This is a genomic window from Paracoccus sp. (in: a-proteobacteria) (assembly GCF_030604785.1).
Classification (GTDB): Bacteria; Pseudomonadota; Alphaproteobacteria; order Rhodobacterales; family Rhodobacteraceae; genus Paracoccus.
Window position 1 is genome coordinate 1 of sequence record NZ_JAUVVF010000001.1, and the last position, 112,989, is coordinate 112,989.

The 112,989-nt window shown below is 68.1% G+C and carries 107 protein-coding genes, 1 tRNA gene, 1 other RNA gene, 1 pseudogene and 1 riboswitch (1 of these 111 only partly in view); of the genes and pseudogenes, 74 read left to right on the plus strand and 36 right to left on the minus strand.

Translation table 11 applies throughout. From position 1 onward, the window contains the following. The coding region (locus tag QAR72_RS00005; RefSeq protein ID WP_304615294.1) for a Hint domain-containing protein at nt 1-882 on the minus strand (882 nt) is incomplete at its 3' end. Between the two features lie 431 nt (nt 883-1,313). Further along, entirely contained in the window at nt 1,314-2,348 is a 1,035-nt protein-coding gene (trpS, locus tag QAR72_RS00010) for a tryptophan--tRNA ligase (protein WP_304615295.1), read from the minus strand. Between the two features lie 76 nt (nt 2,349-2,424). On the opposite strand from trpS, the gene QAR72_RS00015 reads away from it, so the two are divergent. Next, nucleotides 2,425-3,132, plus strand: coding sequence for a rhomboid family intramembrane serine protease (locus QAR72_RS00015; RefSeq protein ID WP_304615296.1), 708 nt, complete (start codon nt 2,425-2,427; stop codon nt 3,130-3,132). Here the strand turns inward: QAR72_RS00015 and murJ are convergent. From murJ to QAR72_RS00030, 3 genes are read right to left on the minus strand one after another with little or no spacing between them, the layout of a single operon-like run. Next, a complete protein-coding gene (gene murJ / locus QAR72_RS00020; RefSeq protein ID WP_304615297.1) occupies nt 3,129-4,652 on the minus strand; it encodes a murein biosynthesis integral membrane protein MurJ in 1,524 nt (507 codons plus the stop codon). The genes QAR72_RS00015 and murJ overlap by 4 nt on opposite strands. Nucleotides 4,653-4,655: 3 nt before the next feature. Further along, a complete protein-coding gene (locus QAR72_RS00025) occupies nt 4,656-7,412 on the minus strand; it encodes a [protein-PII] uridylyltransferase (protein ID WP_304615298.1) in 2,757 nt (918 codons plus the stop codon). 22 nt (nt 7,413-7,434) lie between these two features. After that, complete coding sequence (locus tag QAR72_RS00030) at nt 7,435-8,643, minus strand: penicillin-binding protein activator (RefSeq protein ID WP_304615299.1); 1,209 nt, start codon at nt 8,641-8,643, stop codon at nt 7,435-7,437. Nucleotides 8,644-8,761: 118 nt separating this feature from the next. Between QAR72_RS00030 and rsmI the strand changes: the two genes are divergently transcribed. The 3 genes from rsmI to gshB all read left to right on the plus strand — a co-directional run bounded on the left by rsmI (nt 8,762) and on the right by gshB (nt 11,128). Further along, nucleotides 8,762-9,694, plus strand: a complete 933-nt coding sequence (gene rsmI / locus QAR72_RS00035; RefSeq protein WP_304615446.1) for a 16S rRNA (cytidine(1402)-2'-O)-methyltransferase — start codon at nt 8,762-8,764, stop codon at nt 9,692-9,694. Continuing rightward, nucleotides 9,684-10,100, plus strand: a complete 417-nt coding sequence (locus QAR72_RS00040; protein ID WP_304615300.1) for a YraN family protein — start codon at nt 9,684-9,686, stop codon at nt 10,098-10,100. Before rsmI ends, QAR72_RS00040 begins: the two co-directional genes overlap by 11 nt. 68 nt (nt 10,101-10,168) lie before the next feature. Next, the gene (gene gshB, locus QAR72_RS00045) at nt 10,169-11,128 is read left to right on the plus strand and encodes a glutathione synthase (RefSeq protein ID WP_304615301.1); all 960 of its coding nucleotides are present in this window, start codon (nt 10,169-10,171) and stop codon (nt 11,126-11,128) included. An 8-nt stretch (nt 11,129-11,136) separates the two neighbouring features. Here gshB and QAR72_RS00050 read toward each other — a convergent pair whose 3' ends face one another. Beyond that, nucleotides 11,137-11,787 carry a ceramidase domain-containing protein gene (locus QAR72_RS00050; RefSeq protein WP_304615302.1) on the minus strand — a complete coding sequence of 217 codons (651 nt, stop codon included), beginning with the start codon at nt 11,785-11,787 and terminating at the stop codon, nt 11,137-11,139. Nucleotides 11,788-11,912: 125 nt separating this feature from the next. On the opposite strand from QAR72_RS00050, the gene gatC reads away from it, so the two are divergent. The 9 genes from gatC to QAR72_RS00095 all read left to right on the plus strand — a co-directional run bounded on the left by gatC (nt 11,913) and on the right by QAR72_RS00095 (nt 18,787). Beyond that, complete coding sequence (gene gatC / locus QAR72_RS00055) at nt 11,913-12,200, plus strand: Asp-tRNA(Asn)/Glu-tRNA(Gln) amidotransferase subunit GatC (RefSeq protein ID WP_304615303.1); 288 nt, start codon at nt 11,913-11,915, stop codon at nt 12,198-12,200. Next, a complete protein-coding gene (gatA, locus tag QAR72_RS00060) occupies nt 12,197-13,681 on the plus strand; it encodes an Asp-tRNA(Asn)/Glu-tRNA(Gln) amidotransferase subunit GatA (protein ID WP_304615304.1) in 1,485 nt (494 codons plus the stop codon). The genes gatC and gatA overlap by 4 nt, the downstream gene beginning before the upstream one ends. A gap of 28 nt (nt 13,682-13,709) precedes the next feature. Next, nucleotides 13,710-13,940: a hypothetical protein gene (locus QAR72_RS00065; RefSeq protein ID WP_304615305.1), complete on the plus strand. Its 231-nt coding sequence runs from the start codon at nt 13,710-13,712 to the stop codon at nt 13,938-13,940. Then, on the plus strand, nt 13,937-14,593 hold the full coding sequence (locus QAR72_RS00070; protein ID WP_331497634.1) for an N-acetylmuramoyl-L-alanine amidase: 657 nt from the start codon (nt 13,937-13,939) through the stop codon (nt 14,591-14,593). The genes QAR72_RS00065 and QAR72_RS00070 overlap by 4 nt, the downstream gene beginning before the upstream one ends. Nucleotides 14,594-14,642: 49 nt before the next feature. Then, nucleotides 14,643-15,019, plus strand: an RNA gene (gene rnpB / locus QAR72_RS00075) — RNase P RNA component class A. Between the two features lie 153 nt (nt 15,020-15,172). Further along, nucleotides 15,173-15,340, plus strand: a complete 168-nt coding sequence (gene rpmG / locus QAR72_RS00080; RefSeq protein ID WP_022707377.1) for a 50S ribosomal protein L33 — start codon at nt 15,173-15,175, stop codon at nt 15,338-15,340. A 159-nt stretch (nt 15,341-15,499) separates the two neighbouring features. After that, nucleotides 15,500-15,958, plus strand: coding sequence for a (2Fe-2S)-binding protein (locus tag QAR72_RS00085; protein WP_304615306.1), 459 nt, complete (start codon nt 15,500-15,502; stop codon nt 15,956-15,958). Beyond that, on the plus strand, nt 15,958-18,237 hold the full coding sequence (locus QAR72_RS00090) for a xanthine dehydrogenase family protein molybdopterin-binding subunit (RefSeq protein ID WP_304615307.1): 2,280 nt from the start codon (nt 15,958-15,960) through the stop codon (nt 18,235-18,237). The genes QAR72_RS00085 and QAR72_RS00090 overlap by 1 nt, the downstream gene beginning before the upstream one ends. Next, nucleotides 18,230-18,787, plus strand: coding sequence for a nucleotidyltransferase family protein (locus QAR72_RS00095; protein ID WP_304615308.1), 558 nt, complete (start codon nt 18,230-18,232; stop codon nt 18,785-18,787). The genes QAR72_RS00090 and QAR72_RS00095 overlap by 8 nt, the downstream gene beginning before the upstream one ends. A gap of 19 nt (nt 18,788-18,806) precedes the next feature. On the opposite strand, the gene QAR72_RS00100 is transcribed toward QAR72_RS00095, so the two are convergent. The 3 genes from QAR72_RS00100 to QAR72_RS00110 all read right to left on the minus strand — a co-directional run bounded on the left by QAR72_RS00100 (nt 18,807) and on the right by QAR72_RS00110 (nt 22,246). Then, a complete protein-coding gene (locus tag QAR72_RS00100; RefSeq protein ID WP_304615309.1) occupies nt 18,807-20,177 on the minus strand; it encodes an aspartate aminotransferase family protein in 1,371 nt (456 codons plus the stop codon). 11 nt (nt 20,178-20,188) lie between these two features. Beyond that, nucleotides 20,189-21,646 (minus strand): NAD-dependent succinate-semialdehyde dehydrogenase, encoded by a 1,458-nt coding sequence (locus QAR72_RS00105; RefSeq protein WP_304615310.1) that lies wholly within the window; start codon nt 21,644-21,646, stop codon nt 20,189-20,191. A 114-nt stretch (nt 21,647-21,760) separates the two neighbouring features. Next, entirely contained in the window at nt 21,761-22,246 is a 486-nt protein-coding gene (locus QAR72_RS00110) for an Lrp/AsnC family transcriptional regulator (protein WP_304615311.1), read from the minus strand. Between the two features lie 64 nt (nt 22,247-22,310). Between QAR72_RS00110 and ehuR the strand changes: the two genes are divergently transcribed. The 20 genes from ehuR (at nt 22,311) to QAR72_RS00210 (ending at nt 42,680) form a co-directional block, all read left to right on the plus strand. Beyond that, the gene (ehuR, locus tag QAR72_RS00115; RefSeq protein WP_304615312.1) at nt 22,311-23,672 is read left to right on the plus strand and encodes a MocR-like ectoine utilization transcription factor EhuR; all 1,362 of its coding nucleotides are present in this window, start codon (nt 22,311-22,313) and stop codon (nt 23,670-23,672) included. 199 nt (nt 23,673-23,871) lie between these two features. Further along, the gene (locus tag QAR72_RS00120) at nt 23,872-24,879 is read left to right on the plus strand and encodes a TRAP transporter substrate-binding protein (RefSeq protein ID WP_304615313.1); all 1,008 of its coding nucleotides are present in this window, start codon (nt 23,872-23,874) and stop codon (nt 24,877-24,879) included. Nucleotides 24,880-24,941: 62 nt separating this feature from the next. Further along, on the plus strand, nt 24,942-25,604 hold the full coding sequence (locus tag QAR72_RS00125; protein WP_442953526.1) for a TRAP transporter small permease: 663 nt from the start codon (nt 24,942-24,944) through the stop codon (nt 25,602-25,604). A 3-nt stretch (nt 25,605-25,607) separates the two neighbouring features. After that, nucleotides 25,608-26,891 (plus strand): TRAP transporter large permease, encoded by a 1,284-nt coding sequence (locus QAR72_RS00130; protein WP_304615314.1) that lies wholly within the window; start codon nt 25,608-25,610, stop codon nt 26,889-26,891. 4 nt (nt 26,892-26,895) lie between these two features. Beyond that, complete coding sequence (locus QAR72_RS00135) at nt 26,896-27,336, plus strand: universal stress protein (RefSeq protein ID WP_304615315.1); 441 nt, start codon at nt 26,896-26,898, stop codon at nt 27,334-27,336. Nucleotides 27,337-27,348: 12 nt separating this feature from the next. Continuing rightward, nucleotides 27,349-28,053, plus strand: a complete 705-nt coding sequence (locus tag QAR72_RS00140) for a maleate cis-trans isomerase family protein (protein WP_304615316.1) — start codon at nt 27,349-27,351, stop codon at nt 28,051-28,053. Further along, entirely contained in the window at nt 28,047-28,994 is a 948-nt protein-coding gene (gene eutB / locus QAR72_RS00145; protein ID WP_304615317.1) for a hydroxyectoine utilization dehydratase EutB, read from the plus strand. The genes QAR72_RS00140 and eutB overlap by 7 nt, the downstream gene beginning before the upstream one ends. Beyond that, nucleotides 28,991-29,950, plus strand: coding sequence for a cyclodeaminase (locus tag QAR72_RS00150; protein ID WP_304615318.1), 960 nt, complete (start codon nt 28,991-28,993; stop codon nt 29,948-29,950). The genes eutB and QAR72_RS00150 overlap by 4 nt, the downstream gene beginning before the upstream one ends. Next, nucleotides 29,951-31,147, plus strand: coding sequence for an ectoine hydrolase DoeA (doeA, locus tag QAR72_RS00155; protein WP_304615319.1), 1,197 nt, complete (start codon nt 29,951-29,953; stop codon nt 31,145-31,147). It begins immediately after the preceding gene. Then, the gene (gene doeB, locus QAR72_RS00160; protein ID WP_304615320.1) at nt 31,144-32,130 is read left to right on the plus strand and encodes a N(2)-acetyl-L-2,4-diaminobutanoate deacetylase DoeB; all 987 of its coding nucleotides are present in this window, start codon (nt 31,144-31,146) and stop codon (nt 32,128-32,130) included. The genes doeA and doeB overlap by 4 nt, the downstream gene beginning before the upstream one ends. Nucleotides 32,131-32,276: 146 nt before the next feature. Next, on the plus strand, nt 32,277-33,161 hold the full coding sequence (locus QAR72_RS00165; RefSeq protein ID WP_304615321.1) for a LysR family transcriptional regulator: 885 nt from the start codon (nt 32,277-32,279) through the stop codon (nt 33,159-33,161). A 54-nt stretch (nt 33,162-33,215) separates the two neighbouring features. Continuing rightward, entirely contained in the window at nt 33,216-33,716 is a 501-nt protein-coding gene (locus QAR72_RS00170) for a formate dehydrogenase subunit gamma (protein WP_304615322.1), read from the plus strand. Next, nucleotides 33,713-35,230, plus strand: a complete 1,518-nt coding sequence (locus QAR72_RS00175) for a formate dehydrogenase beta subunit (protein WP_304615323.1) — start codon at nt 33,713-33,715, stop codon at nt 35,228-35,230. The genes QAR72_RS00170 and QAR72_RS00175 overlap by 4 nt, the downstream gene beginning before the upstream one ends. Further along, nucleotides 35,227-38,181, plus strand: a complete 2,955-nt coding sequence (gene fdhF, locus QAR72_RS00180; protein ID WP_304615324.1) for a formate dehydrogenase subunit alpha — start codon at nt 35,227-35,229, stop codon at nt 38,179-38,181. The genes QAR72_RS00175 and fdhF overlap by 4 nt, the downstream gene beginning before the upstream one ends. Before the next feature lie 10 nt (nt 38,182-38,191). Continuing rightward, nucleotides 38,192-39,055, plus strand: coding sequence for a formate dehydrogenase accessory sulfurtransferase FdhD (gene fdhD, locus QAR72_RS00185; RefSeq protein ID WP_442953527.1), 864 nt, complete (start codon nt 38,192-38,194; stop codon nt 39,053-39,055). Then, entirely contained in the window at nt 39,045-39,245 is a 201-nt protein-coding gene (locus tag QAR72_RS00190; protein WP_304615325.1) for a formate dehydrogenase subunit delta, read from the plus strand. The genes fdhD and QAR72_RS00190 overlap by 11 nt, the downstream gene beginning before the upstream one ends. A gap of 195 nt (nt 39,246-39,440) precedes the next feature. Continuing rightward, on the plus strand, nt 39,441-41,117 hold the full coding sequence (gene rpsA, locus QAR72_RS00195) for a 30S ribosomal protein S1 (protein WP_304615326.1): 1,677 nt from the start codon (nt 39,441-39,443) through the stop codon (nt 41,115-41,117). Between the two features lie 196 nt (nt 41,118-41,313). After that, nucleotides 41,314-41,598 carry an integration host factor subunit beta gene (gene ihfB / locus QAR72_RS00200; protein WP_304615327.1) on the plus strand — a complete coding sequence of 95 codons (285 nt, stop codon included), beginning with the start codon at nt 41,314-41,316 and terminating at the stop codon, nt 41,596-41,598. Between the two features lie 54 nt (nt 41,599-41,652). Beyond that, a complete protein-coding gene (locus QAR72_RS00205; RefSeq protein ID WP_304615328.1) occupies nt 41,653-42,045 on the plus strand; it encodes a LapA family protein in 393 nt (130 codons plus the stop codon). After that, complete coding sequence (locus QAR72_RS00210) at nt 42,045-42,680, plus strand: phosphoribosylanthranilate isomerase (protein ID WP_304615329.1); 636 nt, start codon at nt 42,045-42,047, stop codon at nt 42,678-42,680. Before QAR72_RS00205 ends, QAR72_RS00210 begins: the two co-directional genes overlap by 1 nt. Here QAR72_RS00210 and QAR72_RS00215 read toward each other — a convergent pair. Then, complete coding sequence (locus QAR72_RS00215) at nt 42,677-44,131, minus strand: helix-turn-helix domain-containing protein (RefSeq protein WP_304615330.1); 1,455 nt, start codon at nt 44,129-44,131, stop codon at nt 42,677-42,679. The two genes, QAR72_RS00210 and QAR72_RS00215, sit on opposite strands and share 4 nt — an antisense overlap. 316 nt (nt 44,132-44,447) lie before the next feature. Between QAR72_RS00215 and QAR72_RS00220 the strand changes: the two genes are divergently transcribed. Continuing rightward, on the plus strand, nt 44,448-46,067 hold the full coding sequence (locus tag QAR72_RS00220) for an isocitrate lyase (RefSeq protein WP_304615331.1): 1,620 nt from the start codon (nt 44,448-44,450) through the stop codon (nt 46,065-46,067). 76 nt (nt 46,068-46,143) lie between these two features. Then, nucleotides 46,144-46,374 (plus strand): SMc00767 family acetate metabolism repressor, encoded by a 231-nt coding sequence (locus QAR72_RS00225; protein WP_304615332.1) that lies wholly within the window; start codon nt 46,144-46,146, stop codon nt 46,372-46,374. A 114-nt stretch (nt 46,375-46,488) separates the two neighbouring features. Here the strand turns inward: QAR72_RS00225 and QAR72_RS00230 are convergent, their stop codons facing one another. The 7 genes from QAR72_RS00230 to QAR72_RS00260 form a co-directional block, all read right to left on the minus strand. After that, a complete protein-coding gene (locus QAR72_RS00230; protein WP_304615333.1) occupies nt 46,489-47,334 on the minus strand; it encodes an SMP-30/gluconolactonase/LRE family protein in 846 nt (281 codons plus the stop codon). Beyond that, nucleotides 47,331-47,951, minus strand: a complete 621-nt coding sequence (locus tag QAR72_RS00235; RefSeq protein WP_304615334.1) for a 2-dehydro-3-deoxy-6-phosphogalactonate aldolase — start codon at nt 47,949-47,951, stop codon at nt 47,331-47,333. The genes QAR72_RS00230 and QAR72_RS00235 overlap by 4 nt, the downstream gene beginning before the upstream one ends. Beyond that, nucleotides 47,948-48,835, minus strand: coding sequence for a 2-dehydro-3-deoxygalactonokinase (locus tag QAR72_RS00240; protein ID WP_304615335.1), 888 nt, complete (start codon nt 48,833-48,835; stop codon nt 47,948-47,950). Before QAR72_RS00240 ends, QAR72_RS00235 begins: the two co-directional genes overlap by 4 nt. Beyond that, on the minus strand, nt 48,832-50,874 hold the full coding sequence (locus QAR72_RS00245; RefSeq protein ID WP_304615337.1) for an alpha-galactosidase: 2,043 nt from the start codon (nt 50,872-50,874) through the stop codon (nt 48,832-48,834). Before QAR72_RS00245 ends, QAR72_RS00240 begins: the two co-directional genes overlap by 4 nt. Beyond that, the gene (locus QAR72_RS00250; RefSeq protein ID WP_304615339.1) at nt 50,871-51,716 is read right to left on the minus strand and encodes a carbohydrate ABC transporter permease; all 846 of its coding nucleotides are present in this window, start codon (nt 51,714-51,716) and stop codon (nt 50,871-50,873) included. The genes QAR72_RS00245 and QAR72_RS00250 overlap by 4 nt, the downstream gene beginning before the upstream one ends. A gap of 4 nt (nt 51,717-51,720) precedes the next feature. Beyond that, nucleotides 51,721-52,638, minus strand: coding sequence for a carbohydrate ABC transporter permease (locus QAR72_RS00255; RefSeq protein WP_304615340.1), 918 nt, complete (start codon nt 52,636-52,638; stop codon nt 51,721-51,723). A gap of 77 nt (nt 52,639-52,715) precedes the next feature. Beyond that, on the minus strand, nt 52,716-53,957 hold the full coding sequence (locus tag QAR72_RS00260) for an ABC transporter substrate-binding protein (protein WP_304615341.1): 1,242 nt from the start codon (nt 53,955-53,957) through the stop codon (nt 52,716-52,718). Nucleotides 53,958-54,062: 105 nt separating this feature from the next. Here QAR72_RS00260 and QAR72_RS00265 point away from each other — a divergent pair, with 105 nt between their 5' ends. The 12 genes from QAR72_RS00265 to QAR72_RS00320 all read left to right on the plus strand — a co-directional run bounded on the left by QAR72_RS00265 (nt 54,063) and on the right by QAR72_RS00320 (nt 69,796). Beyond that, entirely contained in the window at nt 54,063-54,851 is a 789-nt protein-coding gene (locus QAR72_RS00265) for an IclR family transcriptional regulator (RefSeq protein ID WP_304615450.1), read from the plus strand. A 7-nt stretch (nt 54,852-54,858) separates the two neighbouring features. Next, nucleotides 54,859-55,914 carry an ABC transporter ATP-binding protein gene (locus QAR72_RS00270; protein ID WP_304615342.1) on the plus strand — a complete coding sequence of 352 codons (1,056 nt, stop codon included), beginning with the start codon at nt 54,859-54,861 and terminating at the stop codon, nt 55,912-55,914. Beyond that, nucleotides 55,911-56,819, plus strand: coding sequence for a Gfo/Idh/MocA family protein (locus QAR72_RS00275; protein WP_304615343.1), 909 nt, complete (start codon nt 55,911-55,913; stop codon nt 56,817-56,819). Before QAR72_RS00270 ends, QAR72_RS00275 begins: the two co-directional genes overlap by 4 nt. Beyond that, nucleotides 56,816-57,964 (plus strand): galactonate dehydratase, encoded by a 1,149-nt coding sequence (dgoD, locus tag QAR72_RS00280; protein WP_304615344.1) that lies wholly within the window; start codon nt 56,816-56,818, stop codon nt 57,962-57,964. The genes QAR72_RS00275 and dgoD overlap by 4 nt, the downstream gene beginning before the upstream one ends. Before the next feature lie 2 nt (nt 57,965-57,966). After that, the gene (locus tag QAR72_RS00285; RefSeq protein WP_304615345.1) at nt 57,967-60,165 is read left to right on the plus strand and encodes a glycoside hydrolase family 2 protein; all 2,199 of its coding nucleotides are present in this window, start codon (nt 57,967-57,969) and stop codon (nt 60,163-60,165) included. A gap of 67 nt (nt 60,166-60,232) precedes the next feature. Beyond that, a complete protein-coding gene (locus tag QAR72_RS00290; RefSeq protein WP_304615346.1) occupies nt 60,233-62,512 on the plus strand; it encodes an FdhF/YdeP family oxidoreductase in 2,280 nt (759 codons plus the stop codon). Nucleotides 62,513-62,675: 163 nt separating this feature from the next. Beyond that, nucleotides 62,676-64,466, plus strand: a complete 1,791-nt coding sequence (locus QAR72_RS00295) for a DEAD/DEAH box helicase (RefSeq protein WP_442953528.1) — start codon at nt 62,676-62,678, stop codon at nt 64,464-64,466. Between the two features lie 164 nt (nt 64,467-64,630). Continuing rightward, nucleotides 64,631-65,734: an ABC transporter ATP-binding protein gene (locus tag QAR72_RS00300; RefSeq protein WP_304615347.1), complete on the plus strand. Its 1,104-nt coding sequence runs from the start codon at nt 64,631-64,633 to the stop codon at nt 65,732-65,734. Nucleotides 65,735-65,821: 87 nt separating this feature from the next. Further along, complete coding sequence (locus tag QAR72_RS00305) at nt 65,822-66,901, plus strand: ABC transporter substrate-binding protein (protein WP_304615348.1); 1,080 nt, start codon at nt 65,822-65,824, stop codon at nt 66,899-66,901. A 74-nt stretch (nt 66,902-66,975) separates the two neighbouring features. After that, entirely contained in the window at nt 66,976-68,274 is a 1,299-nt protein-coding gene (locus tag QAR72_RS00310; protein WP_304615349.1) for an ABC transporter permease, read from the plus strand. 3 nt (nt 68,275-68,277) lie between these two features. Then, entirely contained in the window at nt 68,278-69,228 is a 951-nt protein-coding gene (locus tag QAR72_RS00315) for an ABC transporter permease (RefSeq protein WP_304615350.1), read from the plus strand. A gap of 7 nt (nt 69,229-69,235) precedes the next feature. Further along, nucleotides 69,236-69,796, plus strand: coding sequence for a hemerythrin domain-containing protein (locus QAR72_RS00320; RefSeq protein WP_304615351.1), 561 nt, complete (start codon nt 69,236-69,238; stop codon nt 69,794-69,796). Between the two features lie 9 nt (nt 69,797-69,805). Here the strand turns inward: QAR72_RS00320 and QAR72_RS00325 are convergent, their stop codons facing one another. From QAR72_RS00325 to QAR72_RS00380, 12 genes are all read right to left on the minus strand, one after another. Further along, nucleotides 69,806-70,750 (minus strand): AEC family transporter, encoded by a 945-nt coding sequence (locus QAR72_RS00325; RefSeq protein WP_304615352.1) that lies wholly within the window; start codon nt 70,748-70,750, stop codon nt 69,806-69,808. Continuing rightward, nucleotides 70,747-71,574, minus strand: coding sequence for an MBL fold metallo-hydrolase (locus tag QAR72_RS00330; protein ID WP_304615353.1), 828 nt, complete (start codon nt 71,572-71,574; stop codon nt 70,747-70,749). The genes QAR72_RS00325 and QAR72_RS00330 overlap by 4 nt, the downstream gene beginning before the upstream one ends. Further along, nucleotides 71,571-72,368 carry a TatD family hydrolase gene (locus QAR72_RS00335; protein ID WP_304615354.1) on the minus strand — a complete coding sequence of 266 codons (798 nt, stop codon included), beginning with the start codon at nt 72,366-72,368 and terminating at the stop codon, nt 71,571-71,573. Before QAR72_RS00335 ends, QAR72_RS00330 begins: the two co-directional genes overlap by 4 nt. A 14-nt stretch (nt 72,369-72,382) precedes the next feature. Next, the gene (locus QAR72_RS00340) at nt 72,383-73,486 is read right to left on the minus strand and encodes a DNA polymerase III subunit delta' (RefSeq protein ID WP_304615355.1); all 1,104 of its coding nucleotides are present in this window, start codon (nt 73,484-73,486) and stop codon (nt 72,383-72,385) included. After that, the gene (gene tmk / locus QAR72_RS00345; RefSeq protein WP_304615356.1) at nt 73,483-74,079 is read right to left on the minus strand and encodes a dTMP kinase; all 597 of its coding nucleotides are present in this window, start codon (nt 74,077-74,079) and stop codon (nt 73,483-73,485) included. The genes QAR72_RS00340 and tmk overlap by 4 nt, the downstream gene beginning before the upstream one ends. Next, nucleotides 74,079-75,221, minus strand: a complete 1,143-nt coding sequence (locus QAR72_RS00350) for a D-alanyl-D-alanine carboxypeptidase family protein (protein WP_304615357.1) — start codon at nt 75,219-75,221, stop codon at nt 74,079-74,081. Before QAR72_RS00350 ends, tmk begins: the two co-directional genes overlap by 1 nt. Before the next feature lie 41 nt (nt 75,222-75,262). After that, nucleotides 75,263-75,895, minus strand: coding sequence for a thymidine kinase (locus tag QAR72_RS00355; RefSeq protein WP_304615358.1), 633 nt, complete (start codon nt 75,893-75,895; stop codon nt 75,263-75,265). A 103-nt stretch (nt 75,896-75,998) separates the two neighbouring features. Further along, the gene (locus QAR72_RS00360) at nt 75,999-77,399 is read right to left on the minus strand and encodes a DEAD/DEAH box helicase (protein ID WP_442953529.1); all 1,401 of its coding nucleotides are present in this window, start codon (nt 77,397-77,399) and stop codon (nt 75,999-76,001) included. Between the two features lie 237 nt (nt 77,400-77,636). Further along, nucleotides 77,637-78,086 carry a D-aminoacyl-tRNA deacylase gene (gene dtd, locus QAR72_RS00365; protein ID WP_304615359.1) on the minus strand — a complete coding sequence of 150 codons (450 nt, stop codon included), beginning with the start codon at nt 78,084-78,086 and terminating at the stop codon, nt 77,637-77,639. Continuing rightward, the gene (locus QAR72_RS00370) at nt 78,083-78,517 is read right to left on the minus strand and encodes a DUF6691 family protein (protein ID WP_304615360.1); all 435 of its coding nucleotides are present in this window, start codon (nt 78,515-78,517) and stop codon (nt 78,083-78,085) included. The genes dtd and QAR72_RS00370 overlap by 4 nt, the downstream gene beginning before the upstream one ends. Nucleotide 78,518: 1 nt before the next feature. Next, a complete protein-coding gene (locus QAR72_RS00375) occupies nt 78,519-78,941 on the minus strand; it encodes a YeeE/YedE family protein (protein WP_304615452.1) in 423 nt (140 codons plus the stop codon). 74 nt (nt 78,942-79,015) lie between these two features. Continuing rightward, nucleotides 79,016-79,243 carry a hypothetical protein gene (locus QAR72_RS00380; protein ID WP_304615361.1) on the minus strand — a complete coding sequence of 76 codons (228 nt, stop codon included), beginning with the start codon at nt 79,241-79,243 and terminating at the stop codon, nt 79,016-79,018. A 105-nt stretch (nt 79,244-79,348) separates the two neighbouring features. Here QAR72_RS00380 and QAR72_RS00385 point away from each other — a divergent pair, with 105 nt between their 5' ends. Continuing rightward, the gene (locus QAR72_RS00385; RefSeq protein ID WP_304615362.1) at nt 79,349-79,600 is read left to right on the plus strand and encodes a DUF2312 domain-containing protein; all 252 of its coding nucleotides are present in this window, start codon (nt 79,349-79,351) and stop codon (nt 79,598-79,600) included. Nucleotides 79,601-79,651: 51 nt separating this feature from the next. Here the strand turns inward: QAR72_RS00385 and QAR72_RS00390 are convergent, their stop codons facing one another. Beyond that, nucleotides 79,652-80,566, minus strand: coding sequence for a hypothetical protein (locus QAR72_RS00390; RefSeq protein ID WP_304615363.1), 915 nt, complete (start codon nt 80,564-80,566; stop codon nt 79,652-79,654). A 72-nt stretch (nt 80,567-80,638) separates the two neighbouring features. Here QAR72_RS00390 and QAR72_RS00395 point away from each other — a divergent pair, with 72 nt between their 5' ends. The 4 genes from QAR72_RS00395 to QAR72_RS00410 all read left to right on the plus strand — a co-directional run bounded on the left by QAR72_RS00395 (nt 80,639) and on the right by QAR72_RS00410 (nt 83,974). Next, nucleotides 80,639-82,360: an ABC transporter permease gene (locus QAR72_RS00395; protein WP_304615364.1), complete on the plus strand. Its 1,722-nt coding sequence runs from the start codon at nt 80,639-80,641 to the stop codon at nt 82,358-82,360. Beyond that, nucleotides 82,351-82,425 (plus strand) — tRNA-Thr (locus QAR72_RS00400). Before QAR72_RS00395 ends, QAR72_RS00400 begins: the two co-directional genes overlap by 10 nt. A gap of 64 nt (nt 82,426-82,489) precedes the next feature. After that, a complete protein-coding gene (locus QAR72_RS00405) occupies nt 82,490-83,593 on the plus strand; it encodes a glycosyltransferase family 8 protein (RefSeq protein WP_304615365.1) in 1,104 nt (367 codons plus the stop codon). Nucleotides 83,594-83,767: 174 nt separating this feature from the next. Next, complete coding sequence (locus QAR72_RS00410) at nt 83,768-83,974, plus strand: cold-shock protein (RefSeq protein WP_119887522.1); 207 nt, start codon at nt 83,768-83,770, stop codon at nt 83,972-83,974. An 81-nt stretch (nt 83,975-84,055) separates the two neighbouring features. On the opposite strand, the gene QAR72_RS00415 is transcribed toward QAR72_RS00410, so the two are convergent. Beyond that, nucleotides 84,056-84,571, minus strand: a complete 516-nt coding sequence (locus QAR72_RS00415; RefSeq protein WP_304615366.1) for a GNAT family N-acetyltransferase — start codon at nt 84,569-84,571, stop codon at nt 84,056-84,058. A 42-nt stretch (nt 84,572-84,613) separates the two neighbouring features. Then, a complete protein-coding gene (locus tag QAR72_RS00420; RefSeq protein ID WP_304615367.1) occupies nt 84,614-86,128 on the minus strand; it encodes a YifB family Mg chelatase-like AAA ATPase in 1,515 nt (504 codons plus the stop codon). A gap of 136 nt (nt 86,129-86,264) precedes the next feature. On the opposite strand from QAR72_RS00420, the gene coaBC reads away from it, so the two are divergent. From coaBC to uvrB, 10 genes are all read left to right on the plus strand, one after another. After that, complete coding sequence (gene coaBC, locus QAR72_RS00425; RefSeq protein WP_304615368.1) at nt 86,265-87,494, plus strand: bifunctional phosphopantothenoylcysteine decarboxylase/phosphopantothenate--cysteine ligase CoaBC; 1,230 nt, start codon at nt 86,265-86,267, stop codon at nt 87,492-87,494. Then, nucleotides 87,491-88,531, plus strand: a complete 1,041-nt coding sequence (locus tag QAR72_RS00430) for a cysteine desulfurase family protein (RefSeq protein ID WP_304615370.1) — start codon at nt 87,491-87,493, stop codon at nt 88,529-88,531. The genes coaBC and QAR72_RS00430 overlap by 4 nt, the downstream gene beginning before the upstream one ends. A 30-nt stretch (nt 88,532-88,561) precedes the next feature. Next, nucleotides 88,562-90,082: a Fe-S cluster assembly protein SufB gene (gene sufB, locus QAR72_RS00435; RefSeq protein ID WP_304615371.1), complete on the plus strand. Its 1,521-nt coding sequence runs from the start codon at nt 88,562-88,564 to the stop codon at nt 90,080-90,082. 75 nt (nt 90,083-90,157) lie between these two features. Continuing rightward, nucleotides 90,158-90,913 (plus strand): Fe-S cluster assembly ATPase SufC, encoded by a 756-nt coding sequence (gene sufC, locus QAR72_RS00440; RefSeq protein WP_304615372.1) that lies wholly within the window; start codon nt 90,158-90,160, stop codon nt 90,911-90,913. Beyond that, complete coding sequence (locus QAR72_RS00445) at nt 90,913-92,238, plus strand: SufB/SufD family protein (protein ID WP_304615373.1); 1,326 nt, start codon at nt 90,913-90,915, stop codon at nt 92,236-92,238. The genes sufC and QAR72_RS00445 overlap by 1 nt, the downstream gene beginning before the upstream one ends. After that, nucleotides 92,235-92,735 (plus strand): hypothetical protein, encoded by a 501-nt coding sequence (locus tag QAR72_RS00450; protein ID WP_304615374.1) that lies wholly within the window; start codon nt 92,235-92,237, stop codon nt 92,733-92,735. The genes QAR72_RS00445 and QAR72_RS00450 overlap by 4 nt, the downstream gene beginning before the upstream one ends. Next, nucleotides 92,732-93,322, plus strand: a complete 591-nt coding sequence (locus tag QAR72_RS00455; protein WP_304615375.1) for a Yip1 family protein — start codon at nt 92,732-92,734, stop codon at nt 93,320-93,322. Before QAR72_RS00450 ends, QAR72_RS00455 begins: the two co-directional genes overlap by 4 nt. After that, a complete protein-coding gene (locus QAR72_RS00460) occupies nt 93,319-94,530 on the plus strand; it encodes a cysteine desulfurase (protein WP_304615376.1) in 1,212 nt (403 codons plus the stop codon). The genes QAR72_RS00455 and QAR72_RS00460 overlap by 4 nt, the downstream gene beginning before the upstream one ends. A 103-nt stretch (nt 94,531-94,633) precedes the next feature. Next, on the plus strand, nt 94,634-95,851 hold the full coding sequence (locus QAR72_RS00465; protein WP_304615377.1) for an NAD(P)/FAD-dependent oxidoreductase: 1,218 nt from the start codon (nt 94,634-94,636) through the stop codon (nt 95,849-95,851). 54 nt (nt 95,852-95,905) lie between these two features. Next, nucleotides 95,906-98,092, plus strand: coding sequence for an excinuclease ABC subunit UvrB (uvrB, locus tag QAR72_RS00470; protein ID WP_304615378.1), 2,187 nt, complete (start codon nt 95,906-95,908; stop codon nt 98,090-98,092). A gap of 12 nt (nt 98,093-98,104) precedes the next feature. On the opposite strand, the gene QAR72_RS00475 is transcribed toward uvrB, so the two are convergent. After that, nucleotides 98,105-98,371 (minus strand): hypothetical protein, encoded by a 267-nt coding sequence (locus tag QAR72_RS00475; protein ID WP_304615379.1) that lies wholly within the window; start codon nt 98,369-98,371, stop codon nt 98,105-98,107. Between the two features lie 85 nt (nt 98,372-98,456). Between QAR72_RS00475 and QAR72_RS00480 the strand changes: the two genes are divergently transcribed. From QAR72_RS00480 to QAR72_RS00490, 3 genes are all read left to right on the plus strand, one after another. Then, on the plus strand, nt 98,457-98,738 hold the full coding sequence (locus QAR72_RS00480; protein ID WP_304615380.1) for a hypothetical protein: 282 nt from the start codon (nt 98,457-98,459) through the stop codon (nt 98,736-98,738). Between the two features lie 78 nt (nt 98,739-98,816). Then, nucleotides 98,817-99,128 carry an ETC complex I subunit gene (locus tag QAR72_RS00485; protein ID WP_304615381.1) on the plus strand — a complete coding sequence of 104 codons (312 nt, stop codon included), beginning with the start codon at nt 98,817-98,819 and terminating at the stop codon, nt 99,126-99,128. Nucleotides 99,129-99,265: 137 nt separating this feature from the next. Next, nucleotides 99,266-100,165, plus strand: a complete 900-nt coding sequence (locus tag QAR72_RS00490) for an MYG1 family protein (RefSeq protein WP_304615382.1) — start codon at nt 99,266-99,268, stop codon at nt 100,163-100,165. A gap of 1,102 nt (nt 100,166-101,267) precedes the next feature. On the opposite strand, the gene QAR72_RS00495 is transcribed toward QAR72_RS00490, so the two are convergent. Then, complete coding sequence (locus QAR72_RS00495) at nt 101,268-101,444, minus strand: hypothetical protein (RefSeq protein ID WP_304615383.1); 177 nt, start codon at nt 101,442-101,444, stop codon at nt 101,268-101,270. Nucleotides 101,445-101,718: 274 nt separating this feature from the next. On the opposite strand from QAR72_RS00495, the pseudogene QAR72_RS00500 reads away from it, so the two are divergent. The 5 genes and pseudogenes from QAR72_RS00500 (at nt 101,719) to QAR72_RS00520 (ending at nt 107,977) form a co-directional block, all read left to right on the plus strand. Then, nucleotides 101,719-102,984 (plus strand): annotated as a pseudogene (locus tag QAR72_RS00500) (IS3 family transposase). Nucleotides 102,985-103,248: 264 nt separating this feature from the next. After that, nucleotides 103,249-103,447, plus strand: a riboswitch (cobalamin riboswitch). A gap of 123 nt (nt 103,448-103,570) precedes the next feature. Beyond that, a complete protein-coding gene (locus QAR72_RS00505; RefSeq protein WP_304615384.1) occupies nt 103,571-105,427 on the plus strand; it encodes a TonB-dependent receptor plug domain-containing protein in 1,857 nt (618 codons plus the stop codon). Nucleotides 105,428-105,462: 35 nt separating this feature from the next. Continuing rightward, nucleotides 105,463-106,251 carry an ABC transporter substrate-binding protein gene (locus QAR72_RS00510; protein ID WP_442953531.1) on the plus strand — a complete coding sequence of 263 codons (789 nt, stop codon included), beginning with the start codon at nt 105,463-105,465 and terminating at the stop codon, nt 106,249-106,251. Next, the gene (locus tag QAR72_RS00515; RefSeq protein WP_304615387.1) at nt 106,248-107,228 is read left to right on the plus strand and encodes a FecCD family ABC transporter permease; all 981 of its coding nucleotides are present in this window, start codon (nt 106,248-106,250) and stop codon (nt 107,226-107,228) included. Before QAR72_RS00510 ends, QAR72_RS00515 begins: the two co-directional genes overlap by 4 nt. Beyond that, entirely contained in the window at nt 107,225-107,977 is a 753-nt protein-coding gene (locus QAR72_RS00520; protein ID WP_304615388.1) for an ABC transporter ATP-binding protein, read from the plus strand. The genes QAR72_RS00515 and QAR72_RS00520 overlap by 4 nt, the downstream gene beginning before the upstream one ends. Here the strand turns inward: QAR72_RS00520 and QAR72_RS00525 are convergent. Further along, the gene (locus tag QAR72_RS00525; protein WP_304615389.1) at nt 107,974-108,528 is read right to left on the minus strand and encodes a cytochrome b; all 555 of its coding nucleotides are present in this window, start codon (nt 108,526-108,528) and stop codon (nt 107,974-107,976) included. The genes QAR72_RS00520 and QAR72_RS00525 overlap by 4 nt on opposite strands. A gap of 90 nt (nt 108,529-108,618) precedes the next feature. On the opposite strand from QAR72_RS00525, the gene QAR72_RS00530 reads away from it, so the two are divergent. Genes QAR72_RS00530 through QAR72_RS00545 form a run of 4 tightly spaced genes read left to right on the plus strand, consistent with a single transcriptional unit; the run spans nt 108,619 to nt 112,904 of the window. Beyond that, on the plus strand, nt 108,619-109,368 hold the full coding sequence (locus tag QAR72_RS00530; protein ID WP_304615390.1) for a CDP-alcohol phosphatidyltransferase family protein: 750 nt from the start codon (nt 108,619-108,621) through the stop codon (nt 109,366-109,368). Next, entirely contained in the window at nt 109,365-110,921 is a 1,557-nt protein-coding gene (locus QAR72_RS00535) for a sulfatase-like hydrolase/transferase (protein WP_304615391.1), read from the plus strand. Before QAR72_RS00530 ends, QAR72_RS00535 begins: the two co-directional genes overlap by 4 nt. Next, a complete protein-coding gene (locus tag QAR72_RS00540; protein WP_304615392.1) occupies nt 110,918-111,853 on the plus strand; it encodes a lysylphosphatidylglycerol synthase transmembrane domain-containing protein in 936 nt (311 codons plus the stop codon). The genes QAR72_RS00535 and QAR72_RS00540 overlap by 4 nt, the downstream gene beginning before the upstream one ends. Before the next feature lie 4 nt (nt 111,854-111,857). Continuing rightward, on the plus strand, nt 111,858-112,904 hold the full coding sequence (locus QAR72_RS00545) for a glycosyltransferase family 4 protein (RefSeq protein ID WP_304615393.1): 1,047 nt from the start codon (nt 111,858-111,860) through the stop codon (nt 112,902-112,904). Here QAR72_RS00545 and QAR72_RS00550 read toward each other — a convergent pair. Beyond that, nucleotides 112,901-112,989, minus strand: partial view of a FadR/GntR family transcriptional regulator gene (locus QAR72_RS00550; RefSeq protein ID WP_304615394.1) — the 3' end only. It continues 685 nt past the right edge of the window; 89 of the gene's 774 nt are visible here — the last part of the coding sequence; its start codon lies off the right edge, out of view; the stop codon is at nt 112,901-112,903. The genes QAR72_RS00545 and QAR72_RS00550 overlap by 4 nt on opposite strands.

Genomic DNA, 112,989 nt, shown 5'->3' on the forward strand with positions numbered 1-112,989 from the left:
GCGCTTGCCGATCCAGCGCAGGGCCTTCAGGCCGTTGCGGGTCTGGACCAGATCGCCTTCGCGCAATTCCTCGATCTTGACGGTGCCGCGGGCGGTCTCGATCAGCGTGCCGGCGGTGAAGCAGACGGCGTTGATCGCCTCGAAGTTCTGGAACGTCACGCGCGAGGGCACCGTGGTGCCGTTCTGCAGGGTGATCGTGCCGAAGCTGACGGTGCCGTTCAAGACGGTCGGCAGGCCGATGATGCGATTGGCATTTGTGTTGTTGAACACGTTCGTGACACGATCGATGCCGGGTTCGAAGGTCCCGTTATTGTTCATGTCGATGGTGACGTTCGACGTCAGAGTGACGGTCCAGTTGCCCTGCAGGTTCAGCGTGTCCCTGCCAGTGCCACCATCGATGATCATCGGGGCCCGATCCCCAGCTTTCTGCGCCAGTTCCGCATCGCTGAGCGTTGCCGTTGGATTGCCGCCCAGACGCACGAGGTCATTGCCGGAGCCCATGGTCACGCTGCGCCCGGCAGACAGTTCCAGGATCAGTGTGTCGTTTCCGGCGCCCATGTCGATGTCGGTGAAGGCGCTGCGGAACAGGCTGACCGAATCGTTGCCGCCCTCCATCTGGATATCGTCAAACGCAATTGGCGGGTCTCCGGCAACCCGCCAGATCATGTTCGACGCGATCAGCGTGTCGTTCGCGGCGCCCAGATCAATGCCCACGAAGCGGTTGCTGCCGCTGAACGTGCGGGTGCCGGCGCTGGTGCCGGTTCGCGTGATCGTCACGGTACCATGACGAAGGGGCGTGCCATCCGCCGCTGTCCCGTTGCGCACGGTCACGCCCTGCGCGATCGTGCTGCTGTCAGAAACGGCGATGTCGTTGTTGCTCATGGCAGGCTCCCATTTACACCGGAGTAAGAATTAAACCGCCCTGGGTCGAGATGGCCGCCCGGATGCCTTTCCGTCAACGAATGGGTCGTTAAACTGCTAAAAGGGATAGGCAGCTGGCCGACTGGATGGGTTCTTTCTCTAGAGCCCTGACAATGCGGGACAAAGTTCGATATCCCGTCGCCATTTGGCTGCGTTTCATGCCCGTGTGCGGGCGCGAAACCGGGAAAGTCGGTAAAATGCCGTGCAAGTGATCTAACGCCGACCGCGTCGCTGCCGTTTTCGACTGCCGCTTCGTGGCGCCGCCCCCGATCAGGCCGTGCGTTAACCAGAATCAGGCGTCAGGGCCAGGCGGTTGCCTCTCCCCGCTGCCGACAGGCGAATGCCGGGGCGCGCCGGCCCCGGCATTGGATCTCCGCCAGAGCGCGCCGCGATCAGGCGCGGGTGCGGAGCAGGCCCATGATGTCCTTGGTCCGGTCAAGGATCGGACGGGCGATCGCCTCGGCCCGATCTGCGCCTTGGGTCAGGATGCGGTCGATCTGGGCGGGATCGGCCATGTATTCGGTCATGCGCCGGGTGATCGGCGACAAAGCCTCGACCGCGACCTCGGCCAAGGCTGGCTTGAAGGCGCCGAAGCCCTGACCCTCGAACCGTGCCAGGACCTGATCGGGCGTCTCGTCGGCAAGGGCGGCATAGATGTTGACCAGGTTGCGCGCCTCGGGGCGGTCCTTCAGACCGTCCATCTGGCCGGGCAGCGGATCGGCATCGGTGCGCGCCTTGCGGATCTTCTGCGCGATCGTGTCGGCATCATCGGTCAGGTTGATGCGGCTGGCATCCGACGGATCGGACTTGGACATCTTCTTCGACCCGTCGCGCAGCGACATGACGCGTGTGGCCACGCCCTCGATCAGCGGTTCGGTGATCGGGAAGTGGTTCACCTTGTAATCGTGGTTGAACTTGGCCGCGATGTCGCGGGTCAGTTCCAGATGCTGCTTCTGGTCGTCGCCCACCGGAACGGCGGTCGCCTGATAGGTCAGGATGTCGGCCGCCATCAGCGCCGGATAGGCCAGAAGCCCGAGGCTCGCATTCTCGGAATTCTTGCCCGCCTTGTCCTTGAACTGCGTCATCCGGTACATCCAGCCGACGCGGGCGACGGTGTTGAACAGCCAGGCCATCTCGGCATGGGCGCTGACCTGGGACTGGTTGAACAGGACCGATTGCGCCGGGTCCACGCCGGCCGCCATGAAGGCCGCCGCGGCCTCGCGGATGCGGGCGCGCAGGGCGTCCGGGTCCTGCCAGACGGTGATCGCGTGCAGGTCGACGATGCAATAGATCGTCTCGGCCTCGCCGCCCTGCAGGGCCGCGAAGCGCTTCAGCGCGCCGAGGTAATTGCCAAGCGTCAGCCCGCCCGAGGGCTGGATGCCCGAAAAGATGCGCGGGCGGAAGGATGCGTTGATCGGGTCGGACATGAGCGGCCTGCCTTGGAATTTCCTGGCCCGTGGCTTAGCGGTTGGCCGATCCGTTCGCAACCGCCAAGGAAACCCCATGCGTGACCCCTCGATGCTGACGCAATCGCCGCTGAACCCGCTGCCGCCGGTGATCTGGCTTCTGGCCCTGCCCATCGTCGCGCTGGAGGCGGTCTTCGCGCTTGGCGCCTGGGGCGTGATCGGCGGCGCGCAGGGCGTGGGCCTGCGGCTGGAGACGATCCGCATGGCGGCCTTTCCGCCGGAACTGGCGCAGCGGATCTGGGCGCTTGGCATCGTCGATATCGGCCAGCTTTACCGAGCCTTCAGCTTCAGCTTCGTCCATGCGTCGCTGACGCACGCGCTGTTCGTGGTGGTCTTCACGCTGGCGCTTGGCAATATGGTCGCGCAGAATTTCCGTCCCTGGGCGGTGCTGGCGCTGTTCTTCGGATCGGCCATCGGCGGCGCGCTGATCCATGCCGCGATCCTGCCGCTGATCGAGGCGCGCAATGCGCCCCTGATCGGGGGCTACCCAGCGGTTTACGGGCTGGTCGGCGCCTTCACCTTCCTGCTGTGGACGCGCCTGGCGGCGCAGAATGCGAACCGGATGCGGGCCTTCCTGCTGATCGGCACGCTCTTGCTGTTCCAGCTGGTCTTCGGGCTGCTTTACGGCGCGCAGGGCCATGGCTGGATCGCCGAGATCGCGGGCTTTGGCGTCGGTTTCCTGCTGTCCTTCCTGCTGGTCGATGGCGGCCTCAAGCGCGCGCTGGCGCAGATTCGCCAGCGTTAACCGCGCTTCAAGGCGGCTTTCAGCTCGGATGGCCGGTAGCCGCCGATCACGAAGGCCAGCGCGAAGTAAAGCGCCGCGCCCCCGAAGACCATGATCGCCAGCGCGGGGATGCGCGGCCAGTCGACCAGACCCTCGCGCAGGAACCACAGCGCCAGCGCCATCAGCGCCGAACAGGCCAGAAGCCGGGGCAGGGCGCGGCGCAGACGGGGATCGACGCGCACCGCCTCGCCCATCTTGCGGCTGCCCCACCAGAGCTGCGCCGCCATGACCCAGGCCGCCAGCGTCGTGGCCAGGGCCGCCGCCAGAAAGCCGATCAGCGGCATCAGCCCGAAGGCCACGATCGCGTTCACGATCATCGAATGGACCGCATAGCGGAAGGGCGTGCGCGTATCCTCGCGCGCGAAGTAAAGCGGTTGCAGGATCTTCTGCAGGACGAAGGCCGGCAGGCCAAGCGCATAGACCAGCAGCGCCGCCGCCGTCTGCTGCGTGTCGAAGGCGGTAAAGGCTCCGCGTTCGAACAGGGTGCTGACCATCGGTTCGGCGATCACCGCGATGGCAAAGGCGGCGGGCAGGGTCAGGAACAGGCCGAACTCGGTCGCCCGGTTGAAGGCCGCCTGACCGCCGGCCGCATCCCCGGCTTCGAGCCGCCGCGCCAGTTCGGGCAGCAGCACCACCGCCACCGCCGCCCCCACGATGCCAAGCGGCAATTGGTAAAGCCGGTCGGAATAGTTCAGCCACGAGATCGCGCCCTCGTAGCGCGAGGCTACCTGACGGCCCACCAGCAGGTTGATCTGGACCACGCCCCCGGCCAGAATGGCGGGCATGGCCACCCGCACAAGCCGCCGCATCTCGGGCGTCAGCCGGGGCAGGCGGGGCAGGAAGGTCCAGCCGTTGCGGCGCGCATCCCACCAGACCAGGCCAAGCTGCGCGATGCCGGTCAGGGGCGTGGCCCAGGCCAGCGTCAGGCCGATATCCCAGCCCATCACCCGCGCCAGCGCCATCGCGGCCAGAAACAGCAGGTTCAGCAGCACCGGCGCGGCGGCGGCGGCGGTAAAGCGGCCATTGGCGTTCAGCACCCCCGAGATCATCGCCGCAAGCGAGATCAGGAGGATATAGGGGAACATGATCCGGCCGTATTCAACCGCCAGATCGAAACGCGCATCGCCCTGAAACCCTGCCGCCATCAGCCAGACAAGGCCGGGCATCGCGATCATGCCAATGGCGGTCAGGACCAGCGTGCAGAAGAACAGCCCGTTGAAGGCGTCACGCGCGAAGCCCTCCGCCTCCTCCCGGTCGCCCAGCTTCTTCGAGAACATCGGCACGAAGGCCGTGTTGAAAGCCCCTTCGGCGAAAAACCGGCGGAACATGTTGGGCAAAGCCAGCGCGACGAAGAAGGCGTCGGATACAGTGCCGCTGCCCAGCCAGCGCGCCATCAGGATGTCGCGGGCAAAGCCCGTCAGCCGCGACAGGAAGGTCCAGCTTCCCACGGCGAGGAAGCCGCGCACCAGTCCGGTTCTCATGAATCAAGCCTCTGCCCGTTTGGCCCCGTCGGCGATCGCCGCGCGCAGCTTCTTTTCCAGCGAGTCGCGCTTGGCGGCGCTGTGCAGCTTCAGCCCGAACATGTCCTTGACGTAGAAGCTGTCCACCACCTGCGCGCCGAATGTCGCGATGACCGCGCTGACGATCTGGATGTGGTTCGCGGCAAGCGTCCGGGTCAGGTCGTAAAGCAGGCCGGGACGGTCGCGGGTATCCACCTCGATGATCGTGTAGATGTCGCTGCCCTCGTTGTCGAAGGTGATATGCGTCGGAAAGCGGAATTCGCGGTTGCGCTTCTTCGGCTTGTCGCGGGTCGCGAAGGCCTCGCGGGCGACGATTTCCCCCGCAAGGGTGCGCAGGATGGTCTGGCGCAGACGGGGCAGGCGATCCTCGGCAAAGGGGTGGCCCTCGGCGTCCTGCACCCAGAACACCGCCGTCGCATAGCCGTCGCGCGTCGTGTAGGTGCGCGCATCGACCACGTTCGCGCCCATCAGCGTCAGCGCGCCCGCCAGCCGCGAGAAGATCCCCGGATGGTCGGCCAGAACAAAGGCCGCCTGCGTCGCGTCCCGGTCGGGATCGGCGCGCATCTCGATGCGGATCTCCTCGGGGGTGATCTGGTGCAGCATCTGGGCAAAGCTGGCCTGCGTGCGGGTGGTCAGGCCCGGCCAGTAGCTGTCGTAATGGCGTGCAAGCTCGGCCCTGATGTCGCGCGCATCCCAGCCCTTGGCGACCAGCATGTGGCGCAAGCTGCGCTTGGCCTCGGCCTGGCGGCGGTCGCGGTTCAGCTCCTCAAGCCCGTTTTCCAGCGCGGCGGCCGTTTCCTGATGCAGCTTGCGCAGCAGCGCGGCCTTCCAGTTGTTCCAGGTGCCCGGGCCGACGCCGCGGATGTCGCAGACCGTCAGGACCAGCAGCAGGTCCAGCCGCTTGCGGGTCTTCACGGCCTTGGCGAAGTCGCGCAGCGTGCGGGGATCGGCGATGTCGCGCTTCTGCGCCACATCCGACATCAGCAGGTGATGGCGCACCAGCCATTCGACCGTGTCCACGTCATCCTGGGCGAAGCCGAACCGCGCCGCGATCCGCCGCGCGATCCGCGCGCCGAGGATCGAGTGATCCTCGGGCCGGCCCTTGCCGATATCGTGCAGCAGCGTCGCCAGATAGAGGACCCGGCGGTTGATGCCACCCGCCTCCATGATCTCGGAGGACAGCGGCAGGTCCGAGGGATGCTCGCCCCGCTCGATCGCCGCCAGCGCCGCGACGCACTGGATCGAGTGCTCGTCCACCGTGTAGTGGTGATAATGGTTGAACTGCATCATCGCCACGACCGGCTCGAATTCCGGGATGAAGGCGGCCAGCACGCCCAGTTCGTTCATCCGCCGCAACGCGCGTTCGGGATTGCCGTGCTTCAGCAGCAGGTCCATGAAGATGCGCGTGGCCTCGGGGTCGGATTGCACCTTCTCGTCGATCAGGTGCAGGTTCGCCGCCACCAGCCGCATCGCGTCGGGATGGATCAGGATGCCGGTGCGCAAGGCCTCTTCGAACAGGCGCAGGATGTTCAGCGGATCCGCCAGGAAAAGCGCCTCGTTCTCGTAGGACAGCCGCCCCTGCTGGTCGATGAACCCCGCCCGCATCTTGCGCCTGCGCCGGAACAGCCGCCCGAGGATCGGCGCGGTCCGCACGTGGCGGGTTTCCAGTTCGGTCAGGAAGACCCGGGTCAGCTCGCCCACGCGGGTGGCGTGGCGGAAGTAATCCTGCATGAAGAACTCGACCGCGCGCCGGGCCGGGCCATCGGCATAGCCCATGCGGCGCGCGACCTCGACCTGCATGTCGAAGGACAGCACATCGACCGGACGACCGGCGATCAGATGCAGATGGCAGCGCACCGCCCAGAGGAAATCCTCGGCCTGCCAGAAGGCCAGATGCTCGTCGCGGGTGAAGACGCCCAGATCGACCAGCTCGACCGCCCGGTCCACGCGGTGGATGTATTTGGCGATCCAGTAGAGCGTCTGAAGGTCGCGCAAGCCCCCCTTGCCCTCCTTGACGTTGGGCTCCAGCACATAGCGCTGGCCGCCCTGCCGGGCATGGCGCGCGGCGCGTTCATCCAGCTTGGCCTCGATGAATTCGGGGATGGTGCGTTCGAACAGCTCGGACCACAACCGGTCGCGTAGGGTCAGCGCCAGCGGCGCATGGCCCGCCACCAGCCGGTTCTCGACCAGCGAGGTGCGGATCGTCATGTCCGCCTCGCCCAGTCGCAGGCAGTCGTCGATGCTGCGGATCGAATGGCCGATCTTCAGCTTCAGGTCCCACATCATGTAAAGCATCGATTCCACGACGCTTTCGGCCCAGGCCGTGATCTTCCAGGGCGTCAGGAACAGCAGGTCCACATCGGATGCGGGCGCCATCTCGGCCCGACCGTAGCCGCCCACCGCCAGCACCGCCAGACGCTCGGAATCCGAGGTCGCCTTTTGCGGGTGCAGCCACACGGTCGCCACGTGATGCACCGCGATCACCGTGCTGTCGGTGACGGTGGCGATGGCGCGCACCATCTCGCGCGCGGCGCGGGGATTGCGGGCGAAATCGGCCTCGATCCCCGCCAGCGCGCGGGCGCGCGCCTCGGCGATCAGCGCGACGCTCTTGGCGCGGATCTGGCGCGGCTCGGTCTGGCCCTCCAGCGCCTCGTCCAGTGCCGCGCGCAGGTCCAGCGGGTCGGGCAGCGCATCGGGCGCGGCCTGCGGAATGGCGCTCATGCGGGGCGGGCCTTGCGGTGGATCACGAGCCCAGGCCGCGCGCGTTGCGCGGCGCTGGGTCGATCACGACAAGCTGCCCGTTGCGGATCGTGGCGACTGCAAGGCCGCGTTCGGACGTGCCGTCGCGGTTCAGCCGGAACAGCCCGCCCACACCGGAAAAACCCGAGCGCTGCGTCAGGCCGGTCGTGGTCAGGGCATTGCGCCGCCCCGACCGCGCCAGCGAGGCGACCGCCGCCGTGCCGTCATAGGCCAGGAAGGCCAGCGGATGCGGCGCCTCGCCATGGGATTGGCGATAGCGGGCCTCGAACTGAGCCATCAGCGTGGGATCGGGGATGGCGAACCAGCCCTCGGCCAGCTGCGGCATGCCCAGACGGTCGGCAGGCTGGTCCCACCGCGTCAGGCCCATCAGCTGCGTGGCCTGCGAGGTGACGCCGGCGCGCGCCAGGCTTTCGGTCAGATAGGGCAGCACCGCCTGGTTGTTGGCGGTCATGAAGATCGCGTCCACCTGGCCCGAACGGGCGGCGCTGACGATGCGCGGCGCCGCGCTGTCGATTCCGGTGACCGAGACCGGGTGATCGACCCGTCCGGCCAGCCGCGCGCCCTTGCGGGCGACGGCCCGCTCGATGGCGCGGGCGCCAAGCTGGCCCGCGACGTCGTCCTCGGCCACCAGCAGGACGTTGCGCTTGCCCTGCGACAGCCCGTGCGAGACCAGCCGGTCTGCGATGTTCTCGAAGCTGTTGCCCAGGATGAAGACATTGCCGCCCGCGACCTGGGTGTTGTTCGAGAAGGACAGCACGTTGATGTTGCGCGGCAGCATGGCCCGCCCGACCGCATTGGCCGATTCCGCGAAAAGCGGTCCCAGGATGATCTGGGCGCCCGCATCGGCGGCAGCATTGGCCTGGGCCACGGCGGTTTCGGGGCTGGTGCCGCTGTCATAAACGCGCAGGTCGATCGCCGCGCCCTGCGCATCGGCGGCGGCCATCCGGCCCGCATTGCGCAGGCTGCGCGCCAACCAGTCCAGATCGGCCGAGCCCGAGCCGCCCGGAACAAGCAGCGCGACGCGCACCGGCTCTCCGGCGGTGATCATCTGCCCGGTTTCGGGCCCGCTGGCCTGTCCCAGCCCCCCGGTGGGCTCGCATGCGGCGAGAAACAGGCCCGAGATGATTGCGGCGCCCCGGATGAAAAGGCTGCGAAGACCGCTTGTGGTCCCGCTTGTCGCGGATGCAAACATGTGAAAGTCCCCTGTTGATCGCGCATGAACGGCTTTGCGGCAAACTAGGCGCTTGGCCCAGCCTTGGCAATCGGCCCGCCGCAAGAAGGAAAACGCCATGACCGAACCGACCGACCGCATGGACCAGAACCGGCCCGCCCGTCTTGCCGCCCATGTCGAGGCCGCGAGGCTCGATCCCGGGCTCTATCTGGTCGCGACCCCGATCGGAACGGCGCGCGACATCACGCTGCGGGCGCTGGACGTGCTGAATTCCGCCGATCTTCTGGCCGCCGAGGATACGCGCACGTTGCGCCACCTGATGGACATCCACGGCGTGCCGCTGCGCGGACGCAGGGTGCTGTCCTATCACGACCACAACGGAGAGCGCGCCCGCCCCGCGCTGATGGCGGCCCTGGCCGAGGGTGCCAGCATCGCCTATGCCTCGGATGCGGGCACGCCGCTGGTCGCCGATCCGGGCTACCGGCTGGCGCTGGAGGCCGCAGAGGCGGGCCACCGGGTCCATGCGCTGCCGGGGCCGTCGGCGGCCCTTGCGGCGCTGAGCCTGTCGGGCCTGCCCAGCGACCGCTTCCTGTTTTTGGGCTTTCCTCCCCCGACCGAAACAGCCCGCCGCGCCTGGCTGGGACAATGGATCTGGACCGATGCCACGTTGATTCTTTTTGAAAGTCCCAGGCGCATTAACCGATTGTTGTCTGACTTGTGCGAGATTGACCCGAATCGGATTACGGTGGTGGCGCGGGAACTGACGAAGAAGTTCGAGGAGATCATTCGGGGACGGGCGGCGGATCTGGCGGCCCATCCGCGCATGGGGCTTCTGAAGGGCGAGATCGTCGTGCTGCTCGACCGGGCGGCGCGGCCCGCGCCCGGAGCTGAACAGCTTGACGAGCGGCTGCGCGAGCTGATGGCGCGTCTGTCGGTCAAGGACGCTGCGAAGCAGGCCTCCGAGGAATTCGGCCTGCCCCGGCGCGATCTTTATCAGCGCGCGCTGGATCTGGGGCGCGATCAGAACGGGCGGGCGGACCGTCCCGATACAGGAGAGACGGATGGGCGTTGAGAATTTCGTCGGCCGGATGCAGGGTCACCCTGTTCCCGCGACCCGCCGAGAACGCGGCCGGGTTGCAGCGTTGTCGGGCCTGATGGCCGAGGATTCGGTGCAGCGCCTTTATCTGTCGCTGGGCGCGGACCTTCTTGCCAGCCGCTGGCGCGGTCCCTCCGGAGAGATCGACCTGATCTTTCGCGATGGCGAGGACATCGTCTTCGTCGAGGTCAAGAGCGCGGCGACCCATGCCATTGCCGCCGAGCGGCTGCAGCCGGTGCAGATGCGACGGATCTGCCGGGCCGCCTTGGAGTATTGTGATCGTGCAGGTCATGACGGGCTGTGTTCGATGCGCTTCGACGTCGCGCTTGTGGACCGGACCGGACGTGTCGAATTGCTGGTCAACGCCTTCGGGGAAAACTGAAGCGGCGGGCTTGTCTTGCCCGGGCGGACGGGCGACAAGAACCTCCGAGATTGGAAAAGGGGGGTCGGATGAGCCTGTTTGTCGCCTTGCAGATGGACCCGGTCGAGCATGTCTCGATCACCGCCGACAGCACCTTCCGCATCGGCATCGAGGCGCAGGAGCGCGGTCACCGGCTGTTTCAGTACACGGTGGATCAGCTGCGTTACGACGAGGGGCGCATCATTGCCCGTGGCCGCAGCGTCATCCTGCAGAAGAAGCAGGGCGATCACGTGCAGTTCGGCGCGTGGCAGCAGCTTGACCTGGCCGAGGCCGATGTCGTCTGGCTTCGGCAGGACCCGCCCTTTGACATGGCCTACGTCACCTCGACCCATCTTCTGGACAGGATCGCGGCGACGACGCTGGTCGTGAACGATCCGTTCTGGGTCAGGAATTCGCCCGAGAAGCTGATGGTCCTGGATTTTCCGGACCTGACGCCGCCGACGCTGATCGCCCGCGATCTGGAGGCTATCCGCGCCTTCCGCCAGCGCCATGGCGACATCGTCGTGAAGCCGCTTTACGGCAATGGCGGCGCAGGCGTCTTTCACCTGCGCCCTGACGATCCGAACCTGTCCTCGCTGCTCGAGATGTTCTCGGGCATCAACCGCGAGCCGGTCATCGCGCAGAAGTTCCTGCCCGCCGTCACACGCGGCGACAAGCGCATCATCCTTGTCGATGGCGAGGTGGTGGGGGCGATCAACCGCGTTCCGCAGGCCGGAGAGGCGCGGTCGAACATGCATGTCGGCGGGCGGGCCGAAAAGGTCGGCCTGACCGCGCGCGAGCGCGAGATCTGCGGCCGCCTCGGGCCCGTCCTGCGCGAAAAGGGGCTGATCTTCACCGGCATCGACGTGATCGACGGCTGGCTGACCGAGATCAACGTGACCTCGCCCACCGGCATCCAGGAGCTTGAGCGCTTCGACGGCATCAACGCCGCCGAGGCCATCTGGCGGGCCATCGAACGTCGCCTGGAGGCAAGGTGCGCGGCGGGGTGAGGGCGCCGTCAGCGCCCCGTCAGCACGAAGCGCCGCCAGACCTCGATCATCCAGCCCAGCATCACCGCGTTCAGGATGTGCCACATGAAATGCGTGCCGAAGGGCAGCACGGCGCAGCTTGGCTCGTCCAGCGTGCGGAAGGTCAGCGACAGGATCAGGATCCCCGCGCCGATCGCCAGCCCGCGCGCCGTGTCGGGCAGCCTGTCGCGCAGCAGCGCCGCATAGATCAGGATCAGCAGCGGCACGGGCGCATAGGCCGCCGATGATCCCAGCCCCGGCACCATCTGGAACAGCGGCACCGTCAGCGCGGCATAGGGGATGAAGCCCGCCGCCACCAGCCCTGCCTGCCAGCTCCGCAGGCCGAAATAATCGCGCGTGGCGGCAAAGACGTAGATCAGGATGAAGGCCACGATGGGCAGGACGTCCATTAGCCCCGTCAGCCGGTTGGCATGGGTGTGAAACAGCCACGACCCGATGCCGATGATGAACAGGTTGGCCGCCAGCACGCGCCCGGTCGTCATGCCCGGCCCGGCAAGGCGCCGCCAGACCAGGACCGCCGCGATCATGAAGGCCAGGTTCGTCAGCGCGTTGGTCGGCTCGGACCAGTATTCGGGTCCGGTGCGTTCGCAATAGGCATCGACGGGGGCAAGCCAGTCCATCCGGGGCTCCTGCTTGGTTGCCGTCTCACCCTAGCCATCCCCTGCCGGGCCCGCAATCTCGGGCATCGCCCCGCTTGCGGCAGGCCCGGCGGAATAGTAGACCCGCGCCAACGAAAGGAAACGTCATGTCGATCACCGAGGATCAGGCCCGCAAGGTCGCGCATCTGGCGCGGATTGCGGTCGATGATGCCGCCCTGCCGGCGCTGGCGCGCGAACTTGGCAGCATCCTGCATTTCATGGAACAGCTGAACGAAGTCGATGTCGAGGGCGTCGAGCCGATGACCGGCGTCACCCCCATGCGCTTGAAGCGGCGCGAGGATCAGGTGACCTCGGGCGGCATGGCCGACCGGATCCTGTCGAACGCGCCCGATGCGCGCGAGGGCTTCTTTGCGGTGCCGAAGGTGGTGGAATGACCAAGCCGAACAGCCTGACCATCGCCGAGGCGCGCGATGCGCTGCGCAAGGGCGACCTGACCTCGGTCGAGCTGACCGAAGCCTGCCTGACCGCGATCGAGGGCGCGGGCGCCCTGAACGCCTTTGTCCACCACACGCCCGACATGGCCCGCGACATGGCCCGCGCCGCCGATCAGCGCATCAGGGCGGGCGAGGCCGCGGCGATGACCGGCATTCCGGTGGGCGTCAAGGATGTCTTCTGCGTCAAGGGCGTGCCCAGCCAGGCGGGCAGCCGCATCCTTCAGGGTTTCACGCCCGAATACGAATCGACCGTCACGCGCAACCTGTGGGATGCGGGCGCGGTCATGCTGGGCAAGCTGAACCAGGACGAGTTCGCCATGGGCTCGACCAACGAATCCAGCTGCTACGGACCAGCCGTGAACCCCTGGCGCGGCCCTGACGGGACGCAGCTGACGCCGGGCGGCAGCTCGGGCGGCTCGGCGGCGGCCGTGGCCGCCGATCTGTGCCTGGGCGCGACCGGCACGGATACGGGCGGATCGATCCGCCAGCCTGCGGCCTTCACCGGCACGGTGGGGCTGAAGCCGACCTATGGCCGCGTCAGCCGGTGGGGCGTGATCGCCTATGCGTCCAGCCTGGATCAGGCCGGGCCGATGACCAGGACCGTGCGCGACGCGGCCATCATGCTGGGCGCGATGGCCTCGGCCGATCCTGCCGACAGCACCTGCGCCGACCTGCCCGTGCCCGATTTCGAGGCCGCGCTGACCGGCGACATCCGGGGCAAGCGCATCGGCATTCCGCGCGAATATCGCGTGGACGGCATGCCCGACGCCATCGACGCCCTGTGGCGTCAGGGCGCCGAGATGCTGCGTGACGCGGGCGCCGAGATCGTCGACATCAGCCTGCCGCACACGAAATACGCGCTGCCCGCCTATTACGTGATCGCCCCGGCCGAGGCTTCGTCGAACCTCGCCCGCTATGACGGCGTGCGCTACGGCCACCGCTCGAAGCTGGGCGCGGGCGACGGCATCACCGAGATGTACGAGAAGACCCGCGCCGAGGGCTTCGGCCCCGAGGTGCAGCGCCGCATCATGATCGGCACCTATGTGCTGTCGGCGGGCTTCTATGACGCCTACTACAACCGCGCCCGCCGGGTGCGCGCGCTGATCAAGCGCGATTTCGACCAGGCCTTCGCGTCGGGGATCGACTCGATCTTGGCACCCGCTACGCCTTCGGCGGCCTTCCCGCTCGGCTCGGTGGACAAGGGCGATCCGGTGCAGATGTATCTCAACGACGTCTTCACTGTGACGCTGAACCTTGCGGGCCTGCCGGGCATCGCGGTGCCGGTGGGGCAGGACGCGCAGGGCCTGCCGCTTGGCCTGCAACTCTTCGGTCGGCCTTTCGAAGAGGGCGATCTGCTGAACCAGGCCCAGGTGCTGGAACGCGCCGCGGGCTTTGTGGCCAAGCCCGAATGCTGGTGGTAGGCTGCCCCGATCAAGGACAGGAGAAGCGATGCGCGTTTTCGTGATGGTGACGATCCTGGCCCTGGCCGGGTGCAATGAACATGCGGGCTGGAACCCGAATTATCCTGCCTCGGCCAGCCCTTACGGCCAGTATCGCGTCGCCCGCGAGACCGCGCTGACCACCGGCGCAGACACGCCCGCCGTGATCCCGCTGGCGCGTCCCTTCTATGCGCCCCAGCCTCAGGCGCAGGCGCAGCAATCCCAAGGGACCGCGCCCTGACAGGCGAGGTCTTCCCAAGCCCGAATCACGGCGACCGAAGGGGCCAGCGCCCCGAACTGGTGGTGCTGCACTATACGGGCATGACAGATGGCGCCTCGGCGCGTGCCCGCCTCTGCGATCCGGCGGCCGAGGTCAGCGCCCATTGGCTGATTGACGAGCATGGCGCGGCCGAACAGCTTGTCTGCGAGACGCGCCGGGCCTGGCATGCCGGGCGGGGCGCGTGGCAGGGGCGCGACGACGTGAATTCCCGCAGCATCGGGATCGAGATCGTCAATCCCGGCGACCAGCCCTTTGGCTGCACGCAGATGCGGGCGCTGGAGACCCTGCTGGCCGCGATCATGACCCGCTGGCAGATCCCGCCGCATCGCGTGATCGCGCATTCCGACCTTGCGCCGGGCCGCAAGATCGATCCTGGCCCGCGCTTCGACTGGGAATCGCTGGCCTTTCAGGGGCTGGCCTGCTTCGCGCGCCCGCGGCCCGACGATCCCGACCCGCCGCTTGCGCCCAGCCTGGACAGGCTGGGCTATCCGCCCGCCGAGGCCGCGACGAGGCTTGCCGCCTTCCGGCTTCGGCACAGGCCCTGGGGCAGGGGCCCCGAGACCCGCGCCGACCGGCAGGTCGCCGCGCGCCTGGCCGCGTCCTGTCCGGCCTGACGGACCCGCCCTTGACCCGCCCCGCCGCCTGCGCCATATCCGCCCCCGTGCGGAGGGCCGGATGGCCGCGGCAGGCCTGTCCTGTCGAGGAAAGTCCGGACTCCACGAGGCAACGGTGCCGGGTAACGCCCGGCGGGGGCAACCCCAGGGAAAGCGCCACAGAGAACAGACCGCCCGCATCCGTGCAGGCAAGGGTGAAACGGTGGGGTAAGAGCCCACCGGGGGGCTGGCAACAGCGCCCGCATGGCAAGCCCCACCGGGAGCAATGCCGAATAGGGATCGCGCGCGGGGAAACCCGCAGGGCCGCCTTGCCCCAGCAGATCCGGGTAGGCAGCTAGATCCGTCCGGCAACGGGCGGACCAGATGAATGGCCATCCAGCCGCAGAACGCGGTGGACAGGATCCGGCTTACAGGCCCTCCGCACATCGATGCCGCCCGTTTCGACGGGCTTTCGCGCCGCCCCCGACGAAAAGCCCGGATTCGCGGTTGACTTCGCCGCCTTGGCGGCTAAAAGGCGGCTTCCATACGGAATTCACGGGGTTTGCGGCGCGCGATTGCCCCGAAGAAGGAGCGATAAACATGGCGAAGCCGACCACCATCAAGATCCGGCTGAACTCGACCGCCGGCACCGGGCACTTCTACGTCACCAAGAAGAACGCCCGCACCATGACCGAAAAGATGACCGTGCGCAAATACGACCCGGTCGTCCGTCAGCACGTCGAATACAAGGAAGGCAAGATCAAGTAAGATCTGCCTGACTGCCGGGCCTTGCCGTCCGGACGCATCGGGGCCGCATCCGCAGGGATCGCGGCCCTTTCGCATGGCCGCGCGAAAGCCCGCCGGCGGGGCGCGCCGTGACCTCACGCCACTCTTGCGGCAATGGCGGGCAGGCCCTAGCTTTCGCGCATGGAGCTGAGGATCAACGGACAGACCCGCCGGATCGAGGCCGATCCCGACATGCCGCTTCTCTGGGCGCTGCGGGATGTGCTTGGCCTGACGGGGACCAAATATGGCTGCGGCGCGGCGGCCTGCGGCGCCTGCACCGTCCATCTGGACGGGCAGGCCGTGCTGGCCTGCCAGACCCTGATCGGCGACGTGGAGGGCGAGATCACCACGATCGAGGGACTGGGAACGCCCGCCGCCCCCCATCCCGTGCAGGCCGCCTGGATCGAACAGCAGGTCGCGCAATGCGGCTATTGCCAGTCGGGGCAGATCATGGCGGCGGCGGCGATTCTGGCGCAGAACCCCGATCCCTCGGATGACGAGATCGACGCGGCGATGCAGGGCAATCTCTGCCGCTGCGCCACCTATCCCCGCATCCGCGCCGCGATCCGCAGCGCCGCGTTGCGGCTGGGCGCGGGCTGATGGCGCGCGGTTTTTCCCCCGGCCAGCCCCGCCGGGGTGGCCTTGCGCGGGCGGGCCGCATCGCGCGGCGCAGCCTGCTGATTGGCTCGGTCGCGGTGGCGGGCGGCGTGGCCTTCGGCGCCTGGCGCTACACGCGGCCCTTGCCCGATCCCTTTGCCGATGACGCGGAAACCGTGGCCCTGACGCCCTATGTCGTGATCGACGCCGAGGGCATCACCCTGATCGCGCCCCGCGCCGACAAGGGGCAGGGCAGCCGTTGGGTGCAGGCCGCCCTGATCGCCGAGGAACTGGACATCGACCCGGCCTCGGCCCGGATCGAGGCAGGTCCGGTCAGCCCCGCCTACTATAACCGCGCGCTTCTGGCCGAGAACCTGCCCTTTCTGCCGACCGATCAGGGCTGGCTGGCGCGCAATGCCCGCGCCGCCTCGGACATTCCGGCCCGGCTTCTGGGCCTGCAGATGACCGGCGGCAGCTCGACCGTGCCCGACGGTTTCCGCAAGCTGCGCGAGGCCGGCGCGGTCGCCCGCGAGACCCTGAAAGAGGCTGCCGCCCTGCGCGAGGGGCTGGACCGCACGGCTTTGGGGACCGAGGACGGCCATGTCGTCCTGCCCGACGGGCGGCGCATCCCCTATGCCGATCTTGCCGTCGAAGCCGCCCGGATCGAGCCCGTGACGACGATCGTGCTGCGCGATCCGGCGCAATGGCGGCATCTGGGCAAGCCGATGCAGCGCGGCGATATCGTCGCGAAATCCACAGGGACGCAGGAATTCGGCATCGACCTTCGCCTGCCCGACATGCTGTTCGCCACGGTCCGCGCCGCGCCCGAAGGCGGGCAGGCGCGCCTGATCGACGACGGCGCGGCGCGCGCCTTTCCGGGCGTGCATTCCGTCACCGCGATCTCGGGTGGCGTGGCCGTTCTGGCCCAGACCACTTGGCACGCCTTTCGCGCCGCCGACGCGCTGGTGCTGGAGCTGACCGGCCCGACCGACCGCCCCGCCGACAGCGCCGCGATCTGGGATGCATTGTCGCGCAGCTTCGAGGAACGCGGCCATGACAGCCGCAACCGCAATGACGGCGATGTCGAGGCCGCGCTTGCCGCAGGCGATGGTGTGATCGAGGCCGAATACCGCGTTCCCTTCCTGGCCCATGCGCCGATGGAGCCCCTGAACGCCACCGTGCTTGTCACCGACAGCGCCTGCCATATCTGGGCGGGCACGCAGATCCCTGATTTCGTCGTGACCCATGCCGCCCGGCTGACCGGTCTGCCCCAGACCGCGATCCGGCTGGAAAACCCGATGATCGGCGGCAGTTTCGGGCGCAGGCTGGAACTGGATTTCATCCTTCAGGCCATCGAGGTCGCGCAATCCGTTCCCGGCCGCCCCGTCAAGATGACCTGGACGCGCGAGGAGGATTTCGCCCAGTCCCGCCCGCGTCCCGCCCAGATCGCCCGCGCCCGCGGCCGCGTGGGCGAGACCGGGATCGAGGCGCTGGACCTGACCATCGCCTCGCCCTCGGTCATGTCGTCGTGGTTCGGGCGCGTCTGGATGAACCCGCCCGGCCCCGATATCAGCATCGTGGCCGGCGCCTGGGACCAGCCCTTTGCCATCCCGCATTTCCGCGTGACGGGTAAGCGCGCCCCGGATCTGGCCCCGGTCAGCAGCTGGCGCTCGGTGGGCGCGTCAAGCACGGGCTTCTATCTCGGCAGCTTCATGGACGAGATGTTCGAGTCCGCCGGGATCGATCCGTTCGACGGCCTTCTGCGCGCCTGCAACGACGATGTGTCGCGCACGGTGATCGACGAGGCGCGGCGCCTGTGCGACTGGCGCGGTCGCCAGCCGGGACCGGGCCGGGGCAGGGGCGTCGCCTTCTGCCTCAGCTTCGGCGTCCCCTGCGCCGAGGTGGTCGAGGTCGAGGACACCCCACAGGGCCTGCGCATCACCGAGGCCTGGGCCGTGGCTGATATCGGCACCGTGCTGGACCCGGTGAATGCCGAGGCGCAGCTTTCGGGCGGCATGCTGTTCGGGCTGGGCCATGCGATGAACTGCCAGATCACCTATGCCGACCACCGGCCTGAACAGCAGAATTTCTACGATCATGACGGGATGCGCCTGCCGCAATGCCCGCGCGTGACGACGCGCCTGCTGGAAAACGGCCCCGTCCGGGGCTTGGGTGAGCCCGGCCTGCCGCCCGCCGCGGCAGCCCTGGCCAATGCGATCCGCGCGGCAACCGGCCAGCGTGTGCGGCAGATGCCCTTCGCCGACCGGATCCGCTTTGCCTGAGGGCGGCACGACCGCGATCCTTCTGGCCGCGGGTGTTTCGCGGCGCTTCGGTCCCGAGGACAAGCTGCTGGCCCGCCATCGCGGCCTGCCGCTGATCGCCCATGCGGCGGGTGCGCTGAGGCGCATGCCGCTTGGGGACCGGATCGCGGTCATCGCCAATCCCGCGCTGGTTCCCCATCTGGACGGGTTCCGGATCGTCACCCTGCCGCCCGGCACGCAACCCTTGCAATCGGCCAGTCTGCGCGCGGGTCTTGGGGCTGCGGGGCAGCCCGAGCGCCTGCTGATCGCCCTTGGCGACATGCCCGACATCACGCCAGCCCATCTGGCGGAACTGGTCGCCCGAACCGGCGCCGACCTGCCGGCCGCCTCGACCGACGGAACGGCGATCCTGCCGCCGGCCTGCTTTCCGCAGGCCATGCTGCCGCGTCTGGCAGAGCTTTCGGGCGACAGGGGTGCGGCCACGCTACTGAAGGGCCTGCCGCCATCGCAGCTTGTTCTGGCCCCCGCGCTTCTTCGCGATATCGACCGTCCCGAGGACCTCGGCCCCTGATCGCGGATCCGGACGCGCCTCAGCCCAGCACTTCGGCGACGGCCTCGGTGGTGACGTCGACGATGCGGTCGGCCTCGGCCTCGGTCAGGCACAAAGGCGGCGCGAAACCCAGGATGTCGCCCTGCGGCATGGCCCGCGCGATCACGCCGCGCTTCAGCATCGCGGCCACGACCTTGGCGCCCTTGCCCTCGGACGGATCGAAGAAAAGCCGCGCCTCGCGATCCGCGACCAGTTCCACCGCGCAGAGCATCCCTTCGCCGCGCACCTCGCCGACATGGGCGTGACCGCCAAGCGCCGCCGTCATCTGCCGGTTCAGATAGGCGCCCACGCGGCCCGCATTCCCGACCAGATCCAGTTCGTCGATCAGGGTCAGGTTGGCGATGCCGGCCGCCGCGCCGATGGGATGGGCGGAATAGGTCCAGCCATGGCCCAGAACGCCGTTCTCGTCGGTGCCCTGTTCCAAGACCTTCCACATCCGTTGGCCCACGATGGTCGCGGACAGCGGCGCATAGGCGCTGGTCAGGCCTTTGGCGCAGGTGATCAGGTCGGGCTTCATGCCGTAATGATCGCTGCCGAACATGGTCCCCAGCCGTCCGAAGCCGGTGACGACCTCGTCCGCGATCAGCAAGATGTCGTGGCGTGCCAGCACCTTCTGGATCGCCTCCCAATAGCCGGCGGGGGGCGGCACGATGCCGCCTGTCCCCAACACAGGCTCACCGATGAAGGCCGCAATCGTGTCCGCGCCCTCGGCCTCGATCAGCGCCTCCAGGCGTTCGACGCAATGGGCGGTGAAATCGGCCTCGGACATGGCGGGGTCGGGGCGGCGGAAGTAATAGGGCGCCTCGGTATGGATCACCTGCGCCAGAGGCAGGTCGAATTTCTTGTGGAACAGTTCCAGCCCCGTCAGGCTGCCCGTGACCAGCCCCGATCCGTGATAGCCCCGCCAGCGGCTGATGATCTTCTTCTTCTGCGGGCGGTTCAGGATGTTGTTGTAATACCAGACCAGTTTGACGTTGGTCTCGTTCGCATCCGACCCGCCAAGCCCGAAATAGACCCGCGCCATGCCCTCGGGCGCGCGGTCCATGACCATCTTGGAGAGCGTGATCGAGGCCTCGGACCCGTGCCCGGCATAGGCGTGGTAATAGGCCAGCTCATGCGCCTGCTTGGCGATCGCATCGGCGATCTCTTTGCGGCCATAGCCCACATTCACGCAGTAAAGCCCCGCGAAACCGTCCAGCAGGCGGTTGCCGTCGCGGTCGGTGATGTGGCAGCCCTCTCCGCCGGTGACGATGCGCTGCGGCGCCTCGCCGCGCGCGAATTGCGCCAGATGCGTCGAGGGATGCATGAAGTTCTCGCGGTCCCACCGGGCCAGTTCGTCATTGGTCAGCATCGTCATTCCTTTCATGCCCAGTCGCGGCAGACATATTTGATCTCGGTAAAAGCCTCGAGGCCCTGGCGCGCACCCTCGCGGCCCAGCCCGGATTGCTTCATCCCGCCAAAGGGGATGGGCGCGCCCGTCACCTTGGTGCGGTTCACGGCGACCATGCCGTATTGCAGCGCGCGGCTCAGGCGATAGATGCGGCGCGGGTCCTGGCTGTGCAGATAGGCGATCAGCCCGTATTCGCTGGCATTGGCGCGGGCGATCACCTCCTCCTCGGTGTCAAAGGGGGTCAGGGCGGCGACGGGGCCAAAGGTTTCCTCGCGCATGATCGCGGCCTCGTCGGGCACATCGGCTAGCACGGTCGGCTTGTAGAACAGCGGACCCAGTTCCGACGCGACCCCGCCCCCGGTCAGCAGGCGCGCGCCGCGGGCCAGCGCGTCATCGACATGGGCCTGCTGCTTGGCGACCTGCCTGTCGTGGATCAGCGGACCCAGATCGGCATCCTCGATCCCCGGTGCAAGGCGCAAGCCCTCGACTGCGGCGGCGAAGCGAGCGCAGAATTCGGCATAGACGGGGCGGTGGATGTAGAAGCGGTTGGCGCCGAGGCAATCCTGCCCGGTCGTGGCGAACTTGGCCTTGACCGCCTCGGTGACGGCGCGGTCCAGATCGGCGCCCTGAAAGACGATGAAGGGCGCGTGCCCGCCCAGTTCCAGAACCAGACGCTTCACCGTATCGGCCGATTGGCGATAGAGCAGCCGTCCCACTTCGGTCGAGCCGGTGAAGGACAGGGCGCGGACGCGCGCATCCGAGGTCCATTCGCCGACAATGGCGGCCGCATCCCCGATCACGGTGTTCACGACGCCCGCCGGAAAGCCCGCCCGCTGAGCCAGCACCGCCAGCGCCAGCGCCGAAAGCGGCGTCTCGGCCGAGGGGTGGATGACCACGGTGCAGCCCGCACCCAGGGCGGCGGCAGCCTTGCGGGTGATCATCGCCGAGGGGAAGTTCCAGGGCGTCACAAGCGCGGCCACGCCCACGGGCTCGCGCCACAGCTCCATCTCGGCATCGGGCAGGTGGCTGGTCACGCCCTCGATATTGGGGCGCAGGGCCTCCTCGGCGTAGAACTGCACGAAGCTTGCGGCATAGTCGATCTCTCCGCGCGCCTCGCTGATGGGCTTGCCCTGTTCGGCGACCATGATCCGGGCCAGATCCTCGCGCGCGGACATGATCAGCGCGTGCCAGCGATGCAGGATCGCGGCGCGGTGCTGGGGCAGCATCGAGGCCCAGCCGGGAAAGGCATTCTGCGCGGCATCGACGGCGGCGCGGGCACCGGCCTGATCGCTGATGCGGACCTGCGCGACGACGGCGCCGGTGGCGGGGTCGCGCACGGCCAGCCGCCCCTCGGCCGGGAAATCGCCCGCGCCGGGCAGCAGCGCGGGATCGGTCAGGCTTTCGGTCAGGCTTGTCTGGTGATCCAGCATGGCAAATCTCCTTTTCGGGGCCATGATGGGGGTGGGGGCAGGGGAAATTCCCCTGAACTTGGCCTGCGCGGCAGAGAAATTCTCTGACCGGGCGGGCCGGGGCCGAGAATTCCTCTAGCCCAGCAACGCGGTGGCGGGGGGCAGGTCCTTCACGGGCTTGGTAACGATATAGCTGAAATAGCGCCTCAGCCCGGCGCGGCTTTCCAGCAGACCGTCCATCAGGTCCTGAAAGGCCGCCACGTCGCGGGCCACCACATGCAGCAGGTAATCGAAGCCCCCGCCGATGGCCCAGCAGCCGGTGACGGCATCGGTGCGGGCGATCACGCGCTCGAAGATCTGGAAGCTTTCGGCGCGGTGGCTGTCCAGCTCGACGGTGACAAAGACCTGCACATGCGGCCCAAGCGCGGCCAGGTCGATCTGGGCGCGGTAGCCGCGGATCAGACCCGCCTGTTCCAGCCGCCGCATCCGGTCCCAGCAGGGGGTCGGCGACAAGTTCACCCGCGCGGCCAGTTCAGTTTTGGCGATGCGCCCCTCGCGCGAGAGCACCGCCAGAATGGCGATGTCGCGGTCGTCGAGGCGGAGGGCGCGCGGCGGGATCATGGTCCCGGTTCTTTCCGCAGGCGCACGGCTTGTCAATCGCCCGGCTTGGCGCGATCCTTGGCGCATGTCGCATTGGCCGCTTCGCAAGGATGACATCACCCGCCCCGCCTATCGCAGCCTGGCCCAGGGGATTGCGGCGGCCATCGATTCGGGCAGCCTGCGCCCCGGCCAGCGCCTGCCGCCGCATCGCGACCTGGCCTGGCAGCTGGGCCTGTCGGTCCAGACCGTCAGCCGCGCCTATGAGGAACTGATCCGCGCCGACCTGATCTCGGGCGAGGTGGGGCGGGGCAGTTTCGTGAAATCCGGCCCGCGCGAGACGATCGAGGTGCCGTGGTTCCGCGCCCCCACCGACCGGCCGCCGATCGACCTGTCGATGATGACGCCGGTGGCCCTGCCGCAGATCCGCACGGCCTGGGCCGAAAGCCTGGTGCGCGTGGCGGGGCGCCTGCCAGATCCGGCGATCCTGTCCTTTCGCCCCCGCCAGACCATGTCGCTTTACGGCGGCATGGCGGCGTCCTGGCTGGCGCGCTGCGGCATGGTGGTGCCCGCGCAGCGCATCCTGATCACCAACGGCACCACGCCCGCGATGTTCGTCGCGCTGATGACCGTGGCCCAGCCCGGCGACATCATCGCGACCGAGGCCGTGACCTGTCACACGCTGAAACCCGCCGCCAAGCATCTGCATCTGCGGCTGCGCGGCATACCCGATGATGGGGCGGGCATGGACCCCGACGCGCTGGAAGCCGCCGCGCGCGCCTCGGGCGGGCGGATGAAGGCGGTGTTCCTGCTGCCCTCGGGGGGCGGGCCGCTGGCGCGGATCATGGATCGGGACCGGCGCGAGGCGCTGGCGCGCGCGGCGACGCGGGCCGGGCTTGCGATCCTGGAAAGCGACCCGACCGGGCCGATGCCGCCACGCCGTCCGGCGGCCTTGGCCAGCCATGCACCGGAACGCAGCTTCTATTTCACCGGCCTGTCGAAATGCCTGTCGCCGGGTCTGCGGCTGGGCTTTCTGGCCATGCCGGAAGACATGGCCGAGGCCGCGCTGAACCGGCATCTGTCGATGTCCTGGATGGCGACGCCGCTGATGGCCGAGATCGCCCAGGACTGGATCACCGGCGGCACCGCCGATGCGCTGATCGAGGCACAGCGCGCCGAACTGGCTCTGCGCAACCGCATGGTGCAGCGGATCCTGGGCGCGCAGGCGCAGGGCTTTCCCCACGGCCTGCATCGCTGGCTGACCCTGCCCACCGATGCCGACGAGGCCGAGACGCTGGCCCACGCCCTGTCCCACCAGATCGCGCTGGCCCCCGGCGCGGGCTTTGCCACGCTGCCCGCGCGCCCCGCCCTGCGCCTGTCCATCGGCGGCGCCAGCACGCGCGAACTGGAACAGGCGCTGCGCATCCTGTCGGCAATCCTGCCCCGCTGAACGGCGGGCATGTCATGACAATCCCGAGGGCGGTTTGACTCGGCCCCCGAAAATTGTCATGGTTTAATATATAAATTGACTTGAATTCGGCTTGCACAGAACTCTCTGCCCAAGCCGGAGCGGGCGATCACAGCCCCGAATCCTGCAACCCGAGGGCTGGCCGCGACCCGGCAACAAGCCCCCACCAACAGGAGAAGACATGACCATCAAGACCCTGACCGCCGCCAGTGCCGCGGCGCTGATCATCGGTGCCGGAACCGCCATGGCCGACACGTGGCGCTATGCCTTCGAAGAGGCGCTCGACGAGGTGCAGGGCGTCTTTGCCCAGAAGTTCAAGGAAGAGATCGAGGCCAATTCGGACCACGAGGTCCAGCTGTTCCCCTTTGGCACGCTCGGTGAATCCGACAACATCCTGGAACAGACGCAGGCCGGCATCCTGCAATTCGTGAACCAGTCCCCCGGCTTCACCGGCGCCCTGATCCCCGAGGCGCAGGTCTTCTTCGTGCCCTACCTGCTGCCCGAGGACGAGGATCAGCTGGTCCGGTTCTTCCGCGAATCCGAGACGATCAACCGCATCTTCCCCGAGCTTTACGCAGATCAGGGGCTTGAACTCCTGACCATGTATCCCGAGGGCGAGGTGATGCTGACCACCGACCGCCCCGTGACCAGCCCCGCCGACCTGAACGACGTGAAGGTCCGCGTGATGACGAACCCGCTGCTGGTCTCGAGCTATCAGGCCTTCGGCGCGACGCCCACGCCGCTGCCCTGGGGCGAGGTCTATGGCGGCCTTCAGACCGGCATCATCGACGGTCAGGAAAACCCCGCCTTCTTCATCGAATCCACGCGGATGTATGAAGTGACCGACCACATCACGCGGCTTGGCCACAACAACTTCACCACCGCGCTGATGGCCAACAAGGACTTCTTCGACGGCCTGTCCGAAGAGGACCAGACCCTGATCCGCAACGCGACCGAGGCGGCCTTCGATCATATCATCGAATACCAGCAGGGCCTGACCGAGGAATCGCTGGAACGGATCATGGAGGCCAAGCCCTCGATGACCGTCACCACCCTGACCGAGGAACAGCGCGCCCCCTTCCGTGACACGGCCGAGCAGGTCGAGGCGACCTTCCTCGAGATCGGTGGCCCGCGCTCGCAAGAGGTGCTGGACCAGATGAAGGCCGATCTCGAGGCGGCCGCCCAGTGACGCATCCCCCGCCCGGCCCTGCGTGGGCCGGTCGGGATCCGCAACCCCCCGGAATCGCCCGCATGTCGAACACCACGCCGCCTCCCGGCCCGCCCGTGACCGACCGCACCGCCGCCGAGGCGGGGGCCGAGATGCCTTCGGTCGGGGCCGACGATATCGACGACAGCGCCTATCGGTCCGGGTTGCCCGGCCCTCTTGGCTGGCTGGATCAGGGCATCGCGCGGCTGGAATCGGTGCTGCTGGCGCTGGGCGTCTTGGCGATGGCGGCGAATACCTGCGCCAATGTCGTCGGGCGCTATCTGTTCGGCCAGTCGCTCTACTGGTCCGAGGAACTCAATCAGGCGCTGATCATCCTGATCACCTTCGCGGGCATCTCCTATGCCGCGCGGCACGGCCGCCATATCCGCATGTCGGCCTTCTTCGACATGCTGCCCTTCCGGGCGCGCAAGCTGGCGATGGTGCTGATCTCGGCCATCACGGCGGCGCTGCTGCTGGGTCTGGCATGGTATGCCTATCAATATGTCGCCACGCAGGCGGCGCGGGGCAGGGTCATGCCCGCCCTGCGCATCCCGAACTGGTGGATCCTCGTCTGGGTGCCCCTGGGCTTCTTCCTGACCGGGCTGCAATACGCGCTGACCGCGATCAGGAACCTCATCGACCCCGCCATCTGGCTGTCCACCGGCACGCTGGAGGGTTACGACGACAACCGCGAGGAAGAGGTCTAGGCCATGACCATCGCCATTCTGGGAACCATGGTCGTCCTGCTGCTGATCGGCTTTCCGATGATGGTGCCGCTGATCATCGGCGCGATCGTGGGCTTTGTCGGGATCTTCGGCGGGCTCGGTCAGATGCCGACGCTGGTCCAGCAGGTCATCGCGGGCATCCAGCCTGCCAGCCTGATCGCGGTGCCGATGTTCATCCTTGCCGCCGACATCATGACGCGCGGCCAGTCTGCGGGACGGCTGATCGATCTGGTCATGGCCTTTCTGGGCCATATCAAGGGCGGGCTTGCGATCTCGACCGCGGGGGCCTGCACGATGTTCGGCGCGGTCTCGGGCTCGACCCAGGCGACGGTGGTGGCGGTGGGGGGCCCCCTGCGCCCGCGCCTGCTGAAGGCGGGCTACAGCGACAAGTTCACGCTGGCGCTGATCATCAACGCATCCGACATCGCATTCCTGATCCCGCCCTCGATCGGGATGATCATCTACGGCGTCGTCTCGGGCACCTCGATTTCGGAACTGTTCATCGCAGGGCTGGGGCCGGGCCTGCTGATCCTGCTGCTGTTCTCGATCTACGCCTACATTTACGCCGTCCGCCACAACGTCCCGACCGAGCCGCCCGCGACATGGCGCGAACGTGGCCGCGCCGTGCGCCGTGCGCTGTGGCCCCTGGGCTTTCCGGTCATCATCATCGGCGGCATCTATGGCGGCATCTTCTCCCCGACCGAGGCGGCGGCGGCCTGCGTCCTCTATGCGCTGTTCCTCGAAATGATCGTCTTTCGGGAGATGACGCTGAAACAGCTTTACGCGACGGCGAAATCGACCGGGCTGATCACGGCCGTCGTCTTCATCCTGGTCGGCGCGGGGGCGGCCTTCAGCTACATCATCAGCTTCGCGCAGATCCCGCAGGCGGTGCTGGGCGGCATCGGCATCGACGAGATGGGGCCCTACGGGGTGCTGTTCACGATCTCGATCGCCTTCTTCATCGCCTGCATGTTCGTCGATCCGATCGTGGTGATCCTGATCCTGGTTCCGATCTTCGCGCCGGTCGTGCAGGCCACCGGGCTGGACCCGGTGCTGGTCGGCACGATCATCACGCTGCAGGTCGCAATCGGCAGCGCCACGCCGCCCTTCGGTTGCGACATCTTCACCGCCATTGCCGTCTTCAAGCGCCCCTATGCCGAGGTGGTCAAGGGCACGCCCCCCTTCATCCTGATCCTGCTGACCGTGTCGGTGCTGCTGATCTTCTTCCCCCAGATCGCGCTGTTCCTGCGCGACCTTGCCTTCAGGTAGGCCGATGTTCTCCCGTATCCTCATCCCCTATGACGGCTCGACCGGGGCCGAGCGCGCGCTGGTCAAGGCGGCGGAACTGGCGAAGCTCTGCGGCGCGCGGGTCGTAGTGCTGACCGTCTATCGCCACCATTCGATGCTGGAAGCGTCGCTGTCGATGGTGCGCGGCGCCTCCGAGCCGGGGCATCTGGACGATGCGATGCGCAGCCATGCCCGCGATGCGGCCGATTACGCCAAAAGCCTTGTCCGCGATGCGGGCGTGGCCGAGGTCAGCGCCTTCATCCGCGCGGGCCAGCCCGCCCGCACCATCGTCGCCGTCGCGCGAGAGAAGGATTGCGACCTGATCGTGCTGGGCTCGCGCGGGCTTGGCGCGACCGAGGGCTATCTGCTGGGCTCGGTCAGTCACAAGGTGACGGGGCTGGCGCCCTGTCCCGTCATGGTCGTCTGAAAGGAATTCCCGATGTGGGACGATGATCTGCACCGTTTCGGGCTGGTGGCCCTGGCCACCGACCTGACGATCGAGGGCGACGCCGCGCGCCTGATGCCCCAGGGCACGCGCCTGCATGTGACGCGCATCGCCTTCGAGAACCCGACCACCCGCGAGAACCTGCTGGCCACCGGCCCGCGCCTGCGGGCGGCGGTCGATCTGCTGGTGCCGGGCGTGGGGCTGAAAGGGATCGGGTTCGGCTGCACCTCGGCCTCGGCGGTGCTGGGTGATGGGATCGGCGCCTTGACCGGCAACCGCGCGCCCGTCGCCACGCCAGCAGGCGCGGCGCTGCGCGGCTTTCGCGCTCTTGGCGTCGCCCGCGTCGCGCTGATGACGCCCTATCTGGCCGCGACGACCGATCTGGTGGGCGATCATTTCCAGGCCTCGGGGATCGAGGTGCTGCGCCGTTCCTCGATGGGACATGCCGATGACCGCGACATGGCGATGCTGGGCGCGGCCGAGATCGTCGAGATGGCCGAGGCCAGCGACCACCCGGACGCTCAGGCCCTGTTCCTGTCCTGCACCGCCTTGCCCGCCCTTGACCTGATCGACGAGCTGGAGGCGCGACTGGGCAAGCCCGTCCTGACCGCCAATCAGGCGCTTTTCTGGGCGATGCTGGACGAGGCGCGCATCCCCGCAACCGGCCCCGGCGCCCTGTTCGGAACGCGCACATGGTAGGGCTGGACGCGATCCGCGACGCCGCAAGGCGGATCGAGGGGCAGGTGATCCGCACCCCCGTCGCCCTGTCCGAGGGGCTGACCCAAGCGGCTGGCGTGCCGGTCCTGCTGAAGTTGGAACATCGCCAGACGACCGGCGCCTTCAAGCTGCGCGGTGCGACGAATGCGGTGGCGCGTCTGGGCGATGTGGCGGGCGTCACCACGGCTTCGACCGGCAATCACGGGCGCGCTCTGGCCCATGCGGCGCGGGCACGGGGGATGCGGGCGGTGATCTGCATGTCCTCGCTGGTCCCCGACAACAAGGTCCGCGCCATCCGCGATCTGGGCGCCGAGGCCCGCATCATCGGCGCCAGCCAGGACGAGGCCTTCCTGGAAGCGCAGCGCCTTGAGGCCGAGGAGGGCTTCGCGCTGATCCCGCCCTTCGATCATCCGGATGTCATCGCGGGGCAGGGCACGCTTGGCCTCGAGATCGTCGAGCAGATCCCCGAGGCGGCGGCGATCGCCGTTCCCCTGTCCGGCGGCGGCCTGCTGGCCGGTGTCGCGGCGGCCGCCAAGGCCCTGCGGCCCGACATCCGCATCATCGGCATCAGCATGGAACGCGGCGCCGCGATGGCCGCCAGCCTTGCAGCGGGTCAGCCGGTCGAGGTGCGCGAGTTGCCGACGCTGGCCGACAGCCTGGGCGGCGGGATCGGGCTCAGGAACCGCCTGACATTCCCGATGGTGCGCGACCTCATGGACGACCTGATCCTGGTGACCGAGAACGAGATCGCCGCCGGCATTCGCCATCTGGCGCTTGAGGGTCATGTGGTCGAAGGCGCCGCCGCCGTGGGCGCGGGCGCGGTTCTGGCGGGCCGCCTGCGCGGCCCGGGCCCGCTGGTCCTGATCGTCTCGGGCGCGAATATCGACCCCGCCACCCATGCCGACATCCTGAGGGCCGCATGAATCCGCTGATCCTCACTGAACCCGACCTGCGCGCCCGCCTGACGCTGGACGCGCCGCTTGTCGACCTGATCGAATCCGCCTTTGCCCGGCTGGCGCGGGGCGGCGTGGTCATGCCGCCGATCCTGTCGATGCATCTGCCCGACATGAATGGCGAGGTTGACATCAAGACCGCCTATATCCCGGGATTTCAGGGATTTGCGGTCAAGATCTCGCCCGGTTTCTTCGACAATCCGTCCCGCGGTTTGCCTTCGACCTCGGGGCTAATGGTGGTCTTGGACAGCGAAACGGGCCAAGTGCGCGCGGTCCTTCTGGACAACGGCTACCTGACCGACCTGCGCACCGCCGCCGCCGGAGGCGTGGCCGCGCGCTGGCTGGCGCGCCCTGACGCAACCCGCGCCGCGATCTTCGGCGCAGGGCTTCAGGCGCGCTTGCAGCTTGAGGCGCTGACCCTTGTCCGGCCAATCGCCGAGGCCATGATCTGGGCGCGCGACCCCTCTCGCGCGCAGGCGCTGGCCGCCAGCCTGACCCGCCCCGGCCTGACGGTTCGCGCAACTGCCGACCCCGCCGAGGCCGCAGCCTTTTCCGACATCATCGTCACGACCACGCCCGCCACCCAGCCCATCCTGATGGCGGACTGGCTGCGCCCCGGCCAGCATGTCACGGCCATGGGCAGCGACCAGCCCGGCAAGACCGAACTTGACCCCGCCTGCCTCGCCCGCGCCGATCTCTATGTCGCGGACCGGCTGTCGCAGACCCGCCTGATGGGCGAGTTGCGCGCGGCGATTGCGGCGGGCCAGCCCGACCGGGACCATCCCGAACTGGGCCAGATCATCGCCGGGCAGCGCCCCGGCCGAACCCATCCCGATCAGATCACGATCTGCGATCTGACGGGCACCGGCGTGCAGGACACAGCCATAGCCACCCACGCGCTTGACGCGTTTTCGAAAGCCACGTGAATGCCCGAACTGCAAAGGACCCCCTACCGCTTCTCGACCGAGGAATACGAGCAGCGGCTGAAAAAGACCCGCGCCAGCATGGAAAAGCTGGGGCTGGATCTTCTGATCGTCAGCGACCCCTCGAACATGGCCTGGCTGACCGGCTATGACGGCTGGTCCTTCTATGTCCATCAATGCGTCATCGTCGGCCCGACCGGCGCGCCGATCTGGTTCGGGCGCGGCCAGGACGCGCAGGGCGCGCTGCGCACCGTCTGGATGAGCGACGACCACATCATCGGCTATCCTGACCATTACGTGCAATCGGTCGAGCGGCATCCGATGGATTATCTCTGGGCGCAGCTGGCCGACCGGGGCTGGCATCGCGGCTTCATCGGCGTCGAGATGGACAATTACTGGTATTCCGCCAAGGCGCATGAGCGTCTGGTCCATGGCCTGCCCGAGGCGCAGATCCTGGACGCGACGGGCCTGGTAAACTGGCAGCGCGCGGTCAAGACGCCCAAGGAACTGGAATACATGCGGAAAGCCGCCCGCATCGTCGAGCGGATGCACCGCCGCATCGCCGACCGGGTCGAGGTGGGAATGCGCAAATGCGATCTGGTGGCCGAGATCTATGACGCCGGCCTGCGCTTTGACGAATGGTCCCAGCATGGCGGCGATTATCCGGCCATCGTGCCGCTGCTGCCTTCCGGGCCGGACGCGGCGGCGCCGCACCTGACCTGGGACGACCAGCCTATGAAGAAGGACGAAGGCACCTTCTTCGAGATCGCCGGCTGCTATCAGCGCTACCACGTGCCGCTGTCGCGCACGATCTTCCTCGGGACGCCGCCGCAAGAGATGCTCGACGCCGAAAAGGCCGTGCTCGAGGGGATGGAGGCGGGCCTTTCCGCCGCCCGCGCCGGCAATACCTGCGAGGATATCGCCAACGCCTTCTTCACGGTCCTCGACCGCTACGGCATCGTCAAGGACAACCGCACCGGCTATCCGATCGGCCTCAGCTACCCGCCCGATTGGGGCGAACGCACCATGTCTCTGCGCCGTGGCGACCGGACCGAGCTGAAACCGGGCATGACCGTCCACTTCATGACCGGCCTCTGGATGGAGGGCTGGGGCTACGAGACGACCGAATCCATCGTCATCACCGAGGCCGAGCCCGAGCTGTTCTGCAACATCCCCCGCCGGATGCTGGTGAAGCAATGAGCCCGATCACCCCCACCATCCCGCTGGACGGTCCCGGCAAGCATCACGGCTTCCTGCGGCTGCCCCATTCGCGCAATGACAGCGCCTGGGGCAGCGTGATGATCCCGATCACGGTCATCGCCCAGGGCGACGGCCCGACCGCGCTTCTGACCGGCGGCAATCACGGCGACGAATATGAAGGCCCCGTCGCCCTTCAGCAGCTTGCATCCGAGCTGCAACCCCATGAAATCTCGGGGCGCGTGATCATCGCGCCCTTCCTGAACTATCCGGCCTTCCGCGCGGGCACGCGGGTCAGCCCGATCGACCAGGTGAACATGAACCGCTGCTTTCCGGGCCGCCCCGACGGCACGGTTACGCAGAAGATCGCGCATTACTTCGACAGCGTCCTGCTGCCGATGGCAGACATCGTGCTGGACTACCATTCCGGCGGCAAGACGCTCGACTTCCTGCCCTATGCGGCGGCGCATTACCTGGACGATCCCGACCAGCAGGCGGCCTGCGTGGCGGCGATGCGGGCCTTCGGTGCGCCCTTCTCGATGATGATGCGCGAGATCGACGCGGTCGGCATGTTCGACACCGCGGTCGAGACCAAGGGCAAGACCTTCGTCACGACCGAGCTCGGCGGCGGCGGCACGGCGACGGCGGCCTCGTGCCGCATCGCCCATCGCGGCGCGCTGAACGTGCTGCGCCATGCCGGCATCCTCGCGGGGGCGGTCGATCACCCCGAACCTTCGCAGATGCTGGACATGCCCGATGATGCCTGCTTCCACTTCGCCCCGCGCGACGGCCTCGTCCAGCCCCTCGCGGATCTGGGCAAAGCCGTGGCCGAAGGCCAGCCCCTCGCGCGCATCTGGCCCGCCGACCGCACCGGCGGCACCCCCGAGACCGTGACAGCGCAGCGCCCCGGCCTGATCGCGGCGCGCCACTTCCCGGGCCTCGTGCAGATGGGGGACTGCCTCGCGGTCCTGGCCGTCCCGGTCTGAAGCCGCGCCCCGCACCTGCCTTTGCCCTGGTGCAAATATCCTCGGGGGGTGCAGGGGGGCAGACAGCCCCCCTGCCGCCATCCCCCCGCGCGCCGGCTTGACCCAAGGGCCCCGTCCGCGCTTCATGCGGGACGAAGGGGGAAGCCATGATCGACAAGCTGGAAATGTTCCTCGCCACCGCCAAGGAGGGCCATTTCGGCCGCGCCGCCGCATCGCTCGGCATCACGCAGCCGACGCTCTCGGCGGGGATCAAGCAGCTCGAGGAAACCCTCGGCGTCCTGCTGATCTTCCGCGGCTCGCGCTATGGCGGCCTGACACCCGAGGGGCAGGCCGCGCTGGTCTGGGCGCGCCGCATCGTCGGCGATGCCCGCCAGCTGCGCGACGAGATGCGCGCCACCCGCCACGGCCTCTCGGGTCGGCTGCGACTGGCGGTCATTCCCACGGCGCTGACCTGGGCCGCCCGTCTCTCCGCGCGGTTCGGCGCGCTTCATCCCAATGTCGGCTTCACCATCCTGTCGCGCAGCTCCGCCGAGATCCTCAAGATGCTGGACGATCTCGATGTCGATGCCGGCATAACCTATCTCGACAACGAGCCTCTGGGCCGTGTCAGCAGCGTGCCGCTTTATGAGGAACGCTATGTGGTCCTTGCCCGCAACGACCATCCGCTGGCCGGCCAGCCCTCGCTTCCCTGGTCCGCCCTGGCGGGGCAGCGGCTCTGCCTGCTCTCGCCCGACATGCAGAACCGGCGGATCCTTGACCGGATGCTGTCGCAGGCCGGCGTCGCGGCCGAGGCGCGGGTCGAATCGAACTCGACCGTGATCCTCGTCGCCCATGTGCTCGAGGGCGGCTGGATCACCATCCTGCCCCAGGGCATCGCGGATTTCCTGGCCCGGGGAAAGCCGTTGGCGCAGGTGCCGCTGACCGGTGATGGCGGGGGCCACGCGGTCGGCCTGATCGCCCCCTGGCGCGAGCCGCACACGCCGGTGCTCGAGGCGCTTCTGGCCGAGGCGCGGCGGCTGGTCGATAGGTAATTTCTATCATCTGACGGAACTGCGATATTGATTTCGCATCGCCGCTGCGGCCAGATGAGCGTCACAGACGTCGAAAGGCCAGCCATGCTTGAACACGCGCCAGCCCCGACCGCGGACGAGATCCGCGAGGTCGTGGCCCCTCTTGCGGACCTCGAGGGCCCTCTGCTGCCCATGCTGCACCGGGTGCAGGAGGTCTGGGGCCATGTCCCCGAGGGCGCGGTGCCGGTTCTGGCCGACCTGCTGAACCTCGGCCGGGCCGAGGTGCACGGCGTCATCAGCTTCTATCACGACTTCCGGGATCACCCGGCAGGCCGCAAGGTCCTGAAGATCTGCCGGGCCGAGGCCTGTCAGGCGATGGGCGGGACCGACGTCGCGGCCCGGACGCTGGCCCGGCTTGGCGTCGACTGGCACGGCACGACGGCTGATGGGGGCGTCACGGTCGAGCCGGTTTATTGCCTCGGGCTCTGCGCCTGCGCGCCGGCGGCGATGGTGGGTGACAAGGTGATCGGCCGCGTGACGCCCGAGCGTCTGGCGCGCGAGGTAGGTGCGGCATGAATATCTGGGTTCCCATGGACAGCGCCGCCAAGGCGCTCGGCGCCGACGAGGTCGCGGAGGCGGTGCTGCGTGAGGCCAAGGCGCGCGGTCTGGACGTGCAGGTGATCCGTAACGGCACGCGCGGGATGATCTGGCTCGAGCCGCTGGTCGAGCTCGAGCGGGAAGGCCAGCGCATCGGCTTCGGCGCGGTGGCGCCAGAGGACGTGCCGGCGCTGCTGGACGGCAGACTGGAGACGCTCGGTCCTGTCGAGGCGATCCCCTTCTTCGCCCGCCAGACGCGGCTGACCTTCGCCCGCTGCGGCGTGATCGACCCGCTGGATCTGGACGATTACACGGCGCATGGCGGTCTGGCCGGGTTGCGCCGTGCGATCGACATGGAGCCGGGCGGCATCGTCGCCGAGGTCACCGCCAGCGGGCTGCGCGGGCGCGGAGGGGCGGGCTTCCCGACCGGCATCAAGTGGCAGACCGTGGCGAACGCGGTCGCGGACCAGAAATACATCGTCTGCAACGCCGACGAGGGCGACAGCGGCACCTTCGCCGACCGCATGATCATGGAGGGCGATCCGTTCAGCCTGATCGAGGGCATGGCGATTGCCGGCCTCGGCGTCGGCGCGACGCGCGGCTATGTCTATCTGCGCAGCGAATACCCGAACGCGATCCGGGTGATGGAGGCGGCGGTCCGCATCGCCCGCCAGCGCGGCCTGCTGGGGCCGGACGTGCTGGGCAGCGGCCGCGCCTTCGACATGCAGATCCGCAAGGGCGCGGGCGCCTATGTCTGCGGCGAGGAGACGAGCCTGCTGAACAGCCTCGAGGGCAAGCGCGGCACGGTTCGCGCCAAGCCCCCGCTGCCGGCGCTGGAGGGGTTCCTCGGCAGGCCCACCGTCGTCAACAACGTCATCAGCCTCGCGACCGTGCCGGTGATCTTCGAGAAGGGTGCGCAGCATTACGCGGAATTCGGCCTCGGCCGCTCGCGCGGAACGGTGACCCTGCAGATCGCCGGGAACGTCGCGCGCGGCGGGCTGTTCGAGACCGCCTTCGGCATGTCGCTCGGCGAGGTCGTCAACGACATCGCGGGTGGGACGGCCTCGGGCCGGCCGGTCAAGGCGGTGCAGGTCGGCGGGCCGCTCGGCGCCTACATGCCGGTCACGAAGTTCGACACGCCCCTCGGCTACGAGGATTTCGACGCGGCGGGCGGGCTGATCGGGCACGCGGGCCTCGTGGTCTTCGACGACAGCGCCGACATGCTGCAGATGGCGCGCTTCGCGATGGAGTTCTGCGCCGTGGAATCCTGCGGCAAGTGCACCCCCTGCCGCATCGGCGCGGTGCGCGGGGTCGAGACCATCGACCGCATCGCCGCCGGGGATGCCGCCGCCATCCCCCTGCTGACCGACCTTTGCGAGACGATGAAGGACGGCTCGCTCTGCGCGCTCGGCGGCTTCACCCCCTATCCGGTCATGTCCGCGCTGACCCAGTTCCCGGACGACTTCGCGACCCAAAAAGAGGCAGCGGAATGAAGGACTTCATCATCCCCACGCACCGCCCCGGCGAGGACATCACCGACGACCGCGACCTCGGCACCCCCGCCCGCACCGGCGCGCCGGTGACGCTGACAGTGGACGGGGTCGAGGTGACGGTGCCCGAGGGCACCTCGGTCATGCGCGCGTCGTTCCTCGCGGGCATCAGCGTCCCGAAGCTGTGTGCCAGCGACAACATGGAGGCCTTCGGCTCCTGCCGCCTCTGCGTGGTCGAGATCGAGGGGCGGCGCGGCACGCCCGCCTCGTGCACGACGCCGGTGGCCGAGGGCATGGTCGTCCGCACCCAGTCCGAGAAGGTCCGCCGCATCCGCCGCGGCGTGATGGAGCTCTACATCAGCGACCACCCGCTGGACTGCCTGACCTGCGCGGCGAACGGCGATTGCGAGCTGCAGGACGCGGCGGGGCAGGTGGGCCTGCGCGACGTGCGCTACACGCCGGGCGCCAACCATTTCGACCCCAAGGGCATCGGCGCGCGTTCGCAATCCGAGGCGAAGCTGCAAGCCGGGCCGGGCAACCCGCAATACATCCCCAAGGACGACAGCAACCCCTATTTCTCCTACGACCCCAGCAAGTGCATCGTCTGCTCGCGCTGCGTGCGCGCCTGCGAGGAGGTGCAGGGCACCTTCGCGCTGACGATCGAGGGGCGGGGCTTCGACAGCCGCGTGAAGGCCGGTGCGGGGGCGGACAGCTTCCTGACCTCGGACTGCGTCAGCTGCGGCGCCTGCGTGCAGGCTTGCCCGACCGCGACCCTGCAGGAGAAGTCGGTGGCGGAACTCGGCACGCCCACCCGGTCCATCATCACGACCTGCGCCTATTGCGGGGTCGGCTGCAGCTTCAAGGCGGAGCTCAACGGCGATCAGCTGGTCCGCATGGTCCCGTGGAAGCACGGCAAGGCCAATCGCGGCCACAGCTGCGTCAAGGGCCGCTTCGCCTATGGCTATGCTGCCCACAAGGACCGCATCCTGAAGCCGATGATCCGCGAGCGGATCGAGGACCCCTGGCGCGAGGTCGAGTGGGACGAGGCGCTGGCCTTCGCCGCTACCCGCATGCGCGCGATCCAGGAGAGGCACGGCCGCCGCTCGGTCGGGGTCATCACCTCGTCGCGCTGCACGAACGAGGAGACCTATCTGGTCCAGAAGCTGACCCGCGCGGTCTTCGGCAACAACAACACCGACACCTGCGCCCGCGTTTGCCACTCGCCCACGGGCTACGGGCTCGGCAAGACCTTCGGCACCTCGGCCGGCACGCAGGATTTCGACAGCGTCGAGGAAACGGACGTGGTGCTGATCATCGGCGCCAACCCGACAGACGGGCATCCGGTCTTTGCCAGCCGCCTCAAGAAGCGGCTGCGGCAGGGCGCGAAACTCATCGTCGTGGACCCGCGCCGCACCGACATCGTCCGCAGCGCCCATGTCGAGGCCGCCCATCACCTGCCCCTGCGCCCCGGCACGAACGTCGCCGTGGTTAGCGCCATGGCGCATGTGATCGTGACCGAGGGGCTGATGGACGAGGACTTCATCCGCACCCGCTGCGACTGGGACGAGTTCCAGCACTACGCCGAGTTCATCCGCGACCCGCGCCACGCCCCCGAGGCGACCGAGATGCTGACCGGCGTGCCGGCGGCCGAGCTTCGGGCGGCGGCGCGGCTCTTCGCGACCGGCGGGAACGGGGCGATCTATTACGGGCTCGGCGTGACCGAGCACAGCCAAGGCTCGACCACGGTCATGGCCATCGCCAACCTTGCGATGCTGACCGGCAATATCGGCCGCCGCGGCGTCGGCGTGAACCCGCTGCGGGGCCAGAACAACGTGCAGGGCGCGTGCGACATGGGGTCCTTCCCGCACGAGCTGCCGGGCTATCGCCACGTCAAGCTGCCGGACGTCCGCGCGATCTTCGAGGCCGCCTGGGGCGTCGAGATCGACCCCGAGCCGGGGCTGCGCATCCCCAACATGCTGGACGCGGCGGTCGAGGGACGCTTCCGCGGCCTCTATTGCCAGGGCGAGGACATCCTGCAATCGGACCCCGACACGGCGCATGTCGCGGCGGGCCTCAGGGCGATGGATTGCGTGATCGTCCACGACCTGTTCCTGAACGAGACGGCGAATTACGCCCATGTCTTCCTGCCCGGATCGTCCTTCCTGGAAAAGGACGGCACCTTCACCAACGCCGAACGCCGCATCAACCGCGTCCGCCGCGTGATGGCGCCGCGTAACGGCTACGAGGATTGGCAGGTCACGCAGATGCTGGCCAACGCGATGCTGCGGGCCGAGGGGCGGCCGCTGTGGCACTATACTCATCCCTCGCAGATCATGGACGAGATCGCCGCCACCACGCCCAGCTTCGCGGGTGTCAGCTACGAGCGGCTCGAGACGCTCGGCTCGGTGCAATGGCCCTGCAACGAGGCTGCGCCCGAGGGCACGCCCCTGATGCATATCGAGGGCTTTCAGGGCGGGCGGGGTCACTTCATGATCACCGAATACATCCCGACCGACGAACGCACCGGCCCGCGTTTCCCGCTGCTGCTGACGACCGGGCGGATCCTGTCGCAGTATAATGTGGGCGCACAGACCCGGCGGACCGAGAACACGGTCTGGCACCCCGAGGACCTGCTGGAGATGCACCCCCATGACGCCGAGACGCGCGGCGTCACCGAGGGCGCCTGGGTGCGCCTTGCCAGCCGCTCGGGCGAGACGACGCTGCGGGTGACGCTGACCGACCGCGTGTCGCCGGGCGTGGTCTATACGACCTTCCACCACCCGGCCACGCAGGCGAACGTGGTCACGACCGACTTTTCGGACTGGGCGACGAACTGCCCGGAATACAAGGTCACGGCGGTGCAGGTCAGTCCGTCGAACGGACCTTCCGACTGGCAGGAGCGTTATGCCGCCGAAACCGAGCGCGCGCGCCGCATCCTGCCCGCCGCCGAATGAGGACGCCCCGATGACCCAGGCACTGCCCCCCGAAGACCGCGCCGCCGCGCCCGTGCCCGAAGGGCAGGCCGTGCGGCGTGTCGGCGGGCTGCGCCACGGTCACGGCGCCTTTCGCGCCGTCATGCGCGATCTGGCGCAGGAAACTGCCGTGGCGATGGTCTATGGCGGATCGACCCAGGCGGTGATGATGGCAAGCCCTGCCGATCTGCTGGATTTCGCCGTGGGCTTCTCGCTGACCGAGGGGATCGTCCGGGACCCCGGCCAGATCGAGCGCCTGGAGATCGTCGATCACCCGCAGGGGATCGAGGCGCAGATGTGGCTGGCCGAGGACCGCGCCGAGGCCTTGGCGGCGCGGCGGCGCTTCATGGCGGGGCCGGTGGGTTGCGGGCTCTGCGGCATCGACAGCCTCGAGCAGGCGGGCCGCGGATTGCCCGATCTGGGCGACGCCGGCCCGGTTCTCGACGCATCCCAGATCGCCCGCGCGACCGAGGATCTGCGCCGCTGGCAGCCCCTGCACGACGCGACGCGCGCGGTCCATGCGGCGGGCTTCCTGCTGCCCGGTCAGGGCGTGGTCCTGGCGCGCGAGGATGTCGGGCGCCACAACGCGCTGGACAAGCTGATCGGCTCCATGGCCCGGCAGGGGCTCGATGCGGGGCAGGGGGCTTTCGTGCTGACCAGCCGCGTCTCGGTCGAGATGGTGCAGAAATGCGCGCTGGCCGGCTGCGCGATGCTGATCGCGGTTTCGGCGCCCACCGCCCATGCCCTGGAACTGGCCCGCGGCGCGGGCATCACCTTGGCCGCCTTTGCGCGCGGCGAGGGTTTCGATCTTTTCACCCGTCCCGACAGGATCGCCGGAGGTCCCGATGTCGCCTGACAAGCTGATCCGCATGGCCAACCAGATCGCCACCTTCTTCGACACCCAGCCCGGAGATGCGTCCCAGAAGATCGCCGCCCATCTGCGCGACTACTGGGAGCCCGAGATGCGCGCCCGCCTTTCCGCCCATGTCGCGGCGGGCGGCGAGGGGCTCAAGCCCTCCGTCCGGGCGGCGGCAGCGCTGATCTGACGCTTTTCGCGTTGAAACTCACGCAAAACGTGACTATACGCACACGCAGTCACAAGGCGACAAGGCCATAACAGGCCGCTTTTCACCGGGTCGGGCGTTCAGCGCCGACCCTTTGTCGTTGCCATGATGGCATCATAAAGACCGGCGGAGCCAACCGTCAGGCCGGAAAACCGTGATAAAGGATACTGCAAACGCATGTGCGCTAAAGCGACCATGGAGGAATTCGAGGCCCTCCTGAACGAAAGCCTCGAAATCGACACCCCCGATGAGGGCAGCGTTGTCAAAGGCCGCGTCATCGCCATTGAGGCGGGTCAGGCCATCATCGATGTCGGCTACAAGATGGAAGGCCGCGTCGATCTGAAGGAATTCGCAAATCCCGGCGAAGAGCCCAGCATCAAGGTCGGCGACGAGGTCGAGGTCTATCTGGACCGCGTCGAGAACGCCCGTGGCGAAGCCAGCATCTCGCGCGAGAAGGCCCGCCGCGAAGAAGCCTGGGACCGTCTGGAAAAAGCCTACGAGAAGGAAGAGCGCGTCGAAGGCGCCATCTTCGGTCGCGTCAAGGGCGGCTTCACCGTCGATCTGGGCGGTGCCGTGGCGTTCCTGCCCGGTTCGCAGGTTGACGTGCGCCCCGTGCGCGATGCCGGCCCGCTGATGGGTCTGAAGCAGCCCTTCCAGATCCTGAAGATGGATCGCCGCCGCGGCAATATCGTCGTGTCGCGCCGCGCCATCCTGGAAGAGAGCCGCGCCGAGCAGCGCGCCGAAGTCATCGCCAACCTGTCCGAAGGCCAGGCGATCAACGGCGTGGTCAAGAACATCACCGAATACGGCGCCTTCGTCGATCTGGGCGGTGTTGACGGCCTGCTGCACGTCACCGACATGGCCTGGCGCCGCGTCAACCACCCGTCCGAGATCCTGGCGCTCGGCGAGACCGTCAAGGTCCAGGTCATCAAGATCAACAAGGACAGCCACCGCATCAGCTTGGGCATGAAGCAGCTTCAGGCCGATCCGTGGGATACCGTCGGCGACAAGTTCCCGATCGGTTCGGTCCATCAGGGCCGCGTGACCAACATCACCGATTACGGCGCGTTCGTCGAGCTGGAAGCCGGTGTCGAGGGTCTGGTCCACGTCTCGGAAATGAGCTGGACCAAGAAGAACGTCCATCCGGGCAAGATCGTCTCGACCTCGCAAGAGGTTGACGTCATGGTCCTGGAAATCGACGAGTCGAAGCGCCGCGTGTCGCTCGGCCTCAAGCAGACCATGCGCAACCCGTGGGAAGTCTTTGCGGAAACGCATCCCTCGGGCACCGTCATCGAAGGCGAAGTCAAGAACATCACCGAATTCGGTCTGTTCGTCGGCCTCGAAGGCGATATCGACGGCATGGTCCACCTGTCGGACATCTCGTGGGATGCCCGCGGCGAGGATGCGATCCAGGACTTCCGCAAGGGCGACGTCGTCAAGGCCGTCGTTCAGGACGTGGATGTCGAGAAAGAGCGCATCAGCCTGTCGATCAAGGCGCTGGAAAACGAGCACATGGCCGAAGCCGTTGACGGCGTGAAGCGTGGCTCGGTCGTGACCGTCGAGGTCACCGCGATCGAAGAAGGCGGCGTCGAGGTCGAATTCAACGGCGTCAAGTCCTTCATCCGCCGCAGCGATCTGGCCCGCGACCGTCAGGACCAGCGCCCCGAGCGCTTCCAGGTCGGCGACAAGGTCGATGCCCGCGTGACCAACATCGACACCAAGACCCGCCGTCTGGGCCTGTCGATCAAGGCTCGCGAGATCGCCGAAGAGAAGGAAGCGATCGACCAGTATGGCAGCTCGGATTCGGGCGCCTCGCTCGGCGACATCCTGGGCGCCGCGCTGAACCGCAACTGATCGGTTCGCCATGACGATCCGGCCCGCCCCGCCAGATGGCAGGGCGGGCCTTTTCTTGCCGAAAGCCCCGCACCCTCCGGGCAAGCCGCTTGCACCCTTTCGCCAAAGCTGGCAACGCTATGAAACGAGTGACTTCTGTCGCGCGTTGGTCCTGGCCAGCGGGGAAGCCCGCAACGTTCGTATCAAGGGGGCAAGCATGATCCGATCCGAGCTGATCCAGAAGATCGCCGACGAAAACCCGCATCTGTTCCGCCGTGATGTCGAGCGGATCGTGAACACCGTCTTCGAAGAGATCATCGATGCGATGGCACGCGGCGACCGGGTCGAATTGCGCGGTTTCGGAGCCTTCTCGGTCAAGAAGCGCGATGCCCGGACCGGCCGCAACCCTCGCACCGGCGATTCCGTCGAGGTCGAGGAAAAGCACGTTCCCTTCTTCAAGACCGGCAAATTGCTGCGCGACCGGTTGAACGGCGAGGCCTGAGAGGCTTAGATAGAGGCCGTCCGCCCGGCGGACGCCTGCCCGTGGGAGAACTGGATGCGCTATCTTCGACTTCTGTTTGTCGTGGCCCTTGCCCTTGTGCTGGTCGCGGTGGCCCTTGCCAATCGCGGCGCGGTCACGCTGTCGCTGTTTCCGGCGAATTTCGGGCAGTATCTGGGCGGCGACTGGTCGCTACAACTGCCGCTGTTCCTGGTGATCCTGGGCGCCTTTGCGCTTGGCATGCTGGCGGGGCTGGTCTGGGAATGGCTGCGCGAGGCGCATATCCGCCGCGAGGCGCGGCTGCGTCAGGCGCAGGTCGACCGGCTGGAGGCCGAACTCGGCCATCTGCGCCAGCGCCATGCCGCCCCCAAGGATGACGTTCTGGCGATCCTCGACGCGCCCGCGTCCGCAGCTGCCACGCCCGGCGCGCAACTGCCCGCGACGCGCTGATGGCCGATGTCAAGATCTGCGGCCTGTCGCAGCCCGCACATGTGACGGCTGCCGTTCAGGCCGGGGCGCGCTATCTGGGCCTTGTCTTCTTTTCGAGATCCCCCCGCGCGGTGACGCCCGCCGAGGCCGCCGCACTGACGGCGGATGTGCCTGTCGGCGTGGCGCGGGTGGGGCTGTTCGTCGATCCCGACGACGCGCTGATCACCGCCACCTTGGCCGAGGTGCCGCTGGACATCGTCCAGCTTCACGGCCACGAGACGCCCGAACGTGTCGCTGCGCTGCGGACGCTGACCGGCCTGCCGGTGATGAAGGCCGTGGGCATCGCGTCGGTCGAGGATCTGCCGCAGCTGACCGATTACGGGCTGGTCGCGGACATGCTGCTGGTCGATGCCAAGCCCGCGCCGGATGCCGCGCTGCCGGGCGGCAACGGGCTGTCCTTTGACTGGCGGCTGCTGCAGGGGCGGCGCTGGCCGCGACCCTGGATGCTGGCGGGCGGGCTGACCCCCGCCAATGTGGCCGAGGCCGTGCGCCTGACCCGCGCGCCCGTGGTCGACGTCAGCTCGGGGGTCGAGACCGCTCCGGGCGTCAAGGATGCCGCGCTGATCCGCGATTTCGTCGCCGCCGCTGCGGGCTAACGTGTCAGGGGAGGCTCTTCGCCTTCGAACCGGAACAGGGCCAGACTGCGTTCGCGTTCGTTGATGGCAAGTCGCCGGTTGATCGGCGGCTGCGCCCGCGATCCGCAATTCTGCCGTTCGCAGAGATAGCAGTTCAGGCCGATATCGGTCGGGCCGGTGCGTTCCAGATTGATCCGGTCGGAATAGACCAGCCGCGCGGCATAGGACACGTCGCAGCCCAGCCCGATGGCCAGCCGCTGCGCGGGCGTGCTGTGCGTGCCGCCCGCCCGCGTGACCGTGCGCGCGATCGAGAAGTAGCTGGCCCCCTCGGGCATGCGGATGATCTGGGTCTGGACCTGTCCCGGCGCCTCGAAGGCGGCGTGGATGTTCCACAGCGGGCAAGTGCCGCCGAAACGCGAGAACGGAAAGCGCCCCGCGCTGAAGCGTTTCGAGACATTGCCCGCCCGGTCGATCCGCACGAAGAAGAACGGGATACCGCGCGCATCGGGGCGTTGCAGCGTCGCCATGCGGTGCGCCGTCTGTTCGTAGCTGGCGCCGAAACGGTGGCTGATCAGTTCCACGTCATATCGTTCCTGCTCGCAGGCGGCCAGAAAGCGGGCATAGGGCATCTGCAACGCGGCGGAAAAGTAGTTCGCCAGACTGACGCGCGCGAGGCTGCGTGTATCGGCATCCTTGAAGCCCGCCGCGTCGATCTGATCCTCGATCAGCGCCTCGTATTCCAGTCGCGCGATCAGCACGCCGATCTGGAACCGGCGGCTGGCCTGCGCCAGCAATTCCGACAGCATCAACTCCTTGCGGTGCGGGTCATAGCGGCGCAGCGCTCCGCCCATCACCTCGGCCGGCAGGATGCGGACGCGGATGCCGTGGCGGGACATGCGCTCGGTCAGGGCCAGATGCGGTTCCTCGCGGTGCAGCGCCATGTCCACGGCCAGTCTTTCGGCCGCGCGGTCCACCGCATCGACGTAATTGTCGGTCTCGTACAGCCAGTCGCGCACGCGTTCGTCGGGGCGGCTGACCTCGCCTATGGCCTCGACCTTGGCACGGTCGGTAAAGGGGTTCTCGTCCACCTGATCGCGCATCCGCTGTTCGGTCAGCTTGCCGTGCATCCTGACGATCCCGGCGGCGATCCGGGGCGAGGCTTGCAGAACGGCCTCGATCTCGGAATGAGGCAGGCCGGACAGCTCCATCGCGGGGTCTTTCAGCGCGGCCTCGAAATCGGCGGTCAGCTGGGCATCGACCTCGGGCGCCAGTTCCGAGATGTTCATGTCATAGACCTGCGCCAGCCGCAGCAGCAGGTTCGCTGATGCGGGCCGCTGGTCGGCCTCGATCAGGGTGATGTAGCTGGCCGAGACGTCAAGCTGTTCGGCCAGCTGCGCCTGCGTCAGCCCAAGCGACTTGCGCAGCACCTTGAGCCTGCGCCCGATCATCAGCTTCGCGCTGCGCTTTGCCATCAGCCGCCCTTCCGTCATGTGACAGACCTACAGTTTCGCCAGTCACTATATGACAAAACTGACAAACGCACCCGTTAATTTCAAACGGATAATGCATTTGCGGCGTTACATTACTAATCTGACATCAGGGAATCGCAGATCGCTGCAAACGCCCAGAGGAGGACCGGATGACAACAGCCTGCCCAAGGCCACCACGCGTGGTCATCTGATCCGCCGCCGCGCGGCATCTCGCTTCGCACCGAACATCAATCCTGGCCGGACGGCCCCCGCACCGGGGCGCCGATCCCCCTGTCACATCTGCCTGAATGAGGATCACATGGCAAACCGCAAGACCTATGCCGAACTGCGCGCCGAGGCGCTGGCACGTTACCCCTCGGGTCAGACGCCCGGCGGCGTCACCGTTGACGATATCGTCCAGCTGAAGCTGCAGAACACGTTCGACACGCATCTGGACGTGGCCCGCGCCATGGCCAAGGTCATGCGCGAGGACATGGCGGCCTATGACGCCGATCCCTCGCTGTCGACCCAGTCGCTTGGCTGCTGGTCGGGCTTCCACGCGCAGCAGATGATCAAGTCGGTCAAGCGCCTGCGCGGCACGACCAAGCGCGCCTATGTCTATCTGTCGGGCTGGATGGTCGCGGGCCTTCGCAACCGTTGGGGCCATCTGCCCGACCAGTCGATGCATGAAAAGACCGCCGTCGCCGACCTGATCCAGGAGATCTACACCTCGCTGCGTCAGGCCGACGAGGTCGCGATCAACGACCTGTTCAAGGACCTCAAGAAGGCGCGCGATGCCGGTGACGCCGCCGCCGAGAAGGCCGCGATCGAGGCGATCGACAACTTTGAAACCCATGTCGTGCCGATCATCGCGGATATCGACGCGGGCTTCGGCAACGAACACGCGACCTATCTGCTGGCCAAGGAACTGATCAAGGCCGGCGCCTGCTGCCTTCAGATCGAAAACCAGGTCTCGGACGCCAAGCAGTGCGGCCACCAGGACGGCAAGGTCACGGTCCCGCGGGAAGACTTCATCGAGAAGCTGCGCGCCTGCCGCCTGGCCTTCGAGGAACTGGGCGTGGACGAGGGCGTCATCGTCGCCCGCACCGACAGCCTGGGCGCGGGCCTGACCCAGAAGGTTCCGGTCAGCCAGCAGCCCGGCGATCTGGCCGCCGAATACATCAAGTGGCTCAAGACCGAGCCGATCACCGACGCGAACCCGATGAAGGATGGCGAGCTTGCGCTGTTCCAGAACGGCCAGTTCGTGCGCCCAGCGCGCCTGCCCAACGGGCTGTTCCCCTTCCAGGAGGGTTCGGGGCGTGACCGCGTGGTCGAGGATTGCATCGCTTCGCTGACCCAAGGCGGCGCGGACCTGCTGTGGATCGAGACCGACACCCCGAACGTGGACGAGATCGCCGGCATGGTGAACGACATCCGCAAGGTCGTGCCGAACGCCAAGCTGACCTACAACAACTCGCCCAGCTTCAACTGGACCCTGAACCTGCGCAAGCAGGTCCGCGACCAGTGGATCGCCGAGGGCAAGATCAGCGAGACCGACTATCCCGCCGGCAACGAGCTGATGAAGCCGGATTTCGACCAGACCGATCTGGGCCGCGAGGCCGATGACCGTCTGCGCCGCTTCCAGACCGACATCTCGACCCGTGCGGGCGTGTTCCACAACCTGATCACGCTGCCGACCTTCCACCTGACCGCGAAATCGGTGGACGAGCTGTCGCGCGGCTATTTCGGCGAGGACAAGATGCTGGCCTATGTCGCCACCGTGCAGCGCGAAGAGATCCGTCGCGGCATCTCGGCGGTCAAGCACCAGCACGAGGTCGGCTCGGATCTGGGCGACACCTTCAAGGAGATGGTCGCAGGCGAGCGCGCCCTGAAGGCGGGCGGCCATGCCAACACCATGAACCAGTTCGCCGCCGAGTGATCGGCTGCTGAACCCACACCCCGGCCCGCATGACGGGCCGGGGGACCACCAGAACCGTTCATCCAGGGAGGATATCATGAACGAGAGCACCGACTTCCAGCGCATCGAACGTCCCGAGACAGACGCCCAGACCCGCGCGATCCACCGCGTCGCCGATGCCGTCCACCGCATGAACGAGGCCGTCCAGCGCGCCGTCGCCGAGGGCATCTCGGTCGAGCTGGTCCGCGTCTCGCGCCATCACAACGGCGCCGGCGCATGGGGCGACCAGATCGTTCCGACCATCCGGGACGTCTCGCAGGACAAGTGATCCCGTGTCCGGCTGCGTATCCAGCCGGGTGACGCCCGGCCATCATGACAGCGCCCGGTCCCCATTGCGCCCGAACAGGGCAGCGGGGGCCGGGCGATTTTCGTGGGGATGGCTTCAGTCGATGATGACGCGATGCTCGGGCTGGCCCGACACGTCCAGATCGACGGCAAAGGTCAAGCCGTCCTCGCGGCGCGGCTTCTCCAGATCGACCCGCGCCGAGGTTGCGTAAAGCGTCTGCAGATCGGCCCCGCCAAAAGCCGGGCACGAGATCTGGCTTGCCGGGAAGGTGACCTCCCGGATGAAATGGCCGTCGGTATCGTAGCAGGCCACGCGCGACGCGCCCCATTGCGCCGACCACAGAAAGCCCTCGGCATCGATCACCGCGCCATCGGGGTTCAGCCCGTCCGCCGTCAGGTCGATGAAGGGCACCGGCTCGCTGAGCGGCCAGCCCTGCTCGTCCAGCGCCACGCGGCTGATGATGCCCTCATCCGTATCCGCGAAATGCGCCCGCGACCCGTCGGGCGAGAAGCAGATCGCATTGGGGATCGTGATGCCGCTGAACAGGCGGCGCAGCTCGCCCCGGTAATAGCGCCAGATCGAGCCCGCGCCCGGTTCGGCATTCAGCCCCATCGTGCCGATCCAGAAGCCGCCCTGCGGATCGGCGCGCCCGTCATTGCTGCGCGTGACCGGATTGTCGGCCTCCAGCGCGACCAGATCGCGCCGGCTGCCGTCGCGCAGGTCGAACAGTATCAGAGCGCGCGACGAGGCCACGATCAGCCGGTCGCGGTCCACGATTCCCGCCGCCGAGACGTGATCGGTGAAATCCCAGACCTGCACCGTCCCGCCCGGCGCCTTCATGTGCATGCGCTTTTCCAGAATGTCGAACCAGATCAGCGCGCCCCGGTCCGAGTGCCACAGCGCGCCCTCGCCCAAGGTGCAGATCGCGTCGTCGAAGATCATGCCATCACTCCCTTGCCCGAGGCCCGGTCGAACGCTTCGACCAGTGCCCGCGCCTTCGCCGCGACCGTCGCGGCATCGTCGCCCGGCTTGTAGAGCGCGCTGCCGATGCCGAAGCCCGCCGCGCCGGATTGCCACCATTCGCCCATATTCTGCGCCGAGACGCCACCCACCGCGAACAGCGCCGTCCCTCTCGGCAGGACCGCGCTCATGGCGCGCAGCCCCGCGGGGCCGATCAGCTCGCCCGGAAACAGCTTCAGTCCGGTGGCGCCCGCATCCAGCGCGGCAAAGGCCTCGGTCGGGGTCATTACGCCCGGCCAGCTTTCCATGCCCGCCGCAACGCTGGCCCTGATGACCGAGGGGTTGCAATTGGGCGACACGATCAGCCGCGCGCCCATGGCGGCCAGCGCCTCGACCTCCGAGACGCGCAGGACCGTGCCCGCGCCGATCAGCGCCCGGTCGGCGAACGCGCCCACCATGGCCGCGACGCTGTCCATCGCGGCCGGAGAGTTCAGCGGCACTTCCAGCCGGGTGATCCCGGCCCCGATCAGGGCCTCGGCGACGGGCAGGGCCTCGGGCGGGGTGATCCCGCGCAGGATGGCGATCAGGGGGCGGCTCATGTCGTGACCTTCAGTTCCTTGCGCGCGGCATTCAGGCCGGCGAGCGTGGCTTCCTCGGCGCCGACCTGCGTGACGGGGGCGCCCTGCGCCCGCAGCGCCTGCGCATAAAGCGCCGACAAGGCGGGCGCGCCGATGATCGTGACCTGATGGCCCAGCCACCAGGGTTTCGCGGCAGCCAGTTCCCAGCCGATCAGCGTGCCCGACAGACGCGCCCGCGCCGAGGCCGGGGCAAGCCCCGCCAGCAGCGTCTCGGCCCGGATCTGGAACAGGCCCGCATAGCCCTGCGCGGGCCGCGACATGGCCTGATCGACGGCGGCCGCAAAACCGGCGCTGTCGCAGCCCTCGCCCGCCAGCGAATGGCGCAGGACCGACTGCCCGGCCAACAGACCGAACAGCTCGCCGGTCAGGAAGGTCTTGAAGTGGCAGATCTCTCCTGCCGAGATGCGGACCCATTTGCTGTGCGTGCCGGGCAGGCAGGCAATGCCGTCGAAATCGGGATGCACCGCCAGAAGGCCCGCAATCTGCGTTTCCTCGCCGCGCATCACATCGGCGGGCTGGTCCTGCCGGACGCCGCAGATGACGTAAACGGGCCGGCCTGCGCTGGGAGCCGTGACCATGCGCGGGCGGGCGGGGCAGGGAACCGGCGCATAGGGCGCCTCGATCCAGCCCTGACGCGAGCCGACCATGCCGCAGGCGATGACCGGCACGTCCGGCCAGCCCTGTGTCGCGCCGGCCAGAACCGGGGCAAAGGCATCGGGCGCAAGCCCCGCCATGCCCTGATCCGACTGGCGGCTTTCGACGACCCGATCCCCCGCCATCGCCCAGAGCCGCAGATTGGTCGTGCCCCAATCCGCCGCGATCCAGTCTATGCTCTGATCGGTCACAGGCGCTCTCCTTCGATGACGGCGATGGTCTGGGGGAAGGCGGGCGGCAGCGCAAGCCCCTGCGCCATCAGGCTTGCGCCGTCCAGCACGACCTCGCCGCGCGTGATCGCCGTGCCCGAGGCCGGATGCCCGCCCGGCCGCTCGATCATCCGCAGCCGGTAGCGCGCGGCGGGGTCCAGCGCGGTCAGCCGCAGGGGCGGGGGTTGCAGGGCGGTCTGCGTCTCGATCTGGGCGGCGAAGATCGCCAGACGCGATCCGTCGGCGGCCAGCTGCATCTCGGCCAGCGCGCCGCCGGGCCGGTCGAGGCGCCAGATGTCGCCCGCCATCATCCAGCCGCGATTGGCCTTCCACCAGGCGGTGACGCGGGTCAGGGTCTGGGCCTCGGCCTCGGTCAGTTCGCGCGGGTCCATCTCGAAGCCCATATGGCGCTGCGCCGCCGTCCAGGCGCGCAGTGCCATCGGCAGGATACGGCCCGAGGTGTGGCATTCGCGCGGCCCGACATGGCTGCCGGTCGCGCAGGCGGGCAGAAGGCTGGCCGCATGATGCTGGATGCGTAGCCGTTCCAGCGCATCGTTGCTGTCCGACAGCCAGACGCGCGCGCAGCGCGTCAGGATGCCCGCGTCGATCCGCCCGCCGCCCGAGGCGCAGCTTTCCCATTCCACCGCCGGGTGGGCCGCGCGCAGCCGGTCGAGCAGCGCATAGACTCCCCGCGTCTGTGCCGCATCGGGCCAGGGCGTCAGGCGGTTATGGTCCCATTTGACGTAGTCGATGTCCCACGCCGTCAGGATCGCGCTGATCCGGTCGAACAGATAATCGCGCACATCCTGCCGCGACAGGTCCAGATGCAGCTGGTTGCGGCCCCTGATCTGGTCCGACGGTCCCAGCACCCAATCAGGATGGGCGCGGTGCAGGTCGCTGTCCTCGTTCACCATTTCGGGCTCGAACCACAGGCCAAAGCGCATGCCGAGCGCATGAACCTTGTCGATCAGCGGGCCGAAGCCCTGCTGATGCTTGCGCGGGTCGATCACCCAATCGCCAAGCGAGGACGTGTCGTCGTCGCGCTGCCCGAACCAGCCATCGTCCAGCACGAAGCGTTCCGCGCCAAGGGCTGCGGCGCGTTCGGCGATCTGGGCCAGTTCGGCGAGATCGTGGCGGAAATAGATCGCCTCCCACCCGTTGTAATGGACCGGGCGCGGCTGGCGCGCCGGGGGCAGGCGGTCGCGGATCGCGCGCTGAAAGGGGACCGAGACGCTGTTGAGGCCCTGATCTCCGCGCACCAGCCAGATCTCGGCGGTCGCAAAGTCGGTGCCGGGCCTGCGTTCGGAACCCGAGCAATGGCCCAGCTGGATCTGGCGGCGCCCCTCGGGCAGGGTCTCGACCAGCATCCGGTGGCCGCCCGACCAGCCGTAATGCAGGGCGACGGCCTCTCCGGCGGTGTTGGTGGTGCCGGGCGCGGTCAGCCACAGATGCGGCGGGTGTTCGTGGCCCGACCGGCCGGTGCGCGCATCGCGCAGCCGGGCGCCGTGATCCAGCGCGCTGGTCACGGGCTGGAATTCGCGCGTCCAGCGGCCCGTCAGTTCGGTCAGATGCGACAGGTGCGGCGGTATCGGCAAGGCCAGCGCCAGATGGTGCAGCGTCAGGGGTGCGTCCGAGACCAGCCGCGCCGACAGCGCGATCAGGCCGTGATTCGTCGCGCGGGCCGTGATGTCCAGCCGCAGCCCCGGCGCGGCGTGGCGCAGGGTCAGGCCCGCGGCCTCCTCGGCGCCCTCGAAGCGCCATTCCGGTTCCAGCGGCGCGCCGTCCCGATAGGCGACCAGCCCGGGCTGGCCCGGAAAGCTGCGCCGCGCCTCGGGGATCAGCGACAGGGGCGGCAGCGCGTCCAGCATGCCGCCGGTGATCCCGCCCGCCCCGGTCGCCACCAGCGCGGCGAGGTCGGCATCCGCAGGCAGGGGCGCGCCCCAGTAATGGCAGGCGGCCATCCCGCCATCGCTGCCCAGAACCAGCGTCTGCGCCGGTGTGTCGATCCTCCAAAGCTTCATTTCACGGCTCCGAGCGTCAGACCGGCGATGAAATGGCGCTGCATCAGGAAGAACATCAGCACCGGCGGCAGGGCGGCGAGGATCGAGCCCGCGCTGACCAGATGCCAGGCCGCGATCCATTGCCCGTTCAGGCTGTTCAGCCCCGCCGTCACCGGCTGCGTGGCCGCGCCCTGGGTCAGAACCATCGCCCAGAAGTAATCGTTCCAGACGAAGGTGAAAACCAGCACCGACAAGGCTGCGATGGCGGGCCGGACCAGGGGCAGGACGATATGCCAGAAGATCTGCCATTCGGTGACGCCCTCGACGCGGGCGGCCTCGATCAGTTCACGCGGCAGGGCCTTGATGAAGTTGCGCATGAAGAGCGTGCAGAACCCGGTCTGGAACGCGATGTGGAACAGCGCCAGACCCGTGATCGTGTTGTAGAGGCCCAGATTCACCGTCAGGTCGCGCACCGGCACCATCAGGATCTGGAATGGCACGAAATTGCCCGCCACGAACATGAAGAACACGACCAGCGACAGGCGGAACTTGTAGACCGCCAGCGCAAAGCCCGTCAGGCAGGACAGCGCCACCGCGCCGATCACCACGGGGATCGTGATGCGGAAGCTGTTCCACAGATATTGCGCCAGGGGCGAGTTGCGGAACACCGTTACGTAATTCTCGAATGCCAGCCGCGAGGGCATGCCGAAGTAATTGCCCTGCGCCAGATCCGACGAGGGCCGGATCGAGGTCATGGCGACGCCCAGCAGCGGCAGCAGCCAAAGGACAAGCATCACGGGCAGCGCGACCCGATACAGGCGCTGCGCGGCGGGGGACATGGACTGGATGGGGCGGGGGAACATGGCGTTACTGGCCTTTCTCGTCGCGCCACATCTTCCAGATGAAGCCCGAGATGAAGATCATCATGATGCCGAACAGCACGACCGCGATCGCGGCGCCATAACCCATGCGGTAGCCGTATTCCGACAGGGCCTGTTCATACATGTAATAGGACAGCACACGGCTGGACCCGAACGGCCCGCCTGCGGTCATGATGCTGACCAGATCGAAGCTGCGCAGCGCGCCGATCACCGTCACCACCACCGCGATGAAGGTCGCCGGGCGCAGCTGCGGCAGCACCACGTGCCACAGCATCCGCCAGCCCTTGGCGCCGTCCAGCCGCGCGGCCTCGATCTGGTCGGGCGCTACCGCGTTCAGGCCGGTCAGATAGAGGATCATGCAATAGGCGATCTGCGGCCAGAGGCCCGCCGCGATGATGCCGTAGGTCACGTAACGCTCGTCCGCCAGCAGCGCCACGCCCGATCCCGTGACCCATTCGATCAGCGCATAGAGCAGCCCGAAGCCCGGCGCGTAGAACCACGAGAAGATCAGGCCCACCACCACCTGGCTGATGACGAAGGGAAAGAAGAACAGCGACTTGTAGATGCGGATGCCACGCACCGTCTGGTTCAGGAACAGCGCGATCATCAGCCCCAGTGGCACGGCCAGCATGTAAAGCGCCAGCCAGATGACGTTGTTGCGCAGGCTGGTATAGAAGGCGTCGTCCCACCACAGCTCGCTGTAATTGGCGGTGCCGATCCAGCGCATCTGGCCCAGCCCGTCCCAGTCGTGGAACGAGACCCAGACCGACTGGACGATGGGGATGAGGACATAGACCGCGAACATCGCCATGCCCGGTGCAAGGAACAGCCAAGGGGTCAGGCTGCGGCGGCGCGAACGCTTGCGCGGCGCGATCTGCGCCTCGGGGTCGGGCAGGGGGGTCATGGCGCGCTCCGGTGACTGGGGTCGAGGGGTTGCGGGGCGGGCAGGGAGGGAGGGGGCGCCCGCCCCGCATGCCGCCGTTACTGGGCGGCGGCGTAGATGCGCTGGCGCTGACGCTCCAGCCGTTCGAGGATCGCGTCCAGACGCTCGGGGCGGACCATGAATTCCTGGAAGCCCTCCATCCCGGCCTTGGCCATCTCGGCCGGGGCGTCACGGTCGAAGAACTGCGCGATGCCGGCTTCGGCCGTGGACAGCATCTCGAAGCCCGCCTGCAGGAAGGGATCGTCGCCGACGCTGGCCTCGGAATTGACCGGAAGCTGGCCGAGCGCCTCGTTGATCCGCGTCTGCACGTCGGGACGCGCGATATAGGCCAGGAACAGCTTGGCATCCTCGGGGTTCTTCGCGCCCGCCGGGATGTGCATCGAGTCGGTCGGAGCCTCTTCGGCGCGCGGAATGTCGGGGTTGATCGTCGGGAAGGACATGAAGCCGAGCGTCTCGTCCGTCATGCCGCCATCGCGGAAGGCCGCGACCGCGAAATTGCCCATGACGTAATGCGCCGCACGGCCCTGCACGATGTTGGCCACCGCATCCTGCCAGTCGATCGCGGCATGGTTCGCCGTCGTGTAGGGCAGGATCTTTTCCCATTCGGCAAAGACCGCGCGCACGCTGTCATCTGTCCAGGGAATCTCCCCGTTCGTCAGCTGCATGTGCCAGTCATAGCCGTTGGTGCGCAGCGACAGGTAATCGAAGATCCCCGCCACCGGCCACAGCGCCTTGGACCCGGTGGTCAGGCAGTCGATCCCGGCCTCCTGAAAGGCGGCGCAATTGGCGATGAAGCCCTCCCAGTCGGTCGCGGGCTCGACGCCCGCGGCGGCATAGGCCTCCTTGTTGTAGTAGATGCCCCACTGATAATAGGTGTAGGGCACGCCCCATTGCCTGTCGTCGAAGGTCATCGAGGACAGGGTCGAGCCAAGGCTGTCCTTCAGCCCGTTCTCTTCCCAGACATCCGAAACGTCCAGCAACTGGCCCGCATCGACGAAGGGTTTCATGCGGTTGCCGGCGAACCAGGTGATCAGATCGGGCGGATCGGCGGTCAGGAAGTTGCGGATCGCGGTCTTGTAGCCCTCGTGGTCGAAGGTGTTGATCTCGACCCGGATCTCGGGGTGCTCGGCCATGAAATCGGCGGCAAGCTGTTCGAACATCGCCCGCGGCGCGGGGTCCGAGGCGTTGCTGTTGAAGGTCAGCACGCGCTGCTGGGCCATCGCGGGCGCCGCGCTGCACATCAGCGCCGCAAGCAGCAGACCCTTTCCGTGAAGTGCCATTCTCTCCTCCCTTGCAGGTTCCAAATAATGAAACCAAGTTTTGAATATTGAAACTATGTGGCGAATCGCTTAGCCTGTCAACATGGTGGATGAGGAGGCATGGCCATGCAGGGGCGCGAGGCGTCTGACGGGACGGTGGGGCGGACGCTGGCCGTTCTGGACTTGGTGGCGGGCTTCGGTCGCCCGGTCCGCTTTGCCGAGATCCTGCCCGTGGCGGGCCTGCCCAAGGCGACGCTCTATCGCTTTCTGCAGGTGCTGACGCATCAGGACATGCTGGCCTTCGACGAGGATCGGCAGACCTATGCGCCCGGCATGCGGCTTGTCCGGCTGGCCCATTCGGCCTGGGCGCAATCGTCGCTGGCGCCGCTGGCGCGCGAGGTGCTGGACGAACTGGCCGAGACGCTTGGCCAGACCGTCCATCTGGCGCAGCTGGACAATGGCGCGGTCCTTTACGTGGACAAGCGCAATGCCCGCCAGCCGGTCGAGATGTTCTCGCAATCGGGCAAGGTGGGTCCGGCCTATTGCACCGGCGTGGGCAAGGCGATGCTGGCCCATCTGCCCGAGGATCGGCTGGCCGCCGCCATCGACCGGCAATCATTCCACGCCCATACGCCGAACACGCTGACCAGCCCGGCGGCCCTGCGCGCCGAACTGGCCCTGATCCGCCAGCGCGGCTATGCGCTGGACGACGAGGAACACGAGACCGGCATCGCCTGCATCGCCGCCCCGATCCTGTCGGGGTCGGGCCGGATCCTGGGCGCGATCTCGGTCACGACCACCACCGCCGCCACCAGCCGCGACCAGCTTCTGGCGCTGGCCGGGCCCGTCACCCGGGCCGCCGCGCGCATCGCCGCCACCGCCGAGGCGTGGCGCTTTCCCGAAATCAAGTCATGAGGTTGCCATGTCCGGCGTCCAGCTGAACCGCGTCACCAAGGAATTTGGCCCCGTCCGGGTCATCCATGGCGTCGATCTTGCAATCGAGCAGGGGGAATTCTGCGTCTTCGTCGGCCCCTCGGGCTGCGGCAAGTCCACGCTTCTGCGCATGATCGCGGGCCTCGAGGAGACGACCGGCGGTCAGGTCCTGATCGAGGATCAGGACGTCACAGATGCCGAACCCGCCGACCGCGGCGTGGCGATGGTGTTCCAGACCTATGCGCTCTATCCACACATGACGGTCGCGCAGAACATGGGCTTCGGGCTGAAGATGAACGGCCATCCCAAGGCCGAGATCGCCGCCAAGGTGGCCGAGGCCGCCCGCATCCTCAAGCTGGACCCGCTGCTGGACCGCAAGCCCGCCGCCCTGTCGGGCGGCCAGCGCCAGCGCGTCGCGATCGGGCGCGCCATCGTGCGCGGGCCCAAGGTGTTCCTCTTCGACGAGCCGCTGTCGAACCTCGACGCCGAGCTGCGCGTCGAGATGCGGGCCGAGATCGCGCGCCTGCACCGCGAGATCCGGGCGACGATGATCTACGTCACCCACGACCAGGTCGAGGCGATGACCATGGCCGACAAGATCGTCGTGCTGCGCGCCGGCCGGATCGAGCAGGTGGGCAGCCCGATGCAGCTTTACGACGACCCCGACAACCGCTTCGTCGCGGGCTTCATCGGCAGCCCGGCGATGAACTTCGTCAAGGGCCGCGTGCAGGGCGGGCAGGTGGTCAGCCCCGCCTTTGCCGCGACCCTGCCCGCCGACCGTCCCGCCCTGTCGGAGGGCCGCGCGGTCGAGATCGGCCTGCGCCCCGACGCGCTGCGCCTGTCGGGCGACGGCCCCTTCCGGGTCGAGCTGGCCGAGAACCTGGGCGGGACGACCTTCGCCCATCTGCGCGCCCCCTCGGGCGAGAAGCTGATCGTGCAGACCGGCCAGCGCCTGGACCCGGCGGGCGGCGGCAGCGTGGGCCTGACCTTCGACCCGGCCGATGCCTTCTTCTTCGACGCCGAGACCGGGCAGCGCCTGAGATGAGCCTGAGGATCGGACTTGTGGGCCTGGGCACCATCGCGTGCGCCCAGCACCTGCCCGCCATTGCCGCGACCGACGGCCTGACCTTGACCGCCATCGCCAGCCGCAACGCCACGCTGGAGGGCGTCGCCAACCACCGCGACGTGACGCAGATGCTGGCCGATGTGGATGCGGTGTCGCTCTGCACCCCGCCGCAGGGGCGGTTCGATCAGGCGATGGCCGTGCTGCGCGCGGGCCGCCACCTGATGCTGGAGAAACCCCCCGGCGCGACCCTGTCCGAGATGGCGGTCCTTGAGGCCGAGGCCGCGCGCCAGGGCGTCACCATCCACGCCACCTGGCATTCGCGCGAGGCCGCGGCGGTGGACGCGGCCCGCGACTGGCTGGCCACGACCCGCATCCGCGCCGTCCGCATCGACTGGTGCGAGGATGTGCGCAAATGGCATCCGGGGCAGGAGTGGATCTGGCAGCCCGGCGGCCTGGGCGTCTTTGACCCCGGCATCAACGCGCTGTCGATCCTGACCGCCCTGATCCCCGGCGTGCGGCTGGTGGGCGCCGACCTGCACATCCCCGCGAACCGCCAGACCCCCATCGCCGCCGATCTGAGCCTGGAGGCTGGCCATCCCATCGCCGCGCATTTCGACTGGCGCGTGACGGGGGATGAGACCTGGCAGATCGCCTTTGACACCGATGCCGGCCCCGCGACCCTGTCCGAAGGGGGCGCGCGCTTCACCGCGCCGGGCCTGGAGACCGTGGGTGAGAACCGCGAATATGCCCGCCTTTACGCCCGCTTCCGCGATCTGGTCGCGGCGGGCGACAGCGATTGCGATCTGGCGCCGCTGCGCCTGGTCGCCGATGCCTTCCTGACGGGCCGCCAGCACGCCGCCCCCGCCTTCGAGGACAAGCCTTGAAAATCACCGCCATCGAGACCTTCATCGTTCCGCCCCGCTGGTGCTTCGTCAAGATCAGCACGGATGAGGGCATCAGCGGTTGGGGCGAACCCGTCCTGGAAGGCCGCGCCGCCTCGGTCGCCGCCTGCGTCGAGGAGCTGTCCGACTACCTGATCGGCCGCGACCCGCGCCTGATCCAGGACCACTGGACGGTGATGTATCGCGCGGGCTTCTATCGCGGCGGCGGCATCCACATGTCAGCCATCGCGGGGATCGACCAGGCGCTGTGGGACATCAAGGGCAAGGATCTGGGCGTGCCGGTCCATGCCCTGCTGGGCGGCCAGCAGCGCGACCGCATCCGCGTCTACAGCTGGATCGGCGGCGACCGTCCGGGCGACACGGCGCGGATGGCGCGCGATTGCGGCGACCGGGGCTTCACTGCCGTCAAGATGAACGGCACCGAGGAGATGCAGTTCGTCGACAGCCACGCCAAGGTCGATCAGGTCCTGGAGCGCGTGCAGGCCATCCGCGAGGAGATGAGCCCCGATTTCGGCATCGGCATCGACTTCCACGGCCGTGTCCATCGCCCGATGGCCAAGGTTCTCGCCAAGGAACTGGAGCCCTTCCGCCTGATGTTCATCGAGGAGCCGGTGCTGTCCGAACATGCCGAGGCGCTGCGCGAGATCGCCAATCACTGCTCGACCCCCATCGCCCTGGGTGAACGCCTCTACACGCGGTGGGACTTCAAGGCGATCCTGCAGGGCGGTTTCGTCGACATCATCCAGCCCGATCCCAGCCATGCGGGCGGCATCACCGAGACCTATCGCATTGCTGCCATGGCCGAGGCGCATGACGTGGCCTTGGCGCTGCACTGCCCGCTCGGCCCCATCGCGCTGGCCGCGAACCTGCAGCTGGACGCGGTCTGCTACAACGCCTTCATCCAGGAGCAGTCGCTTGGCATCCATTACAACCAGGGCAGCGACCTGCTGGACTATCTGACCGACCCGTCGGTCTTTGCCTATGACGACGGTTTCGTCGCGATCCCGCAGGGGCCGGGTCTGGGCATCGAGGTGAACGAGGACAAGGTCCGCCAGATGGCCGCCGAAGGGCACCGCTGGCGCAACCCCGTCTGGCGCCATGCCGACGGCAGCTTTGCGGAGTGGTGATCATGCGGACCATCGAGAGACTGAACCACGGCTGGATCTTCGCCGAAGGCGCCGCCGATCCCGCAGCAGCGCTGGACGGCGCCCCGGTCACGTTGCCGCACAACGCGGTGGACCTGCCGCTGAGCTATTTCGACGAGCGCCTCTATCAGCGCGCCTTCACCTATCAGCGCGTGATCGCGTGGGACGAGGCATGGGCGGGCCGCCGGGTGCAGCTGCGCTTTGACGGGGCCATGGCCGACAATGTGGTCTGGGTGAACGGCGTGCAGGTCGTGGCCCATCCCGACGGCTATACGCCCTTCGTGGCCGACCTGACCGACCATCTGCGCCCCGGCGACAACCTTGTGACGGTGCGGATCGACGGGACCGAGAACCCCGCCATTCCGCCCTTTGGCGCGCAGATCGACTATCTGACCTATGCGGGCATCTATCGCGATGTCTGGCTGATGGTGCTGCCCGAACGGCACCTGACCAATGCGCGTATCCTGACGCCCGATGCGCTGTCGGACGCGAAAACCGTCGTGATCCGCCCTGAGGTCACCGCCCCCGGCCCGGTCCGCGCCCGCCTCCTGGACGGCACGCGCGAGATCGCCGCCGTGGAGGGCGAGGGGGAACTGACCCTGTCGGGCCTGACCGGCCTGTCGCTGTGGTCCACCGAGAACCCGCAGCTTTACACGGTCGAGCTCACCCTGCCCGACAGCGGCGACGTGACCACGCACCGCTTCGGCTTCCGCACCGCGGAATGGACGCCGCAGGGCTTTCTGCTGAACGGCCAGCCGATGAAGCTGCGCGGGCTGAACCGGCACCAGAGCTGGCCGCATCAGGGCTATGCCGCGGGCCGTCATGCGCAGGAACGCGATGCCGAGATCCTGCGCTTTGATCTGGGCTGCAACATCGTGCGCACCTCGCATTACCCCCAAAGCAAGTGGTTCCTGGACCGCTGCGACGAGATCGGCCTTCTGGTCTTCGAGGAGATCCCCGGCTGGCAGCATATCGGCGACGCCGCCTGGCAGGACCGCAGCGTGGACAACGTCCGCGCCATGATCACCCGCGACTGGAACCATCCCAGCATCGTGATCTGGGGCGTGCGCATTAACGAAAGCCAGGACAATCACGACTTCTATGCCCGCACCAACGCGCTGGCGCGCGAGCTGGACCCGACGCGGTCGACGGGCGGCGTGCGCTACATCACCGACAGCGAGATGCTGGAGGACGTCTATACGATGAACGACTTCATCCTGGACGAATCCGAGCTGCCGCTGATCAACCGCCCGCGCACCGCGCTGCGCGCGCCCGCCGAGGTGACCGGCATCAAGAAGCCTGTCCCCTATCTGGTCACCGAATATAACGGCCACATGTTCCCGACCAAGGCGCAGGACCCCGAACTGCGCCAGATGGAGCATGTGATCCGCCACCTTGAGGTGCTGAACGCCGCGCATGGCGATGCGGGGATCGCCGGGTCGATCGGCTGGTGCATGTTCGACTACAACACGCACAAGGATTTCGGCGCGGGCGACCGCATCTGCCATCACGGCGTCATGGACATCTGGCGAGAGCCGAAATTCGCGGCCTTCGCCTATGCCAGCCAGAAGCCGCCCGCCGAGGGCGTGGTGATGGAGCCCGTCACCTTCTGGGCGCGGGGCGAGCGCAACATCGGCGGCGTGCTGCCGCTGGTGATCCTGACGAATTGCGACGAGGTCGAGTTCGACTGCGCGGGCGTCACCCGCCGCGTCGGCCCCGACCGCGAGCGGTTCCCGCATCTGCCGCATCCGCCGGTGATCATCGACCATCGCCATATCGGCGCCGCCGAGCTGGGCCTCTGGGGGATGAGCTGGCATCCGGGGCGCCTGACCGGCTACCTGGACGGCAATCCCGTGGCGGTGCGGGACTATGTGGCCGACCCGCTGCCGACCCGGCTGCAAATCGCGCCCGACCGGACCGAGCTGCCGGCCGAGGCCGACACCGACCTGCGGGTGATCGTCCGGGCGCTGGACCAGGCGGGCAACCATCTGCCCTTCCTGCCGGGCGTCGTCGCGGTTTCGGTCGAGGGCCCGGCGCGGCTGATCGGCCCCGAGCTGCGCCCGCTGCAGGGCGGCCGCGCGGGGATGATCCTGCGCCTGACCGGCGCGGCGGGCACGATCCGCGTCACCGCGCATCACCCGCAATTCCCGCCCTCTGAGGTGACGATCGCCGCCACGGCCTGAGCCTGCAGGAACAATGACGGCCCCTTGCGGTTGAGGTCGGGCATCCCCGACCGCAAGAGGCCCCCCAATGACCGACGACAGGACCGACAACCCGATCCCCGAACCCGCCGGCTATGACGGACCTGTCGGAGGCTGGGGCTCGATCCGCGGCATGGCTCAGGTCGGCCGCGCGGCCCATCCCGATCCCGGCGTCGCCGCGACGCTGGCGCGCCAGAACAAGCCGGGGGGCTACATGTGTTCCTCGTGCGCCTGGGCCAAGCCGCCGAACCCCCATCCGGCCGAATTTTGCGAGAACGGCGCCAAGGCGACGATCTGGGATCTGACCACCGAACGCTGCACCCCTGATGTCTTGGCGCGCCACACCGTCAGCGAATTGTCGACCTGGTCTGACCACGATCTGGAAATGCTGGGCCGCCTGACGCATCCGATGCGCTATGACGCCGAAAGCGACCGCTATGTCGCGGCAAGCTGGGACGAGGCGATCACCGCCATTGCGGACCATCTGCGCGCGGTCGATCCGAAAAAGGCGTGCTTCTATGTCTCGGGCAAGGCGGCGCTGGAGCCCTCGTTCCTGTTCGGGCTGTTCGCGCGGGCCTATGGCCACCTGAACCTGCCCGACAGTTCGAACATGTGCCACGAGACGACCTCGGTCGGGCTCAAGCAGGTGATCGGCTCGCCGGTGGGCACCTGCGTCTTCGAGGATTTCGAGCATTGCGACGCGATCTTCTATGTCGGCCAGAACCCGGGCACGAACAGCCCGCGCATCCTGCACCCCCTGCAGAAGGCGGTCGAACGCGGCTGCGCCATCGTGGCCTTCAACCCGCTGCGCGAGAAGGGGCTGCTGGAATTCACCAATCCGCAGCGTCCGGTGCAGATGACGGTCGGACGGCGCACGCAGATCGCCGACCTCTATTTCCAACCGCGCCCCGGCGGCGATATTGCGGCCCTGACCGGCGTGGCCAAGCATGTGCTGGCGCTGGAACGGGACGAGGGCGGCATCCTCGACCACGATTTCCTGCGCGAGCATTGCCACGGCGTGCAGGACTGGATGGACTGGGTCGAGGCGACCGGATGGGCCGAGCTTGAGGAGGCCAGCGGCCTGTCGCGCGCCCAGATGGAGGCTGCGGGCCGCGTCTATGCGCGCGCCAAGGCCGTGATGGGCATCTACGGCATGGGCCTGACGCAGCATGTCCACGGATCGGATTCCATCGCGGCGCTGGTGAACCTGATGCTGCTGCGGGGCAATATCGGGCGCAAGGGGGCAGGGGTCTCGCCCGTGCGCGGCCATTCCAACGTGCAAGGCCAGCGCACGGTGGGCATCACCGAAAAGCCCGACCTTGCACCCCACGACCGGATGCGCAAGCTCTTCGACATCGACCCGCCCGAGGACGAGGGCTGGAACACGCTGGCCTTCTGCGAGGCGCTGCTGCGCGGCGAAGTGCAGGCCTATCTGGGGCTCGGCGGTAATCTGGCCCGCGCCGTGCCGGACCAGCCCCGCGTGATGAAGGCCTGGCGCGACATCCCCATGACCGCCCATATCGCCACCCGCCTGAACCGCACCCATCTGGCGCCGGGGCGGCAATCCTGGCTGCTGCCCTGCCTCGTGCGTTCGGAAACGGACCTTCAGGACAGCGGCCCGCAGCAGGTCTCGGTCGAGGACAGTTTCAGCCATATCTACGGCTCGATCGGGCGGCGCGATCCGGCCAGCCCGCATCTGTGGTCGGAAACCGCCATCGTCGCCGTTCTGGCCGATGCGGTTCTGGACCCCAATCCGCGCCTGCCCTGGCGGGCATGGCGGGGCGATTATGCTCTAGTGCGCAAATCCATCGAATCCGTCTGGCCTGACGAATTCGCCGATTACGAGGAGCGCATGAACCAGCCTGGCGGCTTCTATCGCGGCAATCCCGCGCGCGAGCGGGATTGGCAGACCGAAACCGGCAAGGCGCAGTTCACCATCCCGGCCGGACTGGATGCGACCGGGCTGGGTCACGGCAAGGACGCGCCTTGGCGGCTGATCACGCTGCGCTCGAACGACCAGTTCAACACCACGATCTATGGCATGTCCGATCGGCTGCGCGGGATCGAGGGGCGGATGGTCGTCATGATGGCTCCCGAGGACATGGCCGAGGCCGGGCTGAAGCCCGACGACACCGTGTCGCTGGTGACCAACAGCGCGGACGGGATCGACCGGCGCGTCGGCGGCTTGCGGGTTGTGCCCTACGACCTGCCGCGCGGCGCGGTTGCGGGCTATTACCCGGAACTGAACGCGCTGGCGCCTCTGGACCGGCATGACCTGGCCTCGGGAACGCCGGCCTACAAGGGCATTCCGGTGCGGATCGAGGCGTGACGCAGGGGCAAGCCGGCACGGGGTGGACTTTGCCCGCCGGGGCGTCTAAGGGGTCGGTCTTTGGCGCTGCAGCTTCGAGGCGCCCGGTGCAAGGTTGCCGGGCCGATCCTACGGAAACGGGGTGCCGCTCATCGGGTGACGCACCCCCTTTCTGGCGAAGACCATGACAGATCACACCATCCCCGCGCCGCTTCAAGCGGCGCTGGCGGGCAAGGGCTATGACAGCCTGACCGCCGTTCAGAATTCCGTTCTGGCCCCCGAGGTCGCGGGCCGCGACCTGCTTGTCTCGGCGCAGACCGGCTCGGGCAAGACCGTGGCCTTCGGCCTTGCCATCGGCGCCGACCTGCTCAGCGGGGACCGCCTGCCCGAGGGCGAATTGCCCCTTGCCTTGGCCATCGCGCCCACCCGCGAGCTGGCCTTGCAGGTCGCGCGAGAGCTGGAATGGCTTTACGCCTCGACGGGCGCCCAGATCGCCACCTGCGTCGGCGGCATGGATTACCGCAACGAACGCCGGGCCTTGGCGCGTGGCGCTCAGATCGTCGTCGGCACGCCCGGCCGTCTGCGCGACCATATCGAACGCGGCAGCCTGGATCTGACCGCGGTCCGCGCCGCCGTTCTGGACGAGGCCGACGAGATGCTGGATCTGGGCTTCCGCGAGGATCTGGAATTCATCCTCGCCGCCGCCCCGGCCGAGCGTCGCACGCTGATGTTCTCGGCCACGGTGCCCCCGGCGATCGAAAAGCTGGCCCGCGATTTCCAGCGTGACGCGCTGCGGATCGCCGCGATGGGCGAGGCGCGCCAGCACGGCGACATCGCCTATCGCGCCTATTCCGTCGCCGCGCGCGACCGCGAGCCCGCGATCTTCAACCTGCTGCGTCTGCATGATGCGCGCACGGCGATCATCTTCTGCAAGACGCGGGCGAATGTGAACCACCTGCTGGCGCGCATGTCGAACCGGGGCTTCAAGGCCGTGGCGCTGTCGGGCGAACTCAGCCAGACGGAACGCAACCACGCGCTGCAGGCGCTGCGCGACGGGCGCGCGCGGGTCTGCATCGCCACCGACGTGGCCGCGCGCGGGATCGACCTGCCGGGGCTGGAACTGGTGATCCATGCCGATCTGCCCACGAATCCCGAGACGCTGCTGCACCGTTCGGGCCGCACTGGCCGGGCCGGCGCCAAGGGCGTCTCGGCGCTGATCGTGCCGCCCGCCGAATACAAGCGCGCGCAACGCCTGTTGCAGAATGCCCGCATCACCGCCGAATGGGGCGGTGCGCCCTCGGCCGACGAGGTCCGGGCCGAGGATGACCGCCGGCTGATGGATCACGCCGCGCTGACCCAGACCGGCGACCAGGATGCCGCGGCTCTGGCCTCTCAGCTGCTGGAACGGTTCGGCCCCGCCCAGGTCGCGCAGGCCTTCGTCGCGCTGTGGCGCGAGGGCCGGCCCGCCCCCGAGGAATTGTCCGACACCGCCGTTCCGGGCGCGCCGCGCGCCCAGGCTCCGCGCGATCTGGGCGGGTTCCAGGACGCGGTCTGGTTCAGCCTGTCGGTCGGCCATACCGGCCGGGCCGAGCCGCGCTGGCTTCTGCCCAAGATCTGCGATGCGGGCGGGATCGGGCGCGAGGCGATCGGCGCGATCCGCATCCGCCACGATGTCAGCTATGTGCAGATCGCGGCATCGGAAGCGCATCGTTTCGGCGCCGAATCGCAGATCACCGACGAACTGACCATGCGCCGGATGCATGAGGCGCCCGACCTGGACGCGCCTTCGGGCGGCGCGCCGCGCAGCCCGCGGCCGCGCAGCACCGAAAAGCCGGCCTTCAAGGGCAAGCCGCGCGCGGCCCGCGCCCACGATGAGCCGCGCGGCGAGGCCAAGCCCCGTGGTCCGGCCAAGGCCGCATGGGCCAAGCCGCGCACCGCGAAGCCCCATCGCAAGGGTCCGCGCCGGCCCGATTGAGGCGGGCCTTGCCCTCGAATCAGGCAATCATTCCCGGCTCCGATCATGACGGTTCGGAGTCGGGTTTATTTTCCAGATTGTCGCAAACATTCTTGCAAGCGCGCGAGCCGCCCGTCTAACCTGACCCTGCGCTGAATAACCATAGAAACGCAGGGAGAGCGCTTTTGCTGGACGACCGCCATGGCGACGCTTTCGTCGCCTTTGAGCATGTGCAAAAAAGCTATGACGGCCAGACACTTGTCGTCAAAGACTTGAACCTTTCCATCGGCAAGGGCGAATTTCTGACCATGCTGGGGCCCTCGGGCTCGGGCAAGACGACCTGCCTGATGATGCTTGCCGGTTTCGAGACCGCCACCCATGGCGAGATCCGGCTGGCCGGACGCCCGATCAACCAGGTGCCGCCCCACAAGCGCGGCATCGGCATGGTGTTCCAGAACTACGCGCTGTTTCCGCACATGACCGTGGGCGAAAACCTGTCCTTTCCGCTGGAAGTCCGCGGCATGGGCAAGTCCGAGCGCGAGGCGCGGATCAAGCGGGCGCTGGACATGGTCCAGATGGGCGCCTTCATCAACCGCCGCCCGGCGCAGCTTTCGGGCGGCCAGCAGCAGCGGATCGCGCTGGCCCGCGCGCTGGTCTTTGATCCCGAACTGGTGCTGATGGACGAACCGCTCGGCGCGCTGGACAAGCAGTTGCGCGAACATATGCAGTTCGAGATCAAGCACTTGCACGAAAGACTTGGAATCACCGTTGTCTATGTGACCCATGATCAGGGCGAGGCGCTGACCATGTCCGACCGGATCGCGGTCTTCAACGATGGCCGCATCCAGCAGCTTGCCCCGCCCGCCGCCCTGTATGAGCGCCCCGAGAACAGCTTCGTCGCCAGCTTCATCGGCGAGAACAACGCCCTTCCCGGCGTGATCGAGGAATTCGAGGGCGACAAGGCGCTGGTCCGGCTGGATGGCGGCGGCGTGATCGACGCCACCCCCGTGAACATCCGCGAGAAGGGCCAGCGCACGACCGTCTCGATCCGGCCCGAGAGGGTCGAGTTCAAGCCCGAGATGATGCCCCCCGGCGCCCACACGATCGAGGCGAAGGTGCTTGAGGTCATCTATATGGGCGACATCCTTCGTGCCCGGCTGGCCGTCGCCGGCAGCGACAACTTCGTGATGAAGATGCGCAACACGATCGGCCAGACCCGGCTCGATCCCGGCCAGACCATCCGCATCGGCTGGCATCCGCAGGATGCCCGCGCGCTGGACCCGGTCTGACGGACCCTATCCGGGGCGCGCGACCATGTGCCCCGGACAATGACAGGACGGGCCGAAGCCCGCGACATTTCAACAGGGAGTCACCACGTGAAAACCACTCTGATCCTCTCCACCGCCCTGACCGGCATGGCCTTTGCCGCGTCGGCGCAGGAAGTCAACGTCGTCTCCTGGGGCGGCGCCTACGAGATGAGCCAGGTCGAGGCCTACAACAAGCCCTTCACCGCCGAGACCGGCATCCGCGTCAACATGATCGCCGCCGACAACCCGGCCACGCCGCTGAAAGCGCAGGTCGAGGCCGGCAACGTGACCGCCGATGTCTTCGACGTCGAGGTCTCGGACGCGATCCGTCTTTGCGACGAGGGCGCGCTGGTCGAGATCGACCACGCCTCGCTGCCGGCCGCGCCCGACGGGACGCCCGCCGTCGATGACTTCGTCGAGGGTGCGCTGCTGGATTGCGCCGTGGCCAACATCGTCTGGGGCACGGTCATCTCGTTCGACACGACCAAGTTCCCGGAAGGCGCGCAGCCGCAGACCGCCGCCGACTTCTTCGACACCGAGGCGTTCCCCGGCAAGCGCGGCCTGCCGCGCAACCCCAAGCGGACGCTCTATCTGGCGCTGATCGCCGATGGCGTCCCCGCCGCCGAGATCTATGACGTGCTGGGCACCGACGAGGGTGTCGAGCGCGCCTTCGCCAAGCTGGACACGATCAAGTCGGACGTCGTCTGGTGGGAAGCCGGCGCCCAGCCCGTGCAGCTGCTGGCCGATGGCGAGGTCACCATGACCACCGTCTATAACGGCCGCATCTTCGACGCGATGGTGGCCGAGAACAAACCCTTCGAGGTGATCTGGGACGGCCAGTACATGGACATGGACATGTTCGTGATCCCCAAGGACGCCCCGAACATGGATGCGGCGCTGCAATACCTGAAATTCGCCACCGACACGCAGCGTCTGGCGGATCAGGCGAAATACATCGCCTATGGCCCGGCGCGCCGGTCCTCGGCCGCGCTGGTCGGTCTTTATCAGGATGGCGTGACCGAGATGGCGCCCCACATGCCCACCAGCCCCGAGGCGCTTGAGAACGCGGTGATGGACAACCCGGAATTCTGGGCCGATCACGACACCGAACTGACCGAGCGCTTCAACGCCTGGCTGGCCTCGTCCTGATCGCCGATAGCCGCCGCGCCCGGGTAACGGGCGCGGCGGTCATTCTGTCCGGACCACGATAATCGGGAAAAGCCATGGCGAATGTCGCCCTTGATCCGCATGCCGCCATCGCCACCACCGCCTCGGGCGTGGGCGCGGCCCTGACCACGGCCGATGGCAAGCCCCTGGCCCGCGCCCTGGCGCGCAGCCAGCGCCGCGCCCGCCGCCGGGCCTTTTTCCTCGTCCTGCCGCTGCTGGCCTTCATCCTGATCACCTTCGTGATCCCGATCGGCCAGATGCTGCAGCGATCCTTCTACAATGACGGCTTCTCGCGCAACATGCCCGAGGTCTCGGCCTGGTTCGCCTCGACCGAACGCGGCACCGATCCCGACGAGGCCGCCTGGGCGGCGCTGGCCGCCGATCTGACCGCCGCCGCCGAGGCACGCACCATCGGCATGGTCGGCACGCGCATCAATTACGACCTGTCGGGGGCGCGGTCGCTGTTCACCTCGACCGGGCGTTCGCTGCGTGGCGGGCTGGAGCCGCCCTATCGCGAGGCGCTGCTGGAGATCAACGAGGGCTGGGACAATCCCATGCTCTGGTCGGTGATGCGCGAGGCATCGCGACCCTATACCGCGAATTTCTATCTGGCCGCCGTGGACCGCACCCGCGACGAGGACGGCCGCATCCAGCAGGTCGATGAACGCCAGCAGGTCTATGTGATGCTGTTCATGCGGACCTTCTGGCTGTCGCTGCTGATCACCGGGCTGACATTCCTGCTGGGCTTCCCGATCGCGCATCTTCTGGCGACGCTGCCGATGCGGAAATCGAACCTGCTGATGATCCTTGTCCTGCTGCCCTTCTGGACCTCGCTTCTGGTGCGGACCACAAGCTGGATGGTGCTGTTGCAGCAGCAGGGCGTGGTGAACGATGTCCTCGTCTGGCTGGGTGTGATCGGCAATGACCAGCGCCTGCAGATGATCTACAACCAGACCGGCACGATCATTGCCATGACCCATATCCTGCTGCCTTTCATGGTGCTGCCGCTCTATTCGGTGATGCGCACGATCAACCCGTCCTATGTCCGCGCGGCGCGCTCGCTTGGTGCGACAAGCTGGACGGCCTTCCGCCGCATCTATTTCCCGCAGACGCTGCCGGGGCTTGGGGCGGGGGCGCTTCTCGTCTTCATTCTGGCGGTGGGCTACTACATCACGCCCGCTCTTGTCGGCGGCTCGTCGGGCCAGCTGATTTCCAACATGATCGCGATGCACATGACCTCGACGCTGAACTGGTCGATGGCGGCGGCCCTGGCCGCGCTGCTGCTGGCCTCGGTCCTGGTCCTCTACTGGCTCTATGACCGGCTGGTGGGCATCGACAACCTGAAACTGGGGTAGACCATGGCGCTTCCTTCCTACGCCTCGCCGCTGGAGCGGGCCTGGCATTACCTCTATCTGGTGATCTGCGGGCTGATCTTCTTCTTCCTGATCGCGCCGATCGTGGTGATCATCCCGCTATCCTTCAACGCCGAGCCGTTCTTCACCTTCACCCCCGCCATGCGGTCGCTGGACCCCGACGGGTTCAGCCTGCGCTGGTATCAGAGCCTTCTGACCTTCGGCATGCAGAACCCCGACAGCGAGGGCTGGGCCTTCTGGTCGGATGCCTGGGCCAATGCGCACTGGATCAAGGCGGCCAAGAACTCGGTCATCATCGGCTTCTTCGCGACGCTGGTGGCCACGGTGCTGGGCACGCTGGCGGCACTTGGCCTGTCGCGCCCGGAAATGCCCTATCGCCGGGCGATCATGGCGATCCTGATCTCGCCCATGATCGTGCCGCTGATCATCACCGCGACGGGGATGTTCTTCTTCTACTCGAACCCCTGCGAGCTTTTGAACCTGATTGGTCTTCAGCCGCAATGCGGCCGGCTGGCGGGTACCTATCTGGGGGTGATCCTAGCCCATGCCACCCTGGGCATTCCCTTTGTCATCATCACCGTGACCGCGACGCTGGTCGGCTTCGACCAGTCGCTGAACCGGGCCGCGGCCTCGCTTGGCGCCAGCCCGCGGGTGACGTTCTTCCGGGTGACGATGCCGCTGATCCTGCCCGGCGTGATCGCGGGGGCGCTGTTCGCCTTTGTCACCTCGTTCGACGAGGTCGTCGCGGTCCTGTTCATCGCCGCACCCGAGCAGCAGACGATCCCCCGCCAGATGTGGAACGGCATCCGCGAACAGATCAGCCCGGCCATTCTTGCCGTTGCCACGCTGCTGGTGATCTTTTCGATCGCGCTGCTGACCACGGTGGAATTGCTGCGCCGCCGGTCCGAGCGGATCCGGGGCCTGACCCCGCAGTGACGCCGCAGTGACCCCCGAGGATCTTGATGACGCGGCCGCGCGCCCCGCGCCGCCGCCTTATCCCGCCATCACCGCAGGGCAGCGCGCCCATGGACGCCGCCTTGCCGCGATCCACGACATGTATCGCGCCGAGCTGCAGGCCGTGGCCGGGCTCCTGGCCGCGATCCGCGCCGAGACCGAGGCGCCCGGCGCACTGGTCCAGGCCGTGGGCGGCCTGCAGCTGACGCGCAATTTCCGCCTGTTCGGCACGGCCTGCGGGCGCGATTGCGCGCTGCTGCAGAACCACCACGATATCGAGGAAGGCTGGATGTTCCCCGTGCTGGAGGAACGCGGCGGGGCGCCCCTGGCGCCGGTCATCGCGCGGCTGCGCGCCGAGCACAAGGTGATCCATCGGCTGATCGAGGACCTGCACGATGCGGCCGCAGCCCTGCGCGACGCGCCATCGGTCGAGGCGTTCGAGGATTGCGCCTTGCGCTTCGGGGATCTGGACCGCGCGATCCGGTCTCATTTCGGCTACGAGGAGACCGCGCTCGAGGAGCCTCTGGGCGCGCTCGGCGTGCCGATCTGACGTGCCGCGTCAGGGCAGGATCATCAGCCAGACCCAGATCGTCAGGATCGACAGGGCCGTCGCCATCAGCACGCTGGACGCGGCGACCCGGCGGGCCGAGCCGTAGATATTGGCGAAGAGATAGGCGTTGACCCCCGGCGCCATCGAGGCGGTCAGCACCGCCGAACGCAGCCCCGCCACATCCAGCCCCGCCAGTCGCGCCGCGCCATAGGTGATCGCGGGATGCAGGATCAGCGCAATGGCGCAGCACATGGCGATGGTGGCCATGTCCCCTTCGGGCCGGTAGCGGTAGAGGATGCCGCCCAGTCCGAACAGGGCGGCGGGCAGCGCCGCGCGCGCCAGCATGTCCACCGCGTCCCAGAAGCCCTGCGGCATCACGAGGCCCGCCTGCATCAGCAGGTTCATGCTGAACCCCGCCAGGATCCCGATCACCAGCGAGGTCCGCAGCACCCCCGCCAGCGCCTTCAGCGCCACCCGCCCGACCGACAGGCCCGAGCCGCGCGCGCGGGTGAACTCCATCACCGTGATCCCGAACGTGTAAAGCAGCGGCGAATGCAGCGCGATGATCGCCCAGTTCCCCGCCAGAGCCTCGGGGCCATAGGCGCGTTCGGTGATCGGCACGCCCAGAAGCAGCGTGTTCGAGAACAGGCAGACAAAGCCGATCGCCACGCAATCCATCGGCGGGCGCGAGAACAGATAGCGCGCCCCCGCCCAGCCCGCCGTAAAACTGGCAAAGGCCCCCAGATAGAAGGGGATCAGCAGGGCCGGGCGGAACTCGGTCCCCAGATCCAGCCGCGCGATCGAGGCGAACAGAAGCGCCGGCACCGCGAAATTCTGCGCGAAGGCCATGACGCCATCCACCGTCGAGGCGCTGAACCAGCCCCGCCAGGCGGCCAGATAGCCGAAGCCCACGACCAGAAAGACCGGCAGGATGATCGTGAAAAGCGCGCTCACAGCGCGGCGGGCAGATCGGGCAGGGCGGCTGTCGCCTCGATCTGCATCATGTCATGGGCGGGGGTCACGTGATCGGGCGTCTCGCGCGCGACGGTCGCGTAATCCATGTCGAGATGCATGTTCGTCAGCACCGCGCGGGGGCTGGCCGCGCGTGCGATCCAGTCCAGCGCCAGCGCCAGATGGGCATGGCTGGGATGGGGTTCGGGGCGCAGCGCGTCGATGACGAAGGTCTCGGCGCCCTCGATCAGGGGCCAGGCCGCGTCGGGAATGGCCGAGACGTCTGGCAGATAGACCAGCCCGCCGATGCGGAAGCCAAGCGCGGTCGTGCGGCCATGCTGGACACGGAAGGGGATCAGCCCGACCGGGCCGCCGGGGCCGTCGATCGTCAAGCGGCCCTCGATCGGGTTCAGCGTGCAGATCGGAGGGTATTCGCTGCCCTCGGGCGTCTCGAAGACGTAGCCAAAGCGGGTCAGCAGTGCCTCGGCGGTCTGGTAATCCGCCCAGGCGGGCAGCATGCGGCGGGCGTTGTAAACCAACTGGCGCAGATCATCGATGCCGTGGATATGGTCGGCATGGGCATGGGTGTAGACGACGGCGTCGATGGTCTCGACCCCGGCATCCAGAAGCTGCGGCACCAGATCGGGGCCGCTGTCGATCAGGACGCGCGTCGTGCCCTGCGCGCCGTCGCGTTCCACCAGGATCGAGCAGCGCCGCCGCCGGTTGCGCGGCTCGGTCGGGTCGCAGACGCCCCAACGGTTGCCCAGGCGCGGCACGCCGCCGGACGATCCGCAGCCCAGGATCGTGACGCGCAGATCGCCGCTCATGCGGCGGCCTTGGCGAAGAGCCGGTCGAAATTCGCGCTGCTGGCGGCGGCAAAGGCGGCAAGGTCCAGCCCGAACAGCTCGGCCCCCACGCGCGCGGTATGGGCGACATAGGCGGGCTCGTTGCGCCGCCCGCGATGGGGGGGCGGGGCCAGATAAGGGCTGTCGGTCTCGATCAGGATGCGGTCCAGAGGCGCTGCGGCGAAGATCTCGCGCAGGTCAGACGACCGGGGAAAGGCCGCGATCCCCGACATCGAGAGGTAGAAGCCCAGATCCAGCGCCGCCCGCGCCAAGGCGGCGGACGAGCTGAAGCAATGCATGACGCAGCCATAGGCGCCTGCGCGGTGTTCCTCGGTCAGGATGCGGGCCATGTCGTCATCAGCGTCGCGCGCATGGATGATCAGCGGCAGGCCGGTGCGGCGCGCGGCCTCGATATGGATGCGCAGGCTTTCCTGCTGAAGCGCGGCGCTTTCGGCGGTGTAGTGATAGTCGAGGCCGGTTTCCCCGATCCCCACGAATTTCGGATGCGCGGCCAGCGCGACAAGCTGATCCACCGAGGCCATGGGTTCCTCGGCCACGCTCATCGGATGGGTGCCCGCGGCGTAAAAGACGCCCTCATGCGCCTCGGCCAGGGCGCGGATCGCGGGTTCGTTGCGCAGGCGGGTGCAGATCGTGACCATGCGCGTGACGCCGGCGGCGCGGGCGCGTTCGATCAGCGCCGCATGTTCGCCATCGAAATCCGGGAAATCCAGATGGCAATGGCTGTCCACGAGGGCAGGGGGCGCTGCATCACGCATCCGGTTTCCTTCGGTCAGGCTGTCGCGGCGCGCGCCGGGGGCGATTGCGCCAGTTCCAGAACCATATCCAACACCAGCGCGGCGGGGTCAATATTGACCGCCCGGCCTGCGCGGGCCCGAGCCGACAGGCTGGCCTGCGCCTCGGCCCAGTGGCGGGCGGCCAGATCGTCGGGCGACAGCCGCGCCATCAGCGCGGCCTCGCCCCGCGCCGCCTGATCCAGCGGCGCGCCCATCAGTCCCGCCCGCGCCAGCCGCGCCAGAAAGCGGTCGAGCAGCGTGATCGCCAGATCGAACGGATCGCCATCCGCCCCCGCCCGGCCCGCTGCCGCATTGGCCCATTCCGCCGCCGCCAGCCGGTCCAGCCGGGGCAGGGTGGCAAACAGATCGACCAGCGCCTGATACCGGTCCAGCCCGTCCTGCCCGGCCAGTCGCAGCGCCTCGCCGACCGAGCCGTCGGACAGGGCGGCCAGCGGCTCGGCATCCTCGTGCAGGCCCATATCGGACAGGATCGCGCCCATCTGCGGCGCGGCCAGCGGCGACAGGCGCAGCGTCCGGCAGCGCGACCGGATCGTAGGCAAAAGCCCTGCGGGCTGATGCGCGACCAGCAGGATCAGAGTCCGGGCGGGCGGTTCCTCAAGCACTTTCAGCAGCGCATTGGCGGCGGCGGTGTTCATGTCGTCGGCGGCGTCGATGATGGCGACGCGGTGCCCGCCCTCGGCCGCGCTCATGTGGAAGAAGGACAGTAGCCGCCGGATCTCGTCCACGGTGATCTGCGCGGAGAGGCGGCCCGCCTTGTCGTCCCAGGGGCGGCGGATCACGGTCAGGCGCGGTTCGGACAACGCCAGCACGCGGCGCGTCTCGGGGCTTTCGGGGTTTGAGGTCAGGTCATCCGACGCCATTCCCGACAGGACCCATTTGGCGATGGACCAGGCCAAAGTCGCCTTGCCCACCCCGCGCGGGCCGGTCAGAAGCCAGGCATGGTGCAGCCGCCCGCCCCGCGCCGCCGAGACGAAATCGCGCAGTGCCGCATCATGGCCCAGCACGCGCCTCGCCTCGCGCGGGTGGGGGGCGCCGGGCACGCGGTCGGGTTCGGGGATATCCTCGGGCGCGGTCTTCACAGCGCGGCCCGGATGCGGGCTGCGACCTCGTCGGGTGCGCCGCTGCCGTCGATCAGGCGCACGCGGTTCGGATACTCGGCGGCCAGCGCGCGGAAGCCCTGCGCGAGGCGTTCCTGAAAACCAAGGCCAAGGCTTTCGAACCGATCTTCGGTCCCGCCGCGCGCGGTGCCGCGCGCAAGGCCGGTCGCCGGGTCGATGTCGATGACGAAGCTGCGGTCGGGTTCGATCCCGATCATCAGCGCGTGCAAGCGGTCCACCATCGCGCGCAGATCGCCCCGCGCCGCGCCCTGATAGACGCGGGTGCTGTCGGCGAAGCGGTCGGTGATGACGATCGCGCCCCTGTCCAGCGCGGGGCGGATCGTGCGTTCCAGGTGATCGCGCCGGGCCGCGGTGAAGAGCAGGCATTCCGTCTCGGGCGACCAGCGTTCGCCCGCGCCCTCGACCAGCAGGCGCCGGATCTCTTCGGCACCGGGGCTGCCGCCGGGCTCGCGGGTCAGCACGACCTCGCGGCCCTGGGCGCGCAGGGCCTCGGCCAGAAGGCGGGCCTGCGTGGACTTGCCGCAGCCGTCGATCCCCTCGAAGCTGATCAGCATCAGATGCCGGTGGCGGCGATGGCGCGCTGCCCCAGTTGCATCACGGCGCCCTTGATGCGGCCCAGAAAGCCCGCCTCGGCGATGTCGGCGGTGGCGATCAGCGGAGTGACGGCCTCGCGCGCGCCGGGGATGGTCACGACCAGACGGCCGACCGGGTCGCCCTTGGCGATGGGCGCGGGGATCGGGCTGTCATAGACGATCTCGACCGTGACCTGATCCTGCGCGCCTGCGGGGACCAGCACGTTGACGCCGTTCTCGGTGGTCAGGCCCACGCGGCTGGCCGTGCCCAGCCAGACCGGCGCCTCGGTCACGGTCTCGCCCGCCGGGACCAGCGTCTGCATGGTGAATTGCCGGAAGGCCCAGTTCACGATGCGCTCGGATTCCTCGGCGCGGGCGCGGTCGGATTGCAGGCCCGAGACGACGAAGATGATCCGACGCCCGTCCTGCGCGGCCGAACCCACCAGACCATATCCGGCCTCTTGCGTGTGGCCGGTCTTGAGCCCGTCGCCGATCCCCTGCCGCAGGATCGGGTTGCGGTTGTAGCGGTTGGCGGGCGCGCGGTCGTCAAAGCGGAATTCTGTCAGCGCGAAGTCGCTGTAATATTGCGGGAAATCCTCGATGATCCGCAGCGCGACAAGGCCCATATCCTCGGCCGACATGACATGGCCCTCGGCCGGCCAGCCGGTCGAGTTCTTGAAGACCGAATGGGTCAGCCCGATCTGGCGGCCGCGTTCGGTCATCTGGCGGGCGAATGCCTCCTCGGTTCCGGCCAGCCCTTCGGCCACGACGACGCAGGCATCATTGCCCGACAGCACGATGATGCCCTTGATCAGTTCCTCGACCGTGGGACGGTCGAGCTCGTTGAGGAACATGGTCGAACCGCCCATCTGCCGCGCGCGGCTGGAGACGGGCAGGCGCGTATCCATCTGGACGCGGCCATCCTCGAGCGCCTCGTAGAGCATGTAGAGCGTCATCAGCTTCGACATCGAGGCGGGCGGGATCGCCACGTCGGCATTCTTCTCCATCAGCACGGTGCCGCTGGTCACGTCATAGACCCAGGCCGAGGTCGCGGTCGTGTCGAAGGCACGCGCGGGTGCGGCAAGCGACAGGGCGACGGCGAACCACACAAGGAATGCGCGCATGGGGGTAGGTTCCTCTGACTTCTTCGCCCGCGATGGTTACATCAAGCCCCCGCGCCCCGCAACGCGGCGGCGTCGTCCGGGGCGCTATTGTGATCGGGCTCGCGCTGGCCCACGGCCTCGCGCCAGTGGCGCCGGCAGAGCGAGACATAGGTCTCGTTCCCGCCGACCTGGACCTGCGCGCCTTCGGTGATGACGCGGCCCTCGGGGTCGTGGCGCACGACCATCGTCGCCTTGCGCCCGCAATGGCAGATCGTACGGACCTCGCGCATGTCGTCGGCCAAAGCCAGCAGCGCGGCCGAGCCGGGAAACAGCTCGCCTCGGAAATCGACGCGCAGCCCATAGCACATGACCGGCTGGCCCAGATCGTCGGCCACGCGCGCGAGTTGCCAGACCTGATCGCGGGTCAGGACTTGCGCCTCGTCCACGAAGATGCAGGCGCAGCCCGCGCCGATCCGGCCGATCAGGTCGAAAAGGTCGGTCTGCTGGGAAAAGACCACCGAATCCGCCGCGATGCCGATGCGGCTGGCGATGCGCCCCGCGCCCGCCCGGTCGTCGAACGCCGCCGACAGCAGCAGGACCGCCATGCCGCGTTCGCGGTAATTGTGCGCGGCCTGCAGGAGCATCGTGCTCTTGCCCGCATTCATCGTGGAATAATGGAAATAGAGCTTGGCCATGCCGCCAGATAGCCGCGCCCCGCCGCCGCCTCAAGGCCCTGCGGCACCATGAGAAAAGCCGCAGGGCGGACCTGCGGCTTTTCCGGTGGTATCGGTGCGGGGATCAGCCCCGGCGCTTGGCGCCGCCCGCGGGCTTGCGCGAGGGTTTCGCGCCGCCGCCCATCGGCGCGCGGCCCCGCGATTGCGGGCGCGGACCCTTGGCGGCGGGGGCCGCCGCATAGGCCCAGGGCTCGCCGCCGATGACCGGGATCGTGGCCTTCATCGCCTTTTCAATGGCGCGCAATTCACCCATCTCGGCCGGCGCGCAGAAGGCGACGGCGCGGCCGTCACGACCCGCCCGCGCAGTGCGGCCGATGCGGTGGACAGAGTTCTCGGGGACGTTGGGCAGGTCGTAGTTATAGACATGCGCGACCTCGGGAATGTCGAGGCCCCGCGCCGCCACATCGGTGGCGACCAGAACCTGCGTCTCGCCCTTGCGGAAGGCCTCCAGCGCGCGCTCGCGCTGGCCTTGGCTTTTGTTGCCGTGGATCGCAGCGACCGGGAAACCCCATTTTTCCAGCAGCTTGGCCAGCTTTTCGCAACCATGCTTGGTGCGGCCGAAGACCATCGCCAATTCGCCCGGATGCTTGGACAGGTACTCCGCCAGCAGCGTGGCCTTGTCGCCCTGGCCGGTGAAGTGGACGCCCTGTTCGATCTTGCGGGCAGCCTGACCCGGAGGGTTCACGGCCACACGGACGGGATCGGTCAGATAGGTCTCAGCCAGTTCCTCCATCAGCTTGGGCATGGTGGCGGAAAACAGCAGCGTCTGACGTTCGCGCGGCAGCATCTTGGCGATCTTGCGCAGCGTGTGGATGAAGCCGATGTCCAGCATCTGGTCCGCCTCGTCCAGCACCAGATAGGTGGTGGCCGACAGATCGACCGCGCGGCGTTCGATCAGGTCCATCAGGCGGCCCGGCGTGGCGATCAGCACGTCCACGCCGCGCGACAGCCGCTCGGTCTGGACGTTGATCGAGGCGCCGCCGACCACGCGAAAGCTGCGGATCGGAGTGCCTTCGGCATAGGCGTCGATATTGGTGGCGATCTGGGTGGCCAGTTCGCGGGTGGGGGCCAGGATCAGCGCCCGGCAGGTGCGCGGATCGGGTTTCTTGCCGTATTTGATCAGCCGCGTCAGCATCGGCAGGCCGAAGGCGGCCGTCTTGCCGGTGCCGGTCTGCGCCAGGCCCAGCACGTCGCGCCCCGCCACGACCGAGGGGATGCCTTGGCTCTGGATCGGGGTCGGCTGGGTCAGGCCCATCGCGGCGATGTTGGCGTTGATGCGGTGGTCGATGCCCATATCGGCAAAGGGGCCGGTGGGCAGCGGGTCGCGGGCCGGGGCGCGGCGGCCCTCGTTCGCGGCCAGCGCGGGCGATTGCACATTCGGCACCGCGCGGCGGCCGCCATGGGCGGTGGGGGAAGCGTTGGGGCCGCGATTGTGCCGGCGGCGGGAATTGGTCTTCTGTTCCATGATCGTCTTTCGTCCCCGCCGCCCCCCGTATCGGGCGCACGAGGCTGGGGCCGCGCATCGGGCGCGGCCTGTTGCAGGGGTGCGGGCGAAATACGAGTATGCCCGCTGCCTCCCCGCGTGAATGGGAAACGGATCTGTGTCGCGCCCAAGACAGGGTGGCCCGGCGGGCCCGATCTGTGGCTGCTCACGCGGCAGCAGGGGGCGACGTGTTGCAGATGGTGCAGTCAGGCGCGAAAGTCAAGCGCGCTCGGCGCTGTCCAGCCAGATCGTGACCGGGCCGTCATTGAGCAGCGACACCTGCATCTCGGCGCCGAAGATCCCGGTCTCGACCGGCAGGCCCAGGCCGCGCAGGGCGGCGACGAAATGCTCATAAAGGCGGCGGCCGTCCTCGGGTGCGGCGGCCGAGGAAAAGCCGGGCCGGTTGCCGCTGCGCGTATCGGCGGCCAGCGTGAACTGGCTGACCGCCAGCACACCGCCGCCGATATCGGTGATCGCGCGGTTCATCCGCCCGGCCTCGTCGCGGAAGATCCGCAGTTTCGCCATGCGTGCGGCCATGCGCTCGGCCGCGACCTCGTCATCGCCCTGCATCGCGCAGACCAGCGCCAGAAGGCCGGGGCCGGTTCGCCCGACGATCTGCCCCCCGACCGAGACCGAAGCCTCGGTCACGCGTTGCAGCAGCAGCCTCATGCGAGGGCCGCGCGCGGCTGGCGGTTGTTCCACAGGCCGAATAGCGCCATCCCCGCGACCATCGCCGCCATGAAGGTCAGCGCGGGCGTGCCGCCGATCGCCAGCGAGGCGATGGCCGGGCCGGGACAGAGCCCCGCCAGACCCCAGCCAAGCCCGAACAGGGCCGCGCCTCCGATCAGGCGGCCGTCCAGTCTCTGCGGCGGCAGGGCGGGCATGGGCGCGCCGGTCAGCGCGGCGGGCCTGCGCGCGGCGAGGCGCCAGACGAAGAACATCGGCACCACCGCGCCGCCCAGAACGAAGGCCAGCGTCGGGTCCCATGCGCCGAAGATGTCCAGCCAGCCCCGGACCTTGGCCGGGTCCGTCATCCCCGACACCAGCAGCCCGGCCCCGAAAAGCCCGCCCGAAAGCGCGGCGATCAGCAAACGTGTCATGTCATGCCCACCCGATCATGCGTGCGATGATGACGGCCAGAACGCCCGTCGCCAGATAGATGCCCGTGGCCGCGATGCCGCGCCAGGACAGCCGCGAGATGCCGCAGACCCCGTGCCCCGAGGTGCAGCCATTGCCCAGCCGCGTGCCGAAGCCGACCAGCAGACCCGCAAGGATCAGCACGCCCGTTCCCGCCACCGGCTCGGACGCCGCGCCCAGACCCGCCGCGACCATCAGCGCCGGAACCAGCACCAGCGCGGCGAGAAACACCGCGCGCTCGGTCCAGTTCGCGCGGCCCGTGCCGTCGATCAGCCCGCCCAGCAGCCCGCTGGCCCCCATGATGCGGCCATTGCCCAGAAGATACAGCGCCGCCGCGCCGCCGATCATCAATCCGCCGATCAGGCCCATGATCCAGTCGGGTTCCATCCGCATGCTCCTTGGTTGCAGCCTGCCGAAGATGTATTCCGATATAAGAATATGTCAAGACCGTGCGCCGGGGCTCAGGGCTTGAGCATGATCGCCAACACGACGACCATCAGCCCGATGCAGGACGCCGCCAGCGCGGCCATGTTCACCGCCAGCACCGTCTTCATCCGCGCGCGCAGCGCGTCGTCGTCCATCCCGGCGCGGCGGGCGCGGGTGACGGTCAGGATGCACCAGACGATCCCGACAAGCCCCAGCAGGGTCAGGGCGGCACCCGCCCAGATGATCCAGTCGTAAAGGCTCATGGCAGCATCCCCCGGCAGTTTTCCGACGCCCGCCCTAGCGGCGATTGCACCGCGCGGCAAGACGGCCTAACAGGTCGGGCAAAACGCGAAAAGGGAAAGACCGCCATGCAGGACGATCAGGCTTACGGCGTCGCCGCAGACGAATTGCGCCAGTTCATCGAGCAGTTCGAGCAGCTCGAGGCCGAGAAGAAGGACATCAGCGAGCGTCAGAAGGAAGTCATGGCCGAGGCCAAGGCCCGCGGATACGACACCAAGGTCATGAAGAAGATCGTCGCCCTTCGCAAACGCCACCGTGACGACATCGCCGAGGAAGAGGCGATTCTGGAGATGTACAAGACCGCGCTCGGGATGGCCTGACGGCACCCTCTGGCGGGCGCGCCGCGCGGCGCGCCCCCGGGGTCCTGCGCGTCAGGGCAGCACGAATTCGACGCCGGGCTGCGCCGCGATCATGGCGGCGTCGGCGCGGTAGAGGTCGGTGACCTGATCCACGACCTCCTGTGTCCAGCCGGGCAGGTCGATCACCTGGTCCAGCGTTCCGGGCAGGGCGTATTTCTCCAGCACGCGGGCATAGATGTCGCGGCGGCGCGTGATGTCCAGGTTATCCTGCCCGGCCACGGCGTCGCGCAGTCGCGCGATCCCGGCCTCGCCCAGCAGGTCGTACATGTAGATCAGCGCGCCCGACAGCGGCACGTCCTGCGGGATATGTCCCAGCAGCCGCACCAGTTCCGGCCAGATCAGCGGCACGTCCTCGTGGCACCAGATCACCACCCGGCAGCCCGCAGCCGCCCGCAGCAGCGACAAAAGCGGATCGCGCCAGCGCAGATCCTCGGGACGGCAGCCCTGCACCAGTTCGCGGTAGCCGCCGCCGGTGAATTGCGGCAGCACCTCGGTCAGCAGCGTGGCGGGGTTGCGGATCGCCACGAAGAACTCGCATTCCGCCGAAGGAAACAGCTTGCGCAGCGCCGAGACCCGCGCCCCCATCTGCGGGTAAAGGCCGCCCTGGCCGCAGACCCGGCCGGGCGCGCCCATGAAGGTCGCGCTGGACATGACCAGCCGCGACGGATTGTCGCTTTCGACCAGCGCGTCCAGCATGATCTGTTCCATCTCGGGCGTGGCGGTGCCGCCCTGCAGCGCCTCGAGCGCCTCGTCCAGAACGGCGCGGTGGCGGTTCGGCGTGACGACCTCGGTCCCCTCGCGCAGCAACCAGTTGCGGTTGTTCAGCAAGGTCTTCAGCATCCGGTCACCGTCGGTGCAATGCACCCCGATGTGATAGGCGATCTGCATGATGCCGTCCTGTCCCGTCTTGTCGTTGGCCCGCGTCATGGCAGGCGCGGCGGCGTGCAATCTAGCCGTCCTTCGTGGACAGTCAAACCGCTTTGCGCTAACGACGCGCGCATGACGACATCCAGCACTGAGGCCGCAACGGCCAGGACCGGCGAACAGGGGCTGAGACAGGGCGGAGGGCGCGGCTGGTCGCTGGCCTCGGCGCTGATCGCGGCGCTTGTGCTGTCGCCGGTCGTGGCGGTGGTCTGGATGGCGGCCAATCCGACCGGCAACATCTGGCCGCAGCTGATGTCCACGGTGATGCCGCGCTACTTCACCAATACGGTGATCCTGACGCTCGGCACCGGGGCGCTGGCGGCGGCGATGGGGGCGGGGGCGGCCTGGCTGGTCTGCATGTATCAGTTCCCCGGACGGCGCTGGCTGCAATGGCTGCTGCTGCTGCCTCTGGCGGTGCCCGCCTATATCGGCGCCTATGCGCTGGCCGACTTCCTGGATTATTCCGGCCCCGTCCAGACCGCGCTGCGCGGCTGGTTCGGCTGGGAAAGCGCCCGCGACTACTGGTTTCCCCGCATCCGCTCGATCGAGGCGGCGATCGTGGTGCTGGGCGCCGCGCTCTACCCCTATGTCTACCTGCTGACCCGAGCGGCGCTGAACGAGCAATCCGGCAGCGCCTACGAGGTCGCCCGCGCCCTGGGCACCGGCCCCTGGGCGCTCTTTCGCCGCGTGGGCCTGCCGCTGGCGCGCCCGGCCATCGTGGCGGGCTCGGCCATCGCGATGATGGAGGCCGTGGCCGATTACGGCGTCGTCAGCTATTTCGGCGTGCAGACGCTGAACACGGGCATCTTCACGACCTGGCTGGAACGGCGCAATGCCGGGGGCGCCGCACAGATCGCCTGCGTGATCCTGGCCATCGTCATCATACTGGGCCTGTGGGAGCGGCTGGGCCGCCGCCGCGCCCGCTATCACCAAAGCGCACGCCAGCCGCGCCCCATCACGCCGCAGCGCCTGCGCGGCCCGGTCGCATGGGCGGCGACGGCGGCCTGTCTGTTCCCGTTCCTGCTGGGCTTCGTGCTGCCGGTGGGCGTGATCCTGACCTATGCGCTGGCCTATCCGCAGGGCTGGGTAACGCCGGGACTGGCCCGCGCGGCATGGAACACGGTCAGCCTGGGCGGGATCGCGGCGATCCTGACGGTGGGGCTGGCCATGGTCATGGTCTATGGCGTGCGCCTGTCGGGGCGGCGGCTGCCGCGGCTGCTGCTGCCGGTGACGACGGTGGGCTATGCCGCGCCCGGCGCGGTTCTGGCGGTGGGCATCCTGATCCCGATGGCCGCGCTGGACCACCGCGTGGCCGATGCGCTTCTGGCGCTGACCGGCAACGATCCGGGCCTGCTGATCACCGGGACCGGCGCGGCCATCGTGCTGGCCTATATCGTGCGCTTCTTCGCCATCGGGCAGGGCGCCATCGACGCGGCCTTCACGCGGGTTCCGCCCTCTCTGCCGATGGCGGCGCGCTCGCTCGGGCGCAACCATGCGGGCGTTCTGCGCGACGTGTTCCTGCCGCTGATGCGCGGCTCGGTCGGGGCGGCGCTGCTGCTGGTCTTCGTCGATTGCGTCAAGGAACTGCCCGCCACGCTGCTGCTGCGGCCCTTCAATTTCGAGACGCTGGCCACCCGCACCCATGAACGCGCCAGCCTCGAGGATCTGGGCAATGCCGCGCCTGCGGGTCTTCTGGTGATGATGGTCGGCATTCTGGCGGTGATCCTGCTGGCGCGCACCAACCTTGGCTTGCAGAAACCCGGCAGTCAGGCTATCGCGGGAACCGCGCCGGCTTAGCTCAGTGGTAGAGCGTCTGATTTGTAATCAGGGGGTCGGGGGTTCAAATCCCTCAGCCGGCACCACAATCCTTGTCAGAGGACGGCCGGAACGGCGCCCTGACCGAAAGCACGATCAGGCAGGCATTCCATGAGGCGCATCCCCTTCGGCAGAACCCTGGCGAGGGTGCGCGTCGCTCTGGTCGACAGGCTTGCGCGCCACCGGCTGGCCCGCGCCGACAGGCGGGGCGAGGTGCTGGACGTGATGACCTCCTGCGGGGGCAGGAATTCCGGGATCACGCAGATCCTGATCCGGTCGCTGTCCGACGCCCATCCCGGTCAGCGGATCAATTTCTGGTTCTTCCATCTGGACGTGGCCGATCCGATCATGAACCGGATGGCCCGGTTCTGCGACAAGCTGCCCAATGTCCGCCTGCGCCCCGTCCGGGTCGAGCGGTCCGAGGCGCTGGTGGCGCTGCGGACGCTTGGCGGCAAGCCCGATTGCGAACGCTTCCTGTGGTTCGTCGCGCACGAATACCTGCCCTCCGATCTGGACCGGGTGATCTATATCGACGCGCTCGACACGATGGTGCTGGACGATCTGCGCCCCTTCCTGAACCAGGATCCGGGCGATCACTATGTTCTGGCCTGCCACGAATTCCTGGCCCGCGCCCAGCCGCCGATCACCATCGGCCCGGCGCGCGAGGCCTTCGAGGCAGGGACCGATCCCGAGGTGATCCGCCGCGTCTCGCTGGGGTTGATCAACAGCGGCGCGATGGTGCTGAACCTGCGCAAGTTCCGCGACGAGGGGATCGACCTCGACCATTACGTCAGGACGGCGACCTGGGCGCAGCAGCAGGGTCTGTCCTTCGGGGATCAGGGGCTGTTCTCGCTGACCTTCGGCAGCGCCTTCGCGCCCGCCCATGACCGCTACAACTTCCGCTTCGGCTTTCCGGGGGCGGGGCGGATCAAGGCCGAGCCCGCCATTGTGCATTTCGCGGGCCATGTGCCCAAGCCCTTTGCCTTTCGCCCCGATCCCGCGCAGGAGCGGCTGATCCGCAAGCGCGCGCTGGCGCAGCCCGACGGCATCCTGCCCTTGGGCAAGACGCACCGGATGAAGGCCGCCTTTCTGCCGCATTACCGCCGCTGGTGGGCATTCAGCGAAAGGACGCTGGTGCATCAGCGCATCGCGCCCCTGGCCGAGGAATCGACGCGCAAGCTGCTGGACCGGCTGGGCCTTGCGCCAGACGAATAGAATTGCTGCGCGATCTGCAAAGCGCCCTTGCATTCGCGCGCCCCACTCCCTAGCTTAAGGGTGCTTCGTTATCTTCTCTGCATCCTGTCTGCTTCTGCCTTCAGTCTGCTTTGCTAAATGACTGGGCCAAGTCACTGCATTCTGCGGGTGGCAACCAAGACAGGAGATCTCACGATGGCCAACGGCACCGTGAAATGGTTCAACAGCACCAAAGGCTTCGGCTTCATCCAACCGGAAGGCGGCCGTCAGGACGTGTTCCTGCACATCTCGGCGCTCGAGCGTGCGGGCCTCTCGGCTCCGGCTGACGGTCAGAAAGTAACCTACGAGCTGGAGCGTGGCCGCGACGGCCGCGAATCGGCGACGAACGTCCAGTTCGTCTGATCGCTTCCGGCTTCGGAAACGGAAAGGCCGCCCCTCGGGGCGGCTTTTTTCGTTTCTGCGGGTCGCATGCGGGGACCTCGTTCAGGCGGGCGGGGCCGCTCCGAAATGGCGATAGACCAGATCTGTCGGATCGGGGCGCGCCGCCTTCGGGTCCGGCACGGCCCCAAGCCGCTCGGCCAGCCGCGCTGACCGGATGTTGCCGGGGTCCAGATAGCTGACCAGCGTCCGGCACCGCAGGACGTCGCGCGCCCAATCCCTCAGTGCGGATGCGGCCTCGTAGGCCAGGCCTTGCCCCTCGGCCTCGGGATAGACGAACCAGCCCAGTTCGCGTTCCGGAAAGAGCGGGCCGTCATTGATGCCGACCTGCCCCAGAACCCGGCCGCTCTGGCGGTCCTCGATCATCAGCGCCCCGCAGCCGAACAGATCCCATTGCGCGTGATCGGCGCAGAACATGCCCCAGGCGGCTTTCCGGTCAAAGGGGCCGCCCATGAAGACGGCACGATCCGACCCCATCAGCCGGTGATAATCCGGCCAGTCGTTGGCCTGCATGGGGCGCAGGATGGTCCGGCTGGTGCGAAGCGTGGGGATCTCGGTCATGCGGACAGTCTCGGGGCAATGGGCGCGGCGATCAAGGCTTCCCTATGCGCCGGGCATCGAGGGCAGGCGGTAGCTGATCGCCTCGGCCAGATGGGCGGTGTGGACCTTGTCGCTGCCCTCCAGATCCGCGATGCTGCGGGCCGTGCGCAGGATGCGGTGATAGCCCCGCGCGGTCAGGCCCAGCCGTTCCGAGGCGCGCTGGATCAGGGCGCGCCCCTCGGCATCGGGGGCGGCCACCAGATCCAGAAGGTCGGGCGGCGCATCGGCGTTCACCCGCACCGAGGGGTGATCGAGGTAGCGTCTGTCCTGCACGGCCCGCGCGGCGGCCACGCGGGCGGCGACCGTGGCGCTGGTCTCGCCGTTCGAGGGGCGCTGCAGATCGTCCAGCGCCACGGGCGGAACCTCGATCCTCAGATCGAACCGGTCGGTCATCGGGCCCGAGATGCGCGACAGGTAATCGGCCCCGCATCCGGGCGCGCGGGGGCAGGCGCGGGCGGCGTCGACCATCTGGCCGCAGCGGCAGGGATTGGCCGCCGCCACCAGCAGGAACCGGCAGGGATAGCGGATATGGGCGTTGGCGCGGGCAACGACGACCTCGCCCGTCTCGATCGGCTGGCGCAAGGTATCCAGAACGTTGCGCGGAAATTCGGGCAGCTCGTCCAGAAACAGCACGCCGTTATGGGCAAGGCTGATCTGGCCGGGCCCGGCGCCGCGTCCGCCGCCGATGATCGCGGCCTGGGATGCGGTGTGATGCGGCTCCTGAAAGGGGGCGCGCCGCGAGATGCCGCCGTCGGGCAGGGTGCCGGCCAGCGACTGGATCATCGAGGTCTCCAGCGCCTCGCGTGCGGTCAGGGGCGGCATGAGGCCGGGCAGGCGCTTGGCCAGCATCGACTTGCCCGCACCGGGCGGGCCGATCATCATCAGGTGGTGGCGCCCCGCTGCCGCGATTTCCAGCGCGCGGCGGGCGCGTTCCTGCCCCCGCACCTGCGACAGGCAGAGGCCGTCATCGCCGCTTGCGACACGGCCCGGCTGCGCGCGGGGGATCGGGTTGCGGTCGGTCAGGTGGTCGATCACCTCGCGCAGCGTGGCGGGGGCCAGCACCGTCACGCCCTCGATCCACGCGGCCTCGGGCCCGCAGGCGCGGGGGCAGATCAGGGCGCGGTCATCCTCGGACGCGGCAAGGGCGGCTGGCAGGGCGCCCGCCACCGCGACCAGCCGCCCGTCCAGCGCCAGTTCGCCAAGCGCAAGGCAACGCGCCAGTTCGTCCTGCGGGATGATCTGCAGCGCAGCCCGCACGGCCAGCGCGATGGGCAGGTCGAAATGCGAGCCTTCCTTGGGCAGGTCGGCTGGCGACAGGTTCACGGTGACGCGCTTGTTCGGCAGCGCGATTGCCAGCGCGCCAAAGGCCGCGCGAACCCGTTCGCGCGCCTCGCTGACGGCCTTGTCGGGCAGGCCGACGATGGCGAAACCGGGCATTCCGGCGGTGATCGAGCATTGCACCTCGACCAGACGGGGGTCCACGCCCTCGAAGGCGACCGAATAGGCGATGGCGATCATGCGGGCTCCTGACCTTTGGTCCATGGTTAACGGGGCTGGCGTTAAGGACAGGTTAACGGCGGGCTTTCTTGCGGGCGCGGGCAGGCGGGGCTATCTGTGGCGGGCTGGCAAAAATCGGGCTGGCAAAGGGGGCGACATGCTGGGAAAACGGATACTTCTGATCGTGGGCGGCGGGATTTCCGCCACCAAGATCCCCGCGCTGATCCGGCTGATCCGGGCCGAGGGCGCGCATGTCACGCCGGTCCTGACCGGCGCGGGGGCCGAGTTCGTGACCCCCCTGTCGCTATCCGTGCTGGCCGGAGAAGCCGTGCATCAGGCGCTGTTCGACGTGGCGGCCGAGGCCGAGATCGGCCATATCCAGCTGTCGCGCCGGGCCGATCTTGTGGTCGCGGCGCCCGCCACCGCCGATCTGATGGCCAAGATGGCGGCGGGGCTGGCCAATGATCTGGCCTCGACCCTGCTGCTGGCGACCGACAAGCCGGTGCTGATCGCCCCCGCCATGAATGTCCGCATGTGGCAGCACCCGGCGACGCAGCGCAATCTGGCGACCCTGCGCGTCGACGGCATCGCGCTTGTCGGCCCCGACGAGGGCGAGATGGCCTGCGGCGAATACGGCCCCGGCCGCATGGCCGAACCCGAGGCGATCCTTGACGCGATCCGCGCGGCGCTGGCGCCCGTGCCCCTGCGGCTTCTGCCCGAGGCACAGGTGCCGCGCGGCCCGCTGGCGGGGCGGCATGTGGTCGTGACCTCGGGGCCGACGCATGAGCCGATCGATCCGGTCCGCTACATCGCCAACCGCTCATCCGGCGCTCAGGGGGCGGCGATTGCGGCGGCGCTGCGGGATCTGGGCGCGCGGGTCAGCTTTGTCACCGGCCCCGCGCAGGTGTCGCCGCCCGAGGGCGTCGCGGTGATCGCCGTCGAGACCGCGCAGCAGATGCGCGAAGCGGTCGAGGCCGCGCTGCCCGCCGATGCCGCCGTGATGGCGGCGGCGGTCGCCGATTGGCGCGTGCTGAACGGCAGCGACAACAAGATGAAGAAGGACGGCACAGGCCGCCCCCCGGCGCTGGAGATGGCCGAGAACCCCGACATCCTCGCCTGGATCAGTCAGGCCCCGCAGCGCCCGCGCCTTGTGGTAGGCTTCGCCGCCGAGACTGATGACGTGATCGCCCATGCGACTGCCAAGCGCGCGCGCAAGGGCTGCGACTGGATCGTCGCCAATGACGTGCGCCCCGCCACCGGCATCATGGGCGGGGCCGAGAATGCCGTGACGCTGATCACAGCCGAGGGGGCCGAGGACTGGCCGCGCATGGCCAAGGAGGCCGTGGCCGCACGCCTTGCCGCACGCATCGCCGAGGCGCTTGCATGAGGACCTATCTGGACTGGAACGCCACCGCGCCCCTGCGCGCCGAGGCGCGCGAGGCGATGCTGCGGGCGATGGATCTGGTCGGCAATCCCTCATCCGTCCATGCCGAGGGCCGCGCCGCCAAGATGGCGATGGAACGCGCGCGCGAGGATATCGCCACCGCCCTTGGTGCGGACGGGGCGGATCTGGTCTTCACCTCTGGCGCGACCGAGGCAGCGGCGCTGGTTCTGGCGGGGCGTGGTCTGGCCTGCGCGCCGGTCGAACATGACGCCGTGCGCGCCTGGTGCGATCCCTGTCTGCCGGTCGATCGCGACGGCATCGTCACCGTGCCCGACCCCGAGTGCGCCACGCTGCAACTGGCCAACAGCGAGACCGGCGTGATCCAGCGCCTGCCCGAGGGGCTGGCGGCCAGCGATCTGACCCAGGCCTTCGGCAAGATTCCCCTGGCCTTCAACTGGCTGGGCATCACGGCGGGTTTCGTCAGCGCGCACAAGCTGGGCGGTCCCAAGGGGATCGGCGCGCTGGTCGTGCGCAAGGGCACCGACCTGGACGCGATCCTGAAAGGCGGCGGCCAGGAACAGGGACGCCGGGCCGGGACCGAGAACCTGATCGGCATCCTCGGCTTCGCCGCCGCCGCCCGCGCCGCGCAGGCCGATCTGGAGGCGGGGCTGTGGGACGAGGTCGCCGCCCGGCGCGACCGGCTGGAGGCGCGTCTGACGGACCGTTTCCCCGAAACTTCCATTGCCGGAAAAGGGGCGCGGCGCTTGCCGAACACGACTTGCCTTCTTACATCGCGCTGGAAGGGTGAGACGCAGGTGATGCAGATGGATCTTGCGGGCTTTGCCATTTCGGCGGGCTCGGCCTGCTCGTCCGGCAAGGTGCGGGCCAGCGGCACCCTGCAGGCGATGGGCTATGACGATCAGCAATCGCAATCGGCCATCCGTCTGTCCATAAGTCCGGCTTTGGACGACGATCAGATGAACCGATTTGCGGATGCTTGGGAAAACGCGTATTCACGCTGGCGCGACAGGAATGGCTAGCCACGGCGCCGGCCGCAGGAAGGAAACAGGATGACGGCAACCACCGATCTTGACGTGCGCGAGGGCGTCGACCGCGAAACGGTCGAGACCGTGCAGAACATGGGCAGCTACAAATACGGCTGGGACACCGAGATCGAGATGGAATACGCCCCCAAGGGCGTGAACGAGGATATCGTCCGTCTGATCTCGGAAAAGAACAACGAGCCCGAATGGATGACCGAATGGCGGCTGGCCGCCTATCGGCGTTGGGTCACCATGACCGAGCCCAAATGGGCGATGCTGAACTACCCCGAGATCGACTATCAGGACCAGTACTACTACGCCCGCCCCAAGAGCATGGAGGTCAAGCCCAAGTCGCTGGACGAGGTCGACCCGAAGCTGCTGGCGACCTACGACAAGCTGGGCATCCCGCTGCGCGAGCAGATGATCCTCGCCGGCGTCGAGGGCGCAGAGGCCGCGCCCGCCGAGGGCCGCAAGGTCGCCGTGGACGCCGTCTTCGACAGCGTCAGCGTGGGCACGACCTTCAAGGACGAGCTGGCCAAGGCCGGCGTCATCTTCTGCTCGATCTCCGAGGCGATCCGCGAGCATCCCGAGCTGGTGAAGAAGTACCTCGGCTCGGTGGTGCCGCAGTCGGACAACTACTTCGCGACGCTCAACAGCGCGGTCTTCTCGGACGGCAGCTTCGTCTACATCCCCGAGGGCGTGCGCTGCCCGATGGAGCTGTCGACCTATTTCCGCATCAACGCCGAGAACACCGGCCAGTTCGAGCGCACGCTGATCATCGCCGACAAGGGCAGCTATGTCAGCTACCTCGAGGGCTGCACCGCGCCCAAGCGCGACACGAACCAGCTGCACGCGGCGGTGGTCGAGATCGTCATCCTCGAGGATGCCGAGGTGAAGTATTCGACCGTCCAGAACTGGTTCCCCGGCGACGAGGACGGCAAGGGCGGCATCTACAACTTCGTCACCAAACGCGCCGATTGCCGCGGCGACCGGGCCAAGGTGATGTGGACGCAGGTCGAGACCGGGTCTGCGATCACCTGGAAGTACCCGTCCTGCATCCTGCGCGGGAACGAGAGCCAGGGCGAGTTCTACTCGATCGCCATCGCGAACAACTTCCAGCAGGCCGACACGGGCACCAAGATGATCCATCTTGGCAAGAACACCCGCTCACGCATTGTTTCCAAAGGGATTTCCGCCGGTCAGGCGCAGAACACCTATCGCGGGCTGGTGACGATGCATCCTCGCGCCACGAACAGCCGCAACTACACTCAGTGCGACAGCCTGCTGATCGGCGACAAGTGCGGCGCGCACACCGTGCCCTATATCGAAGTCAAGAACACCAGTAGCCGGGTCGAGCACGAGGCGACGACGTCCAAGGTCGATGACGACCAGCTCTTCTACTGCCGCTCGCGCGGGATGGACGAGGAGGAGGCGGTCGCGCTGGTCGTGAACGGCTTCTGCCGCGAAGTGCTGCAGGCGCTGCCGATGGAATTCGCCATGGAGGCGCAGAGCCTCGTCGCCATCTCGCTGGAAGGCTCGGTGGGCTGATCCGCAGGGCCGGGCGCGTCCCGGCCCACATCCAATGCGGCGCCCCGAGAGGCGCCTTCGCCGTTTGAGGAAAAGATGCTGAAAATCAACAATCTGCATGTGAAACTTGAGGAAGAGGACAAGCAGATCCTGAAGGGTCTGTCGCTTGAGGTTCCCGCCGGTCAGGTCCATGCGATCATGGGTCCGAACGGCTCGGGCAAGTCCACCCTGTCCTATGTCCTGTCGGGCCGCGACGGCTATGAGGTGACCGAGGGCGAGGCGACGCTGGACGGCGCGAGCCTGCTGGACATGGAGCCCGAGGAGCGCGCCGCCGCCGGCCTGTTCCTGGCGTTCCAGTATCCGGTCGAGATTCCCGGCGTCGGCAACATGACCTTCCTGCGAACGGCCGTGAATGCGCAGCGCAAGGCGCGCGGCGAGGCCGAGCTGTCCTCGGGCGAGTTCCTCAAGGCAGTGCGCGCCAAGGCAGCCGAGCTGCAGATCAGCCCCGACATGCTCAAGCGCCCGGTGAACGTGGGCTTCTCGGGCGGCGAGAAGAAGCGCAACGAGATCCTGCAGATGGCCATGCTCGAGCCGCGCATGTGCATCATGGACGAGACCGACTCGGGCCTCGACGTGGACGCGATGCGGCTGGTCAGCGACGGTGTGAACGCGCTGCGCGACGCGGGTCGCAGCTTCCTCGTCATCACCCATTACCAGCGCCTGCTGAACCACATCCAGCCCGACGTGGTGCACATCATGGCGAATGGTCGCATCGTGAAATCGGGCGGGCCGGAGCTGGCGCTCGAGGTCGAGGAAAACGGTTACGGCGACCTGCTGGCGGAGGCGGGCTGATGTCGGATATCGCCGTCAAGGACATGCAGGTGCCGCAGGTCAGCGGCACCGCCAAGGCGCCTGACGCGCTGGACCAGCGTCTTGCCGCTCTGGACCTGCCCAAGGGAGCCTTTGCCGCCGCGCGCGCCGATGCGCTGGCGCGGCTGCGCGCGATGGGCCTGCCGGGGCCGCGCGACGAATACTGGCGCTATACTGACCCGCGCCCCTTCAACGCGCCCGAACCCGCCGCAATCGCCCGCATCGAAGGGCCGGATTCGCCGCTTTTCGCCTCGCGCGACAAGCTGACGCTGGTTTTCGTGGATGGCGTCTTTGATGCCGCCGCCTCGGACGATCTGGCGCTGGACGGGATCGAGATCACGACGCTGGCGAACCCCTTGGGCGCGGAATGGGCCGATGGCCTCTTCGGCACGCTGGAGGCTGCGGGCCAGTCGCCGGTGCGCCGTCCCTTTGCCGCGCTGAACACGGCCGCGGCGCGCGACGGACTGCTGATCCGCGTGACGGGCAAGCCCGCGAAGCCGGTTCACGTGCTGCACCGCCGCGCCTCGGACAAGGCGGATGCGATCTGGCACCATCTGATCCGCGTCGAGAAGGGCGCCGAGCTGACCCTGCTGGAAACCGGCAGCGTCGGCGCGCGCTCGAATGGCGTGATCGAGGTCGATCTGGCCCCGGGCGCGAAGCTGCACCACATCACCGCCAAGCGCGCCAATGACGCCAAGGTCGGGCTGTCGCACCTGTTTGCGCGTGTGGCGGCAGAGGCCGTGCTGAAAAGCTTTGCGCTGGCGGTGAACGGCACGACGATGCGGCAGGAATCGGTCATCGACATGGTCGGCGACGATGCCGTGGCCCATGTTGCCGCCGCCGTTCTGGGCGATGGCGACGAGGGGCCGTTCCACCACGACGACACGGTCTTCGTCACCCACGGCGCGCTGCGCGGCGAAAGCCGGCAGGTCTTCAAGAAGGTGCTGAAGAACGGCGCCACCGGCGTCTTTCAGGGCAAGATCCTTGTGAAGCCCGGCGCGCAGAAGACCGACGGCTATCAGATCAGCCAGGCGCTGCTGCTGGACGAGGCCAGCCAGTTCCTGGCCAAGCCCGAGCTCGAGATCTATGCCGACGACGTGAAATGCTCGCATGGCTCGACCACGGGCGCGATCGACGAGGATGCGCTGTTCTACCTGCGCTCTCGCGGGGTGCCGCATGACCGGGCGATCGTGTTCCTGGTCCTGTCCTTCCTGGCCGATGCGCTGGAAGAGGTCGAGGATGAAGGCCTGCGCGACGAGATCAACGAACGGCTTGACGCGTGGCTGACCGGGCGCGGCCGGGCGTGAGCCCCGCGCCCCGCCAGGGCATGGCGGGACGCGTCATGCAAAGCTGGTGGGCGCCGCGCCGCGTGGTGCGGGGCCTTCAAGGCATGCCCGACCGGGTGATGCTGGTCGTGCTGATGCTGGCGATGGTCTTCATGCTGCTGGCACAGGCGCCGATCCATGCCCGCGCCGCGGCCCTCGACCCCTCGCGCCCGTTCGAGGCGCGGATGGGCGGCGCGCTGATGGCGGTCATGTTCATGATGCCGCTTCTGGCCTATGCGGTGGCCGCGCTGGTGTCGCTGTTCAGCCGCGCGACGCCCTGGCGGCTTGCGCCCGAGGCCTCGCGGCTGGCATTGTTCTGGGCGCTGCTGGCCGTGGCGCCGGCGATGCTGCTGCGCGGGCTGGTCGGCGGCTTCATCGGCGAGGGCCCGGCGCTGGTCACCACCGATGTGGTGGCGGGCTTCGGCTTTTTCTTCATCTGGGGCGCCGGGATTGCGGCGCTGGCAAGGCGTGTTCGATGAGCTCTGACGACTTCAAGGCCCTGATCCGGCTGACCTTCCGAGAGCCGGAGCAGGCCGCCCACTGGCTGATGGCGCAGGGCTGGCCGATGTCCGTGCGCTGGATGGCGCTGGCGCTGGCGGTGTCGGTCTCGGGGCTTCTGGCCTGGGTCTCGATGCAGATCTATGGCGGCGCCGATGAGGGACAGCCGGGACTGCTGGCCGGGCAACAGCCGCTGGTCCTGGCGGGGCTGCAATTCGCAGCCGTGGTGGTCGGGGCCTCGTTGATGGCCTCGGTCGGGCGGATGTTCGGGGGCCATGGCCGGTTCGAGGATGCGCTGCTTCTGGCCGTCTGGATCGAGGCGATCCTGCTGATGGTGCAGGCCGTCCAGGTCGTGCTGTCGATCATCCTGCCGCCTTTCGCCGCCATTCTGGGCATCCTGTCCATCGCGCTATTCCTGTGGCTGACCGTGCAATTCACCAAGGCGCTGCACGGCTTCACCAGCGCGCCCAAGATCCTGCTGGTCATGTTCGCCACGCTTCTGGCGCTTGGCTTCGTTCTGTCCTTCTTTGCCGTCGCCCTGGGAATCCTGCCGGAGATGCCGCAATGAGCTTTGATGTCGATGCCGTCCGCGCCGATTTTCCCATCCTGTCGAGGCAGGTCAACGGCCGCCCGCTGGTCTATCTGGACAACGGCGCCAGCGCGCAGAAGCCGCGCTGCGTGATCGAGGCGATCACCCGCGCCTATGAGGGCGAATACGCCAATGTCCATCGCGGCCTGCACTTCCTGTCGAACCTGGCGACCGACAATTACGAGCGCGTCCGCGCGATCATCGCGCGTTTCCTGAACGCGCCCCAGGAGGACGAGGTGATCTTCACCTCGGGATCGACCGAGGCGCTGAACATGGTCAGCTACGGTTGGGCCGCGCCAAACCTTCAGCCGGGCGACGAGATCCTGCTTTCCGTGCTGGAGCATCACGCCAATATCGTGCCGTGGCATTTCCTGCGCGAGCGTCAGGGCGTGGTGCTGAACTGGGTCGAGCCCGAGCCCGATGGCAGCCTTCCGCCGGAGAAGGTGCTGGCCGCGATCACGCCGCGCACGAAGATGATCGCCGTCACCCATATGTCGAACGTGACCGGCACGGTCGTCGATATCGCGGGAATCCGGGCGGGGACCGACCTGCCGCTGGTCGTCGATGGCAGCCAGGCCTCGGTCCACATGCCGGTCGACCTGTCGACGCTTGGCGCGGATTTCTACTGCATTACCGGCCACAAGCTCTACGGCCCCTCGGGGTCCGGCGCGATCTGGGTCCGGCGCGAGCGTCAGGCCGAAATGCGCCCCTTCCTCGGCGGGGGCGACATGATCCGCACCGTGACGCGCGATGCCGTGACCTATAATGACGGCCCCCTGCGCTTCGAGGCCGGCACGCCCGGCATCGTCAACCAGATCGGTCTGGGCGTTGCGCTGGAATATCTGATGGATCTGGGGATGGAGAACATCGCCGCCCATGAACGCGCCCTGCGCGACTATGCCCGCGACCGGCTTCGCAGCCTGAACTGGCTTCAGGTCCAGGGTGATGCGGCCGACAAGGGCGCGATCTTTTCCATGACGATGGAGGGGGCGCATGCGCATGACATCTCGACCATCCTCGACAAGAAGGGAATCGCCGTCCGGGCGGGCACGCATTGCGCGATGCCGCTGATGGCGCATCTGGGCGTCCCGGCCAGCGCGCGGGCCAGCTTTGCGATGTACAACACGCAGGCAGAAGTGGACGCGCTGATCGAAGGATTGACCTTCTGCCGCGAGCTTTTCGCCTGAATCTTGCAAAGATTCGGGCGATGGCCGAAGAAAGCCCTTTCATCCTTGCCGGATGCGCGCGATCCCGGCATCCCTGACCCAGTTCAGCGGACAGGGGGAAGCGATGGCCGAGATTCTGGTTCTGGGTGCGGGAATGGTCGGGGTCTCGACCGGGTTGGCGCTGCAGGCGCGCGGGCATGATGTCACGATCATTGAACGCGGCGTGCCGGGGCGCGAGACCAGCTACGGCAATGCCGGCCTGATCCAGACCGAGGCGGTCGAGCCCTATGCGATGCCGCTGGCGCCCTTCGCGCTGATGCAGATCGCGCTTGGCCGGGGCTTTGACGTGAAATGGACGCCCTCGGGGCTGTTGCCGCAGCTCGGCGCGATCCTGTCCTATGCCCGCCATTCGCTGCCCGCCGCGCATCGCCGCGCCTCGGCCACATGGGGGCGGCTGATCCGGCAATCGACAGACCGTCACGGCCCCCTGATCGCGGCTGCGGGCGCGGACAACATCATCCGCCGGAACGGCTATATCGAGATCCACCGCACCCCCGCCCGGATGGAGAAGGCCCGCAAAACCGCCGAACGCTTCCTGACCGAATTCGGCGTCGAGGCGCGGCTGATGACGGGCGCGGAACTGCGCGCCATCGAGCCTTCGGTGAAGATCGAGGTCGAGGGCGCGACCCATTGGTCCGACAGCTGGAACTGCGCCGATCCGGGCGGCTTGGTGGCGTCTTACGCGGCGCTGTTCCAGAAGCGCGGCGGGCGGATCGTGAATGGCGATGCGGGCGACCTGCACCGCAAGGGCGCGGCATGGGTCGCGGACGAGGCCGAGGGCGAGCATGCCGTGATCGCGCTTGGCCCCTGGTCGCCGATTCTGACCGAACGGTTCGGCCTGCGCGTTCCGATGGTGTTCAAGCGCGGCTATCATCGTCATTACCACATGGAGACGCCGCCCCATCACCCGATCGCGGATTTCGGCAACTCGGTCGTCCTCTCGCCCATGCGCCGGGGCCTTCGCATCGCCACCGCCGCCGAGCTGACGCCACATCCGCGCCTGTCGCCGCCGCAGCTGAAGCACGGCGAAAAGGCCGCGCGGGAATTGTTCGACATCGGCGCCCCGGTCGAGGCCGAGCCCTGGACCGGCCGCCGCCCCTGCATGCCCGACATGCTGCCCCTGGTGGGCCGGGTGCCGGACCAGCCGAACCTCTGGGCGCATTTCGGACACGGCCATCAGGGCTTCACCCTCGGGCCGGTCACTGCCGAGATTCTGGCCGACGAGCTGGATGGCGGGGCAGGGTGGCAGGAACTTCAACCCGCCCGGATCAAGCGCGGTTGAAATCGGCCCCGTTCGGGCACATCTTGGGGCCAAGCCGAACGGATCAGGAACCCCATGGGTCACAACAACACGAACGCGCCCGTTGCGCGTCCCATCGAAGTGACCCGCCCCAAGCTCGAGGGCGGGAAGCGCTTTGTCATGCACAGCGAGTTCCAGCCCGCAGGCGATCAGCCGACCGCGATCCGCGAACTGGCGGCGGGGGTGATGTCGGGGGAACGCGATCAGGTCCTTCTGGGCGCGACCGGGACCGGCAAGACCTTCACCATGGCGAAGGTCATCGAAGAGACACAGCGCCCCGCGATCATCCTTGCCCCGAACAAGACGCTGGCCGCCCAACTCTATGGCGAGTTCAAGGGCTTCTTCCCCGAAAACGCCGTCGAGTATTTCGTCAGCTACTACGACTATTACCAGCCCGAGGCCTACGTCCCGCGGTCCGACACCTACATCGAGAAGGAATCGCAGATCAACGAGGCCATCGACCGGATGCGCCACTCGGCGACGCGCGCGCTTCTGGAACGCGACGACGTGATCATCGTCGCCTCGGTCAGCTGCATCTACGGCATCGGCTCGGTCGAGACCTACTCGGCCATGACCCAGGACATGATCGTGGGTCAAAGCTATGACCAGCGGGAATTCCTCGCGCAGCTTGTGGCGCAGCAATACCGCCGCCTCGACGCCAGCTTCCAGCGCGGCGGCTTCCGGGTGCGCGGCGATCTGGTCGAGGTCTGGCCCGCCCACCTCGAGGACCGCGCCTGGCGCTTCGACTTCTTCGGCAACGAGCTTGAGGCGATCACCGAATTCGACCCGCTGACCGGGGTCAAGACCGACAGCTTCAAGCAGATCCGCATCTACGCCAACAGCCACTACGTCACCCCGCGCCCGACGCTTCAGCAGGCGGTCAAGGGCATCAAGGCCGAGCTGCAGATGCGCCTGAAGCAGCTTCAGGACGAGGGCAAGCTGCTGGAGGCGCAGCGGCTGGAGCAGCGCACGAATTTCGACATCGAGATGCTGGAAGCCACCGGCGTCTGCAACGGGATCGAGAACTACTCGCGCTACCTGACCGGCCGCGCACCCGGCGAGCCGCCCCCTACGCTGTTCGAGTTCATCCCGGACAATGCCATCGTCTTTGCCGACGAATCCCATGTCAGCGTGCCGCAGATCGGCGGCATGTATCGGGGCGACTTCCGCCGCAAATTCACGCTGGCGGAACACGGCTTCCGCCTGCCCAGCTGCATGGACAACCGCCCGCTGAAGTTCGAGGAATGGGACGCGATGCGGCCTCAGTCGGTGTTCGTGTCTGCCACCCCCGCCCAATGGGAGATGGACCAGACCGGCGGCGTCTTCACCGAGCAGATCATCCGCCCGACCGGCCTGCTGGACCCGCAGATCGAGATCCGTCCGGTCGAGATGCAGGTGGACGACCTTCTGGACGAGGTGCGCCGCGTCAGCGCCGCCGGCTATCGCACGCTGGTCACCACGCTGACCAAGCGCATGGCCGAGGACCTGACCGAGTACATGCACGAGCAGGGCATCCGCATCCGCTACATGCACAGCGACATCGACACGATCGAGCGGATCGAGATCCTGCGCGACCTGCGGCTCGGGGCCTTCGACGTCTTGGTGGGGATCAACCTGCTGCGCGAGGGGCTGGACATTCCGGAATGCGGGCTGGTGGCGATCCTCGATGCCGACAAGGAAGGCTTCCTGCGCTCGGAGACCTCGCTGATCCAGACCATCGGCCGGGCCGCGCGGAACGCCGAGGGGCGGGTCATCATGTATGCCGACCGCATCACCGGCAGCATGGAACGCGCCATGGCCGAGACCGAGCGCCGTCGCCAGAAGCAGATGGCCTATAACGAGGCCCACGGGATCACGCCGACGACCGTCCGCAAGAATGTCGAGGATGTTCTGGCGGGCCTCTGGCAGGGGGATACGGACCAGTCACGCATCACCGCCAAGGTCGATAAGCCGATGGTGGGCGCGAACCTCGCCGCCCATCTCGACGCCCTGCGGGCCCAGATGCGCAAGGCGGCCGAAAACCTGGAATTCGAGGAAGCCGCGCGGCTGCGCGACGAGGTCAAGCGGCTGGAGGCCGTCGATCTGGCGATCTCGGACGATCCGCTGGCGCGTCAATCGGCGGTGGAAGAGGCCGCCGAGGCCGCGACCCGCGCCTCGGGGCGGTCCACGGCGGGGCGCGCGGGCCAGCGCGGCGGCAACAAGCGGTCCAAGCGCGGGCGTTGAACGGGGCTGGGATCAGCCGCAGCTGATCCGGCCGATCCAGCCCTTTTCGTCCACATGAAGGTTCAGGCGGCCCGGATTGCTGGTTGCCGGAACGATCTCGTTCCGGTCGATCAGGCGCACGGTCAGGTTCGGCGGCAGGAACACCTCGCCCCAGTTCATGCCGACCAGCTGCTGGTGGCGGGCGGGATTGCAGCGCGGGTCCGCGACCGTATAGGGCGAGGTGGCGGCGCAGGCGCCAAGGGCAAGCAGGGCGGCAAGGGTGATGCTGGCAGCTTTCATCATCTGGTCCTCTCGTCTTCGTGAGTGAACGCGGGCTGGCAATGCGGGGTTCCCCGCGCCACGATGCCGGGGAAAGGACAGCCTCATGCGTTTTGCCATTCTTCTGACCGTGCTTGCCTTGCCGGCACATGCCTCTTCGGACGCGGCTTGGGACGAGATGCGCGAGCGCCTTGCCCTCGGATGCGAGGCGCTGCTGCCCGAAAGCGCCGAGGCCGCGATCGACGTCAACCCTTTCGGCTCCGAACGCTACGGTCTGGCGCTGGCCATCGTGACCTATGCCGATGGCACGACCGAGCGTCTGGCCTGCATCATGGACAAGCAGAGCGGCGAGATCGAACTGACCGGACCCTTCGCACCGGAGGGCTGATGCGCCTCTGTCGCAGGGGCTTGAACCGCCGCTGTTTTGCGGCGATATGATCCGGGCAGGACAAGCCGGAGTGCCATCATGATCGTGCGTATCTATCAGCCCGCCCGCAATGCGATGACCTCGGGGATGGGGCGGTCCAAGGGTTGGGTTCTGGAATTTCCGGCAGCCGACGCGCGCGAGATCGACCCGCTGATGGGCTGGACCGGCAGCCGCGACACGCAAAGCCAGGTGCGGCTGCGCTTCGACACCCGCAAACAGGCCGAGGATTACGCGCGCGAGCACGGGCTGGATTACGTCGTTCAGGAACCGCAGCGCCGCGGCACGAATGTCCGCCCCCGCGGCTACGGCGAGAACTTCGCCACCGACCGCCGCGCCCCTTGGACACACTGAGCGTGTTGCTCGGGGCATAGTTGCTGCCAGCTGGGGAAATCTTTGCCCAGTTTGGTGCAGTTTGGTGCAAAGGTTTCGCAAGTCCTTGATTTCTTGCTGACCGCCTCCGGGCGGTCATCTGCTTTTCAGGACATGCCATGATCGTCGCCCATCTCGTCAACCATTCCGGCGGTTTCCATGCCGACGAGCTTCTCTCGTCGGTCATTCTGACGCGGCTTTTCCCGCAGGCCGGGATCGTGCGGACGCGCGACGCCGACTGGACCACACCGGCGCCGGACCGGGTGATCTACGATGTCGGGCGCGACTACGACCCCGCGCGGCTGATCTTCGATCATCACCAGAAGAGCCCTCCGCTGCGCGACGACGGCCGGCCCTACAGCTCTTTCGGGCTGATCTGGCGGCAATTCGGCCATGATTACCTCCGGGCTTACGGCGTCCCCGCGCGGGACGTGGATGCGATCCATGCCGCCTTCGATGCGGATTTCGTGCTGCCCATCGATCTGGTGGACAATGGTGCCCTGTCGCCGACCGGGCCGCTTGCGGACCTGTCGCTGCCTCTGCTGCTGGAAAGCCTGAAGCCCGTCTTCGACGACTGCACCCCGGAGGCGGATGATCGGGCCTTCGAACGGGCGCTGGTCATCGCGCGCGCCTTTCTCGAGGCCGCGATCACCCGCAAGGCCGCCAAGCTGCGGACCGAGGCCGTGGTGATGGACGCCATCGCCGCCGCAGGCGACAGCCCGATCCTTGAACTGCCGATGGGCATGCCCTTCCGCGCGGCTATCGACAAGGCGGGCGCCGATCACCTACTGTTCGTCGTCCACCCCCGAGACACGGGCTGGACTGTGACCGGCATCCGCCGCGATCCCGACGGCTGCGCGCTGCGCGCCGACCTGCCCGAGGCCTGGACGGGTCTGACCGACGCGACCTTCGAGGCCGCCTCCCGCGTTCCGGGCGCACGCTTCTGCCACAATGCCCGCTTCATCGCGGTCGCTGCAGATCGATATGCCGCATTGCAACACGCGGCTCTGGCGGCTTAGGATGCGGAAGCCGCGCAGCAGGCCGGATGAGCGCTCGTGGCCCGTTGAGAGGCAGAAGTCTCATAGGACTGTTTGCGTGAGGAACCCCTGGGCGGACAGCGGCCTAGGCCGGTGCGGCCAGCCGAAGGCCCCAAGGTGCAGAAGCGGTCATTCGGTCTGGGTGCCGCGCCACAAGAACCTAACCCGACCGAAGGGGCGGAACGTTGATTGAATGTATTGCGGGACGGAAGCTGCAGAATCAGCTCATAGGGGCATTCAACCCCGATGAGGCGCTGTGCGATTTGGAAAGCGTTGCAGAGCGATGGAAGCGGACAGTGGTCCTTGCGATCACAGCAAGTAGGCCTGCGTCAGTGCGCTGAAACAGACTCAGTGCGTCGGCCAAGGAGGTGGCAGCCGTCAGTGTCGGAGCCGTCTTCGCTAGCGTCCGAACTAGCTCTTCTGCTGGCTTGTTGTCGGGCTCCAGTGCTTTTGTGAATGCTGTGATGCGAAGCTGATGGGTCAGCCATGCTTGACGGGCCTCCGACGGGCGAATGCCTCGTCGTTCCAGTTGCACCGTGAAAAACGAGCATCGAGACAGATGCGACGCGAGGGCAGAACTGAGCGAGACGCTTTTCATCGCCCCGAGGCCCATCGGCCGGTCGCCCGTCATCCCGAAGACGATAAGCGACCTGGAGATCGGCGCGCCAAGACGGCCGCCCCAACAGCAGAAATGCCGGCAAAGGCGTAGGTGTGGACGCTTCCGGAGTAGCCGGGTGCGAGGGCCGTGGCGACGATACCGAGGGCGAGCCGGTCAGCGAACTCTTTACCAGGGCCCGTGAGAAGACACCCCCGCCCATCCGCCCGCCAAGTGTGATGGCGACTGCAATAGCCTTCACAGCCGCGAACAAGATGGCCTGCGCTAGCCTGACGTCGCCGGAGAGCGCTGCGGCGGTGTCTCGTTCCAACACCGATGAAATGCGGAAAACGGGATCGCGATCATTCCGAGTGCCAGTTCCGCAAAGGCGGGTCGCCACCAGCTTGGCCAGTCGAGACGGGACATGAGGCGGGTTCCGAGCGCGTCGGCCCGGAAGATGCCGCTCATCAACGTAGTCGCGACGAGCGCCTAGCTAAGGCCGAGCAGCATGAAGGCTGGCAGTTCTGCGTGAAAAGCCAAGTCGGGTCGCACGGGAGGGCTGAACTCGCTGAGCCCGCCGAATTGCAGCCGGTTGATCACTGTGCCTGCCACCGCGGCTATGTCGTCGGACGCGATCACGACCCGCAGCGGCTGATCTTCGAACATCACCAGAAGAACCCGCCGCTCCGCGACAATGCCTAGTCCTAACCGCTGGTTCGGGCTGATCTAACGGCATTTCGGCCGGGATTACCTGCGAGCCTTTGGTGTGTCGGAGAGGGATGGCGAGGTGATTCACGCGCCGTTCGATGCCGATTTCCTGTGTATCGATTTGGTGGATAATGGCGCTTTGTCGCTCCCCGGGCCGCTTGACGACCTTTGACCTGCCACGGGATTTTTTCTCCATCTGCGATTAGAGTCCGGCCCATGGAGAGGACGGATGATGAAGAAGGCGCGACTAACGGAAGAGCAGATCATTGGCATTTTGGAGGAGTATGAGGCAGACGCGAATTGTGCTGATCTCTGCCGCAAGCATGGGAGGTCGGAACGGACGTTCTATGCCTGGAAGGCGAAGTATTCCGGGATGACGGTGTCTGAGGCCAAGCGGCTGAAGGCACGGGAAGATGAGAGCGCGAATCTGAAGCGGCTCTTGGCCGAGCAGATGCTCGACATGGCTGCGATGAAGGAACTGCTGTCGAAAAACTGGTGACGCCCGTCGCGAAGCGTGAGGCTGTCGCGCATCTGAAGTCCCATCGCGGGCTGTCGGAGCGGCGGGCGTGTCAGATTGCCGGGGCGGACCGCAAGATGGTGCGCTACGAGCCGCATCGTGCGCCATACACGGCGCTGCCGGGCCGATTGCGGGATCTGGCCAATGAGTGGCGACGGTTCGGATATCTGCGGCTCTTCGTCCTGCTCAGGCGGGAGGGTGAGGCGTCGGGGATCAACCGCATCTACCGGCTCTACCGCGAGGAAGGGTTAACGGTCCGTAAACGCAAAGCACGCCGCAAGGCCCTTGGCAAAAGGCCCCGATCCTGATGGAGGGACGGGCCAATGCGCGCTGGTCACTGGAATTAGACGGATCAAAAAAAGTTCCGGGGGCTGCTTTCCCGTCGAATGGGCATGACCAGTTCGCCTGCCGGCGACGCTTCCGCGTGCTGAACGTAGTTGATGACGCCACGCGGGAATGCATTGCCGCCAATCCGGTCGCGATCGGCCTCGAACCGGTGGCGGCACGATGGCTCACCCTCGATCGATGGCTGCCGCGTAGCGCGGGAGATGACCGCGCTGATCGAACGCCGCGACAAGCTTGGGATGATCGTCAGCGATAATAGGACGGAACGGACCTCGAACGCGATTCTGAAGTGTGCGCCGAGCAAAAGGTCGAGTGGCGTTACATCGCGCCGGGCAAGCCGATGCAGAATGGCTTTGTAGAAAGCCTTAACGGCAGGATGCGGAACGAGTTCTTGCACGAGACGCAGTTTCGTAACCTCGCCCATGCCCGCAACCTCATCGCGGTCTGGGTCACAGGCTACAACACCGCAATGCCCCATTCGGCCCTTGATACCAGACCCCCGCAGGCTTCGCCTTGCATCTGACCACCGCAATCGCCCGACCCGCTGCACGCGATCAGGGCTCCGTGCGCCGGGCGATTGCTCAACCCACGCCAGAGGGCGTAAATCAACAACCGGCTCCGGTCGCGGCTGGATGAAAGAACAGTGGCAGCTCGGGGACGTTTGAGGGGGCAGGCCACTCGTGTTGAATTGAATGATCGAGCCACAGAGCCCGCATATGCAGGCCCTTTTTCTTTGCCACGGCTCCGAGTGCGTAGGACCGCGTCCCGAACTCGAATAAACTTTGCTCCGAGGTGAGGGAGGAACATTGATTTTGTGAGTCAACTCCTCGTTCCTGGCACAAACTATGCTTGGAATAACACGCGCCCGCGAAAGCCGTTGACAGGATGCGGTCATCCGTCGCAGATGGGCGCTGCTACGGTTCCGGCGCTGGCCGGATGAAAAGGGAATGCCGGTGCGCCCCGTCAGGGGCAAGGCCGCAGCTGCCCCCGCAACTGTAAGCGGCGAGCGACGGTCCATCATGCCACTGGAGCGATCCGGGAAGGCGGACCCCAGCCCAGACCCGCAAGCCAGGAGACCTGCCGCAGCGATCACCCATTTCCGGTGCGGGGCGCGCCAGGAAAGCGGTCGATCCGCAGAGGTGACAGTCACCGTTCTGCGGCGCCGCTGCAGGACATTTCTGTTTGCCGCAGGCTTTGCCTGCCATGCGAAAGGTCCGACCGGATGCGTCGCACGCTTGCTGTTCTGGCGCTTGGCGCCGTTTCTCCTGCCCTGCCTGCCATGGCCGACCCACAGCCCTTCCTGCTGGACGAGATCGTCCTGTCGGGGGGCCTGACCCCGGTGCCCGCCGACGGCTATGCCCGAGCCTACAGCGTCGTCACCCGCGCCGAGATCGAAGAGCGCGGCCTTGTCACCGTCGAGGATGCGTTGCGCGCGCTGCCGGGCGTCTCGGTCAGCAGCAGCGGGGGCAGTCTGACGCAGGTCCGCATCCGGGGCGGCGAAGCCAATCACACGCTGGTCCTGATCGACGGGATCGAGGCTTCGGGGGGCTCGGATTCCCATGTCTTTTCAGGGCTCGGCACCAACGATATCGATAGGATCGAGGTTCTGCGCGGGCCGCAATCGGTGATCTACGGCTCGAACGCCTCGGGCGGGGTCATCAACATCATCACTCGCCGGGCGGAACAGGGGCGCGGACATGGCGGCAGCGTCGAGGTCGGCAACGGCGCGGCCGGCTCGGGCTGGGTCACGCAGCGCGGCGAGCGTGGCGGTCTGGCGCTGAGCCTTGCGGCCCGCAACGATCGGGGCTTCGATCATTCCGGGGATGGCGGCGAACGGGACGGGCTGAACAGCCGCAGCGCCACGATTTCCGGCGATGTCGCTGCGACCGACAGCCTGCGGATCGGCGCGACGCTGCGGCGCGAGCGACTGCGCTATGATTACGACGCCGAAAATCCCGACTGGGCGGCGACGGATGCCGACAGCTACATCGTCGACGCGCCGCTTTTCGGACAGCGCGACGGCCTGCGCGCCGCGCTCTGGGCCGAGCTGGAGCGGTTCGACGGGCGCGTGACGCAGCGCCTGCAATGGCAGCAGAGCCGTGACCGGGCCAGCGAGAATGACGGTCCGCAAAGGCGCGGCGAGACGCGGACGCTGAAATACCGCGCCTCGGTCGGGCTGGACGGGCGGGCCTTGGATGCGCGCCATCTGCTGAACCTTCTGGCCGAGCGGCAGCGCGACACGAACAGCGTTGCCCCCGATCAGCGGCGCGCGGTGAATTCTGTCGCGCTGGAATATCGCGCGCGGCTGGACGGGCTGGATGTCCAGGCCGGGCTGCGCCACGACGACAACCGCGCCTTTGGCGATTTCACAAGCTGGAACGTGGCGCTGTCTTGGCAGGCGCCGGACCTTCCGCTGCGGCTGCACGGTTCGGCCGGGACCGGGCTTGTGAACCCCTCGTTCACCGAGCTTTTCGGCGGTTTCGGCACGATTGGCAATCCTGATCTGCGGCCCGAGCAGAACCGGGGCGTCGATCTGGGGGTCGAGTGGCAATGGCCGCAGGGCGGGCTGGTCGGGCTGACCTGGTTCCGCGAAAGCCTCGAGGACGAGATCGAGTTCTTCGCGACGCCCTCGGGCGATTTCTCGTATCGCAACCAGTCGGGCCGCAGCCCGCGCGAGGGGGTCGAAATGTCCGCGCGGCTGGCGCCGACCGATGCGCTGACGATTGGCGCCAGCTATACCTATCTGGACGCGAAGAACCCCGATGGCAGCGTCGAGATCCGCCGCCCCCGCCACGAGGCCGGGTTGAATGCCACGCTGTCGGTGCTGGACGGGCGCGGGCAGCTCTCGGGCGAGGTGCGGCGGGTCTCGGGGCTGCCGGACACGCAGTTCTGGGGCGATTTCGAGACGCGCGAATTGCCCGCCTATACGGTCGTGAACGTCGCGGCGGGCTATGATCTGACCCCGAATGTGCGGGCGACGGCGCGGGTGGTGAACCTGTTCGACCGCGCCTATTCGGATGTCTGGGGCTATGCCAGCCAGGACCGCACTGCCCATATCGGGTTGCAGGCCCGCTGGTGATTGGCTGGCCCGCCCTTGCGCTGGCCCTGCTGGCGATGACGGGACCGGCGCTCGCCGATCCCGCGCCGCAGGCCGCGCCTTTGCGGGTCCTGTCGATGAACCTTTGCACCGACCAGCTGGCGATGCTGGTCGCGGCGCCGGGGCAGCTAGTGTCGGTCAGCCACATGGCGCGCGATCCGCTGGTCTCGGCCATGGTGGACGAGGCCGCGTCGCTGCCCGCGAATTACGGCCAGGCCGAGGACATCCTGCGCCATCGCCCCGATCTGGTTCTGGCCAGCATGTTCAGCGCGCCGGTGACGCTGGACATGCTGCGCCGGCTGGGCATCCCGGTCGCGGTCTTTCCGCCCGAGAACGACATGGAGGGCATCCGCGACAATCTGCGCCTTATGGGCGAGGTTCTGGGCCGCGAGGCCGAGGCCGGGGCGATCATCCAGCGGTTCGATGCGGATCTGGCGGCGCTGGCCTCGGCGCCGCCTTCGGGGCGGCGGGCGGCGCTTTATGCGGCGAACGGCTACACATTGGGCCGGGGCAGCCTGGCCGATGCGATCCTGTCGGCGGCGGGCCTGTCGAATGTCGCCGCCGAACTGGGCCTGTCGCAGGGCGGCGTCCTGCGGCTGGAACGGCTGGTCATGGCCCGGCCCGACCTGATCGTGACCAGCCAGCCCTATCCCGGCGGCTCGCGCGCCGAAGAGATCCTGAGCCACCCCGCCCTGCGCGCCCTGACCGCCGAGGCGGGCGCCGAGGCCGTGTCGGACAGCGACTGGGTCTGCGGGACGCCCCATGTCCTGCGCGCGGTCGCGCGTTTGGCGGAGGGCGCGTCATGAGGCTGATGCTGGCCCTATCGGCGCTGGTTCTGGCGCTGGCGATGGCATCGTTGCTGGTCGGGGCGGTCTGGCATCCGCCGGGTGCCGCGCTGGCGGCGCTTTTCGGGCACGGCGATCCGCTGCTGGTTCTGGTCATGCAGGAATTGCGCCTGCCGCGTGCGATCCTGGGCGCGGCGGTGGGGGCTGCGCTCGGGCTGGCGGGGGCGGCGATGCAGGGCTTTCTGCGCAACCCTCTGGCCGAGCCCGGGCTGATCGGCACATCGGCCATGGCCTCGCTTGGGGCGGTTCTGGCGATCCAGACGGGGATGGCGGCCGCGCTGCCTCTGGCGCTGCCGGGCGCGGCGCTGGCGGGGGCGGGGCTGTCGGTCGCGCTGGTTCTGGCGATGGCCGGGCCGCGGGGCGGCGCGCTGGCGCTGATCCTTGCTGGGATCGCGGTCTCGGCGCTGGCCGGGGCGCTGACCTCGCTGGTCCTGAACCTGTCGCCCAACCCTTTTGCGGCGAACGAGATCGTCTTCTGGATGATGGGCTCGCTGGCCGACCGCTCGATGCTGCATGTGCAGATCGCGCTGCCGGTGATGGCGGCCGGGGCGCTGATCCTCTGGCCCCTGGGTCGCGGCCTGCGGGCCCTGTCCCTGGGCGAGGATGCCGCCGCCAGCATGGGCGTCAGCCTGCCGCGCCTGCGGGTGAGGCTGGCGCTTGGCTCCGCGGCGCTGGTCGGCGGAGCCACGGCCGTGTCGGGGGCGATCGGCTTCGTCGGGCTGGTCGTGCCGCATCTCTTGCGCCGCGCGGTGGGCGGCGATCCGGGGCGGCTGATGGCGGTCTCGGCGCTTGGCGGTGCGGCGATGGTGCTGGCCGCCGATATCGCGGTGCGCCTGATCCTGCCCGAGCGCGACCTGAAACTGGGCGTTCTGACCGCGCTGATCGGCGCGCCCTTCTTCCTGCACCTGATCCTGCGGCTGAGAAGGCAGATGCCATGAGCCTGATGACGCTGTCCGGCCTGTCGGTCCATCGCGGCGCCTGTCCGGTTCTGGACGGGATCGACCTGTCGGTGGGGCCGGGCGAGTTCGTAGGCCTGTTGGGGCCGAACGGGTCGGGCAAGACGACGCTGCTGCGCGCGGCGATGGGGCTTTTGCCTGCGCGCGGGCGCGCCTCGCTGGCAGAGCTGGCGCCGGTCGCACGGGCGCGGCGCGCCGCCTATCTGCCGCAGGGGCGCGAGATCGCCTGGCCCATGCCCGTGGGTGCGGTGGTGGCGCTTGGCCGGATCGCGCATGGCGAGGGGGCCGCGCCCCGGGACCGCGCCGCAACCGAGGCCGCGATGGCGGCGCTTGGCCTGGGCGCGATGCGCGACCGCGACGCGACGGCGCTGTCGGGGGGCGAGCAGGCGCGCGTCCTGATCGCCCGCGCCCTGGCGCAGGAGACGCCGCTTCTGATCGCGGACGAGCCCATTGCGGGCCTTGATCCGGCGGCGTCGATCCGGGTCATGGCGCTGTTCTCGGACCTTGCCCGGCAGGGGCGCGGTGTGGTCGCGGCCCTGCACGATCTGGGCCTTGCCGCGCGCCATTGCACGCGGCTTGTGGTGCTGCATCAGGGCCGGATCGCGGCCGACGGCCCGCCCGAGGCCGTGCTGACGCCCGACCTTCTGGCCCACGTTTTCGGGATCCGCGCGCATCTGTCCGATGGGCCGGACGGGCCTCTGTTCCAGGTGCTGGGCTGTCTGGACCCCTAGCGCCGCCGCCAGGGCGACATGCGCTGCCAGATCCCGTCGCGCAGGATCAGGCCATGATGGGCGGCCGCCGCCAGATGCAGGGCCAGCACCGCCAGAAGCAGCAGCCCCGAGGCCCAGTGCACCAGGCTTGCCCATTCCGCCAGCGCATCCGAGCGCGGCACGATCCGGCCCGCGCCCGACAGGCCCAGCATCTCGATCGGGAAGCCCCCTGCGCGGACCCGGATCACCCCCGACAGCGGCATCACGACCAGCAGCGCGTAAAGCAGCCCGTGCGACAGGCCGGCCGCCCGGACCTGCCAGCGCGGCATCGAGGCCGGCAGCGGCGGGGCGGGGTGGCGCAGCCTGACCCAGATCCTCAGCGCGATCAGCGGGATCAGCAGCGTCCCGAGGTTCTTGTGCAAGAGGAACAGCGTGTCGCGCGTGGCGCGCGGCAGGGCCTCGTCGGTCATCAGGATGCCCGCCGGGATCATCACGAGGATCGGCAGGGCCACCGACCAATGCAGCCAGATGGCGGGGCGGCTATAGCGTTCGGGTGCGCCGGGGTGCGACATGGTGACCTCCTGTCGGACCAGCATAGCGCAAAAGCGTGATGCGGCGAAGCGGGCGCTTGACGCGGGCGGACGGGCGGCGTTCGATGCGACATGCGCGACCTGCCCCTGACCGATACCGAACGATTTCCCGAACCGCATCCGAAGCTTGCGATCCCCGACCTGCTGCGCGCGGGGATGGTGGGTCTGGCCGTGACGCTGGCGGCGCTGCCGGTCCTGTCGGCCGGGCCGGGGGCCGTGGGGGTCGCAATTCTGGCCTATGGCGCGGCCTTTGCGCGTGTCGCTCAGGTCATGCGGCGCGCCTATCCGCATGAGCGGTTCGGGGCCTGCAATCTGGTGACCCTGTGCCGGGCGGGCATGGTCGCTGCGCTTCTGGGCGCGGTGGTGGGCGCACCGGAAGGGGGGCAGGCGGCGGGCTGGGCGGTCGCCGTGGTGGCGGGCATCGGACTGGCGCTGGACGGGATCGACGGCTGGCTGGCGCGTCGCTCGGGCCTCGTCTCGGATGTCGGGGCGCGCTTCGATCTGGAGGTCGATGCCGCGCTGGCCCTTGTTCTGGCGCTGCATGTCCTGTCGGGCACGGCGGTCGGGGCCGAAGTGCTGGTGCTGGGCTCGCTGCGTTACGTCTTTGTCGCGGCGGGCTGGATTGCGCCCTGGCTGCGGGGCGATCTGCCCTTCAGCCAGCGCAGGCGGGTGATCTGCGTGGTGCAGATCGCGGCGCTGATCTTTCTGGTGACGCCTCTGGCGGGCGACGATCTGGCGATCTGGACCGCACGTCTGGCCAGCGCCGCGCTGGTCTGGTCCTTCGCGGTCGATGTGGCCCATCTGTGGCGGGTGCGGGCATGAGCGCGGCGCGCATCCTGCCGCCGCTGCTGGCGGCCGGCCTGCTGTGGCTGCCCTTTGCCATGCCGCTGCGGCCCGGCCCGGGGCTGGGCCAGTGGTTCCCGCTGGCGCCGGAATGGCCCGCCTTGCTGCTGGCTCTGGCATTGGCGGGGCGCTGGCTGCGCCTGCCGGCGGTGATCCTGCTGCTGGCGTTGGTGGCGCACAAGCTGGCCGATATCGCGATGCATTCCGCGCTGGCGCGAGGCTTCAACCTGCGCGCCGATCTGCCGCTGATCGAGGCGGGCCTGCGCCTGCTGGCCGGTTCGGTGGGGGTGGTGGCAAGCGTGGCGCTGGCCGTGCTGGCGGTGCTGGCCTTGGCGGGATTTGCGCTGCTGGCCTGGTGGGCAGCGGGGGTCTGGGCGCGCATCGGCGGCGGATGGCGACTGCGCCTGCCCCTGGCTGTACTGGCGCTTGTGGCGCTGGTGCCGGTGCAGACGGGCGCGATCCGGGCGGAAAGCGCGCTCTATGCCAAGGGGCGGATCGACCTGTTCCGCAACACGCAGCGCGAATTGACGCGCTTTGCCGCCGAGGCCGCGAACGATCCCTTTCTTGGGGCCACCGGGCTGCTGGAACGCATCGACCGCGACGTGCTGCTGATTTTCGTCGAAAGCTATGGCCGCACCAGCTTTGACACGCCGCTTTACGCCGAGACCCATCTGCCGCTGCTTGAGCAGGCCGAGGCGCGGCTGGCGCAGGCGGGGCTGGCGATGCGGTCGGGCTTTGTCGCCGCGCCCACGCGGGGCGGGCAGAGCTGGCTGGCGCATGGCACCCTGTCCAAGGGGTTGTGGATCGCGGACCAGACCCGCTATCGCGCGGCCCTGGCCAGCGGGCGGCAGAGCCTGTTCCACCATGCCTCGCGCGCGGGGTTCCGGACGGCGGCCGTGATGCCCGCGATCACGCTGCCCTGGCCCGAATCCAGCCGCATGGGCTTCGAGACCGTGCTTGAGGCCGCCGATCTGGGCTATGAGGGGCTGCCCTTCAACTGGGTGACGATGCCCGACCAGTTCACCATGACCGCCCTGGACCGGCTGCTGCGCGATGGCAGCGACCCGCGCCGGCTGTTCGCGCAGGTGGCGCTGATCTCGTCCCACGCGCCCTGGGTGCCGGTGCCGCGCATGATCGACTGGAACCTTGTGGGCGATGGCAGCGTATTCGACGACATGGCGCAAGAGGGCGACCCGCCCTCGGTCGTCTGGCGCGACCGCGACCGCGTGCGCGACCAGTATCGGCAGGCCGTCGCCTATTCGCTTGAGGTCGTGATGGATTATGCCCTGCGCCATGCCGACGATCCGCCGCTGATGCTGGTCATCGGTGATCATCAGGCCGCCCCGCGCATCGCGCTGGACGAGCGCCCCGATGTGGCGCTGCATGTCATCGGACCCAAGGCGCTGGTGGCCGAGACCGCGGCCTGGGGCCTGACCCCCGGCCTGATCCCGCCGCCGGACAGCGAGGCCTTTCCGATGGACCGGCTGCGCGACCTGATCCTTGGCAGTTTCGGCGGAAGGCCGCGCTCATGAACCTTGCGGCCTGTTTGCGGCTGGGGGCCAGCCTGGCCATTCTGGGGCTGGTCTGGTGGCAGATCGACGCACCCGACGCCGCCGCGCGTCTGGCCGAGGCGCATCCGGGCTGGCTTATGGCGGGGCTGGCGGCGCTTTGGGCCCAGACGCTGCTATCGGCCTGGCGCTGGCGGCTGGTGGGGCGTGCGCTTGGTGTGATGATCGCGCCCGCCCGCGCGCTGTCGGAGTATTTCCTTGCGCAGCTGGTCAACCAGACGCTGCCGGGCGGCGTTCTGGGCGATCTGTCGCGCGCCTGGCGCAGCGCGCAGGGGGCGGGCTTTGCCCGGGCGGGCGGGGCGGTTCTGGCCGAGCGCGTGCTGGGGCAGGTGGCGCTGATGGCGCTTCTGGTCGCCGGGCTGGTCTGGGCGGCGCGGGCGCCGGGCCAGATCCGCGTTCCGGCCGAGGTGCTGATCCCGGCAGGTCTGGTCCTGGGCCTGCTGATCGCGGGCCTTTGCGTCGTGCTGCTGATGCCGCGCCTGGCCCAGGCTGGTCGGGCGCTGCTTCCGGCGGGCGTGATGCTGCCGCAACTGGCCCTTAGCCTGGGCGCCGCGGTGCTGAATCTGCTGGCCTTCGACTTTGCCGCGCGCGCGACCGGCACGACCCTGCCACCCGCCGCCATCGCGGTCCTTGTGCCGCTGATCCTGCTGACCATGCTGGTGCCGGTGACGGTCAGCGGATGGGGCCTGCGCGAGGGGGCGGCGGCCGCCCTGTTCCCGCTGGCGGGGGCCAGCGATGCGGCGGGGCTGGCGGCCAGCACGGCCTTCGGGCTGATCTTCCTGATCTCGACGCTGATCGGGACCGGGGCCTGTCTGGCCCATGGAGCGGTCTCGGGGCGGGCTTCGACCGTGCGTCCCGCCCTGCGCCCGTCGCGCGCCCGCCCGGAACAGAGGTGATCCCATGAGCCCGACCCCCGCTGCCTTTGCCCTGCCGGGTGACATCACCACGGTGACGGGGGGCTATCTCTATGACCGCCGCCTGTTTGAGGGGTTGGAGGGACTGGGCCATGCGATGCGGCTTGTGCCTCTGTCGCCGCAATTCCCCTTCGCCGACGCGACGGCGATGGCGGAAAGTCTTGCCACGCTGGCAGACCTGCCCGCCGATTGTCCGGTCATCGTGGACGGGCTGGCCTATGGCGCGATGGAGACCGAGGCGCTGGCGCGGGTGCGTGCGCCCATCGTTGCGCTGGTGCACCACCCCTTGGCGCTGGAAAGCGGGCTGCCCGCCGATCGGGCCGCGCATCTGGAAGCGACCGAGCGCGCCAATCTGCGCCTGGCGCGGCATGTGCTGGTTCCCAGCCCCCATACCCGCCGCATCCTGATCGAACGCTACGACGTGCCGCCCGGCGCGATCACCGTCGCCCGGCCTGGCGTCCAGCCGGTGCGGATTGCGCCCGCCCCGAAGGTTCCGCCGCTGATCCTGTCGGTGGGGATCCTGCATCCGCGCAAGGGCCACGACATTCTGATCGCGGCCCTGGGCGAACTGGGCGATCTGGATTGGCGCGCGGTGATCGCCGGCACTCCGTGGGAGGCGGGCCATGCCGATGCGCTGGCGCGCCAGATCGCCGCCAGCCCGGTTGCCGACCGGATCACACTGGCCCGGGCCGTGTCGGATGAGCGGCTCGAGGCGCTTTACGCCGAGGCCAGCCTTTTCGCGCTGGCCACCCGCTACGAGGGGCATGGGCTGGTCTTTGACGAGGCGATCCTGCGCGGCCTGCCGATCCTGTCCTGCCGCACCGGGGCGGTGCCCGACACGGTGCCGCAGGATGCGGGGCTGCTGGTCGCGCCCGACGATGCCGGGGCCTTTGCCGGCGCGCTGCGGCTGATGCTGACCGATCGCGCGCTGCGCGAGGGCGCGGCGCTGGCGGCGCGGCGTGCGGCGGCGGCCTTGCCTGACTGGCCCGCGACGGCGCGGGTCGTCTCGGGCGTGCTGCAGCGGCTGGCCTAGTCTTCGTCCGAGGGTCGGTTGCGCAGCCTGAGCCGTGCGATGGCGTCCTGTTCGTCGGCCTTGCGCTGCGCTTCCAGCGCCTCGG

Coding starts and splice junctions, on each gene's coding strand:
- QAR72_RS00120 (WP_304615313.1), top strand. CDS start 23,872: ATGACCATCAAGACCCTGACCGCCGCCAGTGCCGCGGCGCTGATCATC.
- QAR72_RS00415 (WP_304615366.1), bottom strand. CDS start 84,571: ATGACCGAGATCCCCACGCTTCGCACCAGCCGGACCATCCTGCGCCCC.
- murJ (WP_304615297.1), bottom strand. CDS start 4,652: ATGAGAACCGGACTGGTGCGCGGCTTCCTCGCCGTGGGAAGCTGGACC.
- QAR72_RS00335 (WP_304615354.1), bottom strand. CDS start 72,368: ATGCGTGATGCAGCGCCCCCTGCCCTCGTGGACAGCCATTGCCATCTG.
- QAR72_RS00100 (WP_304615309.1), bottom strand. CDS start 20,177: ATGCTGACCAATGACGAACTGGCCCGGTGGGACCGCGAGAACTTCATG.
- QAR72_RS00190 (WP_304615325.1), top strand. CDS start 39,045: ATGTCGCCTGACAAGCTGATCCGCATGGCCAACCAGATCGCCACCTTC.
- QAR72_RS00355 (WP_304615358.1), bottom strand. CDS start 75,895: ATGGCCAAGCTCTATTTCCATTATTCCACGATGAATGCGGGCAAGAGC.
- QAR72_RS00015 (WP_304615296.1), top strand. CDS start 2,425: ATGCGTGACCCCTCGATGCTGACGCAATCGCCGCTGAACCCGCTGCCG.
- QAR72_RS00175 (WP_304615323.1), top strand. CDS start 33,713: ATGAATATCTGGGTTCCCATGGACAGCGCCGCCAAGGCGCTCGGCGCC.
- QAR72_RS00360 (WP_442953529.1), bottom strand. CDS start 77,399: ATGGAACAGAAGACCAATTCCCGCCGCCGGCACAATCGCGGCCCCAAC.
- QAR72_RS00125 (WP_442953526.1), top strand. CDS start 24,942: ATGTCGAACACCACGCCGCCTCCCGGCCCGCCCGTGACCGACCGCACC.
- QAR72_RS00375 (WP_304615452.1), bottom strand. CDS start 78,941: ATGGAACCCGACTGGATCATGGGCCTGATCGGCGGATTGATGATCGGC.
- QAR72_RS00090 (WP_304615307.1), top strand. CDS start 15,958: ATGGCGCGCGGTTTTTCCCCCGGCCAGCCCCGCCGGGGTGGCCTTGCG.
- QAR72_RS00395 (WP_304615364.1), top strand. CDS start 80,639: ATGACGACATCCAGCACTGAGGCCGCAACGGCCAGGACCGGCGAACAG.
- QAR72_RS00530 (WP_304615390.1), top strand. CDS start 108,619: ATGCGCGACCTGCCCCTGACCGATACCGAACGATTTCCCGAACCGCAT.
- QAR72_RS00205 (WP_304615328.1), top strand. CDS start 41,653: ATGCGCTATCTTCGACTTCTGTTTGTCGTGGCCCTTGCCCTTGTGCTG.
- QAR72_RS00315 (WP_304615350.1), top strand. CDS start 68,278: ATGGCGCTTCCTTCCTACGCCTCGCCGCTGGAGCGGGCCTGGCATTAC.
- fdhF (WP_304615324.1), top strand. CDS start 35,227: ATGAAGGACTTCATCATCCCCACGCACCGCCCCGGCGAGGACATCACC.
- QAR72_RS00370 (WP_304615360.1), bottom strand. CDS start 78,517: ATGACACGTTTGCTGATCGCCGCGCTTTCGGGCGGGCTTTTCGGGGCC.
- trpS (WP_304615295.1), bottom strand. CDS start 2,348: ATGTCCGACCCGATCAACGCATCCTTCCGCCCGCGCATCTTTTCGGGC.
- QAR72_RS00085 (WP_304615306.1), top strand. CDS start 15,500: ATGGAGCTGAGGATCAACGGACAGACCCGCCGGATCGAGGCCGATCCC.
- QAR72_RS00455 (WP_304615375.1), top strand. CDS start 92,732: ATGAGCTCTGACGACTTCAAGGCCCTGATCCGGCTGACCTTCCGAGAG.
- QAR72_RS00065 (WP_304615305.1), top strand. CDS start 13,710: ATGCGCGTTTTCGTGATGGTGACGATCCTGGCCCTGGCCGGGTGCAAT.
- QAR72_RS00410 (WP_119887522.1), top strand. CDS start 83,768: ATGGCCAACGGCACCGTGAAATGGTTCAACAGCACCAAAGGCTTCGGC.
- gatC (WP_304615303.1), top strand. CDS start 11,913: ATGTCGATCACCGAGGATCAGGCCCGCAAGGTCGCGCATCTGGCGCGG.
- QAR72_RS00270 (WP_304615342.1), top strand. CDS start 54,859: ATGTCCGGCGTCCAGCTGAACCGCGTCACCAAGGAATTTGGCCCCGTC.
- rpsA (WP_304615326.1), top strand. CDS start 39,441: ATGTGCGCTAAAGCGACCATGGAGGAATTCGAGGCCCTCCTGAACGAA.
- QAR72_RS00110 (WP_304615311.1), bottom strand. CDS start 22,246: ATGATCCCGCCGCGCGCCCTCCGCCTCGACGACCGCGACATCGCCATT.
- gshB (WP_304615301.1), top strand. CDS start 10,169: ATGAGCCTGTTTGTCGCCTTGCAGATGGACCCGGTCGAGCATGTCTCG.
- QAR72_RS00525 (WP_304615389.1), bottom strand. CDS start 108,528: ATGTCGCACCCCGGCGCACCCGAACGCTATAGCCGCCCCGCCATCTGG.
- QAR72_RS00210 (WP_304615329.1), top strand. CDS start 42,045: ATGGCCGATGTCAAGATCTGCGGCCTGTCGCAGCCCGCACATGTGACG.
- QAR72_RS00265 (WP_304615450.1), top strand. CDS start 54,063: ATGCAGGGGCGCGAGGCGTCTGACGGGACGGTGGGGCGGACGCTGGCC.
- QAR72_RS00545 (WP_304615393.1), top strand. CDS start 111,858: ATGAGCCCGACCCCCGCTGCCTTTGCCCTGCCGGGTGACATCACCACG.
- QAR72_RS00310 (WP_304615349.1), top strand. CDS start 66,976: ATGGCGAATGTCGCCCTTGATCCGCATGCCGCCATCGCCACCACCGCC.
- QAR72_RS00130 (WP_304615314.1), top strand. CDS start 25,608: ATGACCATCGCCATTCTGGGAACCATGGTCGTCCTGCTGCTGATCGGC.
- QAR72_RS00420 (WP_304615367.1), bottom strand. CDS start 86,128: ATGATCGCCATCGCCTATTCGGTCGCCTTCGAGGGCGTGGACCCCCGT.
- QAR72_RS00150 (WP_304615318.1), top strand. CDS start 28,991: ATGAATCCGCTGATCCTCACTGAACCCGACCTGCGCGCCCGCCTGACG.
- QAR72_RS00390 (WP_304615363.1), bottom strand. CDS start 80,566: ATGACGCGGGCCAACGACAAGACGGGACAGGACGGCATCATGCAGATC.
- QAR72_RS00225 (WP_304615332.1), top strand. CDS start 46,144: ATGAACGAGAGCACCGACTTCCAGCGCATCGAACGTCCCGAGACAGAC.
- QAR72_RS00540 (WP_304615392.1), top strand. CDS start 110,918: ATGAACCTTGCGGCCTGTTTGCGGCTGGGGGCCAGCCTGGCCATTCTG.
- QAR72_RS00255 (WP_304615340.1), bottom strand. CDS start 52,638: ATGACCCCCCTGCCCGACCCCGAGGCGCAGATCGCGCCGCGCAAGCGT.
- coaBC (WP_304615368.1), top strand. CDS start 86,265: ATGCTGGGAAAACGGATACTTCTGATCGTGGGCGGCGGGATTTCCGCC.
- doeB (WP_304615320.1), top strand. CDS start 31,144: ATGAGCCCGATCACCCCCACCATCCCGCTGGACGGTCCCGGCAAGCAT.
- sufB (WP_304615371.1), top strand. CDS start 88,562: ATGACGGCAACCACCGATCTTGACGTGCGCGAGGGCGTCGACCGCGAA.
- QAR72_RS00490 (WP_304615382.1), top strand. CDS start 99,266: ATGATCGTCGCCCATCTCGTCAACCATTCCGGCGGTTTCCATGCCGAC.
- QAR72_RS00245 (WP_304615337.1), bottom strand. CDS start 50,874: ATGAAGCTTTGGAGGATCGACACACCGGCGCAGACGCTGGTTCTGGGC.
- QAR72_RS00505 (WP_304615384.1), top strand. CDS start 103,571: ATGCGTCGCACGCTTGCTGTTCTGGCGCTTGGCGCCGTTTCTCCTGCC.
- QAR72_RS00230 (WP_304615333.1), bottom strand. CDS start 47,334: ATGATCTTCGACGACGCGATCTGCACCTTGGGCGAGGGCGCGCTGTGG.
- QAR72_RS00135 (WP_304615315.1), top strand. CDS start 26,896: ATGTTCTCCCGTATCCTCATCCCCTATGACGGCTCGACCGGGGCCGAG.
- rsmI (WP_304615446.1), top strand. CDS start 8,762: ATGGACCAGAACCGGCCCGCCCGTCTTGCCGCCCATGTCGAGGCCGCG.
- ihfB (WP_304615327.1), top strand. CDS start 41,314: ATGATCCGATCCGAGCTGATCCAGAAGATCGCCGACGAAAACCCGCAT.
- QAR72_RS00475 (WP_304615379.1), bottom strand. CDS start 98,371: ATGAAAGCTGCCAGCATCACCCTTGCCGCCCTGCTTGCCCTTGGCGCC.
- QAR72_RS00105 (WP_304615310.1), bottom strand. CDS start 21,646: ATGCTGGATCACCAGACAAGCCTGACCGAAAGCCTGACCGATCCCGCG.
- QAR72_RS00430 (WP_304615370.1), top strand. CDS start 87,491: ATGAGGACCTATCTGGACTGGAACGCCACCGCGCCCCTGCGCGCCGAG.
- QAR72_RS00515 (WP_304615387.1), top strand. CDS start 106,248: ATGAGGCTGATGCTGGCCCTATCGGCGCTGGTTCTGGCGCTGGCGATG.
- tmk (WP_304615356.1), bottom strand. CDS start 74,079: ATGCTGATCAGCTTCGAGGGGATCGACGGCTGCGGCAAGTCCACGCAG.
- QAR72_RS00220 (WP_304615331.1), top strand. CDS start 44,448: ATGGCAAACCGCAAGACCTATGCCGAACTGCGCGCCGAGGCGCTGGCA.
- dtd (WP_304615359.1), bottom strand. CDS start 78,086: ATGAGGCTGCTGCTGCAACGCGTGACCGAGGCTTCGGTCTCGGTCGGG.
- QAR72_RS00295 (WP_442953528.1), top strand. CDS start 62,676: ATGACAGATCACACCATCCCCGCGCCGCTTCAAGCGGCGCTGGCGGGC.
- QAR72_RS00385 (WP_304615362.1), top strand. CDS start 79,349: ATGCAGGACGATCAGGCTTACGGCGTCGCCGCAGACGAATTGCGCCAG.
- QAR72_RS00250 (WP_304615339.1), bottom strand. CDS start 51,716: ATGTTCCCCCGCCCCATCCAGTCCATGTCCCCCGCCGCGCAGCGCCTG.
- QAR72_RS00025 (WP_304615298.1), bottom strand. CDS start 7,412: ATGAGCGCCATTCCGCAGGCCGCGCCCGATGCGCTGCCCGACCCGCTG.
- QAR72_RS00405 (WP_304615365.1), top strand. CDS start 82,490: ATGAGGCGCATCCCCTTCGGCAGAACCCTGGCGAGGGTGCGCGTCGCT.
- QAR72_RS00170 (WP_304615322.1), top strand. CDS start 33,216: ATGAGCGTCACAGACGTCGAAAGGCCAGCCATGCTTGAACACGCGCCA.
- QAR72_RS00510 (WP_442953531.1), top strand. CDS start 105,463: ATGACGGGACCGGCGCTCGCCGATCCCGCGCCGCAGGCCGCGCCTTTG.
- uvrB (WP_304615378.1), top strand. CDS start 95,906: ATGGGTCACAACAACACGAACGCGCCCGTTGCGCGTCCCATCGAAGTG.
- fdhD (WP_442953527.1), top strand. CDS start 38,192: ATGACCCAGGCACTGCCCCCCGAAGACCGCGCCGCCGCGCCCGTGCCC.
- QAR72_RS00495 (WP_304615383.1), bottom strand. CDS start 101,444: ATGTTCGAAGATCAGCCGCTGCGGGTCGTGATCGCGTCCGACGACATA.
- QAR72_RS00520 (WP_304615388.1), top strand. CDS start 107,225: ATGAGCCTGATGACGCTGTCCGGCCTGTCGGTCCATCGCGGCGCCTGT.
- QAR72_RS00140 (WP_304615316.1), top strand. CDS start 27,349: ATGTGGGACGATGATCTGCACCGTTTCGGGCTGGTGGCCCTGGCCACC.
- eutB (WP_304615317.1), top strand. CDS start 28,047: ATGGTAGGGCTGGACGCGATCCGCGACGCCGCAAGGCGGATCGAGGGG.
- QAR72_RS00535 (WP_304615391.1), top strand. CDS start 109,365: ATGAGCGCGGCGCGCATCCTGCCGCCGCTGCTGGCGGCCGGCCTGCTG.
- QAR72_RS00350 (WP_304615357.1), bottom strand. CDS start 75,221: ATGCGCGCATTCCTTGTGTGGTTCGCCGTCGCCCTGTCGCTTGCCGCA.
- QAR72_RS00050 (WP_304615302.1), bottom strand. CDS start 11,787: ATGGACTGGCTTGCCCCCGTCGATGCCTATTGCGAACGCACCGGACCC.
- QAR72_RS00485 (WP_304615381.1), top strand. CDS start 98,817: ATGATCGTGCGTATCTATCAGCCCGCCCGCAATGCGATGACCTCGGGG.
- ehuR (WP_304615312.1), top strand. CDS start 22,311: ATGTCGCATTGGCCGCTTCGCAAGGATGACATCACCCGCCCCGCCTAT.
- QAR72_RS00040 (WP_304615300.1), top strand. CDS start 9,684: ATGGGCGTTGAGAATTTCGTCGGCCGGATGCAGGGTCACCCTGTTCCC.
- QAR72_RS00380 (WP_304615361.1), bottom strand. CDS start 79,243: ATGAGCCTTTACGACTGGATCATCTGGGCGGGTGCCGCCCTGACCCTG.
- QAR72_RS00165 (WP_304615321.1), top strand. CDS start 32,277: ATGATCGACAAGCTGGAAATGTTCCTCGCCACCGCCAAGGAGGGCCAT.
- QAR72_RS00030 (WP_304615299.1), bottom strand. CDS start 8,643: ATGTTTGCATCCGCGACAAGCGGGACCACAAGCGGTCTTCGCAGCCTT.
- doeA (WP_304615319.1), top strand. CDS start 29,951: ATGCCCGAACTGCAAAGGACCCCCTACCGCTTCTCGACCGAGGAATAC.
- QAR72_RS00465 (WP_304615377.1), top strand. CDS start 94,634: ATGGCCGAGATTCTGGTTCTGGGTGCGGGAATGGTCGGGGTCTCGACC.
- QAR72_RS00275 (WP_304615343.1), top strand. CDS start 55,911: ATGAGCCTGAGGATCGGACTTGTGGGCCTGGGCACCATCGCGTGCGCC.
- rpmG (WP_022707377.1), top strand. CDS start 15,173: ATGGCGAAGCCGACCACCATCAAGATCCGGCTGAACTCGACCGCCGGC.
- QAR72_RS00480 (WP_304615380.1), top strand. CDS start 98,457: ATGCGTTTTGCCATTCTTCTGACCGTGCTTGCCTTGCCGGCACATGCC.
- QAR72_RS00445 (WP_304615373.1), top strand. CDS start 90,913: ATGTCGGATATCGCCGTCAAGGACATGCAGGTGCCGCAGGTCAGCGGC.
- QAR72_RS00330 (WP_304615353.1), bottom strand. CDS start 71,574: ATGAGCGGCGATCTGCGCGTCACGATCCTGGGCTGCGGATCGTCCGGC.
- gatA (WP_304615304.1), top strand. CDS start 12,197: ATGACCAAGCCGAACAGCCTGACCATCGCCGAGGCGCGCGATGCGCTG.
- QAR72_RS00285 (WP_304615345.1), top strand. CDS start 57,967: ATGCGGACCATCGAGAGACTGAACCACGGCTGGATCTTCGCCGAAGGC.
- QAR72_RS00290 (WP_304615346.1), top strand. CDS start 60,233: ATGACCGACGACAGGACCGACAACCCGATCCCCGAACCCGCCGGCTAT.
- QAR72_RS00215 (WP_304615330.1), bottom strand. CDS start 44,131: ATGGCAAAGCGCAGCGCGAAGCTGATGATCGGGCGCAGGCTCAAGGTG.
- QAR72_RS00235 (WP_304615334.1), bottom strand. CDS start 47,951: ATGAGCCGCCCCCTGATCGCCATCCTGCGCGGGATCACCCCGCCCGAG.
- sufC (WP_304615372.1), top strand. CDS start 90,158: ATGCTGAAAATCAACAATCTGCATGTGAAACTTGAGGAAGAGGACAAG.
- QAR72_RS00260 (WP_304615341.1), bottom strand. CDS start 53,957: ATGGCACTTCACGGAAAGGGTCTGCTGCTTGCGGCGCTGATGTGCAGC.
- QAR72_RS00460 (WP_304615376.1), top strand. CDS start 93,319: ATGAGCTTTGATGTCGATGCCGTCCGCGCCGATTTTCCCATCCTGTCG.